We start from the raw sequence: 111002 nt of genomic DNA on the forward strand, positions 1-111002 counted from the left end.
GGCACCGTGCGCGCCTACACCCGCGAGACCCTGGACCTGATCGAGCGCCGCATGGGCGAGATCGCCCAGCACGTGGCCGGCATGTTCGGCGCGCAATGCGAATTCGTCTTCACGCGGCACTATCCCTCGACCATCAACCACGAGGCCGAGACCAACTTCATGCGCACCGCGCTGACCCAGGTGGTGGGCCAGGAGCGCGTGCTGGTGCAGGCGCCCATCATGGCGGCCGAGGACTTTTCCTTCATGCTGGAAGAGGTGCCCGGCAGCTATTGCTTCATCGGCAACGGTGAGGGCGATCACCGCGAACCTGGCCATGGGGAAGGGCCTTGCCTGGTCCACAACACCAGCTACGACTTCAACGATGCGCTGCTGCCTATAGGCGCCAGCGCGTTCGTGAAGCTGGCTGAGAACTGGATGCCGCGTAAGTAAGGGGAGCGGGGTAGGCGGGGTAGGGAGTGCCTGCCTGCCGCCTGTAGGCGCTGCGTTTCATTGAAGCGCGCCTATTGCCTTGCAGGTGCCGCGTTTCGGTGCAGCGTGCCTGCCGTGTTTCAGTACAGAGCGCCCGCCGCCGTGCAAGCGCCGCGCTTCAGTGCTGCGCGCCCGCCTGCACCGGCACGTCATGGTTGCGCGTGCGCACCAGCACCGCGCTCAGGACTGCCGCCGCCGTCGCGATCACGGCGCCCGCCAGGAAAGTCAGCTGATAGCCGCCATTCAAGGCCAGGGTCGGCGCCGCGCCTGCAGCAGCCAGACCCGCGCTGCGGGCTGCGGCCAGGCTGGCCAGCACCGCCAGGCCCAGCGCGCCGCCCATCATGAACGCCGTGTTGACCACACCAGAGGCCAGGCCGGACTGGCTGGGCTCCACATCGCTCATCGCGGCCAGCAGCATGGGATTGAAAGCCACGCCCGCGCCCAGGCCCAGCAGCAGCATGGCAGGCAGGACGTCCACGGCGAAGCTGCCGTCCGCCGGCGCGCGCGCGAACAGCGCCAGCCCCAGCGCGGCGATGAACAGGCCGATGGCCAGCGGCCCGCGGATACCGAAGCGCATCACCAGCTTGGCCGACAGGCCCAGCGAGAACGCCGCCATGATGAGGTTTGCCGGCAGGAAGGCCAGGCCCACTTCCATCGGGCTGTAGCCCAGCACCAGCTGCATGTACAGCGCCGACACGAAGAACCACGCGAACATGGCCGCGGCCCACAGCACGCCGACGATGTTGGCGGTGGCCACGTTGCGCAGGCGGAACAGGCCCAGCGGCATCAGCGGGGAGTCGACGCGCGCTTCGATGGTCAGGAACAGAATCATCAGCACGGCCGCCGCGCCCAGCAGGGTCAGCGATTGCGCCGAAGTCCAGCCGGCCTCGTTGCCGTTGACCACCGCATACACGGCCAGCATCAGCGAGGCCGTGACGCTGAGCGCGCCTGCCACGTCCAGCCGGGCGCCGGCGGCGGCGGGCGGCGCGGGCGGAATCAGCCGCAGGCACAGCGCATAGACCACTACCCCAATGGGCAGGTTGACCAGGAAGATCCAATGCCACGACAGCGCGCTGGTGAGCAGCCCGCCCAACAGCACGCCGATGCTGCCGCCGCCCGCACAGACGAAGCCATACACGCCCATGGCGCGCGCCCGTTCGCCGGTTTCGGTGAACAGATTCATGATGAGCGACAGCGACACCGCCGACACCACCGCGCCGCCCAGGCCCTGCGCCGCGCGTGCGGCGATCAGCAGGGTCTGGCCCTGGGCCAGGCCGCAAGCCAGCGAAGCCACCGTGAAGACCACCAGGCCCGCCAGGAACATGCGGCGGTGGCCGAACAGGTCGCCCAGCCTGCCGCCCAGCAGCAGGAAACCGCCGAAGGTCAGCATGTAGGCATTGACCACCCAGACCAGCGAGGTTTCCGTGAAATGCAGGTCTTCGCGGATGGACGGCAGGGCGACGTTCACGATCGTGGTGTCCAGCACGATCATCAGCACGCCCAGGCAAAGCACCATCAGCGCCCACCAGCGTTGCTTGCCGTGTATTCCATGCGTCATCGAGTGTTGCTCCGTGGATGGCGGCAGTCGGGTGCGCCGCCTTGTTCTTGGTTCTTAGTGCGAAACGCGCCCGCCGCTGACCATCCAGCGCGTGCCATAGCGGTCTATCAATGCGCCGTAGGCCTCGGCCCAGAAAGTCTTCTGCAAGGGCATGGTGATGCTGCCGCCTTCGGCCAGCAGATCGAACACGCGCTGCGCGTCCGAGACCGTGGGGTAGGCCAGGGACAGCGCCACGCCCTGCTTGCCGGGATAGGGATGCCCGGCGGTCGCGTCGCTGCCCATCAGGGTCTGCTCGTCCAGGCCCAGGCGGGCGTGCATGATACGGCCGGCGTCTTCGTCTGACAAGGTCGGCATGGCGGCGTCGGGCGGCGCGTCCGCGTAGCGGATCATGGCCTCCATCCGCCCGCCCAGCACGCGCTCGTAGAAGTGCATGGCCTCGGCGCAATTGCCGTCAAAGCTGAGGTAGGCGGATAGTTGGGGCATGATGTCTCCAGAGTGGCGAGCGGACGGTGCCAGGAGGGCGCCGCCGCTCTATGATGGAAGCCCGACCCCACACGTCAATGAAGGAGCCCGGCCATGCTGAAAGGAAGCTGCCATTGCGGACAGATCGCGTTTGAAGTCGAAGGCGAACCGTCCCAGGTCCTGGAATGCAATTGCTCGCACTGCAGCCGCAAAGGCTATCTGCTGTGGTTCGTGCCCCGCGCCAGCGTGCGCCTTGTCACGCCCGCCAGCGGCATGTCGACCTACCGGTTCAACAAGCACGTGATCTCACATCACTTCTGCGCCAATTGCGGCTGCGCGCCGTTCGGTTTCGGCGTGGGCCCCAAGGGCGAGGAGACGGCGGCGGTGAACGTGCGCTGCCTGGAAAACGTGGATCTGAACGCCTGGCCCCGCATCCCGTACGACGGCCGCAGCGTCTGAGCGTCGCGGACCGCGCTACATCATAGGGCAAGGCCGCGCCGCGCGATATGGCGAGTGCGTGACATGTCTTTTCATCGATTTGAACTAGTTTCAGGGAAGCGCCGCATGAGCACCGTAAAACTGCTGTCCGACGAGGAAGTCCGCCAGAACCCGCAAGCCTGGGCCGTGTTCGAAGACATCCGCGCCACGCGCAAGTCGGACTTCGTCAACAACTTCTGGCGCGCCCTGGCCAACGATCCGCCGCAGCTGGAGCGGGTCTGGGGCCAGCTCAAGCAAGTCATGATGGCCGACGGCGAACTCTCGCCGCTGGTGCGCGAGATGATCTACATCGCCGTGTCCACCGCCAACGGCTGCACCTACTGCATCCATTCCCACACCGCCGCCGCCCGCGCCAAGGGCATGACCGACGGCCAGCATGCCGAACTGCTGGGCGTGATCGGCATGGCCGCTCAGACCAACGCCATGGTCACCGCCATGCAGGTGCCCGTCGACGAGGCATTCATCGTGAAATAGGAGGCCGCCATGTCTCTGATCCCGCTGTTTCCGCTATCCAACGCGCTGTTCCCCGCAGGCGTGCTGCACCTGCGCATCTTCGAGGTGCGCTACCTGGACATGATCCGCCGCTGCATCGCGGACGGCAGCGAATTCGGCGTGGTCGGCCTGTTGTCGGGCCAGGAGGTCCGCACACCCGAAGGCACAGAGACGCTGGCCCCCGTCGGCACCATGGCGCGCATCGCGGACTGGGACGCGCCCATGCCGGCCCTGCTGGAACTGCGCTGCATCGGCACCAGCCGCTTCCGGCTGCTTTCCAGCGAGGTGGCAAAATACGGCCTTTGGATGGGCCAGGCCGAGCCCATCCCCGACGACCCGCCCGCGCCCGTGCCGGCCGCCATGCAGGCCAGCGCCGACGCGCTGGGACGCCTGGTGGCCCAATGGCAGCAAGACGGCGTGTCCCCCGAAAGAATGCCCCTGGGCCCGCCGTTCCGGCTCGACGACAGCGGCTGGGTCGCCGACCGCTGGTGCGAACTGCTGCCCCTGCCGCCCGACGACAAAGCTGCTTTGCTCGCCATGACCGACCCGGTGGCGCGGTTGGCGGCAATTCAGGACGTGCTGCGGGGGCAGGGGCTGGCTTAAGGCAGATGTCAGAGGCCGTGTATTGCTTGTATTGAGCGCAGGGCCCGGGCGTAACCGTATTTGGACACCATGGAAATCAGGATAGACGAGGGCCTGCGCGCCTACATAGACCCCTTGACCGACGACGAGCGCGAAGCGCTGGAACGCAGCCTGCTCGCCGAAGGCTGCCGCGACGCCCTGGTGCTATGGGGCGACCTGCTGGTCGACGGCCACAACCGCCATGCCCTGTGCATGAAGCACGGCATCCCCTTCGAGACCCGCCAGAACACCTCATTCAAATCCATCGAGGACGTGCACCTCTGGATGATCGAAAACCACCTGGGCCGGCGCAGCGTGTCGGATTTCCAGCGCGGGGTGCTGGCGCTGCGCAAAAAGGAAATCCTGCAGGCGCGCACCGCCGCCACGCCTGCGCCCGACGATCCGCCTTGGGACGAAGACTCCGGCGAACCGCCGCCGCTGCCCGCCGCAGTCGTGTCGCAGGCGTTGAGCCGGCAGGCGTTGGCTCGGGCTGCGCGTATCAGCAGCAATACCTTGGGGCAGATCGAGAAGATACAGAAGGCGGCAGCGCCGGAATTGGTGCGGGCGGTCAAGGATGGGGCTATCTCCATCAATGCCGCGGCGGCGGTGGCGACGTTGCCGCCTGAGCGTCAGGCTGCGGCCGTGGCCGGCGGTCGGAAGGAATTGCAGCAGGCGGCTCGTGAGGTCCGCCAGGCCAAGGCGCCGCCGCCTCGGGAGGCTGTGCCGGATATTCCTATTGAGAATATTGCTGATTTGCCGGCGGAGGTGGCACGGTTACGGGAGTTGCTGACTCGGCTGACGGATGAAAGGGATCAGTTGAAGAAGAAGGTGATGCATTTGACGGTGGCGCTGGCGGAGGCTAGGAATGCGGCGGGGGGAGGGGATGATTAAGGGCCGGGTTGGAGAAAGGCTGAACGGCTTGCCAAGCGTGGGCTTTGCTTTGCTCAGTCTAAAGCCAGCTTCCGTCGTTGCCGTGATTAGCCGCGCCTGCCGCTAAGCCGGTTCGGGACACGCATGGATCACTTCTTCCTGGAGTTCGTCATTGGACTGCTGCGCAATGCAAATCCACTCCTGCTGTTAAGACGCCAGAATAGGCATGAGTTTTTGGAAAAATGGAGGCAAGCAAGCATTCCCGAAAGGCTTGCCTATTCGGTCCTAACGCTGGTCGTACTTACGCTATACGGTCTAGGGGGCTCACTCGTCGTGATAATTCTCATGGCGGCGAACAAAGCTAGCTGAGCGTTGTGCTGGAATCGGCTTCTGCGACCGCATTAGCGAATTGAGTGGTCGCCTCCAGGCGCATGAGTATTGGTGTGACATACCAGTTACTACCGCCGTCTGAGCCGGCGTGAGTGTCGGTAAACGTATCGAGGAATCCCGTCCGTAAGAGGGCGTTAGTCAGTCCTCCCAACTCCCTCTCGGCATATATGCGCGAAAGATCCGCGTGTACTTCGATCCAGAGGCTAGAGTTCGCGATTTCCGGTGAAGATTTCTCACGCTGCTGCTTAGCGCGAATGAATGAGGCGAGTACGACCAGTTCATCGTGGCGCAAGGACTCAATGACTTGGGCCAAGTAGAGAAACTCGTCGGCCGGGATGGCTCGTGTGCCGTCACCATGGATGACGAGACGAGCAAGAATACGCAGATTGGTGTGTGCTGCACCGATAAGAGCAGCTTGGTGAAAACGTGCGGTGCGGACGATCAGGCTGTCTTGATCCTTGAGCAGTTCATCACACTTATCCGCATGTTTTAGTTCTCTGATGAGAATTTCGCTTGCCTTTTCTGTTCGGCTAGCAAGGTAGCGTGATACCACCTCTTTGAAGGCTGTGGCAGCAGCGGCTCCAGTGGGGCACGTGATTGAGAGGCAAGCGACAAGAACATTGCTGACTCTTTCAAAATTCTCGCTCGCAGACATCCAAGTACTCCATTTTTTGGGCAACGTGTCGTCGCCGCGCTATTGAGGGAAGAAGCGTCAATGTGCGATTTCGCCGTTTAGATGCTGCAAAATAGTAGCCTGGCACCTATCTTGTGTCAGACGTCATTGTGAGACGCTTATGAACCTGCATGTGATCTACTCCGGGAGTAACATGATGCTCTTGTCGAGGCGAGAGTACGTGTCGTGGCAGCAAATTCAAGACGAAATTGCTGGCTACATTACCTCCGTGGGGCCTTGGCCTGTCGACGAGATCATTGAGTTCCTGCGCGATGAATATCCAGATCTTTCGCCTGATGCCGCTGAGCAGGTGAACTCATTCCTATCGGGCGATGATCAGGTAGTTGCTCTTCAGTTCATCCCTGCACGCGGCGCATGAGTTAGGACAGTAAAGATTGCGGTGGTCAGACTGCGCCTACCCTGAATCAAGCAGGCGCGCGAAGCAGGTTCGGGTTGAGTGAATTGCTAGGACTGGCCCTCTCCATAAGGACATACGGGCCTTCCGGACCATCGGCTTCACTACGTATGCGCCATCCCTGAGACTGATAGAACCGCTTGGCACGCTCATTCGCTTTGAGGCATTTCAGTGTAGGTATGCTGGAAAAGTACTTGTCGCAACCAGCCAATAACCTCGTTCCTACACCGAGGCCCTGATATTGAGGGTGAACAAATAGATTGTGTAGGAAGCTGTCATCTTGCCAAACAGACGCAAAACCAACGGGATGGCATGAATGCTCTGCTACCAGAATCCTCTCACCTGTGGTGCAGGCATCAAAGTCTTCAAGCCTATGGGCGCCAACGGTAACCCACGGGAAAGCGGCATCGCGGGATACAACAAATAACTTGCGCAATGCCTCCCGATCGGCCTCTACAAAATCTCGTACGATGACCTGCATGTTTCTGGCTATATCTTTAATCACAAAGGCTGAAGAATCTGACTGGCGTGGGTCCGCCAGAATGGACCTGCCGGTATTTTTTCCAGAAAGTAACGTCCGCGTTTCCGAACCGAAAAACCCAACCAGACAGACGGGGCCTCAGCGATACCCCTGCGACCCGCAACTGACTTGCCCGGTATCGGTTTTCCGGCAATAGCTGGCGCCGTACTCGCCGATCTGCATTTCCGTCCTGTCGTTTTGCGCGCCAGGAGCACGATCAGCAGGCCGTGCGTTGGCATTTAACATTTCACGCTGGTGCAGTTGAGTGCGTGTCGACTGCTCCTGCTCCGCCTGACGCTTGCGCTCGGTATCAGTCAGGGCCTGGTTAAACTTCTTGCTGAATTCGGCGTCACGCGCGGAACTGCGCGAACGCGCTGGCCCGCCGCCTTGGGGCCTGCCGTTGCGGGCTGCGTTATCTTGGGAATTCTGCAGGCTTTTACGGTCTTCAGCCGTGAGATTGTATTGAGCCTGTGCGATATTGCCGGTCAGCGCACCCAGGCCAAGCAGCGCTGCCAGTCCAAAAACGTAGGGTTTCACGCATAGCCTCCCGAAAGATCCTATTCATTGAATATGCTCCGAACCTTGGTTTGTTCAGAGCAGCGGACATTTGCGCTGTGTCTGTCGCCTTCCTGCGTATGGATAACAAGACTGGCTCGATGGGTTCCATCGTAGCAGGCGGTTGCCCTTATCCGGCCTCTTGACAACGGAACCACGGATGCGGCTTACTTCGTCACCGTGGCGCCACCAAAAGCCGCTCGGCAAGAAGCGAGGGCCACCAGTCGGCGGGAAATCCTTCTTAAATCGATGCAATCAAGCTTTGAAGGTTCGATAACATCCGATGGATATACCGTCGCTTACTGAAACGTTCACCCATGTCCGCATCGTGCTGGCAATGGTCATCGGCCTTGGCATTACTCGCATCCTGACGGGTGTGGCCAGCTTCATCCAGCATCCGAAACGGCATAGCGTTTCGCTGCTCCATATGCTCTGGGTCGCATCCATACTGCTGGAGCTGGTGCTGTTCTGGTGGTGGGACGTCAGGCTTGCACGCGAAACCGACTGGAACTTCAGGGTTTTCCTGCTTCAGATCAGCTATGCCATCGTGCTCTTCCTGGTGGCCGCGCTTCTCTTCCCGGACAACATCATCGAATATGCGGGCTATGAAGATTTCTTCATTCAACGCAGGCGCTGGTTTTTCTCGCTGCTGGCGGCAACCTGGGTCCTGGACCTGGTCAAAAGCCCAGACATCTGGAGAAGCCTCACAACGCCCTTTTTGATTCAAGCATCGATCAGCGTGACGCTTTGCGTGATCGGCATAGTATGCCGACGCCGCACCGTTCAGCTTGCCGTCGTGCTGCTCTATATTTCGCGCCAAGTCTATTCAATGTGATTGGAATGCCAAAGGCAATCCGGGGAAAAGGAGCGGCAAATAGCAAATGCCGTTTTTTCCTGCAATGGGATATGGCGCGACAACAAGACAACACTAAATGCCTGTTGGCCTTGGCCCTGCCTAGTCGGCCTTGAATAAGACTGTCGACCTTGTGGCGCAGCCAGCGAACTTTCCAGAGAAAAGATCCATCGCTACAGCCAAATAAAGCCAGCCTTGTCAGGTTCGAATGCAGGTGATGCCTGTTACCTAGGCGGCTTCTGCTCTTGCAGTGCGCTTTCTTCGCAGTTCTACCACCTGCTCTGCGCCAACAGCCCGAGCACGCAACTGCCCACAGCCCCCATCCACATCCTGTCCCGCGCTGTTCCTCACCTTGGTCAGCACGCCACGGCTTTGCAGGGAGCGGACGATCTCGTGGATGCGCTCGGTATCTGGGCGCTGGTAATCATCCCCTTCAAGGCTATTGAAGGGAATGACGTTGAGCACCCCATACTTGCCTTTCAGCAGACGCACGACCGCATCAAGCTCGTCGTCGCCGTCATTGATGCCCTTGAGCAGCGTCCATTGATACTGGATCGGATAGTCGGTATCGCGAGCGTATTTCTCGCCCAGTTCGATCAGTTCTTCCGGCGCAATTCTCGGCGCGCGCGGCAGCAGGTGTGCGCGCAGTTCGGCCTTGGTCGTGTGGAGCGACAGCGCCAGCGCGGGCTTGACGCGTTGTTGCGGCAGGGCCTCGAACACGCGCAGGTCGCCCACGGTGGAGAACACCAGATTCTTGTGGCCGATATTGCCCTCTGTGCCGAGCAGGTCGATGGCTTCAAGCACGTTGTCGAGGTTGTGCGCCGGTTCACCCATACCCATGAACACGACTTTCTTTACCGCACGCTGACGCCGCGCCAGCACGACTTGGGCGAGGATTTCCATGCTCGTGACCTGGCGGATCAGGCCGCTCTTGCCGGTCATACAGAAGCGGCAGCCGACCGCGCAGCCGACCTGGGTGGAGACGCAGAGTCCGTCGCGTGGCAACAGCACGCTTTCCACCATCTGTCCGTCGGCGAGTTCGACCAGCAAGCGCGAGCCGTCGCTGCCGGCGTGTTCGGAGCGGACACGGGCGAGGGCGTCCAGTTCCGCCGTCAAGGCGGGCACGGCATCGCGTAGCGCGAGAGGCAGAAAGTGCTCGGCGCTCCGGCGTCGCGTGCCGGTGTCGAGCGCTTGCCCTTGCAGCCAGACGCGCAGGAGCCGGCCACGATGGACGGGCAGGGCGCCGAGAGCGGCGAGGCGGTTGTCGAAGTCGGAATAGCGCATGGGGGGCGGATTTTACCCTGCGCCTGGCGAGATCCGCCGCGACTCGTCTCCCCTACGGACTGGGCAGGTATTGATTGACCTTGCCGGAGTCGATCAGGAGCTTTAGATATGCGGTGCCGTCCCGAATAGCGCGTGCCGGTGTGTCACGAGGCGCAAGCGGGCTGGGAATAGACCAATCGACCAGCACCAATGTCGAATATGTGACCTGGACCAGCGGGAGAAAGCCTTCGGGCAGCGTCCCGAACTGTTCCAGGCAGCGCAATGGCACGGCGCGGACCCCCAGGCGGAATCCTTTGTGTTCGGTCAGGATGACGTCGTTCATGGATTGGCCCTCACAAGCCGCGGTGGCGCTACGCCACCGCGGCATGAACTACGACTCACGCCACAGTCACCGGGATCTGTCGCGGCTGTGCCTCACGGATGCGAGGAACTTGGAGGGTAAGCACGCCGTACTTCAAGCTGGCGGTGATGGCATCCTTGTCAAACTCCGGCCCCAGCCTGAACGAGCGGCGAAATAATGGCTCGCGCAACTCGCCGTGGACCAGCCGGACATCCGCGGGAACTGGCACCGACGCTTCTCCTTCGATGACCAGCATTTCCGATTCCACTTTGATATTGAGCCTGTCTTTCGTGACTCCGGGCAGGTCGGCGAGGACGGTGACGCCGGTCGCGTCCTCGAAGATGTCGACCGCTGGCAGATTGGCGGGACGTTGCTCTTTCGAGCGGCCGTCCTGCTCGACAACGAATTCCTTGCGCTCATTCATGATCGTTTCTCCTGAGTAGTGCTCGGGCTTGCGTCACTGGATTGCGATGAGACGCGGTTTCGACGACTCCTTCTTCTTGATGGATATCAGCAGGCAGCCGTCAACGTACCGCGCCTCGACGTTGTCAGGGTCGACATCAGCGGGCAGCTCGATAACGCGCGTGAAGTCTCCCTCGGCACGCTCCCTGGCGTAGTAGCGGCCATTTTCGGGAAGGGGCGGCGTTTTCCGAGTGCCGCTGATGGTGAGCAGCCCTTTCTCCATGGACACTTTCAAGGCGTCTGGTTCGATACCGGGCACGAAGCTGACCACCATGGTGGCATCGTCGGAAACTCCGATGTTGACGGGCGGAAAACGTCCGCGTGGCATCGTTCGCAAGGTAGCCGGCAAGCCCGCGTTACGAAAGATCTGGTCCATCTGCTCCTGGACCGCGTCAAAGAAAGACCCGACACTGCTGTCGCTGAAAGGGTAGTTAGCCATATTTACCTCCAGAGCGTTTTTCCGAAGGATCGAGACTCCGCTAAGTGACCGCCAGCGCGACCCGCACTCGATCGCTTCAATGCCGATATAGGATCCAACGATGCTGCTTCAAGACCCATTTACTTTGAATTTAATAATCGGCGTCCGGGATGGCATAGATTTTTCATAGCCCCCTGTTCGGTCCCGCTCTTTTGGCAACCAGGCTCGGCGCAATGATAAAAACATCGCGCCAATATCGTCGCCGGAACCTCGATCCGGACTTCGCCGAGAAGGTGGTAGATGTCATAGGGCTTTACATCAACAAGCGCCACGACACGGCTAGCTTGTACGCCACCTTTTAAAAAAAGGTGTCAGACTACAAATTCGCTAGCTAAATGCTGCAAAATTCTAGTCTGACACCTTATCTCGCAAATTTGGAATACCGAGCTTTGGATTTTGCCAATTATCAGGCTATGCGAGCCGCTTCTTTAGGTCTAGATTGGCACCGCGACCTTGTGAGTTTTCTCGGCAGGCCACGCGGAGATTTTCACGGCTTGCTATGCCGCAAGGATCGTCAGTTGGGCTTCGTTGGTGCCATGCCTGGCGATCGGCGGAATCGGCTGCATTCGTGCACTAGTAGAGCCGTCGAAGGTTGGTAACTGTACACAATGATGTGGCCCCTTAAGAGGGGTCCTCCGCTGGCTTTCGGGAGTTGAATTTGTACCAGAACCGCCCGTTGCACTCAGATATCGGCCGTTGAACCGGCGCAGCTTTGGACGGCAGCAACGGGTCGTCATCGGCCGGCCGACAAGGACGGCTCTCGGTTGAAGCCGACGTTTGGAGTTTTGCCGCAACCGCCCCCGGAATGAACAGCCCTGGCCGGTGGCGGTTACGGGAAAGCTGCCACTCGCCGAGCTTTGGGCGAAACGTCACATCCGGAGCCGACGGCGGTCTGGCGGGTTTGGGGTTCACGGGACCCCGGGGCAGTCCGGTTTCATCCGGTTCGGATCATTTAATCATATCGACAATCTGGACCTGTGATCCTTGATCAGCACCGATCATCCTCGCCAGTTATCGGCACGCTTTTTGAAGTCGATATTCTTCCACTCCGCTTTCCAGAGCGTAAGATATTTCACGTCACTGGATGAGGGCTCCGGGTCGCATTTCTCCACGTACACGACGCACGGCATGATGACGGCGTCCCCGATTAGAAGCGCCTCCCCTTGCTCCAGCGCGGGCATTCCCTCGGTCAAATTGCCGAGCGTATCCGGCAGTAGTCGGCGGACATAGCTTTGATCATCGGGATTAGTAAGACGCATCGCCAGGAAGTTGGAGCATTGCGAAAAAATAGTTTCTGAAATTTCAGACGGTCGCTGGCTCGAAATCAGTAGGCTGATGCCGTATTTTCGGCCTTCTTTGGCTATGCGTTCGATAGCAGCCAGTGAAGCCTTATAGCGCGCAAGACCGCTCTTCGGTGCATATTTGTGCGCTTCCTCATAGACCATCAGGAATGGCTGTTCGGTTTTGCTTTCAACACGCCGGGCATAGTAGCAAAAATCGAACATTAGACGGGAGATGAGCGAAACGGTGATGCTGAGCAGTTCAAAAGGGATGCCGCTTAGGTCGATGATGGTGACATTCGACTCACGTCCCGCGTTGTAGCCAGTGAACTGTCTGAGCACATCCTCCAAAGAAGCCTTCTTAGCCTTTTCACCGAAAATAAACCCTAACCGCGTGTTCGCGATTTTTGATCTGACCCGTCGTTCGAACTTGTCGATTGTACCGTCGGCATACGGCCCTTTATTAATCTCACTGCGTTTTGTCGGCGCGAATTCGCGCAATTCCATACAGTAGTGTTCGATCTGGGCATCGACGTCAGGGAAATCGATTTCCGTGTTGTCCTTGAACTTGATCAGCAAAGAATTGTCAGCGTTCTTTGTCTCTCTGGTGAGATTTCTGAACGCATTCGCGACATGATTGATCTCGTATGGAAGGGGGCTGTCAAAATTGACCTTCTCTACATCGGGATTACTGATTTTTTTGGCGACGGTAACAATCTGCCGCAGCAACGCTTCCTGATTGTAATTGTTGTTGTCCCCTGACTCCAGAAACATGTCCTCCATCTCGTCTTCGTTTAGCAACCAATATGGCAGGACGAGATCATCGACGGTAATGACGTTTGCTTTCGGAAACGCTGCGGCATATTCGGAATGAAGATCAAATATCAGGATATGGGAGTTGTTGAGGCCCTGATATTCGCCGGTTTTGGTTGATATGGCTTTTTGCAGAACCGACGACACACTCGATGATTTCCCCGATCCCGAAGCACCGACAACGGCAATATGTTTGTTGAAGAATCGGTCGCCGTGAACGGGCACGACGATATCACGCTGCCGAGTCAGTGAAGAAAAGCAAAAGCGGTCTTCCGCCGCATAGCAGTCTGCATAAATGGCTGCGATTTCCGCTTTCGTCGCCGGGACCACCTTCTTGGGTGGAATAGCTAATTCGTCGCCGCCACGATTGAACTTTCCATCTTTAAGAGTCCCGAGAGGATAGGCGTCGATCATATAGACGCGCTTGTAGTCACCCCCTCCGTCGCCTTTGACCTCTTTCATTTCGATCGAAAAACTTTCTATGATGCAGATGAGCGAAACGTTTTCATTATCGGAGATTTTGAGAAAGGACCCAACGCGAAGAGATTCCCCCGCCGCCTGAAAGTTCAACAAATCGTCGACGGCCACTCGAACCTTGTTAGGGTAAACTGCGACAACCTCGGCATTGGCGATTTCTTCAGTCATTTTACGTCCTCAGATAATTTTCTGGATTGTGGTGATGCCGCTGACGGGGATCGAATACATCCGAATCTTTGGGCACGGCATAGCCATGGTCGCAGGGCGTTCAAGGAAGAAGTCATAGATATGGCACAACTTCCGTCCCATCCCATCGAGGACCGCCCGCAACTGGATTTCGTCGTCGACAAAACGAATCTCGATCTGGTGCTCTTGGGTTTGCAAGCTATGGACGTGATCGATGCGGAATGGTGACCCGCGATATGGGAAGCCGTCTACGAAAACTGTTCCAGTATCGAAAAGCTCGTTCTTTACTTGCGTGATAAGTTTTTCATCCGCGCCGCGTAGCAGGATGAATGGCGCATAGCGGTCGGAGTTCTGGATGCGGCGCTTCTTAGCCGAACTCCAGTTGTTGCCGATTGCCCTGAGTTGGTCGCAGACAACAGAACAGTCTGTTGCCGCATCGCATTCAATGATGAAAGCGCGGACGATTCCTGCGCCGTTTGTGGGCGAGAAATACAGGCGTTTCATATGCTTCGCATATTCGGTTGCCTCCTTCTCTCGGAGAAGCCAACGATTATGGACAGCCTGGGTGCCCTTGAGCACTTCCTGCAGATCACGACGGGTAGTCTTGCGAGCGTTGTGGTCTTTTTTTGTGGCTAGTGTCGCAATGTAATCGAAGGCTATTGGATAGTGAAAGCCTTCGGCCTCAAACGCTGAGACGCATTGACTCTTCCGTATTTCCTCGATGACGATGCTGCGATGTTCAGAAAATTCCGTCGAAATTTTTATACTGAAGTTTTTACAGAACGCCCCAATCAATTCATCAGGCGCTGCCGCTCCGTCGAGTAGAGACTTCTTCTCGTATGTTTTCGTACCGTCAGCAGTCTTCACTTCCTTCCGGTATTCCATCACCGATTTAAATCGCTCGACGGAAAGCTCACCAATATCGATTTTAACTTCTGAAAAGTGCCCGTACAGCAGATACTTTCGGCCTGCCCGTTGTGTCTCTTCGAGCCCATGGAAATGAACAAAGAGCTTATGTAGGGGATCACGCAGTACCGATTCTGTCAGGTTCTGCTCCGCGTAGTATTTTACTTGGCCGTAAATTACGCCTTCATCGGTGTAGCGATCGAAATCTTCAATGCCCTCGATAACGACGTCATCGTCCAGGTCCGCCTTCAGGATTTCGAGCAAGGTAGCGTCGATTTGGTAAAAATACCCTCTGATCGAAGCTGTCGCTTCGCGTTTCTTGTCTACCTCCAGCATCCGAGCCTCCGAATCAATCTCTGATTGGCATTATAGGGAAGAGCAAGCGAAGAGTGCGAGTGAGCATATTTGCGCTGACGGGACTGGCCTGATGTCGTGAAGGCGTCGATTTTGGCCGAGAGCTTCTCGGGTGGCGAGACGATCAGCGTGGAGGCGCGTCGGCCGTGCGTAGCCGATTCGCTGTTGCATTAATACAACCGGGACGTTGAAAATTTGACAAGAATGTTAACTGATAATTGGGGTGCCGATGGCCTCGGATGCCATTTTTTAGCGTGTTCGGAAAACCACCGTTTGATGGACACATTCCGAGCTGCACGTAAGCCTGCAAGCGAATAACAAGAAGTTGACCATGAGTGGAAAGAAAGCCGAGCACTCGTTTTCAAACTGCGCGCCTGCCGTGCCTCCGCACCGCTCGGTTCCCCTGATGGGTAGTCGACCTTGAACTTGGGGCATAACCACGTGTGGTCGTGGCCTCCGTATGGCTACTTCCGACTCGTGAGCGGTCATAGCAAACCGTTTCCCCCCCATTGACCGCAATGGGTCGAAACCGGTCTCTCAATGTGTGAGACTCAGTATCTTCACACCGCAGCGGAATTGCCACTCTTGTGGCTCCCGCCCGCTGTCCATGCGGTAGACTCTTCGTCCGCTACCCCCATCGGTAGTCCGGTTTGGAAGCCGGAAAGCTATAGGCGGACAGTCGCAACGCATGCGACTTGACCCACCCCTATAGGAGGCAGCCCCATGCTGCACCACCCCCTAACTCAAGACCCCTGGTCCATCGACACCAATCTCGAATCCGGCCCAGTCTCCCTTTCCCATCTCCACCAAATAGACCGCGCCCGCTACGCCATCCAGACCATCGCCCGCATGGTCGGCAACAGCGCGTCCGAACCCGACGCAACCGGGTCGCCGCCGTTGGATGCCTGGTCGGTGGCTGCGTTAATGGGAGGAGTGGAGGGCCTTTGCGAGCACGTGGCTACTTTGACCGACGCCATGTTGGAACAAGCGCTGCATGGAGAGAGCGGCGCGAATGCTGATGACGCGATGCACGACGCGGTCGCGTTGATTCAATAGCGGCTAGGAAAGCGTGATGCGCCGGCGGTTGATCTAGGAGTTCCAAGGGAATGGTGTTCGCCTACAGTCTCGACGTCGAAGCTGACACCGACGCGCAGGCGGACACCACCTTCTTCCGTCGGGGCAGTGGCGTTAATGGAGACGCAGGGCGCCAACGGCAACGCCTAACCCCTCGGACCATGGACCCCAACCCTCATATCTACGAATAAGGGATAACCCTAATCACCAACATCCACGAATAAAATTCCTACATACCCGGGAATTTATATCGTTTTGAGGAACACCCCCTGGGGCCTTGTAATGCGTGTTCGCTTAACGCTGTCCACGCATTTACCCCAGACTTATGAATCCCATCGGATACCGCATTCTTCCCCGTACCGGCCCGGCCGTCGCTGCCGACGTGCTGGCCGGTTTCGCAGCCATCGGCTCGGCCCAGATCAGCGATTGCATGAACCGCCTGTACGGCGTCAGCGGGCTGCGTCCGCTGCATGCGTGCAACCAGCGCACGGTGGGCCTGGCGCTGACCGTCAAGACCCGGCCGGGTGACAACCTGATGATCCACAAGGCGATTTCGCTGGGTGGCGCGGGCGACGTGATCGTTGTCGATGGCGCGGGCGATACCAGCAACGCGCTGGTGGGCGAGCTGATGATGATGGATGCGCAGTCGCGCGGCATCGAGGGTTTTGTGATCGATGGCGCGGTGCGCGATCTGGATGTGTTTGCGCAGGGCGAGTTCGGTTGCTATGCGCGGGCCGTGTCGCACAAGGGGCCGTACAAGGATGGCCCGGGCGAGATCAATGTGCCGGTGTCGGTGGGTGGCCAGGTGGTCAATCCCGGCGACGTGGTGGTGGGTGATGCGGATGGCGTGGTGGTGATTCCCGCCGAGCATGCGGCGGCCGTGCTGGCTTTGGCGCAGAAGAAGGAGGCCGACGAGGCCGTGGCCAAGGAGAAGCTGCGCGCCGGCACCTACACCAAGCCCTGGCTGGAAAAGACCCTGGCCGAGAAGACGGGAGCCGCGAAATGAGCCAAAGCCCGAGCCAAACCGTGAACCAAACCCAAACCCCGAGCCAAACCCAAACCCCGCAACCCGCCAGCATCGTCGCCGACCGCATCAAACGCATCAAGCTGTCGCCCAGCGTCGCCGCGCGCGCCATCATCGCCGAACTGCGCGAACAAGGCCGCCGCATCATCGACCTGACGATCGGCGAGCCGGACTTCTCGACGCCGGAGCACATCCGCCTGGCAGCCACCGCTGCCATGAACCGCGGCGAGACCAAGTATCCGCCGGCCCAGGGCACGGTGCCGCTGCGCCGCGCCGCCGCCAAGCATTTGCTGGAGGCGACGGGCATCGATTATCCGGTGGGGCGCATCATCGTCAGCACGGGCGCCAAGCAGGTGATCTTCAATGGCCTGGCCGCCACGCTGAACGATGGCGACGAGGTGCTGATCCCGGCCCCGTTCTGGGTGTCGTACCCGGACATGGTGCTGGTCAACGGCGGCGTGCCGGTGGCGGTGGAGACGTCGCCGGCGACGGCTTATAAGGTCACGCCCCAGGCGCTGGAGCGCGCGATTACGCCGCGCACCAAGTGGCTGATGATGAACGCGCCCAGCAATCCGACCGGCTCGGTCTACACTGCGGACGAGCTGCGCGGCCTGGCCGAGGTGCTGAAGCGCCATCCGCACGTATGGCTGATGACGGACGATATTTACGCCCGCCTGAATTTCACGGACGAGCCGACGGTGCATCCGCTGCAGGTCGCTCCGGAACTGGCGGCGCGCACGCTGGTGGTCAATGGCGTGTCCAAGGCCTATGCCATGACGGGCTGGCGCATCGGTTACGGCGCCGGTCCTGACGAGCTGATCAAGGCGATGGCGATTTTGCAGTCGCAGAGCACGTCGGGCGCTTCGTCGGTGAGCCAGGCGGCGGCGCTGGAGGCCTTGTCGGGCCCGCAGGATTGCGTGGCCGAGTTTGCCCAGGTGTTCCGCCAGCGCCGCGATCTGGCGATTGCGGAATTGTCGGGCACGCCGGGCCTGGAGATCGTCGTGCCGCAGGGCGCGTTCTACGTGTTCCCGGACTGCTCGGGCCTGCTGGGCAAGAAGACGCCGGCGGGCGACGTGATCGCGACCGATACCGACCTGACGCACTACCTGCTGCGCGAAGCCGGCGTGGCCGTGATCGACGGCCATGCCTATGGCGCGCCGGGCACGTTCAGGTTGTCGTTCGCGGCCTCGATGGACGATATCAAGCAGGGCTGCTCGGGCATCCGGGAAGCTTGCGCCAAGCTGGCCTGAGGGCAGGGCGGGCATTCCGTACACCACACAATCACACAAGGGGAATCAAGCATGAAACGCCATACTCTTTTCGCCGCCTGCCTGGGCCTGGCCACGCTGGTCCTGGGCGCCTCGGCCCAGGCCGACCAGGTGGATGACATCAAGGCGCGCGGCGAGCTGATTTGCGGCACGCTGGGCACGTCGCAGCCGTTCAGCTTCCAGGACGCGGCGACGCGCCAGCTGGTGGGCTACGACGTGGACGTCTGCAAGCTGGTTGCGGACAAGCTGGGCGTGAAGATCAGCTACAAGCTGCTGTCGGTGGCGGCGCGGGTGCCGGAGCTGAACGAAGGGCGGGTCGACATCCTGGCGGCCAACCTGGGTTATTCGCCCGACCGTGCGCAGCAGATCGCTTTCAGCCACGCCTACTACGTCAGCCCGCAGAAGCTGCTGGTGCGCAAGGATTCGGGCCTGGAGACGGTGGAAGCGCTGAACGGCCGCCGCATCGGCGCGACCAAGGGTTCCAGCTCGGAACGCGAGATCAAGCGCATCCTGGACAAGTCGCAGGTGATTGGCTATGGCGACAGCTCGGCCACGTATCTGGCCCTGCAGCAGAAGAAGGTGGACGCGCAGTTCGCTTCCGAATTGGTGCTGGTGCGCCTGGTGCTGCAAAGCCCGCCCACGGCGCCCGTCAGCGTGATCGCCAAGTCGGTGTTCGACGAGCCCTGGGGCCTGGGCGTGCGCAAGACGGAACCGCGTTTCCTGGAAACGGTGAACCAGGCGCTGGACGAGGCCGAGGCCTCGGGCGTGGCCGCCAAGCTGTTCGACAAGTGGTTTGGTCCGGAGACGCCGTACAAGCTGGAACGCGGCTTCAAGATCGGCCCGATCGCGGGCTGAGCCGGGTCCGGAAGTACCACCGCGAGTCCCTCGTCACGGGTTCCGGCGCCGCATCCAGCGGGCGGCCGGAACCCGTGGCGTTTGGCCTGGGCCTCGCGATAGCAGGAGATTGATTGTTTTATGAGCCTACTTGACGCTTCCCAATACCAGCTGCTGCTGAGCGGCATGGCGGTGACCGTGCAGCTGTTCCTGGTTGCCTGGGTCATGGCCTTTGCCATCGCGGTGACGCTGGTGGTGGTGCGCGCGACCAATCTGGCGCCTTGCCGCTGGCTGGTCGACGCCTATGTGGAATACCACCGCAACGTGCCGCTGCTGGTGCAGGTGCTGTTCTGGTATTTCGGCATGCCCGAGCTGCTGCCGGAAGGTTTCCGCATGTGGCTGTACCAGCACAACGCCGAGATGTCGCTGGCGGCGATCGCGCTGGCGCTGGGGTCGGCCGCGTATATCGCCGAGGACATCCGCAGCGGTTTGCGCGCCATTCCCTTCACGCAGTTCGAGGCCGCCCGGGCGCTGGGCGCGAGTTATCTGCAATGCATGCGTTTCGTGATCGTGCCGCAGGCGGTGCGGATTTCGATTCCGCCGCTGGTGGGGCGCGCGCTGCTGCTGTTCAAGAACACCAGCGTGGCCATGGCCATCGGCGTGATGGAGCTGACCTACCAGGCGCGCGAGATCGAGAACGAAACCTACCGCACCTTCGCCACCTTCGGCGCGGCCACGATCATGTACCTGCTGGGATCGTTCCTCATCATGCTGATCGGATCGCGCGTCTATGACCGCTATCGTCTGAACCGGGGAGGCCACGGTGCTTGATCTCCTGTCTCAATACTGGCCCACGCTGCTGGTCGGCCAATACCCCAACGGGCCGCTGGGCGGCCTGGCGCTGACGCTGATCCTGGCCGCCTGCGGCCTGGCCTTGTCGCTGCCGCTGGCGCTGTTGATCGCGCTGGCCCGGGTCAGCCCCTACGGCTGGCTGCGCACGGCCAGCAAGGCGCTGGTCAACGTGGTGCGCGGCATGCCGCTGCTGATGCTGATCTTCTGGGCGTACTTCGTGGTGCCCAAGCTGACCGGGCAGGTGATCAGCGGCTTCTGGACGCTGATCTTCGCGCTGGTGGTTTATGAAAGCGCCTATCTGTCGGAAGTGATTCGCTCGGGCATCGAGGCGGTGCCGCGCGGCCAGATCGAGGCCTCGCGCTCGCTGGGCGTGGGCTACTGGACCACGATGCGCCGGGTGGTGCTGCCGCAGGCGCTGTTCAATGTGCTGCCCAGCATGACCAGCCAGTTCGTCTCCACCATCAAGGAGACGTCGCTGGGCTATGTCATCAGCGTCAACGAGCTGACTTTCGCGGCCAACCAGGTCAACAACCTGGTGCTGACCAAGCCGCTGCAGGTCTTCGGCATCCTGGCCATCATTTATTTCCTGGTGTGCTTCAGTCTGAGCCGCGGGCTGAGCTGGCTGGACCTGCGTATCCGCCGCTCGCGCGCCATGGCTTGAAGGAACAAAACATGATCAATCTTGAAAAAGTGAACAAGTGGTATGGCGCGCATCACGTGCTGAAGGACGTGGATCTTTCGGTGGCGCGCGGCGAGGTGCTGGTGGTGTGCGGCCCGTCGGGCTCGGGCAAGTCGACCATGATCCGCACCATCAACCGGCTGGAGCCGATCGAGAAGGGGCGCATCCTGATCGACGGCAAGGACATCTACGCCAAGGGTTCGGACCTGAACGCGCTGCGCCAGCAGATCGGTTTCGTGTTCCAGCAGTTCAATCTGTTCCCGCACATGAGCGTGCTGGAAAACGTGATCTTTGCACCCGTCAGCATCCGCAAGCAGCCGCGCAAGGCGGCCGTCGAATTGGCGCGCGGCCTGCTGGCTCGGGTGGGCCTGGAGCACAAGATCGACGCCTATCCGGGTTCGCTGTCGGGCGGCCAGCAGCAGCGCGTGGCGATCGCCCGGGCGCTGGCCTTGCAGCCGCCGGTGATGCTGTTCGACGAACCGACCAGCGCGCTTGACCCAGAGATGGTGGGCGAGGTGCTGCAGGTGATGAAGGGCCTGGCCAAGGACGGCATGACCATGGTGTGCGTGACCCACGAAATGGGCTTCGCGCGCGACGTGTGCGACCGGGTGGTCTTCATGGACGCGGGCGAGATCCTGGAGATGGACACGCCCGAGCGCTTCTTCAGCGCGCCCTCGCATCCGCGGGCGCAGCGTTTCCTGGCCGACATCCTGCATCCGCGCGGCTGAGGCCGGGGCGGCGGGCGTTGCCATGATGGTAAGGTGAGGGTTTCCATGCGTTTCGCATCGACCGCCGCGATGTACACCCTCAAACAGCTAGAGGCTTTCTACTGGAGTTCCCAGCTGGGCAGCTTCAGCGCGTCTTCCCGCAAATTGCACACCACCCAGTCGGCGGTCGCCAAACGGGTGGGCGAACTGGAAGCCTTTGCCGGCGCGCCGCTGTTCGAGCGCCGCGCCAAGAAGCTGATCATGACCGCGCAGGGCCGCAAGCTGTACGAGCTGGCGCGCGAGATGCTGGACCTGAACAGCCGCATCGTGCAGAACATGGCCGATCCGGCCAGCTTCGAGGGCGTGGTGCGGCTGGGCGTGACGGAACTGGTGGGCATGACCTGGCTGGCGCGGCTGATCAGCCAGATCAGCCTGCGCTATCCGCGCGTGCAGCTGATGCCGGAGATCGACGGCGGCATCACGCTGTACGAAAGACTGGAGCACGACGAGCTGGACCTGGCCATCATGCCCGGTCCGTTTTGGGGCTACCAATACGATTGCGTGCATCTGGGCGCGGTCACCAACGTCTGGATGGCCAGCCCGGCGCTGGACATCGATTTTTCCGCGAAGCTGACGCCGCAGGACCTGGCGCCGTATCCGGTGATTTCGCAGCCCACCAATTCGGCTTTGTCGCATCTGTACGATGCCTGGTTCGCGGAACAGGGCCTGCCGGTCAAGCGCGTGCTGACCTGCAATAGCCTGGGGATGATGGCGCAGCTGACGATGCTGGGCCTGGGTATCAGCTATCTGCCGGGCGCGTATTTCGCGCCGCTGGTGGAGCGCGGGGCGTTGTGCCAATTGAACGTGCAGCCCGATTTGCCCACGATCAATTACTACGCGGTGCACAAGAAGAACATCGTCAACCCGGTGGTGGCCCGGGTGATCGATATTGCGCGCGAGGAATGCGCTTTCGAGGTGGCGGGGGCATTCCTGCCCCATGTGCCGCCGGCGGTCAGGCCGCCGCAGGCGTAGCGCGGGGCCGGCGTCGCGCCGGCCGCGCTGATGGTCATCAGCCGCAGCGGATCGCGGTCATGACGTCCTTGTCGTCCAGGATCAGGTTCAGGCGGGTGGCGTTGTATTCCATGGTGACCAGCTGGCCGGGGCGCAGCATGCGGGCGGTTTCGCTGCCGCTGCGGGTGCGCAGGTCTTCCATCACGGAAGCGGTGGCTTTCTGGCCGATCTGGGATTGCAGCGACGAGGCGTCGCAGGTCTTGCCGCCGCCCATGGACGAGGAGCCATAGGACGAGCCGCCGTACGAGCTGGTTCCGGCATCGGCGGAGGACGAGGTGCCGGAGGAGCTGGAGGCCGCTGGCGTGCTGGACGAGCGCGGGGCGCCGGTATTGGCGCAGGCGGTCAGGCTGGCGACCAGCAGGAAAGGGATCAGCTTTCGGATCATGTAACGCTCCTTACAACAACACGTCTGAAAAAAGCCATGATAGACCAGCGGCGGCGCGCTGTGACCTGGGTTGCGGGGTGACGGGGACGGACAGGGCGGCTCAGGGTTTGCCGGGCGGCTGCATGCCGGGCAGGCGCGCCAGCCGGTCATTCAGGAAATCGATCAGCAGGCGGGCCCGCAGCGACTGGTAGCGGCGCGACGGGTAGATGAGGAAAGCCTCTTGCGGTGTGGCGGCCCATTTGGGCAGCACGCGCAGCAGTTCGCCGCTGGCGATCAGGTCCTGTACCAGCCAGGCCGGGCACAGCCCGATGCCGGCGCCCATGGCCAGGCTTTCGCGGATGGCCAGGGCGTTGTTGACGCGGAAGCGCCCCTGGGTCTGGACCGTGGCGACGGTGGCGCCCTGGTGCAGTTCCAGCGTGTCGCCGGCAGCCAGCCAGGCGAAGCGCACGTACTCGTGTTCGGCCAGATCGCGCGGCGCGCGGGGCTTGCCGCGCTGCGCCAGGTAGGAGGGGGCGGCGACCAGGTGGCGCGGCGAGATGGCCGCCTTGCGTGCGATGGCGTTGGGCGGCAGGTTGCCGCCCAGGCGCAGCGCCACGTCCACGCCTTCTTCCACCAGGTCCACGAACCGGTCGTTCAGGATCAGTTCGACCTGGATGTCGGGATACTCGTCCAGGAACTCGCGGACCAGGGCGTTCAGCCGGAACTGGCCCAGCGCCACGGGCGCGTTGATGCGCAGGAAGCCGGCGGGCTTTTCGGTCTGGCCGCGGGCGTCGGCGACGGCCTCCGAGTATTCCTCCAGCACCCGGGTGGCGCGCTCGTAGAAGCGCTTGCCTTGTTCAGTGGGCACGACACGCGTGGTGCTGCGTTCCAGCAGCCGCACGTTCAGGTCTTTTTCCAGCGCGGCGACGATCTTGCTCAGGGCCGGCTGGCTCAGGGCCTGTTCGCGCGCGACGGCCGACAGGGTGCCCAGTTCCACGGCGCGGACGAAGGCCCGCATGGCGCGCAGGGTGTCCATGGTCATTCCTATTTGGAAGAAGTGGTATGCAGTTTAGGGTTCTACCGGCAGATTTGGGAAGAACCTATCGTGACGTCACTTTCCCTTTTTCTGGAGTCGTCATGAATCGCTTCAATCCCTTTTCCCTGGTTTCGACTGCCGTTTTGGCCGCAGGCCTTGCGGCGCTGGCCCCGTCCGCGGCGGCCGCGCAGCCCGCTCTTCTGGCCGAGGCTGCGCGGTCGAACTGGGTCAGCTCCTGGTTCGCCAGCCCGCAACCCTTGTGGGAGGATGCATTCGTGTTGCCCACGGAGATGCCGGCCGAATTGCGCGGCCAGACCCTGCGCCAGACGCTGATGCTGAGCCTGGGCGGACCGCGCTTGCGGGTGGTGCTGTCCAACCGTTATGGCACGCAGCCGCTGGAAATCGGCGCGGCCAGCGTGGCGCTGGCCGCGGGGGGCTCGAAGATCCACCCGGAGTCCAGCCGCGGGCTGGCCTTTGGCGGGCGGCCGGGCGTGACGGTGGCGCCGGGCGCGCAGGCGGTCAGCGATCCGGTAGAGCTGCCTGTATCAGTGCTGGCCGAGCTGGCTGTCAGCCTCTACTTCCCCCAGGCGACGCCGGTGACGACCTTCCATTGGGGCGCGCAGCAGAGCGGGGCTTTGGCCCGGGGCGATGCCACGGTGGCGGCGGAGCTGCCCGGCGCACAGGCGCTGCAAGGCCGCGCCTTCCTGGCAGGGATCTGGGTCGAAAGCCCGTCGCGCGCGCCGGTGGTGGTGGCGTTTGGCGATTCCCTGACGGACGGCAATGGTTCCACGCCAGGGGCCAACCGCCGTTGGCCGGACTACCTGGCCCGCCGCCTGGCGCCGCAGGGCATAGGCGTGGCGAACGCCGGCATTTCTGGGGCGCGCGTGTGGGGCGACAAGATGGGCGTGAACGCGATGGCCCGCTTTGACGCCGACGTGCTGTCGCAGCCGGGGGTGCGTACTGTGGTGATGATGATGGGCATCAATGACATCGGCTGGCCGGACAGCGGCTTCGCGCCGGACGATGCGCCCATGACGGCGGCCAGATTGAGCGAGGGCTACCGGCAGCTGGCGGAGGCCGCGCGCCTGCGCGGCGTGCGCATCGTGGGCGGCACCATTGCGCCGTACGAAGGGTCGCTGCATGGCACGCCGCTGTCGGGCCACTACAACCCGGCGAAGGACGCGGTGCGGCTGGAGGTGAACCGCTGGATCCGCGAAAGCGGCGTGTTCGACGCGGTGGCGGATTTTGACGCGGTGCTGCGCGATCCCGCGCATCCGGCGCGGCTGCTGCCCGCGTATGACTCGGGCGACAACCTGCATCCCAACGATGCTGGCTACCAGGCCATGGCGCAGGCGCTGGACATGGCCACGCTGTTCGGCGATTGAGCGGTGATTGTGCAGCGAGCGGGACGGTCAGTGGAAATTGCGGCTCTGGGTGTTCAAGTCGCCCAGCAGTTCGGACAGGTCCACCAGCCGCTGCGCGATCAGGTGGCGCACGCCGTCCACGCTTTGCCAGGAACCATAGACGCCCAGCAGCGAGGCCCCCAGCAATTCGCGGCGCTGGCGTTCTATGAGTTCCGTGCGCACGACCACGTTGACGGGGCCGGTCTCGTCTTCCAGCGTGACGAAGATCACCCCCTTGGCGGTCTGCGGGCGCTGGCGCACGGTGACGATGCCGCAGGCGCGCGCCACGCGCTTGTCGGGGTAGCCGTTCAGCACCGAGGCGGGCTGGAAGTTGCGCGCCGCGAGCTGGGGGCGCAGCAGCGCCACGGGATGGCTGCGCAGCGTCAGGCCCACGCTGCGGTAATCCGCCGCCACGGCCTGGCCCTCGGTCGGGGCGGACAGTTGCGGCGCCTGGGTTTCCTGGATGGCGGCGTCGCGCAGCAGGTCGCGGCTCTGCACGCTGGCGGCGGCTTCCCAGCTGGCCTGGCGACGATGGCCGGCCAGGGTGCGCAGGGCGTCGCCTGCGGCCAGCGCATTCAGGTCATGGCGGCTGAGCGCGGCGCGGCGGGCCAGGTCGCCGGTGTCGGCAAAGGGCGCGGCGGCGCGCGCGTCCTCGATGCGGCGGGCGGCGTCCTCGCGCATGCCCTGGATCAGGCTCAGTCCCAGCCTGACGGCGGGCCGGGGGCCGTCGGTGGCGGGCGCGTGCGGATGCGCGGTCCGACGGGCGCCAGGATGGCCCTCGGGCAGGGTTTCCAGCGCCGAGTCCCAGCCGCTGACCGTGACGTCGGGCGGCAGCGCGCAGACGCCGTGGCGGCGGGCGTCCTGCACCAGCTGGGCCGGGGCATAGAAGCCCATGGGCTGGGAATTGAGCAGGGCGGCCAGGAAGGCTTCGGGCTCGTGCCGCTTGAGCCATGAGCTGGCGTAGGCCAGCAGCGCGAAGCTGGCGGCGTGGCTTTCCGGGAAGCCGTATTCGCCGAAGCCTTCGATCTGCCGGAACAGCGCCTCGGCAAAGTCCAGCTTGTAGCCGTGGGCCAGCAGGCCGCCGACCAGCTTGGTCCGGTACTTGTCCACGCCGCCCTTGCGCTTCCAGGCCGCCATGGAACGGCGCAACTGGTCGGACTCGCCGGGCGTGAAGCCGGCGGCCACCACCGCGATCTGCATGACCTGTTCCTGGAAGATGGGCACGCCCATGGTGCGGCTGAGCACGCCGCGCACTTTTTCGCTGGGATAGGTCTCGGGCTCCTTGCCCTGGCGCCGGCGCAGGTAAGGATGGACCATGCCGCCCTGGATCGGCCCGGGCCGCACGATGGCCACCTGCACCACCAGGTCGTAGTATTCGCGCGGGCGCAGCCGCGGCAGCATGGTCATCTGGGCGCGGGATTCGATCTGGAACACGCCTATGGTGTCGGCGTCGCAGATCATGTCGTAGGTGGGCGTGTCGTCGGGCGGGATGTCCTGCAGCCGCAGCGGCGCGCCGCGGCGCTGGCCGGCCAGCTCCAGCGTGCGACGCAGCGCCGACAGCATGCCCAGCGCCAGCACATCCACTTTCAGCAGGCCCAGCGCGTCCAGGTCGTCCTTGTCCCACTGCACGACGCTGCGGTCCGCCATGGCGGCGTTTTCGATGGGCACCAGGCGCGACAGCTTGCCGCGCGAAATCACGAAGCCGCCGGGATGCTGCGACAGGTGGCGCGGAAAGCCCATCAGGGTCTGGGCCAGCGCCGCCCACTGGCGCGCCACCTGCGATTCCGGGTCCAGTCCGCAGGCGCCCAGCGTGCGCAGCATTTCCTTCTTGCCGTCCCACCATTGGTGGGCGCGCGCCACCGCGTCGATGACGCCGGGGTCCACGCCCAGCGCGCTACCGGTATCGCGTAGCACGCTGCGCGGCCGGTAGGAAATGACCACGGCGGTCAGCGCGGCGCGGTCCCGGCCGTATTTGTTGTAGATGTACTGGATGACTTCTTCGCGGCGCTGGTGCTCGAAGTCCACGTCGATGTCGGGCGGCTCGTTGCGTTCCTTGCTGATGAAGCGCTCGAACAGGTTGTTGCCGCGCACCGGGTCGACCTCGGTGATGCCCAGGCAGTAGCAGACTGCGGAGTTGGCGGCGGAGCCGCGGCCCTGGCACAGGATGCCTGCGCCTCGGGCGTACTGGACGATGTCGTAGACCGTGAGGAAATAGGCTTCGTAGTGCAGGTCGGTGATCAGATCCAGTTCTTTTTCGATCTGCGCGGCCACGCTGTCCGGCGTGCCGGCGGGGAAGCGGCGCGTGGAGCCGGCCAGGGTTTCCTGGCGCAGATAGGTCGCGGGCGTGTGGCCGCGCGGAATGATCTCGTCGGGGTATTCGTAGCGCAATTCGTCCAGCGAGAAGGCGCAGCGGCGCGCCACCGCCAGGGTCTGGGCCAGCGCTTCCGGAGGATAGAGATTGGCCAGCCGCATGCGCGTGCGCAGGTGCTGTTCGGCATTGCCGGAAAGTTCGTAGCCGCACTGCGACACGGGCTGGCGGGTGCGGATGCCGGTCAGCGTGTCGTGCAGCGGCTTGCGCGAACGCAGGTGCATCTGCACCTGGCCCAGCGCCACGATGGGCAGGTCCGCGGCCTGCGCGGCATGTTCGACCGCGGCGCGGTGCAGGTCGTCGCGCGAGCGGTGCAGCAGGGTCAGCCCGACCCAGGCGCGGCGGGGAAAGACGCGCGCCAGCCAGCGCGCCTGCTCGGCCATGCGGTCGGCGTCGGTGCCGTAGGCGGGGCTCAGGATGGCCAGGCATTCGGGCAGGTGGCGCAGATGGGCATGGCCCGCGGGCGGGTGGACGAGGTCGTCGGGCGCCAACTGGTATTCGCCCTTGGGCGCGCGGGTGCGCGCCAGGGTGATCAGTTCCGACAGGTTGCCGTAGCCTTCGCGCGTCTGCGCCAGCAGGGTCAGGCCCAGCGGCGCGGCATCGGGCGCGGCACGCAGCTGGAAGGTGGCGCCGATGATGAGCGGCAGCTTGCGGGCCTTGGCTTCGACGTGGGCGCGGACCACGCCCGCCAGCGAGCATTCGTCGGTGATGGCAAGCGCCGCGTAGCCCAGTTCGGCGGCGCGCTCGACCAGTTCCTCCGGGTGCGAGGCGCCCTGCAGGAAAGAGAAATTGGACTGGCATTGCAGCTCGGCGTAGCCGGGCAGCTGCGCCAGGAGGCCGGGGGTATCGTCGTCCATGCGCATGCGGCCTCAGGCGTAGAGCCCATGCAGGAACCAGCGGGCGTGCTCGTCGTCGCGCTCGCGGTAGATCCAGTAGCGCGCGGCCGCCGCGTCCTCGGCGACGAAGTAGTCGCGCACGGTCAGGGCCGGGTCCCACCAGCCGCTTTCGATGCGCTCGGGGCCGCGCATCAGCCGCAGCGCCTGGCCGCCGTACTGCGGCCGGTGGCCGGACAGCTTCAAGGGCTGCGGCGGGTCCAGCAGCCAGAAGGGCCGGTCCAGCAGGGCGGGCAGGGGCGCGGGGCGCTGCGGCGGGGAGAGCGCGTCGCCCCAGGCGTTGGCGGCCTCGGGGCGGTGGTCGGGCACCGGATGGGCATGGCGCACCTGGTCGCGGCCCAGCCGCGCCACCAGCAGGTCCAGCAGCCGCGCATGGTCGGCGGGCGTGCCACCGGGCTCGGGGAACAGGGTGGTGCTGGCGGCGGGCTGCTCGACCGTGTCGGGCGCCAGCAGCGCCACGGCGATCACGGGCGCGTCCAGGGTGTAGCGGGACAGCTTTTCGCGCAGCAGGTTGAGGATCTGCGGCGCCTGCCAGACCGGCTGGGCCAGGGCCAGCTCCAGTTCGGCGGGCGGCCGGGCATGGCGGCCGCGTTCGTGTTCCATGCTGAGCACCACGCGGCGCACCGCCAGTTGCCGGGCGGTCAGCCAGCCGCCCAGCTGTTCGGCCAGGCGGCGCGCCACCGCCAGCACCGCGTCGGTGTGCTCGACGTAGTCGGTGAGCTCGATGCGGCGCGAGAACTGGTGCGGCGGTTCGATCCAGCGGTGCAGTTCGGGCGCCAGCCCATAGGCGGCGTCCAGGGCCTGCAGCAGCTCGGGCGCGCTGCGCCGTTGCAGGCCGGCGCGCGGCAGGGCGCGCAGGTCCGCCAGGGTATGGCAGCCGATGTCGTCGAGCCAGTCGCGGCGGGCCTGCGCCTGCGGCAGCAGGGCCAGCGGCAGGGCGTCCAGCCGCCGGGTCAGGGTGGGCAGCCTCAGGGTGCGCCGGGGCGCGCGCCGGCTGGGGTTGCGCGCCAGCAGCCAGGCGCCGGCGGCGGTCGGCGCCATGCCTAGCGAGACGCGCAGGTCCAGGGCGCGCAGCGTGGCGGCTACCCGCCGGTGCAGGGCCTTGGGGCCGCCGAAGAACATCAGGCTGGCGCCCACGCTCAGGAGCAGGGTGTCGCCGTCGGCCAGGGCGACTTCGGGCGTGTATTGCAGCAGGGCCAGGGCGGCGCCCTGCAAGGTTTCGGCCTCGGTCAGCGGATCGCGGGGCAGCAGTTCGACTTCCGGGGCGATGGCGGCCGCGCCCGCGCGGCGCATGCCGGGCTTCACGCCGGCGCGGCGGGCGGCGGGCGTCAGGGCGGCGACGCGTTCCTGTTCCAGGACCGCGAACGCCTGCCCCTCAAGCGGCCAGTGCGGGCGCAGTGCGTCCAGCGGCAGGCAGCGCAGGAAGGCGGCGATCCAGAGGCGCATGGCGGGGAGAAACAGGGGATGTGGCGCCGGATTCCAGGCCCACGTACAGCGGCGTGTCGCAGGCGGGCCCGCGGCGCTTCAGGATGTGGACGGACAGGCCGCCCGCGGCCGGCGCCAGCGCCAGCCGCAAGGGCGCGGGCGTGGCGTTCTGCGCCGCGCTGCTGGGGCGCACGGCGATGAACAGCAGGTCGCTGGCCTGGGCGGCCAGATGCAGGCGGCGCAGGGATTCGGGGCGCACGTGGGGCAGCCAGCAGACCAGGGCGCCGCAGCTGCCGTTCTTCAGGATCTGTTCGGCGGCCCACAGCGCGTCCACGGGCTTTTGCGGCGCCACCCAGAGCAATTGGCGGGGATCCAGCCGCCAGCTCATCCAGCTGGCGATATGGGGCGTGTGCGGAGGCTGCACCAGCGCAATGGCGCGGCGCGTCTCCAGCTGGGCCAGCGCCGGGCGCAACAGGCGGATTTCGCCTATGCCGGGGTGCGGGACCAGCAGTTCGGTCAGCGAACCCAGCGGCCAGCCGCCGTCCGGCAGCTCGGCCGAAAGCGCGGCATGCCCGGTGGGCAGGGTGCGGGCGGCGCCTTGAGCCAACTGGGTGGCGCGCCACAACGCGGGATGGATACGTTCTGGGGACTGCATGGGGTCGATTCCTGGATGACAGGAGCCGGGGAGTGGCCGATGCGTCATTATAGCTGTATGTATATACAGTATATACCGGGCCTTCGATTGCCTTGGCGTCTTTGAATGTGCACGCGCCATGCACTGGCTTGGTGCGTCGCGCCGAACCGTCTGGAGTCCCCTCAAGCAAGGCGGCGTATTTCGCTGGCCCGCTGCTTGGCATGGTTTCTGCTTGTGAACAAATGTCACTGCTTTTTCACGAGACAACGGTTTCTACGGAGGATTACCGCAAATGGCCCATCAACCAGAAAAAATCGTCGAACTCTCGCGTCGAGTCGAACGGATATCGAACGAGAAGATCAAGAGCATTGTCGATATCAATCAACAGGCCAAGTACTTGTCCCTGAACGCGCGTATCGAGGCCGCGCGTTCAGGCGAGGCGGGGCGGGGCTTTGCCGTGGTCGCCAATCAAGTGCAATCCGTGTCCGAACAGATCACCGGCATTGCTGACTCGCTGAAGGAGGAACTGGCGGGTTCGATTGCAGACCTGATCCGCATCGGTGAAAGTACTTTGCGTGAGATCCGGGGCCACGAGGGCCGCCGTCTGGGAGACCTGGCCTTGAACATGATCGAAACGATGGATCGCAACTTGTACGAGCGGTCATGCGATGTGCGCTGGTGGGCAACGGATTCCTCGGTGGTGGCCGCCCTGCAGCGGGAGTCTCCGGAAACCGCAAGCCATGCCAGCCAACGCCTGGGCGTGATCCTGGACAGCTACACGGTCTACCTGGACCTGTGGGTGGCCGACGCCCGGGGCCGGATCGTGGCCAACGGCCGGCCGGATCTGTATCCGCAGGCGCGCGGCGCCAGCGTGGCGCATGCCGAATGGTTCCGGCGCGGGATGGCCACGGCGGACGGCGCCGGCTATGTGGCCATGGACGTCGAGCGCGAACGCCTGCTGGGCGACGCCCATGTGGCGACCTATGCGACCGCCATCCGCCAGAACGCGGATAAGCACGGCAAGCCCCTGGGGGTTCTAGGCGTCTTCTTTGACTGGGCGCGGCAGGCCGACAGCATCGTGCAGTCAGTGGGCCTGTCGGAGGAAGAATGGACCCGCAGCCGTTGCCTGCTGGTGGACGGCAATCTGCGGGTCATCGCGGCGTCCGACGCCAGGGCTACCTTGAACGAGCGCTACATCCTGCGCAGCGGCGAGAATGCGCGCGGCTACTATGAAAACGCCGACCGCAGCCTGGTCGGCTATTCCGTGACGCCAGGCTACGAAACCTATGCGGGCCTGGGTTGGCATGGCGTCATCATCCAACAGCCGCGGCCCTTTTTCGAGTAAAGCGGAAAGAATGGGCCCGCTGCTGTTTTTGCGCAGAGCGCCTAGGCCCGGACGCCCGCCGCCGTTGGCGCGGCGGGCTGCGTGTCCGTCGCGCCATTCAGATTCAACTCCTGGAAACGCATGTCCTCATACCGGATCCAGTGCGACTTGCGCACCAGCCGGTGCCCGAGCCACAGGGCCAGGAACAGCGGAATCGCCAGGTAGGTGGAGATCACGCCGATCCAGTCGATGCGGTCTTGCAGGAAGGCCTGGTAGTTCTGGCCCAGGGTGACCACCAGGCACAGGACGAAGGCGAGCAGGGGGCCGAAGGGGAACAGGCCGGCCTTGTAGGGCAGGTCGGCGGTGTCGTAGCCGTGCTTCACATAGCCCCGGCGGAAACGGTAATGGCTGACCGCGATGCTCAGCCAGACGATGAATTCCGTCATGCCGGCGAAGTTCAACAGCCAGATGTAGACGGCCTTGGGGCTGTACACCAGGCTGAACAGGCACAGACAGGCCAGCAGCGCGGTGGCTATCAGCGCGTACAGCGGCACGCCCTTGCCGGTTACGCGGCGGAATATGGCCGGGGCCTGGCCTTCGGCCGCCATGTTGAACAGCATCCGCGTGGCCGCGTACATGCCGGAATTGCCGGCGGACAGCACCGAGGTCAGGATCACGGCGTTCATCACGGTGGCCGCCGACAGCAGCCCCGCGTGCTGGAACACCAGGGTGAAGGGGCTGACGGCGATGTCTTCCACTTCGTTGCGCAGCAGCTGCGGGTCGGTATAGGGCAGCAGCAGGCCGATGATCAGGATGGCCAGCACGTAGAACAGCAGGATGCGCCAGAACACGTGGTTGATCGCACGCGGCACGTTGCGGCGAGGATTCTCGGATTCGCCGGCGGCCACGGCCACCAGTTCGGTGCCCTGGAACGAATAGGCCACCACCATCGCCACGCCGACCCAGGTGGCCGCATTGCCCACGAAGGGCGCGTCGCCGACCGACCAGTTCACCAGGCCCACCGGCGTGCCGCTGTGGATGATGCCCACCAGCATCGCCAGCCCGACGCCGATGAAGCACAGCACGGCCACGACCTTGATGATGGCGAACCAGTATTCGGCCTCGCCGAAGCTGCGCGCCGAGAAGGCGTTCAGGCCGAAGGTCAGGGCTAGGAAGGCCACGCTCCAGATCCAGCCGGGCGTATCGGGGAACCAATACGCCATGACCAGCTGCGCGGCCACCACGTCCACCGCCACCACGGTGGCCCAGCTGATCCAGAAGTTCCAGCCCAGCGCGAAGCCGAAACCGCCGTCCACGTAGCGCGAGGCATAGGTGCAGAAGGAGCCCGATACCGGCATGAAGGTGGCCAGTTCGCCCAGGCTGGTCATGATGAAATAGACCATCAGCCCGATGGCCAGGTAGACCAGCAGCGCGCCGCCCGGGCCCGCTTGCGCGATCGCGGCGCCGGAGGCGACGAACAGGCCGGTGCCGATGGCCCCGCCCAACGCTATCATCGTGAGGTGGCGCGCCTTGAGCACGCGATGCAGCTGGTTCTGGCCGGCAGGCGTGGCGCCGGATTCTGTTGTTGGAATTTGCATTGCTGGGGTAGGAGGTTGCCGGGGCAGGGGACCATCAGGCACGGGCATGCGGGCCTGCCCGCCAGGCAACGCCGCGCAAGCCAGCCGGTCCGTGGCGGTGCGGCAAAGGTTGCTTCAAGCCGCGCATTTTACAATGAGGCTATTCAGGGGCCGTCCGGCGGCCCCCAGCCAGCACGGAGCAGTTTCATGGCGTCTTCCACTTCTCTCGAATTTCTTCCCAATGCCGGCGTCGACGTGCGCCAGCTGTTCATCCTGCTGCACGGCGTGGGCGGCAGCCCCGACGACATGGAGCCCATGGCGCAGGCAGTGCGCGCGGCGTTCCCCAGCGCCGCGGTGCTGGCGCCCCAGGGTTTCGAGCCCTTCGACGGCGGCGGCGAGGGCCGGCAATGGTTTTCGGTGCGCGGCGTGACGGAGGAAAACCGCCCCGGACGCGTGGCGCAGGCCTTGCCGGCGCTGGAAACCTATGTGCGCGAGGCGCAGGCGCGCTTCGGCCTGCTGCAGTCGGACACGGCCCTGGCGGGTTTTTCGCAGGGCGCCATCATGGTGCTGGAACTGGTGCAGGCGCACGACGGCATCGCCGGCCGCGTCATCGCGTTCTCGGGCCGCTATGCCCAGATGCCCAAGATCGCGCCGCAGTTCACCACGTTGCACCTGCTGCACGGCGCCGCCGATCCGATCATGAGCGTGGAGCATATCCAGGCCGCCCAGGCGCGCCTGACCGAGCTGCACGGCGACTCGACCATCGACATCGCCACCCAGGTGGGGCACGCGCTGCATCCGGCGCTGATCGAGCGCGCCATCGTGCGCTTGAAGACCTGCGTGCCGCTGCGCAGCTGGGAGGCCGCGCTGGGCCTCAACCAGGCGCCGCCCGACGGCACCCCGGTGCATTGATGCCGGCTCAGCCCTCCTTGCCGCGCGCCGCCGACCCGGTGGGCGGCGCACAAAGCATTTTTCGCGTCCTGCGCCTGCTGAAATACGTAGGCGCTGCGCCTGCGCGCGGCGTCGGGCTGACCGACGTGGTGCGCGACATCGGCCTCACGCCACCGACCGCGCACCGCATGCTGTCGGCCTTGCTGCAAGAAGGCTTCCTGTCGCTGAATACCAAGCTCAAGACCTACAGCCTGGGGCGCGAGTCCTACATTCTGGGGCTGGCGGCCGAAGGCAGGCACGGCATCAAGGCCATTGCGGAATCGGCGGTGCTGCGCCTGGCGCAGTCCACGGGCGACACCAGCTTTCTGTCCGTCAGGTCCGGGCACGAAGCCGTTTGCGTGGACCGCAAGACGGGCGACTTCCCCATCAAGATTCTGACTTTGGAAGTGGGGCACCGGCGGCCGTTGGGGGTGGGGGCGGGCAGCCTGGCGCTGCTGGCCTTTTTGCCCAATGACGATATCGAGCGGGTGCTGGCGCGCTACGACGCCACGGCCGCGCCCGATCTGCCGTCCACCGACATGCTGCGCGACGACATTGCCGCGGCGCGCAAGAATGGCTACGCGCTCAACCCGGGGCGCATCATTCCCGACATGGTGGGGGTGGGCGTGCCGGTGCTGGACCGCGAACAGCGGGTGGTGGCGGCGCTGAGCGTGGCGGCGATCCGGTCGCGCCTGTCGGGCGCCCGCTTGCAGGACGTGGTGGCCGCCTTGCAGCGGTCTGCGGCCGAACTGGCCGCAGACCTCGCGCCGCGGGTCTGACTTACCGGCCCGCGCAGGCCTTGCCGCCATCCACGGGCAGACACACGCCCGTGATGTACTTGGCTTCGTCGCTGGCCAGGAACAGCGCGGCGTGCGCCACGTCCCAGGCATCGCCCATCCGGCCCATCGGACTGGCCGCGTTACGATGGCGGCGCATTTCCTCGACATCTTCAAACTGCCCCGCAATCTGCGTATAGATCAACGGGGTATCGATGACGCCCGGCAACACGGCGTTGACACGGATGTTGTTGGGCGCATAGCGCACGGCCAGGGAGCGGGTCAGGTGGTTCAGGCCCGCCTTGGCCGCGTAGTACGAGGTGTACGGATACGTGTTCACCTGAATCGACGCCAACGACGAGATGTTGACGATGCTGCCCGCGCCTTGTTCCAGCATCGCTGGCAGCACGTGTTTGCAGGTCAGGAATACGCCGGTCAGGTTGGTGTCCAGCACGCGGTGCCAGCTTTCCTCGCTGGCTTCGATGGGATCGCCCATTTCCGTGATGCCTACATTGTTGTGCAGCACGTCGATCCGTCCGGCCTCGCTCAGCACCGCCGCGACCGCCGCCTGAATCTGCGCGGAGTCGGTCACGTCGGCGGTCAGCGCGATGCAGCGGCCGCCTTCGCTGGTGATGACGCGCCGGGTTTCCTCGGCGGCCTCGGCGCGCACGTCCACCGCAAACACCCACGCGCCCTCGCGCGCATACAGGGCGGCGGCCGCCTTGCCGTTGCCCCAGCCCGGCCCGGATGAGCCGGCGCCGAATACCAGCGCCACCTTGTCCTTCAAGCGCTGGCTCATGTCATTCCGCCGAAATGTGCGCGAAAGCGGCCACCTTCTTCCACTTGGCCACGTCGTCGCGAATCATCGCGGCAAACGCGTCGGGCTTGTCGGCCACGACATAAGCGCCCACGCCCGCGTACTTGGCCTGCACCTGCGGATCGGCCAGCGCCTTGCGCGACGCGTCGTTCAGCTTGGCAAGAATGTCCGCAGGCAGGCCCGCCGGCGCAAGCAGCCCGTTCCACATTTCGGCGTCGTAGTCGGGCAGCCCGACCTCGGCGAAAGTCGGCACATCGGGCAATTGCGGCAGCCGCGTTTTGGCGGCGACAACGATCGGCCTCAAGCTGCCCGACTGGATGTGCGCCATCGACGAGGCCGCCGTGTCCCACAGGATGGGCACTTGGCCCGCGATCACATCGTTGAGCGCCGGGCCGGTGCCGCGATACGGCACGTGCATCATGTCCAGCCCCGACAACGACTTGTAGTACTCCATCGCCATGTGAGTGGCCCCGCCGTTGCCCGACGACGCATACGAATACTTGCCCGGCGCGCCTTTGATCAAGGTGACGAAAGACGTGTAGTCCTTGGCGGGAAAGTTCTTGTTGACGACGATCACGCCCGGTACGCGGATGATCTGGGTGACCGGCGTGAAGTCCTTCACGGCGTCGTAGGGCAGGGTCTTGTAGACGGCGGGGTTCGTGCCGTTGGTGCTGGACGTGCCAAGCAGCAACGTGTAGCCGTCGGGCGCTGCCGCCGCGACCGCGCGCGTGCCGACCGTGCCTCCTGCGCCGCCCCGGTTTTCCACCACGACGGCCTGGCCGATTTGCTTGCCCAACGCTTCGGCGAAAATGCGCCCGACCATGTCGGACGTCCCGCCGGGCGGGAAGGGCACGATCAAACGGATGGGGCGATCGGGGTAGCTGTTTTGCGCCGCTGCGGCGCCGGTCAGGGTGACGGCCAAAGTGGCGGCCGCCAGCGTCATCCAGGTTTTTGCTTTCATGCGGGTTGTCTCCTCGCTGCTCTACTGTTGTGCGGATTGCCGGTTTTTTTTCAGGTTTCTCGATACGGGGTCAAGCGATCCGGTCACCCGCTTTGATCTTGGCGGCGCGGCTGTCCACGCCGGGCAGCATGTGCGCGGGGTCACGCGTGACGACCACATCCAGAATGGTGGGCCGGTCCGTGCACGCAAAGGCCGCGGCCAGTGCGGCCGGAATGTCGGCGGGGTCCTCCACGCGGATGCCCTGGCATCCCAGTGCGCGCGCCACATTGGCGTAGTTGGTTTCCGCCAGATCGGACGACTGATAGCTGCCGCTGCCGTACATCAGATGCTGCAACGCCTTGATGTAGCCCGACGCGGCGTTGTTGACCACCACCAACGTGAACGCCAGGCCCATGCGCACCGCCGTTTCCAGTTCGCCCAACGACATGTTGCAGCCGCCGTCGCCTGTCAGGCTGACGACCTGACGGCCCGGCGCGGCGGCGGCGGCGCCGATGGCGCCAGGGATGCCATAGCCGATCGAGGCGAAACCGCGGTCCGGCACGAAGCCGCGGCCCGCGCGCTTGGTGTCGAACAACAAGCCGCCCCAGTGCGCGGCGAATCCGCCATCGGCCACCAGGATGCCGTCCGCCGGCAGTGCGGCATTGATCTCATGCATCAGCCGCGCCATGCCGATGGGGCTGTCGCCCGACGTGAGCTTGCCTTGCACGGATTCGCGCCAGGCATGCATGGCTTGCCCGACTTCATCCACATAGGCCTGGCGGGCTTGCGAAGGCGCCGCTTGGCTACCCAGACGCTCGCCGAGCTCTTCCAGCGTGGCGCGCACATCGCCCCACAGGCGCAGGGCGGGCGTCGTCGTGCGGTCGAATTCTTCGGCCACGATGTCCAGATGGATGATGGGCGTGTCGCCCGCCAGCAAGTCGTAGCGGCGCGTGGCGACTTCACCCAGCTTGCAGCCGACGACAAACAGGCAATCGGCCTTGGCGATGAGCTCGTTGGCGATGCGGCTGTAGCGGCCGAACAGGCCCGCGTTGAGCGGGTCGGTGCAGGCGACCGCGCCCTTGCCGCTCATCGTATGGGCCACGGGGATACCGAACCGACGCGCAAACGCCTGGACGGTTTCGGCGGCGTCGCTGATGTGCACGCCGCCGCCGCACAGCATCAACGGCCGGGCGGCGCCCGCCAGCATGCTTGCGGCCTGCGCCAGATCGTCGGCCGCGGGGCGGCAGCGCAAAGCGGGGGCGCGGCGGTAATTGACGCTGGAATGGAAGGCGTCGGCATCGAAGGCGTGGACTTCATGCGCGATGTCTTCCGGCACGTCCAACACTACCGGGCCAGGGCGGCCGCTGGTGGCGACGGCAAAGGCGCGGCGCACCAGCTCAGGGATACGTTCAATTTTCTCGACACGCAGCACGTCCTTGACGACCGGGCGCAGCACTTCCAGTTGGCGGGCTTCCTGCGTCATGTTCTTCCAGGAGTGCAGCCGGTGCGAATCGCCGACCAGCGCCACCATCGCCGTGCCGGCATTGAAGGCTTCCGCCAGCCCGGTGACCAGGTTGGTTGCGCCTGGCCCCAGCGTGGCGTCACAAACGCCCGGCCGACCGCTGACCTTGGTGTAGGCGTCGGCGGCGAACACCGCGCAGCGCTCATCGTTGATCAGGTTGTGGTTCAGCTTCAAGCGTCGCACGGCGTCGTAGAACGGCAGCAACTGAAAGCCGCCCATGCCGAACATCAGCCCCACATCGTGTGCGGCGAACATGCGCGCAATGGCTTCGCCGCCCGTGATTTCCAGTTTTTCCGACATGCGGGTAGTGCTCCTAGTAAGTGCCGCGCCCGTTCAGCAGGGCGTCGATGAAAGCTTTCAGCGGCGTGCCGACGCGGCAGCCCAATTCGCGGGCGCGTGCGTTTGCGCAAGAAATCGTGCCTTCCTGGTAGCAGGAAAGCGCGTCGCCGATGCGTGCGCTATAGGCCGACACCGTCAGCGCGGCGATGCCACGTTGCTGCAACAGCGGCAGGCGGCCGATGCCGGCGCTGTCCTTGCCGATGCCGGCGTCGTTGAACGTCACCAGGCGCGGGGTGGCCTTCACGCCATCGGTTTGCAGTCCGGCCAGCCGTTCGCCATGGGATGCGGTGACCACGATGCGCCCGTCATCGTCTGCATTCAGCAGCGACACGGAGTCGGCGCCGACGACCAGCGCCGCGCCATCGGCGGCGGCCTCGATGACGGTGCGGGATTCTTTTTGCAGGGCAGGCCGCGCCTGGCTGGCAGGGGCGCGGGACAGCAAGGCCGCTGCGTCGGCGACGCTCATGCCTGGCCGGCAACCCAGCGCCTGCGCCAGCGCGTTGGCGTGACTAAGCACGCCGTGGCGCGCCATGTCGGCGCCGTCGCCGATGCGGCAACTGCGGTAATCGGCAGCGGCTGCCGGCACGCCCCATTGCTGCAAATCCGCCAGCCCAGCGATGCCGGCTTGCAGCCAGCCGACGCCTGCATCGTTCAGGATGGCGGCGCGTACGTTGCCGCGCGCCGCGCAATAGGCCGCATAGCTGCCGCCGTGCGAACCCGCGATGACGACGCGGCCGGCGTCTTCGGACGTCAGTTTGGTGATGCTGTCGAGGACGCGCGCACCCGCCACCCTTGATGGGTTTTCCATATTATGGATTTGTCTCATTGCCCAAGCGCTTGTCGTTCACGGCTGTGAACATTCAGGCTTGTTAATTGTTGTGTGAATCAGCTTTGAGACAATTCTACGAGCGGCAAAATCTCGTGGGCAATGCAATATCCATATTATGGAAATTACATTGCCTGCCGTGGCTTACTTTTCCCAGCCGCCGCCCAGCGCCAGGAACAGCGCGATCTGGTCGTTGCTGAGCTCGGCCTGCGAGGCGGCCAGCGCGCTTTCGTTGGTGGCCAGCGTGCGCTCGGCGTCCAGCACGGTCAGGTAGTCGGTCTTGCCGTACTTGAACAGGCGGCTGGCTTGCGAGGCGGCTTCGGCGCTCTGGTCGCGCGCGGCGCGCAGGGCGGCGTCGCGGTCCAGCTGGCGGGCGTAGACCACCAGCGCGCTTTCCGTTTCCCGCAGGGCGTTCAGCACGGTGGCGTCGAAGCGCGCCGCCGCGGCCTTGGTGCTGGCTTGGGCCTCGGCGATGCGGGCCTGCGCGGCGCCGGTGTTGGGGATGGTCCAGGAGATCAATGGACCGACGCTCCAGCTGAAGGTGCCGCGGTCGCCGAACATGGTGGCCGGGCCGCCCGAGGCGGCCGACAGGCCCAGCGAGATCTTCGGATACAGGTCCGCGGTGGCCACGCCGATGCGCGCGGTGGACGCGGCCAGGGTGCGTTCGGCCTGGCGGATGTCCGGGCGGCGGCGCAGCAGCGCGGCGCCATCGCCCACGGGGATGGTCTCGGTCAGGCGCGGCGCCTTGGCGCATTGCAGCAGGGCGGGGGAGATCTCGGCGGGAGTCTGGCTGGTCAGCGCGGCCAGGCGGTACAGCGCGGTGCGCTGCTGGGCCTGGAACGGCGGCAGGTTGGCCTGCAGCTGTTCCAGCTGGCTGCGCGCGCGGGTCACGTCCAGCGTCGTGCCGCGGCCGGCGCGTTGCAGCCGGTCGACGGCGTCCAGCGATTCCTTCTGCACCTGCACCGAATGCTGGGCAGAGGCCAGCTGCATGCCGGCCGCGCACATATTGGCGTAGGCGCGTGCGGTCTCGGCGGCCACCGTGACGCGGGTGGCGTCATAGGCGGCCTGCGCGGCCTGTTCGTCGCCGCTGGCCGCTTCCACCGCGCGGCGGATCTGGCCGAACAGGTCCAGCTGGTAGGCCACGCTGGCGCCCATGGAATAGGACCAGCGGTTGGGCGGATCGATGCCGGGTTGCAGTTCCTGCAGGCCGGACACGTGGCCGAAGGTGGGCGAGGCATTGACGCCGATGGACGGTTGCTGTTGCGCCTGGGTTTCGCGCACCACGGCTTGCGCGCGTTCCAGGTTGGCGCTGGCCACGCGCAGGTCGGTGTTGGCGGCCAGGGCCTTTTCCACCAGCCCGTCCAGCACCGGGTCGTCGTACAGGCGCCACCAGTGGCCGGGCACCGCATCCTGCCGGAACGCCGCCTCGCGCGCCTGGGCGAATGGCGCCTGCGCGCTCTGCCGCTCGGCCACCGACCCGGCGGGCACCTGGTAATCCGGGCCCACGGTGGTGCATCCGGCTAGCGTCAGGGCCAGCATCAGCGGCAGAAGGTTTCTGGTGTTCATGGCAGTTACGGCTGTGCGTCGATAAGAAGTAAAGAGGGTTGGAAACAGGGCGGCGGATGTCCGGTCAGGACGGCTGGCGCGCGTTGGCCTGAGGGTTGGGCTGAGCCTCGGTTTGAGTCTTGGCTTGAGTCTTCGCCTGAGCCTTGCCCTGGGCATGGCCCAGATCGGAATCCACCGACACGGTGGCGGTCTGGCCGGCCACCAGGCGCACGCCTTCGGGCACTTCGTCGATCTTCACGCGCACCGGAATGCGCTGCGCCAGGCGGACCCAGTTGAACGTCGGGTTGACGTTGGGCAGCAGATTGGCGCCGGTGCTGCGGTCGCGGTCGGCGATGCCCATGGCGATGCTTTCCACGTGGCCGCGGATATGGTGCGAATCGCCCATCAGCGTCACCGTGACCGGATCGCCTTCGTGGATGCCGGGCAGCTTGGTTTCCTCGAAATAGCCTTCGACGTAGAACGAGCCGGAATCCACCAGCGCCATCACGCCGCGGCCGGCGCTGGCGTAGGAACCCGCGCGCAGGTCCAGGTTGGTGATGCGGCCGTCGTTGACGGCCAGCACCCGGCTGCGCTCCAGGTTCAGGCGCGCGGTGTCGAGCTGCACTTCGGCCTGGGCCAGCGCGGCCTCGGTCTGCTGCAGCTTGGTCTGGCTTTGTTCCAGCGCTTCGGCGGCCACCAACTGGCCCAGCGAGCGGTTGCGCTTGGCGTCGCGCACCGCCTGGTCGCGCGCCACTTGCGCGGAACGCACCGAGGCCTGGGCCTGGTCGAAGGCCAGCTGGAAGCGCGCGCGGTCGATCTCGAACAGCACGTCGCCGGCCTTCACGTCCTGGTTGTCGTGCACCGGCACGCTGGTCACCAGGCCGGAGACATCGGGCGCGACCTGCACCACATAGGCCTTGACGCGGCCGTCGCGGGTCCAGGGTTCGACTTCATAGTGCACCCAGAGCTGCCAGCCGGCGTAGGCGGCCGCGGCGACGACGACGGCGGTCACCGCGAATTTGCCGATGGCTGCGGGGCGCAGGGCATTGGGGAGTTTCATGCTTATCTCTGGAGAAAATAGGGGGAAATGAGGGATACGCCGTACAGCAGCACCACGAACAGCGCCAGGTCGAACAGCGCGGGGTGCCACACCAGGCGGTACAGCCCGGCGCGGGCCAGCACGCGGCGCACCGCCCAGGCCACCCCCAGGGTCACCACGCCCAGCACCAGCAGCCAGGGGAAATAGACGCCGTAGAGATTGAATTCGCCGATCATGATGCTTGGCCCTCCAGGGTGGGATGGGCGGGTTGGTAGCCGGGCGCGTCCGGGAAGAAGGCGCGGCGTATGCCCACCAGCGCGACCACCGCGCGGTCGCGCGCGGCGGCGCCCGGGGGCGTCGAGGTCACGCTGGCCAGGGCGCGGTCGATCTGCGCCAGGAACTCCGGCGTCTTCTCGCCGACTCTCCAGGCCGAGCGGGCGCGGAAGAAATTGGCCAGGCCTTCCAGTACCGGCTGTATGGCCGGTTCCGCCATGGGCAGGTGGCGCCGCGCGCGTTGCAGTTCCGTGATGTCGCGGCCCACGCGCAGGTCCTTCAGCGCGTCGGCGGCGACCAGATCGTCGGGACGCTGGGCCAGCGCCAGGCGCGGCTGCAAGAGGCCGATGCGGTCCAGCATGCGGGCGGCATAGGTGTGGCGCGAGGGCGCGCGCGGCGAGCTCGCCAGCGTTTCCAGTTCCTTCCAGTTGGCGGCCTGGATGCGGCGCGCGCTCCAGTCGGCGCTGACGGTGCGGAAGATGGCGGCGATGATGGCCGCGGTGGCCACGCCCATGCATTGCGCGACCTGGGTGTCGATGAAGGACACGATGTCGGCCGTGTTGGTGTCCTGCAGCGCCATCGTGCCCAGGAAGCCGAACAGCATCGCCATGGCCTTGCCGGCGCTGGCGGGCCGGGCGATGAAGATGCCCAGCACGAAGGTCGTGGGCAGCATGGCCAGGGCCAGCATCTCGAAGGAGTGCAGGGCGGGCATGATGCCCAGCAGGTACAGCGCCGACAGCGGGATCGAATACACCGTGTAGGTCAGGAACTGCATGATGCCGGGCACGGGGTTGTCCTGCGAGGCGAAGAAGCAGCTGAAGATGGCAGCCATGAGCGCGGCGGTGGCGCCGTTGCTCCAGGCCGTGCCGATCCAGAACGCGCAGCAGACGGAAATGGCGACGCCGGCGGCCAGGGCCGACAGCAGTGCCATGCCGCGGTCGCGGTGCAGCACCGCGTTGTGCGTGTGGTTGGCGCGGGACGTGCGCAGCCGCGCGCCCGCCAGGCCCGCGCGGATCTCGCGGCGCAGCGCCAGGCATTCGTCATAGGTGTCGATGAGTTCGCGCAGGCGCGTCATCAGGCTGGCCAGCAGGATGTCGCGCCAGGTCGAGCGGCTGTCGATCTCGGGCGTGAGGCGGGTGGCGGCGGCGCGCAGGCGCACGGCGGTTTCGTGCGTGGCCTGGGCGCCCGCATTGATCCATTCGGAGATGTCGTTGAGCAGCTGGCTGACCGGTTCCGGCAGCGGCTGGCCGTCGGCCTGCAGGGCGCGCATGCGGTCTTCCACGGCGGACACCGTGGGCGTCAGCGCCGCGATCTGGTCCTGCATGGCCCGCACCGCGCCCGAGGTCCAGCGCAGGTTGCTGGTGTCGAAGGGCACGTGGGTGGACAGCAGGCGCAGCTGGGTGATGTCGTTGGCCAGCACGCGGCGGTCGCGGTCCTTTTGTTCGTCGGTCTTGCCGCTGAGCGTGTCGTGCATCCAGTTGCGGGCGTCGCGCACGGCCTTGTCCAGCAGCAGGGTCAGCGCCGGCGCCAGCCCGCGCGGCAGCACCACGCTGTGGATCAGCGTGGCGCAGACGATGCCCAGGCTGATTTCCTCGACGCGCGCCAATGCGGTGTCGAACACCAGGGAAGGGTCCGTTACGCTGGGGAAGCCGATCATCGCGGCGGTGTAGCCCGCCAGCATGAAGAGGTAGGAGCGCGGCGTGCGGTCCAGCACCGACAGGTACAGGCAGGCGCCTACCCACAGCACCATGGCCGCGGTCATGACCACGGGCGAATTCGACAGGCGCGGCACCATGTAGACGGTGGCGGCCGAGCCGAAGAACGTGCCGGCCAGGCGGTACAGCGCCTTGGAGCGCACCGCGCCCGACCAGGGCTGGGCCACGACATAGGCGGTGGTCATGGCCCAGAACGGACGCGGCAAACCCATGCTGTAAGCCAGGTAGAGCGCCATGATGGCGCTCAGGTAGCTCTTGAGCGAAAAGATGGATTCGCGGACGTTGGGGAGTTTCACGCTTGTTCGTCCTGTTGCTGGGTGCCCGCGCCGCCGCGGCCCAGGGTCACTTTCAGGCTGTCGAAGACCCGCAGGCAGGCTTCCAGGTCCGCCACGCTGACGTCGCGGAACAGGCGGCGGCGCAATTCGACCAGCACGTCCTCGACCTTGGCGCGCAGCGCCTGGCCGGCTGCGGTCAGGTGCAGCGTCTTGGCGCGGCGGTCGTGTGGGTCTTCGCGGCGTTCCATCAGGCCGGCGGCCACCAGGTGGTCCAGCACCCGCACCAGCGAAGGGCCTTCGACGCCCAGCGCCTCGGCCAATGCCCCCTGGCGCACGCCGTCTCCCAGGCGGCCGGTCAGGATGACGGGCCAGGCCGTGGCCTGGGACAGGTCGAAGTCGGCCAGGGCCTTGTCGGCGGCGCCGCGATAGGCGCGCGACAGCACCATCAATGCAGAGGTGGTGGCCATGAGCTGGGAGTCGGTGGGCGTGTTCATGGAATAGATTGTATCCTATCTATTAGCTTACTAATAATTGAAAATGGCGAATATCTCCATGGATTTTTTCAATCGGGAAAATAGGGAACGGGTTTTCCATCTATGGAAAACCGGGGGCGGATAGGGAGGGGTTCGGGATCAACGCCGCGAAAAGCGACGCCGGCGCGGCCGTGGCGGCCGCGCCCCGGGGGTCAGCCGTTGCAGTCGGCCCAGCAGTTGGGCGTTTCGTACAGGCGCACGCGGGTCAGGCGCAGCTCGGCGCCGTAATGGCCGTGATAGTGGGGGGCCAGGGTCTCGAAGACGATGGCGGCCAGGTTCTCGGCCGTGGGGATGCGGTCCAGCACCACCGTCTTGTGGTCGGGCAGGCTGTCCAGGAAGCCGCGCACCGCGGCGTCGCCTTCATACACCAGGAAGGCGTGGTCCCAGACGTCGACGATATGGGTCTTGGCGATGTGCTTGATTTCAGAGAAATCCATCAGCATGCCGTTGTCGGACTCGCCGGGCGCCTGCACCACGTCGCCGGTCAGGGTGATCTCCAGCACGTAGCGGTGGCCGTGCAGGTTGCGGCACTGGCTGCGATGGTCGGGAATGCGGTGGCCGGCGTCGAACTCCAGCCTGCGGGTCACGGAAATCATGGCGCGCTCCGCAGGGGGCAAGGGTAAATCATGGAATGCCTATGTATTTGTGGGTCTGCAGGCTGAGCCGCCATTGCGGGTGCTGCATACAGTACTGGACGGCCTGCTCGGTGTTGGCCGCGCGGGCGGGGCCGTCCATGGGTTGCAGGAAGAAGTGGTCGAAGTCCAGGTGCGCGAAGGCCTCGGGCTGCGCGTTGGCTTGCGGGTAGACCAGCTTGAGCTCGTCGCCGCGCTCCAGGACCACGGGCGCCGTGCCCTTGGGGCTGACGCAGATCCAGTCGACGCCGGCGGGCGGCTTGATGGTGCCGTTGGTTTCGATGGCCACGGTGAAGCCGCGGGCATGCACGGCGGTGAGCAGGGGCGCGTCCAGCTGCAGCAGCGGCTCGCCGCCAGTGAAGACCACGTAGCGGTCGTCGGCGCCCGGGCCCCAGGACGCCGCGATGGCATCGGCCAGCAGTTCGGGCGTGGCGAACTTGCCGCCGCCTTCGCCGTCGGTGCCGACGAAGTCGGTGTCGCAGAAGGTGCAGGCGGCGCTGGCGCGGTCGCTTTCGCGGCCGGTCCAGAGATTGCAGCCGGCAAAGCGGCAGAAGACCGCCGCGCGGCCTGCGTGGGCGCCTTCGCCCTGCAGCGTCTTGAAGATTTCTTTAGCGGAATAAGTCATGGTGGTGCTGGGGGCCGGGACAAGGCCGGACCCTGGAAAAAGACCGATCCCCGGGACAAGGCCGGACCCGAAAAAAGGGCAGGCCGCCGGGAGCAAGGCCGACCTTCGGACTAGGCCGGACCTCGGATAAATCAGGCAAAGCGCATTATTTTACTTGGCGCCGGGCATCTATACTTGCGCCCTATGTTTCACGTCCAAGATTCCATCTACCTGGATGAGCGCGACCTGGCGTTCACCATGATCCGCGCCCAGGGCGCGGGCGGCCAGAACGTCAACAAGGTGTCCAGCGCGGTGCACCTGCGCTTCGACGTGCGCGCCTCCAGCCTGCCCGAGGAAATCAAGGACGCGCTATGCGCGTTGAGCGACCACCGCGTCTCCAAGGACGGGGTCATCGTCATCAAGTCGCAGTCGTTCCGCAGCCAGGACAAGAACCGGGCCGAAGCCATCGAACGCCTGATCGGCATGGTGCGCGCCGTGGCGCGCACCGACAAGCCGCGCCGCGCCACCAAGCCCACCCGCGCCTCGCAGCGCCGGCGCGTCCAGCGCAAGGTGCAGCACGGCGAGGTCAAGCGCCTGCGGGGACGGGTCCAGGGAGATTGAGTGTGACCGCGATAGCCCTGCGCGTCACAGGGGCATGACTATATATCGGATAGTTCCGATATAAGATTCGATAAATTGCGATATTTCAATATGACTACCGCCACCTCCAGCCCCGATCCCGCCGCCGCCTCGCCGGCCATCGACGCCGACGCCATCCTCAAGGCGTTGGCCAATCCGGTGCGGCGCGACATTCTGGCGTGGCTGAAGACGCCGCATGCGTACTTCGAGGAGCGCCCGGGCCATACCTTCGAGCATGGCGTTTGCGCGGGCCACATCGACAGCCGCTGCGGCCTGTCCCAGTCCACCGTGTCGTCGCACCTGGCCGTCATGCAACGCGCCGGCCTGATCTCGGCAACCAAGGTGGGGCAGTGGATTTTTTATCGTCGCAACGAAGCCGTCATCGCCGCATTCCTGCAGCGACTGAACCAGGATATGTAGCCCCGCTACGCCCAGAAGGCCCCGGCATCGGGGCCAAGGATTTCGCATGAGCCATTTATTTGAACCCCTGCGCGCAGGCGACCTGACGCTGCGCAACCGCATCGTCATGGCGCCCCTGACGCGCATGCACGCCAGCCCGGGCCGTGTGCCCAACGACCTGATGGTCGAGTACTACACCCAGCGCGCCGGCGCCGGCATGATCCTGACCGAAGCCACCGCCGTCACGCCGCAGGGCGTGGGCTACGCCGATACTCCGGGCCTGTGGACCCCGGAACAGGTGCAGGGCTGGCGCAAGGTCACGTCGTCGGTGCACGCCGCCGGCGGCCTGATCGTGGCGCAGTTGTGGCACGTGGGCCGCATCTCCGATCCGATGTTCCTGGACGGCGAGCTGCCGGTTGCGCCCAGCGCCATCGCCGCCCAAGGCCACGTCAGCCACGTGCGTCCGGAGCGCGCCTACGTCACGCCGCGCGCGCTGGAAACGGCCGAGATTCCCGGCGTGGTCGAGGCTTACCGCCACGGCGCCAAGATGGCCATGGAGGCCGGTTTCGACGGCGTTGAAGTGCATGCGGCCAACGGCTATCTGCTGGACCAGTTCCTGCAGGACAGCACCAACCGCCGCACCGACGCCTACGGCGGCTCGCTGGAAAACCGCGCGCGCCTGCTGTTGGAGGTGGTGGACGCCTGCGTCTCGGTCTGGGGCGCGGGCCGCGTCGGCGTGCATCTGTCGCCGCGCGGCGAAATCCACACCATGGGCGACTCCGATCCCGCCGCCACCTTCGGCTATGTGGCGCGTGAACTGGGCAAGCGTGGCATCGCCTTCCTGTGCGTGCGCGAATATGAAGCGGCCAACAGCCTGGGCCCGATGCTCAAGGCCGAATTCGGCGGCGCCTATATCGCCAACGAAGGCTACAACCGCGACTCCGCCGAGGCTGCCGTGGCCGCGGGCCGGGCCGATGCCGTGGCCTTCGGCGTGCAGTACATCGCCAACCCGGACCTGGCGCGCCGCTTCGAACTGAAGGCGCCGCTGAACCGTCCCAACCCGGCCACCTTCTACGCCCCGGGTCCAGGCGGCTACACCGACTATCCGGCCCTGGCCTAGTCGGCTTCCGCCTTCAGAACACGGCGCGCATGGGATAGGTGAACAGCCCGAAGTGCGCCGCGTTCAGGCCCAGGTGCGCCAGCACCGCGGCGGCCAGGCCGCCATGGCGGTAGGCCATGCCATAGGCCGCGCCGGCCAGGCCGGCCAGCAGCATCCATTGCCAGCCGCCGGTGTAATGGGCCAGGCCGAACAGCACGGCCGCGACCATCAACGCGGCCCATGAACCCCAGGCATGGCCGCGCCACAGCATGGCCAGCCGCTGCTGCAGATAGCCGCGGAACAGCGCTTCCTCGGCCAGCGTCACCAGCAGCGCGTTGTTGACCAGCCATATCCAGCCCGACGGCGGCCACTTGGGCGCCCAGCCCACCACGCCCAGTGCCAGCGCGCAGCCCAGGCACACCGCGATCGCGGCCGCGCAGGCCAGCAAGGCCGAAGACAAGGTGGCGCGCGCATCCGGCCCGGCCATGGGCGTGGCCAGCGCCAACACCACCCAGAACGCCACCAGCGGCTTGTCCAGGTTCAGGTACATGCCGAAGGGCTGTGCGTCCGGACTTAACGGCGCCGGCGCGATGACCTGCGGGTTGTGAAAGCCCGGCAGCAGATGCAGGAACAGCAGCGCGGCCAGCGCAATGAACAAGGCATGCCCGGCCGCGCTTGCGGCCGGCGCCGCTCCCGGGCGGACCAGCCAGGCCGCCATGGCCAGCAAAGCCGGCCACGCCAGGGCGACGGGATCTATCGTGCCGTCGATCCAGGCCCAGCCGTAGGCGGCAGCCAGCGGCGCCAGCGCCCAGCGGCGGGTGGCGGGCGGCCAGAGCATGGCGGCGGCGAGGAACAAAGCAGACCAGGGGCTGAGCAGGGACACGGGCGGAGCAGGCAGGCCGAAAGCGCTGAGTGTAAACGCGGCCCGCGTCCATCCCGCCGTCTGGCGCGGCAGACGGCGCGCCGTCTGGCGCAGCGGGCAGCGGCAACTGACGCGAGGCCGCGAACAGCGGTACTCTTGCGCCTGCCAGACACTTTGGAGCCAGACTATGAAATTGATCGCGTGGTTGATGTTGGCGGCGGCGGTGCTGCCTTTCGTATCGGCCATCGTCGCCAAGGCCGGCGGCAACAAGTACGACAACAATGATCCGCGCGCCTGGCTTGCACGCCAGCAGGGTTGGCGGGCGCGCGCCAACGCGGCGCAGACCAACACCTTCGAATCGCTGCCGTTCTTCTACGCGGCCGTGCTGTTCGCGCTGTACAACCAGGCGTCGCCCACGCACGTGGCCACGCTGATGGCTTGCTGGCTGGGCGTGCGGCTGGGCTATCTGGCCATGTACCTGGCCGGCTGGGGCGCGTTGCGCTCGCTGGTCTGGGCGATCAGCGTGGGCTTCATCATCGCGATCCTGTTCTCGGGCGTATAAGAGCATGCGCAAGCGGCGCGCCGTGGCGCTGGCGGCGATCGCGCTGCTGGCGTTCGTCTACGCCAACAATGCCGACCGCGCCACGCCCGAGCCCGGCGCGCGGGCGACGCTGCTCGCGCATCGCGGCATTGCGCAGCGCTACGACACCAGCGGCATGGGGCCCGACACCTGCACCGCGACGCGCATCCTGCCGCCCACGCATGGCTATCTGGAAAACACGATCGCGTCCATGCGCGCCAGTTTCGAGGCCGGCGCGGACATCGTCGAGATCGACATTCATCCCACCACCGACGGACAGTTCGCCGTCTTCCATGACTGGACGGTCGATTGCCGCACCGAAGGCAAGGGCGTGACGCGCGAGCACACGCTGGCAGAGCTCAAGGCCCTGGACATTGGCTACGGCTACACGGCGGACGGCGGCAGGACCTATCCCTTCCGCGGGCGCGGAGTCGGCCTGATGCCCTCGCTGGCCGAGGTGCTGGAGGCCTTTCCGCGCGGGCGTTTCCTGATCAACATCAAGAGCCGCGATGCGACCGAGGGCACGGCGCTGGCCGCCGTGCTCAATGCCATGCCGCCCGCGCGACGCGCCGATTTCATGGCATACGGGGGCGAGGAGCCGATGGAACGGCTGCGCCAGTTGGCGCCGGACGTGCGGACCTTGACGCGTTCGGATCTGAAGTCCTGCCTGTTGCGCTATGTGGCGACAGGCTGGACCGGCCATGTGCCCAAGGTTTGCCACGGCATGCTGCTGATGGTGCCGGTGAATGTCGCGCCCTGGCTATGGGGCTGGCCCGGCCGCTTCCTCGCGCGCATGCAAGCCGCGGGCAGCAGCGCGTTCCTGATCGGCCCGTATGCCGGAGAGGGCTTTTCCACCGGCATCGACACGCCCGAAGACATCCGCCGCGTCCCGCCCGGCTATGCGGGCGGGATCTGGACCAACGAGATCGAGGCCGCGGCGCGCGCCTTCAGGCCTGGATCCTGAGGCCGGCTATTTCCATTCGAACACGGCGCGCGCGGTGCCCGGGTGCGCCACCGAGACTTCGCGTTCCTGGACCTTGCCGTTGTAGGTGGCCGAGACCTTGTACTTGCCCGCCGGCAGCTTCACCAGCATATAGGGCCCTTCGGCGGTGGCCTGCAGGACTGACTTGCCATGCGCGTCGTGGATCGAGACCGCGACATTGGCGACGTAGTCGGCCTTGCTGCCGCTTTGCGCGGCGAACGTCAGCGCCAGCGGATAGTCTTTCTCGGCGGCCTTCATGGCGTCGGACTCGTCCAGCCCGATGCCGCCGCTGACATATTGCACCGAACCCTGGTGCTGCACCGGCGGCATGCCTGCCACGGCGGTCGACATGATTCCGGCAAAGGCCATGCTGCCCAGCGCCATCGCGGCGGCCATGGTGCAGCGTTCTATACGCTTGTTCATGAGATTCTCCTGAATAGGACGATCAGCGCGTTTTTGTGCGCGCATGAACATTTCGACCCTGATGCCGGCGCGGAGTTCGCGCCCGCGGGTCTCCGATATCAACCGATTGTTTCCGCTGCCTATCGAAGCGTACCGCGTGGCGTGTGCCAGGAAAATGTCAGGAGGCTTTCGCCGCTGACCGAGCCGTCGGGGGCAAAGCGCCTTTCATCGAGCCGGCCGGCGCCGTCGCCGCGCAGCGTCAGCACGCTGGAGCTGCGGGTGCCATAGTTCGGACTGACGATGAAGGGGCTGCTCAATAGCCTTTCCCGATCCAGCGGCAGGCCGGTGGCGGGCAAGTCGGCATCGTCGGCCGGATCGCGGTCCGCCAACGCGGCCATCAGCGCGGGCAGGTCGGGCTGGGGGCCGCCGCGCAGCACGGCCTCGAAGGCCGCCTTGGTGCGCGCGAGCTTGGGCCAGGGCGTGTCCAGCAGGTGGTTGGACAGGGCATACACGCCCGGCGCCAGCGCGCGTGGTCCGCCATCGCGGTTGCTCAGGTACCAGGCCTCATCGGCGTCGCCCACGATCAGGTTGAAGCCGTTGTAGGCCTGGCCGATGGCGTGCGTCCTGGCCAGGTATTCCGCCGGCGTCGCGTTGCCGCGCAGGTAGTCTTCCACCAGCGCGCCGCGCGACGGCGCATCGGCGATGGTCTTGCCGGGTTCGCGGAAGTTCGTCACCAGCGCATAGCGGCCGCCGGTGGTGGCGCCCATCCAAGAGCCTCCGGCCAGGCCGTCGCGCCCCGCATAGACCTCGGGCGCGTCGGACCATTGCGCGGCGGGCAGGGTGGGGCGTTGATGGAATTCGTCGCGGTTGGCGGCGATCAGCACGGGGATGTCCGGCAGGGCATGCAAGGCCAGTACGGCAAGACACATGGTTCAGACCTGATTGGGGGATTTGTCGGGTGCGGCCTTGCCTGGCTCTGCGGCGAAATCCGGGCCGGCCAGCGCGGCGCGCAAGGCTTCGAGCTGGGCCGCCACGTCGCGCAGCGCGGGCGATGGCGAGGCGATGGCGGCGGACGGCATAGCTTCGCCTTGCGCGACCGCGGCGCTCATCTGATGCAGCGAGGCCGCCAGTTGTGCCAGTTCCGCCGGCGTGGGCGCGGGCTGACCGGGGGGCAGCGACCAGGCGGTGTCGGAGATGGCGTTGGCGACGCGTTCCAGCGCCACCTCCACCGGCCACCAGGCCAGCGCGCGGTGGCTGACCAGGCGCGGTTCGGACAGGCCGCGCTGCAAGGCGATGCGCAGGTCGGACAGGCGCGCGTAGGCGCTGGCGCGCAGGTCGTGGCGGCTGGCAGGATCGGCCTGGAACACCGTGTTCAGATAGGCGGCCAGCGTGTCCATGGCGGCCGCGACCGCATTGTCCAGGTTGCCGCGTTCGATGCGTATCCAGGGCAGGTAGCCCACCAGCAGCACGATGCCCGCGGCCACGCCCACGTCGATCAGCCGCGCCAGCGCGATGGGCCAGCTGCCCGGCTGCAGCGCGCCGATCAGCAGCATCAGGATGGGCAGCAGGATCGCCGAGAACAGGCCGTAGTTGCGCCGCACCGACCAGGGCAGGAGCGACGCCAGCGCCGCCACGGTCAGCAGGCTGACGATGCCGTTGCGGTCCAGCGCCAGCACGGTCGCGCTGATCGCCACGCCCACCACGCTGCCCGCGCAGCTTTGCAGCGCGCGCGCGAACACCGAGCCGAAGTTGGGCTTGAACACCACCACCACGATGAGCGGCACCCAGTACGAGCGCGGCAGCGACGCCGCCAGCGCCACGGCTTCCGCGGCGACCAGGCACAGGCCCAGCCGTACCAGGTAGCGCAGCGTGGTCGGCCCGGGCCGGTAGGTGCGCGCCAGCACGCGCCAGGGCGTGCGAGGCCGCGCGGGCGGCAGGCCGGCGAAGGCGTCGGCCTCGGACAGCTTGCCGCCGTCCAGCAAGGGCTGTACTTGGGTCAACGCATCGGCCAACTGGTCCATGCCTGCCTGCCGCAGGGTGGCGATGTCCTCGCGCGGATCGGGCGTGGCGTCGTTTTCGACGCGATCGGCCAGCCGGTTCATGACGCGCGCGCAGTCCCTCGGCAGCGCGCGCCCGGCGCGGGCCAGCGCCAGGGCGGCATTGGTCAGCGGCGTGCAGGCCTGCAGTTGCGCGGCCAGGCGCGCCAGCCGGGGTGAGGGTCCCGCCGCCGCGCGGCGGGCGGCCAGCACGGTGTCGTAGGCGGTGGTCATGGCGGCTTCCATGTCGCGCCGCGCGCTCATGGTGCGCGAAGTGCCGATGGCCGCGAACATGGCCGCCAGCTTGCGGTAGGCCATCGCCACCGCGGCGCGTTCCGGCGCGATCGGATTGACCACCCAGCCGCTCAAGGTCAGCGCCAGGCCGAACAGGCCGCCCGCGCCCACCAGCACCGAAGGCAGCCAGGGCGGCAGCGTGGTGGTCAGGCTGGCGCCCACGATGACGTAGACGGCGAACTGCAGCGTGGCGACGGCGGCGATGTTGTTGAAGGTGCCGACCAGGCTGGCCGCCAGCACCAGCAGGGTCATGGCGGCGGAGGTCCACAAGCCGTGCCCGGCCACCAGCACGCCCAGGAAGTAGCCCAGCGCGCCGCCAAACACGGTGGAGCCGATGGACAGCGCGCGGTTACGGTAGGGGCCGCCGTTGTCGCCGGTGATGGCGGGCAGCGCGCCCAGCGCGACCAGGGCGGCTGCCGCGCTCTGGTCCAGCGCCAGTCCAACGGCCGAGGGCAGGCCGATGGCCAGGGCGGCGCGCAGCGCCACCCAGCGGCTGACGGGCGAGGGCTCCATGTGCGCCAGGCTCATCAGCCAGCGCATGTTGGAGCCGCGCGCGAGGTGCTTCATCGAAGGGCGGAACACGGCGGCCTCATGGCGCGGCCCGGCATCAGGCCTTGATCAGCGGCGCCTCTTCGGGCGCGGCCAGCCGGAAGTAGTCTTCCGTGTTCAGGAGGATGGAGGCGTCCAGGCGGCCGGCGTTGAACACGATTTCACCGTGGCGTTCACGCAGGCTGGGGTCCACCAGCAGATGCAGTTCGGGATTGAAGGTGAAGGGCGGAATGGCGCCGATCTCGCATCCGGTCAGCTCGCGCGCCAGGTCCTGTGAGGCCAGCGAGGCCTTCTTGCCGCCCGCCGCGCGCGCGATCGCGTCCAGGTCGGCCTGCTTGTCGGCCGGGAACACGGCCAGCACGTTCTTGCGCTGGTTGGAGGATATCTTCACGCGGCAGACCAGCGCCTTGGCGCCCTGGCTGACCTCGGTGCCGCGGATCGCCGCGACCTCGACGGAGCGGCCGGCCGCGGGGTGTTCGATCAGGCGGTAGCGGGCCTGGTTCCGGGCCAGCAGGTCTTGCAGGCGTTCGTAGACTTCCATGTCGGGCGCGAAAAGGTAGGGACTGCGGGCGGCGGCCGGAAGTCGGCCCCGTAGGGCGCATGATACGCCCGCCGATGGTGGCGCAGCCGCGCCTCAGATTTCGCCGGTGAAGGCGTAGCCCCAGCCCCACACGGTCCGGATGGGCAGCTCGACGTTCAGCTCCTGCGCCTTGCGCCGCAGGCGGCTGACCACCACGTCAGTGCGCCGCATGGAATCGCGGCCGCCTTGCGGGTCCAGGCCCGGCGGGTCGGCGCGCGGCAGCCGCTTGTCGGCCGAGGCGGTGAGCTTGAGCAGGAATTCACGTTCGGCCAGGGTCAGCGCCAAGCGGGCGCCTTGCGGGCTCACCAGGGTCCAGGCGGCGTCATGGAACTGCCATTTGCCGGCGGCCTCGCCCGCGGCGGCGGGCGCCGGGCGCGGCTCCGCGTCCGCGGCGCGCCTGCCGGGAGCGGGAATGCGGCGCACCAGCGCCTGCAGCGCCGCGGCGATCTCGGCGGTGCCCACGTCGGATTGCAGGCAGACGTCCGCGCCGCAATGCAGGCCCAGGATGCGGTTCTCGGGCGTGTCGAAGGTGGAGACGGCGACAATGCCGGCGGTGGTGTCCATGGCGCGCAGGCCGGCCACGGCCATGCAGAGGTCGGACAGCTCCGCTTCCATGACCAGCAAAGGGGTGCGGCGGGCCTGGAACAGGCGGAACAGGTTGTTGGAGTCTTCGCACGGCCGGGGCGAGAACCCCATTTCGGCCAGCGCCTCGCCGCGCCGCGCGCGTACCGCGGCGTCGGGAGAGAAGACGATCAGGTCTAGTAGGTCATTCATGAATCGATGTGATCTGTGCAGCATGAGCGCATGCATGATGCATCGGTTACAGCGATTTCCTAAACCTCGCACAACGCCATTTTCTGACCCGAATTCTCGGACATGGTTACAGGGGATGAGCCGGCTGCACCGTCATGGTGCGTCGCCGGGCGTTGCGGCATCCATCGCGGGCGGTTCGTTCCACCAGCCGCCGCCCAGCGCCTGCAGCAGCGCGGCGGTATCGGCATGGCGCGCCGCGTCGGCGGCGGTGCGCGCGATGCGCGTCTGCAGCAGCTGGCGTTGGCTGTCCAGCAGGCTCAGGTGGCTGATGCCGCCGGCCTGGTAGCGGCCTTGGGCGATGCGCTCGGCCTCGTCGGCGCGGCGCCAGGCCTCGTCGCTGGCCTGGAAGGCGTCGCCGTCCGTTTGCACGGCGCGCAAGGCGTCGGCGACCTGGCGGAAACCGTCCAGCACCGTCTGCCGGTAGCCGGCGGCCGCGGCGTCGTAGGCGGCTTGGGCCGAGCGCGTGCGCGCGCGCAGTTCGCCGCCATGGAACAGCGGCTGCACCAGCCCCAGCCCCAGGCTCCAGACGTTCAGCCCGTTGGACAGGTCGCCCACGCGCGTGCGCTGCGAGCCGAAGCTGGCCGTCAGGGTGAACTGCGGATACTGGTTGGCGACCGCCACGCCGACGTTGGCGGAAGCCTGGTGCCACAGCGCTTCGGCCGCCAGGATGTCCGGGCGCTGGCGGGTCAGCGCCGAGGGCACGCCGACGGGCACGTCGGCCGGCAGCGTCAGGTCGGCCAGCCGCAGCGGCGCGGAAGGCAGGTCGGCGGGCGCCAGGCCCAGGTAGGCCGCGAGCTGATGCGTGGCCTGCGCCAGCTGGTATTCCAGCGGCGGCAAGGTCGCCCGCGTCTGCGCCACCAGCAGTTCCTGGTTGCGCAGGTCGGCCTGGGAGATGCCGCCCGCCAATTGGCGCTGGCGCATGATGTCCTGCTGGCGTTCCTGCGCCGCCAGCAGTTCCCGCGTGCCGGCCAGGCGTTCGTTCAGGTCGGCCTGGCGGATGGCGGCGGTGACCACGTTGGCGGCCAGCGACATGCGCGCGGCCTGCAACTCATGCGCCTGGTAGTCGACTTGCGCGGCCAGTCCCTCCAGCGCGCGGCGGTTGCCGCCGAACACGTCCAGCGTGTAGGAGACGTCGATGGAGGCGTTGTAGAGCGTGAAGGGCGGAGGCTGCTCGGCCACCGGCACGCCGAAGGCCGCGGGGTCCACCTTCTGCCGCGTCGCCGACAGCTTGGCGTCGACCGAAGGCAGCATGCGGCCACCGGTTTCGGCGTTCAGGTCCTCGCTGGCCTGGCGCAGGCGCGCGCGGGCCTGCTCCAGCGTGGGGCTGGTCTGCAGCGCCTGCCGCACCAGCTGGTCCAACGCGTCGGAACGGTACAGCCGCCACCATTGCGCGGGGATGTCGACGCCGGCCTGCAGGCGTTGCGCGCCGGCATCCGCGGCGGCTGCGCGCGGCGAGGCGTAGGCGTCGACCTGCGGCGGCGCCGGGCGTTCGAAGTCCGGTCCGACCGCGCAGCCCGCAAGCAGCGCGCACAGGACCGCGGCGGCCACGCGCGAGGGCGCGGCGGCGAACGGGAAAGGCAAGGGCGTGGGGCGGGGCATGGCGGTTCAATCCAGGGTGCGGCGGTAGAACTTCACGGCGGCGGTCATGACGATGACGGTGAACACCAGCAGTGGCCAGATGCTGGGCCACAGGTCCCACCAGCCGTTGCCCTTGAGCAGGATGCCGCGGATCAGCCGGTTGAAATGCGTCAGCGGCAGCAGGTTGCCCAGGTACTGCGCCCACATCGGCATGCCCTGGAACGGGAACATGAAGCCGGACAGCAGCATGTTGGGCAGGAAATAGAACATGGTCAGCTGCATGGCCTGCAACTGGTTCTGGGCCAGCGACGACAGGGTGATGCCCACCGTCAGGTTGGCGGCCACGAACACCAGCGCCGATAGGTACACGGCCAGCAGCGAACCCAGGAACGGCACATGGAAGACGAAGTGCGCGGCCAGCAGGATGATGCTGGACTGGATCAGGCCGATGGCGATGTAGGGCACGATCTTGCCCGTCATCACTTCGATGGGCCGCACCGGCATCGCCAGCAGGTTTTCCATCGTGCCGCGTTCGCGCTCGCGCGTCATGGCGAGGCCGGTCATCATCACCAATGTCATGGTCAGGATCACGCCCATCAGGCCTGGCACGGTGTTGTACTGCGAGATCTGCTCTTCGTTGTAGAGCTGGTGCACCAGCACGTCGAACGGCGGCTGGCCGCCGGCCAGGCCGGCCAGCGGTCCGGTCAGGTCCTTCTGCGCCACCGCTTGCGACAGTTGCGTGGCCGCGCCTATGGCCAGCCCGGTCGCCATGGGGTCGGTGGCGTCGGCCTCGATCAGCAGCGCGGGGCGTTCGCCGCGCAGCAGCTTGCGGCTGAAGTCCGGCGGTATGGTCAGGACGAACAGCACGCGGCCCTGGGCCAGCGCGGTGCGTCCCGCCTCTTCGTTGTCCAGTTCCTCGATGATGTGAAAGTAGTCCGAGGATTTCATCGCCGCGACGAAGCTGCGCGTGAAGGGGCTGTGGTCCGCGGTAATGACCGCGGTGGGCATCTGCTTGGGGTTCGTGTTGATGGCGTAGCCGAACAGCGCCAGCTGCATGATGGGCAGGCCCACGATCATGCCGAAGGTGATGCGGTCGCGGCGCAGCTGCAGGAACTCCTTGAGCACCATGCTCCACCAGCGCGACCAGGAAAAGCCTTGCAGATGGCGCATCATGGCGGGCTCGCGAAGTTGTCGGTGGAGCGGTTCATCAGGTAGATGAAGACGTCCTCCAAGCTGGTGTCGATGCGCTCCAGGCCCAGGTCCTGGCCGGCGATGGCCTCCCTGAGCGTGCGTTCCAGCAGCGCCGCGTCGCGGCCGCTGACGTGCAGCGCGGAACCGAAGGCCACGGTCTGGTCCACGCCCGGCGCGCCGCGCAGGCGCTGCGCCAGCGGCACCAGGTTGTGGCCGTGGATGGCCCAGGTGGTCAGGTCCTGTTCGGCGATGACGTCCTCGGCCGTGCCCTGCGTCAGCAGCCGGCCGTACGAGATGTAGGCCAGCTTGTGGCAGCGCTCGGCCTCGTCCATGTAGTGGGTGCTGACCAGCACCGAGATGCCGCGCGCCGCCAGCTCATGCAGCTGCTCCCAGAAGTCGCGCCGGGCCGTCGGGTCCACGCCGGCCGTGGGTTCGTCCAGCAGCAGCAGCTTGGGCTTGTGCAGCAGGCAGGCCGCCAGGGCCAGCCGCTGCTTCCAGCCGCCGGACAGGGAGCCCGTCAGCTGGCCCGCGCGGCTTTGCAGCCCCAGGTCTTCCAGCGCGCGCTCCACGGTCGTGCGGCGCTCGGGCATGCCGTACATGCGCGCCACGAAATCCAGGTTCTCGCGTATGGTCAGGTCATCCCAGTAGGAGAACTTCTGCGTCATGTAGCCCACGTGCCGCTTGATCTGCGCGCTGTCGCGCAGGATGTCGAAGCCCAGGCAGGTGCCGCTGCCCGAATCCGGCGTCAACAGGCCGCACATGAGGCGGATGCAGGTGGTCTTGCCGCTGCCGTTGGGCCCCAGGAAGCCGAAGATCTCGCCTTCGCGCACCTGCAGCGACACGTCGTTGACGACGTGCTTGTTGCCGAAGCGCTTGTTCAAGCCGTGCACGTCGATGACGTACTGGCCGGCGGACGCTTGGGGGGCGGGCGGCGCGGCGGCGGGCGCGTTCATTGCAGCACCGCCTCCACCGGCTGGCCGGGATGCAGCCGGGTGGCGGCCTCGGGCGCGGGTCGGGCCTGCACCATGTAGACCAGCTTGCTGCGGCTTTCGCGGCTGTAGATGACCGGCGGCGTGTACTCGGCCTGGGCCGAGATGTAGTCGATGCGTACGGGGATGGGATCGCCGCAGGCGTCGCAGCGCACGCTTGCCTGCTGGCCCACCTTGAGCGCGCCCAGGGCCGTTTCCGGCACGAAGAAGCGCACCTTGATATTGCCCGGCGGCAGCAGACTGACCACCGGACTGCCCGCGGGCACCCATTCGCCGACGCGGTACAGCGTGTCGAAGACCAGTCCCGCGGCCGGCGCGGTCAGGCGTTTCTGCGCCAGCGTCCACTCCGCCTGGGCCAGCGCGGCCTTGGCCGCGTCCACCTGCGCGGCCTGGGCGCGGCGCTGGTCATCGCGGCCGGGCAGGCGCGCCACTTCCAGCTGGGCCTGCAATTCGCGCACCCGCGCCGCGTCCGACTGCGCCTGCTCGCGGCTGTCGTCCAGTTGCGCGCGGGCGATGCCGCCGATGCGGAACTGGTCGGTGTCGCGCCGCAGCTGCGCGGCCGAACGGCGGCTGGCGGCCTCGGCCTGCGCCAGCTGGGCGCGGGTCACGTCCACTTCGGGCGGACGCTTGCCGGTGGCGATGTCTTCCTCCTGGGCCACGGCCGCGGCCAGCTGCGCGCTGGCCTGGTCGCGCGCGGCGGTTTCGCGCGTGGCCTCCAGCGAGAACAGGGGGGCGTCGGCCGCCACCTGCTGGCCGCGCCGCACCGGCAGTTCGGCCAACCGGCCGGGCTCGGAGGACGCGACGTAGACGTACTCGCCTTCGGCATAGCCCTGGTAGAAGGCGCCGTCGTCCTTGCCGCAACCGCCCAGGGCAAGCAGGGCCAGCGCGCAAGCGGGCAGGGGGCGGCGCAGGGCGGAAGGGATGCGCATGATCAGCGTCCTGGGGTGGCGGAAGTCGGGGCGGGCGCGGAGAACAGGCCGCCGGTGAGCATGGCGATGGCGTGGGCCGCTATCGCGTGGCTGTCTATGGCTTGCGGCTGCGCGGCGTCCTGCAGCACGCGGCGCCACAGGCCGGAGGTGGCCAGCGGCAGCAGGGTCAGGCCCAGGACGGAAAGAAAGACCAGGCGCGGCTCCACGCCCGGGGTGATGGCGCCAGCGCGCTGGCATTCGGCGATGAGGCCGATGAAGGCTTGCAGGCGGTCGGCCGGCAGATGGCGCAGCACGCGCTCGCGCAACTGGCCGCCTTCGTTGACGACCTCGTGCAGCCACAGGCCGGGTAGCCAGGGCCGCTCGGCCGCGCTCTGCACCAGCCGGCCGACGACTTCGGCGATGAAGGCGCGCGCGGCCTCCGCCGGATCCGCCGGAGGCTGTTGCGCCTGCGGCAGCGGCGACCAGACGTAGCCGATGACCGGCACGATGCGTTCCAGCACCACCGCGTCGATCAGCTGGTCGCGGCTCTTGAAGTAGTAATGCACCATCGCCGTGGTGACGCCGGCGCGTTGCGCGATGTGCGTGAGAGTGGTTGCCGCGACGCCCTGGGCCGCGAACAGGCCGGTGGCGATGTCCAGCAGATTGGCGCGGGCGGCGGCATTGTCGGGACGCGGCGGGCGGCCGGGCCGGCGGGAGGGAGCGGTAGGAGCGGAACGCATGTTGTGCATCTTAATTAAATTATTAATTAATTAAAAGAGGGGCGGCCTTCAGGGTTACGCGGCGGATGCGCCGGCTTAGATGGTGTAATTGGTCGGAACCCCCCCATCCCGCCGCCCGGGCCGTGCCCGCAGCCCTCGGGCGGCTTCCTTGCAGGAGGCTGGACCGTCATGCCGCAATCGTCTTCCATCAACCGCCGCATCGTGCTTGCCGCGCGCCCGCAGGGCGAGCCGGCCGACAGCGATTTCCGCCTGGAAACCGGCGAGGTGCCCCAGCCCGGCCCCGGCCAGGTGCTGTTGCGCACCGTGTACCTGTCGCTCGATCCGTATATGCGCGGCCGCATGAGCGACGCGCCGTCCTATGCCGAACCCGTGCAGGTCGGCGCGCCCATGGTGGGCGGGACGGTGACCCGGGTCGAGGCCTCCAACCGCCCAGATTACCGACCGGGCGAGTGGGTGCTGGCGCAGTCCGGCTGGCAGGACTATGCCGTGTCGGACGGCAGCGGCCTGCTGCGCCTGGGGCCTGATCCCGAGCATCCGTCCTATTCGCTGGGCGTGCTGGGCATGCCAGGCTTCACCGGCTACATGGGCTTGCTGGACATCGGCCAGCCCAAGGCCGGCGAAACCGTGGTGGTGGCCGCGGCCAGCGGCGCGGTGGGGGCGGTGGTCGGGCAGATCGCCAAGATCCACGGCTGCAAGGTGGTGGGCATTGCCGGCGGCGCCGACAAGTGCCGCTATGCGGTCGAGGAGCTGGGCTTTGACGATTGCCTGGACCACAAGGCGCCCGACCTGCCGGGCCGGCTGGCGCGCGCCGTGCCGCAAGGCATCGACGTGTACTTCGAAAACGTGGGCGGCGCGGTCTTCGACGCGGTGCTGCCGCTGCTGAATCCGCGCGCGCGGGTGCCGGTGTGCGGGCTGATCTCCGCCTATAACGCCACCAGCCAGCCCCAGGGGCCGGACCGCCTGGGACTGCTGATGCGCACCATCCTGACCAAGCGGCTCAAGGTGCAGGGCTTCATCATCTTCAACGAGTACGCGCACCGCTACGGCGAATTCCGCGAGGCGATGGAAGGCCTGATCAAGCAAGGCCGCATCAAGTACCGCGAAGACGTGGTCGAAGGGCTTGAGAACGCGCCGCGCGGCCTGATCGGGCTGCTCAGGGGCGAAAACGCCGGCAAGCGCATCGTGCGCGTCGGCCCGGACGAAAGGAGCGCCACATGAACATCCTGATCGTGCTGACTTCCCACGACACGCTGGGCAACACCGGCCGCAAGACCGGCTTCTGGCTGGAGGAATTCGCCGCGCCGTACTATGCGTTCCTCGATGCGGGCGCCACGCTCACGCTGGCTTCGCCGGCGGGCGGCCAGCCGCCGCTGGATCCCAAGAGCGACGATCCCGACGCGCAGACCGACGACACGCGCCGCTTCCGGCAGGATCCGCAGGCGCAGCAGCAACTGGCCGCCACGCTGCCGCTGGCGCAGGTGCAGGCCGCCGACTACGACGCCGTCTTCTATCCTGGCGGCCATGGCCCGCTATGGGACCTGGCGGAAGATCCGAAATCGGTTGCGCTGATCGAAACCATGCTGGCCGCGGGCAAGCCCGTGGCCGCCGTATGCCATGCGCCCGGCGTGCTGAGGCACGCCAAGACCGCCGACGGCAAGCCGCTGGTGCAGGGCAGGCAGGTGACGGGTTTTTCCAACGCGGAAGAGGCGGCGGTGCAATTGAGCGACGTGGTGCCGTTCCTGGTCGAGGACGAACTGAAGCAGCTGGGCGGGCTATACACCAGCGGTCCTGACTGGCAGCCGCACGTGGTCAGCGATGGCCTGCTGGTCACGGGCCAGAATCCGGCCTCGTCCGTGGGCGTGGCCAACGCCTTGCTGGAACGCCTGAAAGACTGACCCGCGCAGCCCGGCCCCGGCTTCGTGTCACGCGCGCGGACGGGGCAGGGCCTGCATCGCCGCAATGAACTCCATCTGATTGGCAAGAATCGCTGAGCAATGTGTCAGAATTGCGACCTTTTGCTACGGCGCAACGCGGTGTTTACGGCCTTGCGCGATGACGATGCCTCCAGACGTACCCGAATATCCAGAAGGCTCCTGCGTGGCGGCCTTGTTCGCCGCCATGCGGGCGCGCGATGCGGCCACCGGCCGCCATTCCGAAAGAGTCGTTGCACTGAGCGTGGCCCTGGCCCGGGCCTGCGGCCTGCCGGAATCCGAACAGGAGGCGGTCGCCGTCGCCGCCAGGCTGCACGACATCGGCAAGATCGGCACGCCGGACCGCGTGCTGTATTCCCCCAAGCGGCTGGACAAGGACGACTGGGAAATCATGAAGGCGCACGCCGCGGCCGGCGCCGACATCATCATGCACAGCGATATCCCGCAGCGCGAACTGATCGCGCAAGCGGTGCGCCATCATCACGAACACTACGACGGTTCGGGCTATCCGGCCGGTCTCTCGGGCGAGACCATTCCGCTGCATTCGCGCATCATCTCGCTGGCCGATTCCTATGACGCCCTGGGCGATGCGCGTCCGTACCACCCCGCGCGCACGCATGCGGAGATCCTGCGCATCATGAACCAGGAGGCCGGCGCAAAATGCGATCCGGCGCTGTTGCGCACGTTCGAAGCGATGATCCAGAAGAGCCCGCTAAGGGTTCCGTAGAAGAGGGCAGCGCGAGAGGACCCGCTGTCCTCAAGCGCAACCCATCGAGATCCGGCCGCGTTATTTCAGCCGGTAATTCGCCGCCACCACCGCCAGGTCCTGCAGCGTGCGCTGCTGCCAGGCGGCGTCATGACCCAGCTCTTCGGCCAGGATGCGGGCCACTTCGGGCGCCGCCAGCATGGCGGCTTCGCTGTCCAGGAACAGGGCGCGGTTGCGCCGCGCCAGCACGTCCTCGGCGCTGCGCGCCAGTTCGTAGCGGGCGGCGAAGCGCACATGCGCTTCGGACAGGCCGCTGCTCTTGACCAGCATGCGGTCCGCGCCCGGCAACGCCTTCAGGGCGGGCAGGTCGCTGCCGTAGTAGCTGTCCGGCGTGCCGGCATGCTCCTGCGACGGCGCCAGGCCCGCCGCGCCATGCAGCGGCAGCGATTCGGTGCGGCAGCTGGCCTGCGTCAGCAACTGGTGCTGGATCGCCGTGTCCACCACGTCTTGCGCCATGCGTCGGTAGGTGGTCCATTTGCCGCCGGTGACGGTCACCAGGCCGGCCTTGGACACCAGGATCGTGTGCTCGCGCGAGAGCGACTTGGTGGAGGCTTCGCCCGTGGCCTTGACCAGCGGACGCAGCCCCGCCCAGACGCTGGTGACGTCGTCGCGCGTGGGCTTGCGGCTGAGATAGCGCGCCGCGGTGCTCAGGATGAAATCCACGTCCTGCGCGCCAGCCTGCGGATCCAGCGGCAGGTCGTCGCGCGGCGTGTCGGTGGTGCCGACGATGGTGTGGCCGTTCCATGGCACCACGAACAGCACGCGGCCGTCGTCGGTCTTCGGAATCAGGATGGCGCGCTTGCCCGGCAGGAAATCCTGCGGCAAGGTCAGGTGCACGCCCTGGCTGGGTGCGACCATGGTCTGCGCGTTCTTGTCTTCCATGCGCCGCACCGCGTCGACCCAGACGCCGGTGGCGTTGACCACGCAGCGCGCGCGTAGCGTGAAGCTGGCGCCGCCGATCGCGTCTTCGGCGGTCACGCCGTCGACCTTGCCGCCGGTCATGGTCAGGCCGGTGGCGCGCATGTAGTTGACCGCGGTGCCGCCCAGGTCGAACAGCGTGCGCATCAGGCTGACCGCCAGGCGCGCATCGTCGAACTGGCCGTCGTAATACAGCACGCCGCCCTTGAGGTTCTTGCCCTGCACGTTCTCGGCCAGGGTGGGCGCGTTGGCCAGCGTGTCGCGGCGCGACAGCCAGCGGCTGGGCGACAGGTTCAGCTTGCCGGCCAGCATGTCGTACATCTTCAGGCCGATGCCGTAGAAGGGCTGGTCGAACAGGTTGTAGGCCGGCACCACGAAGCCCAGCGGCCACACCAGGTGCGGCGCGTTGCGGTTGAGCAGGCCGCGTTCATGCAGCGCTTCGCGCACCAGGCTGACGTTGCCTTGCGCCAGGTAGCGCACGCCGCCGTGCACCAGCTTGGTGGCCTTGCTGGACGTGCCCTTGGCGAAGTCCGCGCCTTCGATCAGCAGGGTGCGATAGCCGCGCGAGGCGGCATCGACGGCGGTGCCCAGGCCCGTGGCGCCGCCGCCGATGACGATCACGTCCCAGGAATGCGTGTTGTCCAGCGTGTTCAGGAGACGGTTGCGGTCGGGCGGGGCGACGGAGGCTAGCGGTTGGTTCATGGGATTCAAGGTGTTTGCTTCAAGGTGTTCGGGGCTGCCGCGACATCGCAGCGCACGCCGGCGTCCAGCAGGACCTGGGCCAGCGGCTCTTGCGGATGCGCATCGGTAAAGAACCGGTCGATTTGCGAGATGTGCGCCAGTTCCACCATGGCCTGGCGCTTGAATTTGCTGCTGTCGGCGGCCAGCCAGACTTCGCGCGACTGTTCGATGATGGTGCGCGCCACGCGCACTTCGCGGAAGTCGTAGTCGCGCAGCGTGCCGTCGGCCTCGATGCCGGAAATGCCGATCAGGCCGATATCGACCTTGAACTGGCGGATGAAGTCCATGGTGGCTTCGCCGACGATGCCGCGGTCGCGCGAACGCACCACGCCGCCGGCCACGATGACTTCGCAGTCCGGGTTGTCCGAAAGAATGTCCGCGACGTGCAGATTGTTGGTGATGACGCGCAGGCCGCGGTGGCGCAGCAGGGCGCGCGCGATGGCCTCGGTGGTGGTGCCGATGTTCAGGATCAGCGAACAGCCGTCGGGCACGGCGCGCGCCACGGCTTCGGCGATGCGTTGCTTGCCGGCCGCGTGCAGACCCTGGCGCTTGCGGTAGGCGATGTTCTCGATGGTCGACGCTTCGATGCGCACGCCGCCATGGAAGCGCGACAGCAGGCCGGCTTCGGAGAGGATGTTGACGTCCCGCCGCACGGTTTGCAGCGTGACGTCAAAGCGCTTGGCGAGTTCCTCGATCGAGGCCGAGCCTTGGGCTCGCACCATCTCGATCAAGGCGCTCTGTCTGGGGTTCAGTGTCATGTTCACATCATAAAACAACAAAAGCGAAAAATATTGTCGCACTGCAAGATTGTTTTTTGTTCGCTTCTTGAGTAAAACGCACAAAAAACGAAAGCTATCTGAAAGAGTATGCTCATCCTGCCGTTCGCTCGAAGGCAGGCCGAGCCGCTGTACCGAATACCGAAGTTCGCCCGATTAATCAGGGACGTATTGGTAGGTAGAGGAGACCAGATGCAGCTGAACCTGGACAGGATAGGTTTGCGAGCCGGCTCGCAGACGCACCTGTATCCCATGAGCCTGGCCCCGGTGGCGGGCGCCATGACGGTGTTGCTGGGGGCCACCCTGGCGGGCAAGACCTCGCTGATGCGCATCATGGCCGGGCTGGACCGGCCCACCGAGGGCCGGGTGCTGGCCGACGGCGTCGACGTGACCGGCGTGCCGGTACGGCAGCGCAACGTCGCCATGGTGTACCAGCAGTTCATCAACTATCCGTCCATGTCGGTCTACGACAACATCGCCTCGCCGCTGAAGCTGCGCGGGGCGGGGGACATCCGCGAAACAGTCCGATCCATGGCAGCGCGGCTGCACATCGATCATTTGCTGGAACGCTATCCCGCCGAGCTGTCCGGCGGGCAGCAGCAACGGGTGGCGCTGGCGCGGGCCCTGGCCAAGGACGCGCCGCTGATCCTGCTGGACGAACCGCTGGTCAACCTGGACTACAAGCTGCGCGAGGAATTGCGCGACGAGCTTTCGGAATTGTTCGCCGAGGGGCGTTCCACGGTGGTCTATGCCACCACCGAACCGGGCGAAGCCCTGTTGCTGGGAGGCCACACGGCCGTGCTGGACGCCGGCGAGCTGCTGCAATACGGACCGACCGCCGAGGTCTTCCACCGGCCCAATTCCATCCGGGTGGCGCGCGCCTTCAGCGATCCGCCCATGAACCTGTTCCCGGCCCGCCGCACGGCATCCGGCTTCGTGCTGCAGGGCGAGCTGGCGGTGGAGCGCGCGCTGCCGCAGGACGCCGGCGCGGAGCTCACCGCCGGCCTGCGCGCCGGCGCCCTGGACGTGGAGCCGCGGCCTGGCCACATCGGCCTGCCCGGCGTGGTGAAGCTGGCCGAGATCTCCGGGTCCGACACCTACGTGCATGCGCGGACGGCAGCGGGCGACGTGGTGGCGCAGCTGCCCGGCGTCCACCGCTACACGCTGGATCAGCGCCTGCAGCTGTACTTCGATCCGGCCCAGACCTACGCCTTCGGCGCGGGCGGCGCGCTGCTGGCGGCGCCGCGGCAGCCGGCGGGCGCGGGGGAGGCGGGCTGATGGCGCAGATCGAGCTGGACCTGTCCCATTCCTACGTCGCGCATCCCAAGAACGACGAGGACTACGCGCTGCTGCCGCTGTCATTCACCTTCAAGGATGGCGGCGCCTATGCCTTGCTCGGGCCCTCGGGCTGCGGCAAGACCACGCTGCTGAATTGCGTGTCCGGGCTGCTGCGGCCCTCGCATGGCCGCATCCTGTTCGACGGCCAGGACGTCACGGACAAGACGCCGCAGGCGCGCAACATCGCCCAGGTGTTCCAGTTTCCGGTGGTGTACGACACCATGACGGTTGCCGAGAATCTGGCCTTCCCGCTGCGCAATCGAGGCATGGCGCCCAAGCTCATCCGCGAGCGGGTCGGCCGCATCGCCGAAATGCTGGAAATGTCCGCGGTGCTGGACCGCCGCGCCAGCGGCCTGACGGCGGACGCCAAGCAGAAGATCTCGCTGGGCCGCGGGCTGGTGCGCAGCGACGTGTCGGCCATCCTGTTCGATGAACCGCTGACCGTCATCGACCCGCAGCTCAAATGGGAACTGCGGCGCAAGCTCAAGGAAATCCACCACGAGTTCAAGCTGACCCTGATCTACGTCACGCACGACCAGACCGAGGCGCTGACCTTCGCCGACCAGGTCATGGTGATGGCGCGGGGCCGCGCCGTGCAGGTGGGCTCGGCGGACGACCTGTTCGAGCGGCCGGCGCATACCTTCGTGGGCCATTTCATCGGCTCGCCCGGCATGAACTTCCTGCCGGCGCAATGGCGCGACGGCGGCCTGGAAGTCGGCCGCAGCAGGGTGGCGGGCCTGGCGGAACCAATGGCGGCCACGCTGGCCGGCGCGGGGCCGGTGAAGCTGGGCGTGCGTCCGGAGTACCTGCGCATCGCCGAGCCGGGCGCGCCCGGCGCCGTGCCCATGCGCGTGGACCGCGTGCAGGACGTGGGCACGTACACACTGCTGGTGGCGGATTTCGAGGGCACGCCCGTGCGCGCCAGGTTGGGCAGCAACGTGGTCCCGGCCACGGCCGGCGGCACGGTCTGGTTGTCGGTGCTGAATCCGCACACCTGCTTCTACCGCGACGAGGAGCTGATCCGATGAAACCCATAGATCACCGGGCCTGGTTCCTGGTCCTGCCCGTGGTGCTGTGCGTGGCCTTCTCGGCCATCCTGCCGCTGATGACCATCGTCAATTACTCGGTGCAGGACATCATCTCGCCCGAGCGCCGCGTGTTCGTCGGCACCGAGTGGTACGCCGCCGTGCTGCAGGACGAGGAGCTGCACGGCGCCTTGTTCCGCCAGATCGGCTTTTCGCTGGCGGTGCTGGCCATCGAGATCCCGCTGGGCATCCTGCTGGCGCTCTCCATGCCCGCCAGCGGCTGGCGCGCCTCCGCGGTGCTGGTGATCATCGCGCTGTCGCTGCTGATCCCGTGGAACGTGGTTGGCACCATCTGGCAGGTGTTCGGCCGCAGCGATATCGGCCTGCTGGGCGCGGCATTGCACTGGCTGGGCGTGGACTACAACTACACCGGCAACGACGTCGACGCCTGGGTCACGGTACTGGTCATGGACGTCTGGCACTGGACGCCGCTGGTGGCGCTGCTGTGCTATGCGGGCCTGCGCGCCATTCCGGACGCCTACTACCAGGCCGCCCGCATCGACGGCGCCTCGCGCCTGGCGGTGTTCCGCTACATCCAGCTGCCCAAGATGCGCGGGGTGTTGATGATCGCGGTGCTGCTGCGCTTCATGGACAGCTTCATGATCTACACCGAGCCCTTCGTGCTGACGGGCGGCGGTCCGGGCAATGCCACCACCTTCCTGTCGCAGTACCTGACGCAGAAGGCGGTGGGGCAGTTCGACCTGGGGCCGGCGGCCGCGTTCTCCATCATCTATTTCCTGATCATCCTGCTCCTGTGCTTCATTCTCTACAACTGGATGCAGCGCGCCGGCACCACCGGCGGCTTCGACGAGGAGCGCGCAAATGCGTGAGAAAAATTCCCGCTGGCGCGGCGTCTTCCTGACCCTGTACCTGGTGTTCGCCATCCTGCCGCTGTACTGGATGCTGAACATGTCGTTCAAGACCAATACCGAGATCGTCAGCACCCTGACGCTGTGGCCGCGCGACTTCACCCTGGAGCACTACCGCACCATCTTCACGGATCCGGCCTGGTATTCCGGCTACATCAATTCGCTCATCTACGTGGTCATCAACACGGTGATCTCGCTGGCCGTGGCGCTGCCGGCGGCCTACGCGTTCTCGCGCTACCGCTTCATCGGCGACAAGCACGTGTTCTTCTGGCTGCTGACCAACCGCATGACGCCGCCGGCGGTGTTCCTGCTGCCGTTCTTCCAGCTCTACAGCTCCTTCGGCCTGATGGATACGCACCTGGCGGTGGCGCTGGCGCACCTGGTGTTCAACGTGCCGCTGGCGGTGTGGATCCTGGAGGGCTTCATGTCCGGCGTGCCGCGCGAGATCGACGAGACCGCCTACGTGGACGGCTATTCCTTCCCGCGCTTCTTCCTGACGATCTTCCTGCCCCTGATCAAGTCGGGCGTGGGCGTGGCGGCGTTCTTCTGCTTCATGTTCAGCTGGGTTGAACTGCTGCTGGCGCGCACGCTCACGTCCGTCAACGCCAAGCCCATCGTCGCCACCATGACCCGCACCGTGTCGGCCTCCGGGATGGACTGGGGCGTGCTGGCGGCGGCGGGCGTGCTGACCATCGTGCCGGGCGGCATCGTCATCTGGTTCGTGCGGCACTACATCGCGAAGGGTTTCGCGATGGGCCGCGTGTAGCGACTGCGGATTCCAGGAGGGCTGCGCCATGTTCAGCTGGATGGTATGGACCACACCCGTCGCCGTGTTCTTTTCCTGCATCGTCCTGATGCTGGTCGGCATGACGCTGTGGGAACTGAAAGCGCCCACGGTGGAGCGCAAGGGCTTCCTGCCCCTGCGCACCACCCGCGGCGATCGTCTCTTCATCGGCCTGATGGCCGCGGCCTGGCTCAACCTGGCGTTCCTGGGGTTCGGCCAGAAGGCGACGGAATGGTTTTCCCTGGATGAGCCGCCATCGGTATGGATCAGCTTCATCGTCTCCATGCTGCTGCTCGCGCTCATCGTGCGTAAGGGGTAAGGGCAGAAGAGGGGCGCAGACCCCTCGCGTATTCAAGCAGTGGTCAAGGACTATCGGCCAGCATCTTCCCCGGCCAGCGGTCCGCAGCAAACGATGGGGAAGACTTATCGAGGAGACAGGTCATGAAATTGCGCATGCACGCCATGGCGGCCGCCATCGCTCTGATCGGGACTTCGGCCGCCTGGGCCGGCGAGCCGGAGGCGACGAAGTGGGTCGATTCGGAGTTCCAGCCTTCATCGCTGTCCAAGGACCAGCAGATGGCCGAAATGAAGTGGTTCATTGAAACGGCCGCCAAGCTCAAGGCCAAGGGAGTGAATGAAATCAGCGTGGTGTCCGAGACCATCACCACGCACGAGTACGAGTCCAAGACGCTGGCCAAGGCGTTTTCCGAGATCACCGGCATCAAGGTCAACCACGACCTGATCCAGGAAGGCGACGTGGTCGAGAAGCTGCAGACCTCCATGCAGTCCGGCAAGTCCATCTACGACGGCTGGATTTCCGATTCCGACCTGATCGGCACGCACTACCGCTATGGCGCCATCCTGCCCCTGTCCGACTACATGGCCGGCGCGGGCAAGGAATGGACCAACCCCAATCTGGACCTGAAGGACTTCATCGGCACCAAGTTCACCACCGCGCCCGACGGCAAGCTCTACCAGCTGCCCGACCAGCAGTTCGCCAACGTCTACTGGTTCCGCGCCGACTGGTTCGCGCGGCAGGACCTGAAGGACAAGTTCAAGGCCAAGTACGGCTACGAACTGGGCGTGCCCACCAACTGGTCCGCCTATGAAGACATCGCCGACTTCTTCTCCAACGACGTCAAGGAGCTGGACGGCAAGAAGGTCTATGGCCACATGGACTACGGCAAGAAGGACCCGTCGCTGGGCTGGCGCTTCACCGACGCCTGGCTGTCCATGGCCGGCGCCGCCGACAAGGGCCTGCCCAACGGCATGCCGGTGGACGAGTGGGGCATCCGCGTGGCCGACGACAAGTGCACCCCGGTGGGCGCATCGGTCGCGCGCGGCGGCGCCACCAACAGCCCGGCCGCGGTCTACGCCCTGACCAAGTACGTGGACTGGATGAAGAAGTACGCGCCGCAGCAGGCCATGGGCATGACGTTCTCGGAGTCCGGTCCGGTGCCCGCCCAGGGCCAGATCGCCCAGCAGATCTTCTGGTACACGGCCTTCACCGCCGATATGACCAAGAAGGGCCTGCCGGTCGTCAACGAGGACGGCACGCCCAAGTGGCGCATGGCGCCGTCGCCCTACGGCCCGTACTGGAAGGACGGCATGCAGAACGGCTACCAGGACGTGGGCTCCTGGACCTTCTTCAAGTCCACCAACCCGGACAAGATGGCGGCGGCCTGGCTGTACGCCCAGTTCGTCACGTCCAAGACGGTGTCGCTGAAGAAGTCCATCACCGGCCTGACCTTCATCCGCGACAGCGACATCCACAGCGACTTCTTCACCAAGAACGCGGCCAACTACGGCGGCTTGATCGAGTTCTACCGCAGCCCCGCCCGCGTGGCCTGGACGCCCACCGGCAACAACGTGCCGGACTACCCCAAGCTGGCCCAACTGTGGTGGAAGAACGTCGCCACCGCCGTCACCGGCGAGAAGACCCCGCAGGCCGCCATGGACAACCTGGCCAATGAAATGGACCAGGTCATGGCGCGGCTCGAACGCGCCGGCATGGCGCAATGCGCGCCCAAGCTCAATGCCAAGAGCGATCCGAGCAAGTGGCTTTCCGACCAGCATGCGCCGTGGAAGAAGCTGGGCAACGAGAAGCCCAAGGGCGAGACGATCGCCTATGAAAAGCTGCTGGATGCTTGGAAGGAGGGCAAGGTGAGGTAAGGGGCTGCAAGCCCTGGAAAAAGCGCCGCTTTCCAGCGGCGCTTTTTTTCGGGGAATGTTACGGACGCCGTGCGTGAAACGGCATGCGAAGAAAGCTCGCGACGGCCAGTTCAGTTCAAGCATCCTGCCGCGCGCCGACCCGGGCCGCCAGCAGATCGTAGAACAGCTTGGCCACGGGATTGATCTCCTTGCCGCGGCAATGGATCAATCCTATGGTCCGGGTGATTGCCGGCTCGCGCAGCGGCACGCTGGCCAGGTCGGCGTGTTCCCCGGCCGGCATGGCCAGCCGCGGCACGACGCCCACGCCCAGGCCCGCCTCGACCATGCTGACCAGCGCCGGCACGTGCTGGACTTCGCAGAAATGGCGGGGGCGCACGCCGCTGTGCGCCAGCGCCTGGTCTATCAGGAAGCGGTTGCCGCTGCCCTGGGCCAGGCTGATGTAGGGATAGGCGTGCAGGTCCGCCCAGGTCACCGACTCCCTGGCCGCGAACGGGTGCTGGCGGCTGACCGCCGCCACGAAGGGTTCTTCCAGCAGCGGCTTGAACTCGATGTCGGCGTCGTTCGCGCCTATGTAGGTCAGGCCGAAGTCGGCGTCGCCGCGGGCGACGGCGGTCAGGATCTGCGACGAGGACTCGTCGATGATGCGGATGCGTATGCGCGGATATTGCTCGTGGTAGCTGCGGATCACGCCGGGCAGGAAATAGGCCACCGCGGAAGGCACGCAAGCGATGGTGACCAGGCCGGACAGGCGCTCGGCCACGTCCTGTATCCCGACCAGGGCGCTTTCCAGTTCATTGAGCACATTGCGCGCTCGCGGCACGAAGCCGCGGCCTATGGTGGTCAGCTCGACCTTGCGGGTGGTGCGCGTCAGCAGCTGCACGCCTAGCGCCGCCTCCAGCTTGTCGGCGCGGCGCGACAGGGCGGATTGGGAAAGGTGCAGGGCTTCAGAGGCGGCGCGGAAGCTGCCCAGGTCGGCGACCGCCAGGAAGGCGCGCAAATCGGCCAGGTCGAATTTCATGCGTTTTCGTCAAGAATTGATCTAATTTTTGCACTTTACTCTATTGTGCGCGCTGCGCATCATGTCTCCCAAGCCGCCCCTAGCGCGGCATGCACCAGGAGACTAGCCCCATGATTCGCGTCCGCCGCCTGCGCCGGCAAATTGCCCTTGCGTTGGCCTGCACCCCATTGATGTTGCTGGCGCCGCCGGCCGTCCACGCCGAAGGCGATTGGCCGCAACGCCCGATCCGGCTGCTGGTGCCTTATGGGCCGGGCGGCAGTTCCGACGTGGTGGCGCGCGCCGTCGCCGTGGAAATGTCGCGCGATCTGGGCAAGCAGGTCATCGTCGAGAACAAAGGGGGCGGGCAGGGCATGATCGCCACGGTGGAAGCGGCGCGCGCCGCGCCCGACGGCTACACGCTGATCCTGGGCCACGTGGGCACGCTGGCCGTGAACCCGTCCATGGTGGACAAGCTGCCGTACGACCCGCGCCGCGACTTCGCGCCCATCGTGCTGCTGGCCAAGCTGCCCATGGTGTTCGCCGTGGGCGGCAAGGTGCCGGCGAAGACGCTGCCCGAGTTCGTGGCCCTGGCGCGCGCCCGTCCGGGATCGCTCAACTACGGATCCGCCGGCAACGGCAGCGCGGGGCATCTGGCGTTCGAGATGCTGAAGACGGCGACCGGCATCGACGTGGTGCACGTGCCGTACAAGGGCACGGGCGCCCAGGTGACCGACTTGCTGGCCGGCAACATCGACGCCGCCGCCGCGGGTACCCCCGGTCTGCTGCCACACGCGCAGGCCGGCAAGATCCGCATCGTTGCCGTCGGATCGGAGCGGCGGCTGCCGGTCCTGCCCGACGTGCCCACCGTGGCGGAGCAGGGCTATCCGGGCTTCGAAAGCTCGCAGTGGTTCGGCCTGCTGGCGCCCGCCGGCACGCCGGCCCCCGTCATCGAGCGTCTGCATCAGGCGGCAGTCAAGGCATTGCAGACGGATTCCGTGCGCGAACGCCTGGCCCACGACGCGAGCGAGGCGTCCGGCGCCGGCCCGGCCGAGTTCGCCGCCTTCATCGACGCCGAAGAGAAGCGCTGGGGGCAGGTGGTGCGCAGCGCCCGCCTGTCGGCCGAATGATCCATTTTTCACGAGTCCCACTTTCCATCCGAGAAGCACAGTCATGAGCAGCCAAAAGCAGGACCCCGTACACATCGCCGAAGAGGAACTGACCCGCCTGGGATTACGCGCGTTCGAAAGCCTGGGGCTGCCTCCCCAGGATGCCGCCGACGTGGTGCAGGTGTTGGTGCTGGCCGACCTGTTCGGCCTGTCCACCCACGGTCTCAGCCGCATCGAATCGTATGGCGAGCGCCTGCAGGTGGGCGGCATCAATCCCCGCGCCCGCATCCGCGTGGAGCGTCCCGCACCCGGCCTCTGCCTGGTCGACGGCGACAACGGCGTCGGTCCGCTGGTGGGCATGCATGCCCTGCGCGCGGCCATGAATGCCGCAAGCGAATGCGGAGTGGGCATGGCGTTCGCGCGCCAGAGCAACCATTTCGGTCCCATCTCGCCCTATGGCCTGATCGCGGCGCAGGCGGGTTACGCCAGCATCATCGGCAGCAACGCCACCACCACCATCGCGCCCTGGGGCGGCACCGATGCGCGGGTGGGCAACAGCCCGATCGGCTTTGCCGTGCCGAATCCGGACGGCGCCCACTTCCTGCTGGACATGGCCATGAGCGTGGTGGCCCGCGCCAAGATCCGCAATGCCTTGAAGGCGGGCCAGGATATTCCGGATACCTGGGCCACCGACGCGGCTGGCCGGCCGACCACCAGCCCCAAGGAGGCGCTCGATGGTTTTCTGCTGCCCATAGGTGGACACAAGGGCTATGGCCTGGCGTTGATGGTGGACCTGTTCGCGGGCCTGCTGTCCAACGCGGCCTACCTGACGCATGTGAAGTCCTGGGTGGATGCGCCCGACCAGCCGCAGAACCTCGGCCACTTCTTCCTGCTGATCGACACCCGCAAGCTGGGTTCGACGCAATGGCTGGCCGAACGCATGAACGACTTCGCGCGGATCCTGCACGGCAGCGCCGCGGCGGATCCGGCGCGGCCGGTGATCCAGCCGGGAGAAATCGAACTGGCCAAGATGGCGCGGCAGAAAGAGCAAGGCATCGCGCTGGACGCCGATGTCCTGGCGCTGCTGCGCCGCCACGCGGACGCCAAGCCGGCCTGATGCCGGCCCGGACCGGAACTTCGGAGACAGACATGAAATACCAAGCCGTACTTGCGGCAGCGGCGGCCGCGCTGGGCATGATGGCCGCCGGCGCGGCGCTGGCGTCGGACTATCCCGCCAAGCCGGTGCGCGTCATCGTGCCCTATGTCGCGGGCGGCGCGGCCGACATCACGGCCCGCGTGATCGCGCAAAAGCTGTCGGTCAGCATGGGCGCGACCTTTGTCGTGGAGAACAAGCCGGGCGCCAACGGCATGATAGGCACGGACTTCGTCGCCAAGGCCGCGCCCGACGGCTATACCTTGCTGCTGGACGCGAGCGGGCCGCTGGTGGTGAACCCGTCGCTGTACAAGAAGACGCCTTACGATCCGGTGGCCGACCTGGCGCCCATCAGCCAGATCGCCAGCTACCAGTACGTGCTGGTCGTGCCGCAGCAATCACCGATACGCAGCGTCGACGAGCTGATCGCCGCGGCGCGCGCCAAGCCCGGGCAGGTGAGCTACGGTTCGGCGGGCGTGGGGGCGGGCGGGCACCTGGCCGGCGAACTGCTGGCCGTCATGACCAGGACGCAGCTCACGCACGTGCCCTACAAGGGCAATGCCCAGGCGCTTACCGACGTGCTCGGCGGGCAGCTGAGCTTCACTTTCGATACGGTGGTGACGGCCACCCCGCATCTGCGCTCGGGCAAGCTGCGCGGCTACGCGGTGACCGGCCCGCATCGCGCGCAAGGCCTGCCGGATATTCCGACGATGGAAGAGCTGGGCTACAAGGATTTCGTGGTGACGCAGTTCCAGGGATTGCTGGCGCCGGCGGGCACCGATCCCAAGATCCTGGCGCGTTTGCACGAGGAAGTGGTGAAGGCCGCGCGCGAACCCGACGTGATCCAGAAGCTCCAGACCGAAGGCGGCAACGAGATCATCGCGGGCACGCCGCAGGAGTTCGCGCGCCTGATCCAGGAAGACCTGCAGCGCTACCGCAAGCTCATCGCGGATGCGCACGTCAAGGCGGAGTAGGCCATGTACGACATCGAGGTATTGATACAGGGCTACCCCGGACGCTCGCTATGCCATGGCGGGCTGGGCTGGAGCACCACCACGCTGCTGCAGGGCGGCGGGCGCAAGGTACTGGTGGACGTAGGCGCGTTCGGCGTGCGGCATCTGCTGGGCCAGCACCTGAACCGCTGCGGCGTGTTGGCCGCCGACATCACCGACGTGGTGCTGACGCACGCGCACTACGACCACGCCGTCAATTTCACCCTGTTTCCCAACGCCACGGTCTGGATCGGCGAGCTGGAGCTGGCCTGGGCCGCCGCCCAGCCGCCCGGGTTCAATCCTCTGCCGGAACTGTACGTGCGCGAACTGGCGGCATCGGAACGCGTGCGTCGGGTGCGCGATGGCGACGAGTTCCTGCCAGGCCTGCGGGCGATCGCGTCGCCGGGGCACACGCCGGGCCATCTGCTGTTCTACGTCGACGACGGCCGGCAAACCGTGCTCTTCACGGGCGACGCCGCGAAAAACCGGGCCGAGCTGCTGTCGGGCACGGTCAACGACAGCGCCGACATGGACGCCAGCCGCGCCACGCTGGCGCGCATCTGGGCGCTTTGGCGCAAGACGCCCGGCACATTGCTGGTGCCGGGCCACGACCTCGGCATGAAGCTGGACGCGGACGGCCAACCCGTCTATGTCGGCGAACGCCAGGCGGTGCTGAATGCGTGGTTCGGCGACACGCTGGAACCGACGCGCATCGACCTTTGCTGCGGCCCTGCATTCAAGCGCGGCGCCTCATGATTTCCATATACCTATGAAACTCGACTCAAACATCATCTCCGCCTTCACTCCGACCGGCCGCCTGCGGGCATCCATCAATCTGGGCAACCCCATACTGGCCGGGCGCGACGCCAGCGGCGCGCCTGCAGGCGTGTCCGTGGACCTTGCGCGCGCCTTCGCGCAGCGGCTGGGCGTGCCGCTGGACCTGGTCGTGCTGGACAGCGCGGGCGCGTCCGTGGAAACCGTGACGCGGGAAGACGCGGACATCGGCTTTTTCGCGATCGATCCCTTGCGCGCTGCCGGCGTCGTCTTCACCGATGCCTACGTGCTGATCCAGGGCGCCTACCTGGTGCGCGAGGATTCCCCATTGCGCGCGTTGGATGAGGTGGACCGCGAAGGGAATCGTGTCACCGTCGGCCGCGGCAGCGCCTACGATCTGTTCCTGACCCGCGAATTGAAGCAGGCGGCCATCACGCGCGCGCCCACGTCGCCGGCGGTGGTCGACACCTTTTTGGCCGAAGGCACGGAGGTGGCCGCCGGCGTATCGCAGCAGCTGGAGGCGGACGCGCGGCGCCTGACGGGACTGCGGCTGTTGCCGGGCAGCTTCATGACCATACGCCAGGCCATGGGCGCACCCAGAAGCCGCGGCGCCGAAGCCATGGCGGTGCTGTCGGCGTTCGTCGAAGAGCTGAAGGCCAGCGGCTTCGTGGCGGACGCACTGCGCCGTCATGGCATCGAGGGCGCCGCGGTCGCGCCTGCGGCGGCCTGAGCCGGGGCGCGACCCTGGCTTAGTGGATGACGCGCGCCGCCTTGCGGGCGCGCTTCACTTCGTACATGCGGGCATCGGCCAGGCGGACGGCGGCCTCGGCGTCCAGGCCGCGCGGGTCCAGCGCCACCACGCCGACGCTGGCGCCTTCGTAGGGGATGACATCCTCGCCCAACTGATAACGTCCGACGGTGGCCGCGGTGGCGCGTTCCTCCAGCGAGCGGGCTGCGGCTTCCGCTTCGCCGCGCTGCGTCGCGCCGCCGCGCGCGGCTTCTTCCGCGGCCAGCGCCGGGCCCGGCCCGATCACCACGAACTCGTCGCCGCCTATCCGCCCCAGCATGTCCGAGGCGCGCAGCGCCGCGGCGATGCGGCGCGAGACGTCCTGCAGGAACGCGTCGCCTTGCTGGTGCCCATAAACATCGTTGATGCCCTTGAATCCATCCAGGTCTATCACCCCCACCAGCACGCTGCCTCCTTCGCGGATGGCGCGCGCCTGCAGGCGGTCCAGGGCTTCGTAGAGCGCGCGGCGGTTGGGCAGGCCGGTCAGCGCATCCGTCAGCGCGTAGGACAGGAGCTGGACGTTGGCGGCGTGCAGCTGCTCCATCAGCATTTCGCGTTCCAGGAAGCGGGCGATCACGCTGGAGAACAGCTTCAGCACCGATTCCGCCTGGGCGGGGATGTCGTGCCGGCTGGCGCTGGCGGCGCAGAGGGTACCGAACAACAGGCCGTCATCGGCGCGCACGGGCGCGCTGACGTAGGTCTGGATGCCCAGTTGGCGCGCGGCGTCCGAGTCCGGCCAGCTGAGCGAGACGTCGCTGGTGCACATGCGGCCTTCGTCCAGGGCGCGCTTGCAGAGCGTGTCGTCCCAGGGCACGGACAGGCCTTCGGGGATTTGCAGTTGCCCGACATTGCGCGCGTAGCGGATCTGCTGCAGGTCCGCCTTCAGGTCTATCGACGTGAGATAGGTGGACTCAAGCCCGGTCACCTCGCCCAGCATGTCCAGCAGCGGGCGCGTCAGTTCTTCGACTGATCTGGCCTCGGGCAGGGTGGTCGAGAGTTCGGCAAGTATCGGATCCAGCACGGTGTCTCCAGGCATGGGCATATGGACGTCCGGCCCGTTGCTCCATGGGGAGGGCGGGCCGGTCTGCCCGCCATTATGCACGCAGCGGGAACAGGTGCCGTTGCCGCCGCCGGAAGCGCCGGACGGCGGTGTATTCTGGCGGTCATGCAGGGGCCGCTGCGGCCCCTCCTCGCAGAACAGAGCCGGTCGCGCCCGGCCGCCATCGCATCAGGAGAGACAGCCATGCTTTTGACGGAAGAACAGCTCAGCGTTCAGGAAATGGCGCGCCGCTACGCGCAGGAGCGCCTGGCGCCCAACTCGGAACGCTGGGACCGCGATCATCACTATCCCGCCGATGCCATCGCGGAAATGGCGGAACTCGGCTTTTTCGGCATGCTGGTGCCCGAAGCCTGGGACGGCAATGACAGCGGCTATATCTCGTACGCGGTCGCGCTGGAGGAGATCGCGGCGGGCAACGGCGCCTGCTCCACCATCATGAGCGTGCATAACTCGGTCGCTTGCATGCCCATCCTGAAGTACGGCAGCGACGCGCAGAAGGAACAGTTCCTGCGTCCGCTCGCGCGCGGCGAGTACATCGGGGGCTTCGCGCTGACCGAACCGCAGGCGGGGTCCGATGCCAGCAGCCTGAGCACCCGGGCCCGCCGCGACGGCGACGACTACATCATCAACGGCGCCAAGCAGTTCATCACATCGGGCCGGAATGGCCAGGTCGTGATCGTGTTCGCGGTGACCGACCCCGACGCCGGCAAGCGCGGCATCTCCGCCTTCATCGTGCCCACCGACACCCCGGGCTACAAGGTGTTGCGGGTGGAAGACAAGCTGGGCCAGCATCTGTCCGACACCTGCCAGATCGCGTTCGAGGACATGCGCATTTCTGCCGCTTACCGCCTGGGCGCGGAAGGCGAGGGCTACAAGATCGCGCTGTCCAACCTGGAAGGCGGGCGCATCGGCATCGCCTCGCAATCGGTGGGCATGGCGCGGGCCGCGTTCGAATGCGCGCGCGATTACGCGCGCGACCGCCAGGCCTTCGGCAAACCCATCATGGAGCATCAGGCCGTGTCGTTCCGCCTGGCCGACATGGCCACGCAGATCCACGCGGCGCGCCAGATGGTGCTGCACGCGGCGGCCCTGCGCGAGGCCGGCAGGCCCGCATTGACCGAGGCGTCGATGGCCAAGCTGTTCGCGTCCGAGATGGCTGAGAAGGTCTGCTCGGCGGCGATCCAGACCCTGGGAGGCTACGGCTACCTGAAGGATTTTCCGGTGGAGCGCATCTACCGCGACGTGCGCGTGTGCCAGATCTACGAAGGCACCAGCGACATCCAGCGCCTGGTGATCGCCCGCGGGCTGTAGCGCTGCTTGCGGTGCCGCTTGCAGTGCGGCCAGTAGGGTGACCTATGGCGCGGTTCGTGGCGCGTCGTGCATGGCCGGGCGCCTTGCCGCGCAGCGTCGGGCGGCAGGGGCTGTGGCGCTAGCCCGGCCGGCGCCGGCCGCGCCTGACCCACAGTGTGTACACGACGATGTTGCCCACGATCAGCAGCGCGGCCAGCGCGATCTGCACTTCGCGGGTAATGCCTGCCGGGTAGATCAGGCTCAGCAGATAGTGTTCGATGAAGCCGCCGCCATAGCCCTGCTGGCCGGCCTGCTGCCGCAGCGATATTTCCAGCGGCGTCAGCGGGCAGATCCAGCCCATGCCTATCACCAGGGCGCCCCAGGCCAGCGCTGGCAGGTGCAGGTAGGCGATCCAGCGTTTCCACAGCGCCAGCAGGCCGCCGAACACCACGAAGGCGACGAACAGGCCATGCACGACGAGCACGAGGTCTGCAAGCAGCCGGTCGCTCATCGTCTCGTCCGGGTCAGGGTTTCAGATCGCGCAGCAGCTTGGCCAGTTCGGGCGCGGTCATCAGCGACACGCCCTGCGACTTGGCGTATTGCAACGCGTTGTCCGAGACTTCGCCCAGGGCGATGTAGATGGCTTCGCGCGCGCCGCGCTTTTCGCGCGCCGCCTGCAGTTCGCGCAGGGGCTCGACGCCCACGCGGGCGGCCTTCCAGCGCTTGGCGCTGACCAGGGCGACGTGGCCGTCCTTGCTCAGGGCGAAATCGGCGCCCGGCAGTTGCAGGCGCTGCACCTCGCAGCCATCGCGCTGGAAACCGGCCTCGACCGTCTTGGAGAACTCCGCCCAGGACATGCCCGCGGCGGCTTCGGCCACGGCCTGCACGCGCGTCTCCGAGGGCGCGCGCAACTGCTTGTAGGCGGCCATGATCGCGATGACCGCGAACGGCACCGCCGCGAACACGCCCATCGCGGCGTACTCCAGGGGCAGCGCGGCAAAGCCGCCCGCCGACAGCAGCACGGCCACGCCGGCGCTCATCCACCACGGCGAGCGCAGCAGCACGGCGAAGATGGAGTTCTGGGACATCTTGAATTTCATGGCGGCTCGCGGCGAGTCTGGGAGTTAGGGCTTCAGGCGTCCGCGCCACCGGCGTCGGGGGCGCGCACGACGATGCGCACATCGCCGCAGGTGACGATCTGGCCGGCGCGGATCTTGGCCGTCTTGCGGCTTTCGACCACGCCGCCCACGCTGACGTGGCCATCGGCCACGAGCATCTTGCCGGCGCCGCCGCTGTCGCACACGCCGGTGGCCTTGAGCAGCTGGTTGACTTCGATATAGGGGCTGCCTGCGGCCAGTGTGAACTCGATGATGGGCATGTTGCGACTGTCAGAAAAGTTGGGGAAGGGCGCTCAGGCCTGGCCGCCGCTGTTGGCGCCGCCCTGGGCGTCGGCGGGCGGTTCGGCGGAGACGGGCGCGGCCGGACGGTTGGTGGGTTCGGCGCGGGCCATCCAGGCGATCAGGGACGAGCGCATGGCCTCCTCGACCGACATCTGGATCGGCTGGACCCATTCCTGGGGCACGAACACGGTATAGCCGCCGATCATGTAGCCCATGGGCAGGTACACGGCGACGCGCTCGCCCGGGGTGAAGCCTTCAGGCAGGCCTTCCATGTTGCGCCGGGTGACCAGGCCCACCAGTTCCAGCTGCTGGCCGGGAATGCGCAGGATCACGACCTGCTGCGCGGTGTTCTTGGAACTGGGCGAGAAATAGTCCGCGAAGCTCTTCAGCGACGAATAGATGCTCTTGACCACCGGCAGGTTGGTGAACGGCATTTCCAGCAGCACCAGCACGCGCTGCACGCGCTCCTTGGACACCAGGTAGCCGATGGCCAGGATGCCCAGGATGCCCAGCGCCAGGCCCATGCCGGGCACATAGAAGCCGCCGATGAAGGGGCGCAGGAAGGTCAGCGCGACGGCTTCGGTCCAGGCCAGGAAGATATAGAGCAGATAGATCGTCAGGGCCAGCGGCAGGACGGTGATCAGTCCGCGGAAGAAGTATTTATAGAGACGGGTCATGGACATGGGTAAATAAATTAGGGTCGGATTACGCGGCAGTGGCACGCGCCGAAGGGCCGCCAGCATAGCAGCCGGCGCGGAACCTGCCGGTAACAAACAGCATGCGGCGTGCCGTTAGCGGTCCACGGGCAGGTAGAGGGTCTCCTTGATTTCCTCCATGACCACGTAGCTGCGCGATTCGGCGGACGCGGGCAGGCGCTTGAGGATTTCGCCGAGGAGACGGCGGTACTCGTTCATTTCAGTCAGGCGGGCCTTGACGAGGTAGTCGAAGTCGCCGGATACCAGGTGGCATTCCATGACTTCGGGCACGTAGAGCAGCTCTTTCTTGACCTTGTCGAAGACGTCGCCCGACTTGGCGGACAGCTTTATTTCCAGGAACACCAGCAGGTTCTTGCCCAGCGCGGCCGGATTGACGCGCGCATGGTAACCCGTGATGACGCCTTCGCGCTCCATGCGCTTGACGCGGTCGGAGCAGGGGGTGGCCGACAGGCTGATCCGGTCGGCCAGTTCGGTCACCGAAATGCGGCCTTCCCGCTGCAGGATATCCAGGATTTTCAGGTCGATACGGTCTAGCTCGCGCATTTCACTTTTGGCGATCGAAAAACAGGATGGGGCCGGGAAAAAGCACTGCCAAAGGAAAATCTTCAGTGCTTTTCACTGCTGAGAGGCCCATAGACTACCGAAATTCCTGAACAAAACCAATCATCGGAAAGAATCATGCACGTCATCGTCCTCGGCAGCGGCGTCATCGGCACCACCACCGCCTATTATCTGGCCCGTCAGGGCGCCAAGGTCACGGTGCTGGACCGCCAGCCCTCGGCGGCGCAGGAGACCAGCTATGCCAACGCCGGGCAGGTGTCGCCGGGCTATTCCACGCCCTGGGCCGCGCCCGGCATTCCGCTGAAGGCCATCAAGTGGCTGTTCCAGAAGCATGCGCCGCTGGCCATCCGCCTGGACGGCAGCCTGTTCCAGCTGAAATGGATGGCGGCCATGCTGGCCAACTGTTCGGCCGAACGCTACTCGGTGAACAAGGAGCGCATGCTGCGCCTGTCCGAGTACAGCCGCGACTGCCTGCGTGAACTGCGCCAGTCCGCCGGCATCCACTATGAAGAGCGCACCCGCGGCACGCTGCAGCTGTTCCGTACGGAAGCCCAGCTGGAAGCCGCCCGCCGCGACATCGCGGTGCTGGAAGAGGTGGGCGTGCCTTACGAACTGCTGGACCGCAATCGCCTGGTGACGGCCGAGCCCGCCCTGGCGCGCTCGCTGCACAAGCTGACCGGCGGCCTGCGCCTGCCCAACGACGAAACCGGCGATTGCCAGCTGTTCACGACGCGTCTGGCCGAAATGGCCAAGGCCCTGGGCGTGGAGTTCCGTTTCGGCCAGACGGTGTCGGGTCTGAACACGGCCGGCGGCCAGATCACCGGCGTGCGCGTGGGCAATGAAGTCCTGACCGCCGACCGCTACGTCGCCGCCTTCGGCAGCTACACGCGCGACTTCCTCAAGCCGCTGGACCTGGACCTGCCGGTCTATCCGCTGAAGGGCTACTCGCTCACCATCCCCATGGCGGACGAGTCGGCCGCGCCGGTCTCGACCATTCTGGACGAGACCTACAAGATCGCCGTCACGCGCTTCGACCAGCGCATCCGCGTGGGCGGCATGGCCGAGATCGCGGGCTTCGACTTGCGCCTGAAGGAGGCCCGCCGCAAGACCCTGGAGTTGGTGGTCAACGACCTGTTCCCGGGCAGCGGCCACGTGGCCCAGGCCGAGTTCTGGACCGGCCTGCGTCCCATGACGCCGGACGGCACGCCCGTGGTCGGCGCCAGCCGCTACGGCAATCTGTACCTGAACACGGGCCATGGCACGCTGGGCTGGACCATGGCTTGCGGCTCCGGCAAGCTGGTGGCCGATCTGGTCATGGGCCAGCGTCCCGCGATCCGCAGCGACGACCTGAGCCTGTCGCGCTACGACCGCAAGGCGGCGTCGAACCAGGCATTGGTGCTGGACGGCAAGAGCGCCTGATTGCGCTTGCGGCAAGCCGGCGGCAATTCTTCGGAATTCCGCAGCCGGCGCCGCGCATGGGCCATCTACAATGGCCCGCATGACCCATTTCCTGCATACCGCCGACTGGCAGATCGGCCGACAATACGGCCAGTTTGAAACCGACGACGCCGCCATGCTGGCCGAGGCCCGCTTCGACGTCGTGGCGCGCATCGCCGCGCTGGCGGCCGAGCGCGCCGTGGACGCGGTGCTGGTGGCGGGCGACGTGTTCGATACGCAAGGCGTGTCGGATCGCACGATACGCCGCCTGTTCGCCGCCATGGCGGGTTACGCCGGTCCCTGGGTCATGATCGCCGGCAACCATGACGCGGCGCTTGCCGACAGCGTCTGGAGCCGCGCAATGCAGCTGGGCTGCATCCCGTCCAACGTGCACGTGCCGCTGCGCACGGAAGTCGTCGACCTGGCCGCGATCAACCTGGCCGTGCTGGCCGCGCCGCTGACGCAGCGCCATACCTATGACGACGTGACCCAGGCCTTCGACGCGCTGGAGACAGAGCCCGGCCGCATCCGCGTGGGCCTGGCGCACGGCAGCGTGGCGGGCAGGCTGCCCGACACCATAGACGCCACCAACCCCATCGCCGCGGACCGCGCGGCGCGCGCCCGGCTGGACTATCTGGCCTTGGGTGACTGGCATGGCTGCCTGTCCGTCGACGAGCGCACCTGGTATGCCGGCACGCCGGAGCAGGACCGTTTCCGCGGCAACGAGCCCGGCTATGCGCTGCATGTGCGGATCGCCGCGCCGGGCGCCGCGCCCGCCGTCGAGCGGCTGGCCACCGGCAAGTACCGCTGGTCGGCCTGGTCGGAAACGCTGAGCCTGCCCACGGACGCGCAGGCCCTGGCCGAGCGCATGGCGCAGCTGCGCGCCGAGGATGTTCTGCGGCTGGACGTGCAGGGGCACGTCAACATGGAAACCTGGGAATCGCTGCAACGCGCGGTGGATCAGGCGGCGGCCCAGGTGCGGGCGCTGCTGCCGGACCTGTCCGGCCTGTTGCTGGAGCCGGATGAAGCCGACCTGGCCGAGTTGCGCGCCAGCGGCTACGTGGGCGAGGTCGCGGCCCAGTTGCAGGCCCTGCAAGCGGATCCGGAGCAGGCCGCGGTCGCGGGCGAGGCCTTGCGGCTGTTGCTGCGGTTCCAGCGCGAAAGCGCCGCGCCGGGAGCCGCCAAATGAAGCTCACGCGCATCGCCCTGGAAGAATTCCGCAAGTTCCGCCAGCCCATGGCGCTGGAGGGGCTGGAGGATGGCCTGAACCTGTTCGTGGGGCCGAACGAAGCCGGCAAGAGCACGGTGGCCGCGGCCATCCGCTCCGCCTTTCTCGAACGCTACAGCACCAGCAAGGTCGCCGATCTTGCGCCGCACGGCGAGTCCGGCGCGCGGCCCAGCGTCGAACTGGAATTCGAGCACGCGGGGCACAGCTATGTGCTGAAGAAGCAATTCCTGTCGCGCGCCCGCTGCGAGCTGCTGATCGACGGAGGCGCGCAGCGCCTGGACGGCGAGGAGGCCGAGAACGCGTTGGCCGCGCTGCTGGGTTTCGAGCTGGCGGGGCGGGGGCAGAGCAAGCCGGACCTGGCCGGCATCCCCGGCCTGTTGTGGATACAGCAGGGCGATGGCCACAATCTGCAGGAAGCTGCGGGTTACGCGGGCGCGCATTTGCGCGATGCGCTGACGCAGCTGTCCGGCGAGCTCGCTTCCGGCGATGGCGACCGCCTTTACGATCGCGTGGCTGGGGAGCGCGGCGCGTTGCTGGATGCGCGCAACGGCCGTCCCAAGGGCGCCTACAAGGAAGCCGAGGATGCGCTGGCGCGCGCCGTGGCCGAGCGCGATGAATGCGCGCAAGCCATGGCGCAGTTGAACGCTGACGTGGACCGGCTGGCCGAGTTGCGCCGCGACCACGAGCGCGCCCAGGCCGAGCAGCCCTGGAAGGACTTCGAGGCCAAGGCGGGGGAGGCGCGCTCGCGCCTGGCGGCCCTGGCCAAGGAGCGTGAAGCATACGAAGGCCTGAGCCGCGAACAGGCGCAGGCCGCGCAGACCCTGGCGCTGTTGCAGGACCAGGTCCGGCGCGACCAGCAGGATGAGGTGGAACTCCAGGCCCTGGTCAGCGAGGCCCGCGCCGCGCGCGCCCGGGTGGAAGAAGCGCGCGAGCCGCTGGCGCGCGCACAACAGCAGCGCCAGTCGCACGCCGCCGCGGTGGAAGCCGCGCGCCGGCGCGTCGCCTCGGTGCAGGCGGCGGCCGACCGGCGCGATGTGGAGCATCAGCTGGGCCAGTTGGGCGCCGAGATCGAACGCCTGGACGGCGCTTTGAAGGAAGTCACGACGCTGATCGAGCAGGGCTCCACGCTGAAGGCGGAGGCCCTGCGCATCGAAATCGCAGACAGCGACATCGATGCGCTGCGCAAGGCCGAGCGCGAACTGGCCAAGCTGCAATTGCAGCAGCAGGCCGTCGCCACCCGCCTGTCGTATCAGCTGGAAGCCGGCGGCCAGGCGCGCCTGGACGGCCGCATGCTGAGCGGCGCGGACGAAGTCCTGCTGACGGCGGCGGCCGAGCTGGATCTGCCAGGCGTCGGACGTTTTCGCATCGAGCCGGGTGGCAAGGACCTGCCGGCGCTGGAACGCGAAGTCGGCGCGGCCCTGGCGGCCAGCGCGGCCTTGCTCAAGCGCGTGGGCAGCGCGACGCTGGCGGAGGCCGAACAGCGCCACGCGCGCCACGTCGCCTTGCTGCGCGAGCTGGACGGCATGCGCAAGACGCTGGGCATCCATGCGCCCAAGGGCGTGGACGTCTTGCGCGGCCAGCGCGACGACGCGCTGGCGCGCCGCGTTCAATTACAGGCGCGCCTGGACAAGCTGCCGGCCGCGCCCGATGCGGAGGACGGCGACCTGCCTGCGGCGCAGCAGGCGCTGCGCGAAGCCGAGGCCGTCGCAGCCCAGGCCGACACCACGCTGGCCGCAGCCCAGCGCGCCATGGATGCCGACAGCGCCCGCGCCCAGCTGCTCGAAAACCAGGCCGCCGCCCGCAGCGCCGATCAGCAATCTGCCGAGCGGGGCGCGCAACGCCAGGCGCGCGCCGGCCGTCTGGCCGAGGCGCGCAGCAGCCATGACGAACTGGAGCGCCGCGTGCGCGAGGCGCAGGCCGCATTGGCCGGGCATCGCCCCGAACTCGTGGAACAGGATGTGCAGCGCTACGAGAAGTCCGCCGCCATTGAACGCGAGGCGCAACACAAGCGCCACGGTGAGATCCTGCAGTTGCAAGGCAAGCTCGACCAGGCCGGTGCGCAGGGCCTGGGCGAACGCCTGTCGGAGGCCGCAGCCGCCTGCGAACGCCTGGAACGGCGCCGCGCCGACTTCGCCCGCCGGGCCGACGCGCTGGAGTTGCTGCTCAAGCTGCTGACCGACAAGAGGACCGCCGCCACGCAACGCTTGCAAGCGCCGCTGGCGCGCCGCCTGAACCACTATCTGGCGCTGCTGTTCCCCGAGGCCGACCTGCGCTTGGACGAAACCTTGCTACCCATGGCGCTGCGCCGCGGCGCGGGCGAGGATCTGCTGTCCGCGCTCAGCTTCGGCACGCGTGAACAGCTGGGCATTCTGGCGCGCTTCGCTTACGCGGACCTGCTACGCGAAGCGGGGCGGCCCACGCTGCTGCTGCTCGACGATGCGCTGGTCCATACGGACGACGCGCGGCGCGACTTCATGAAGCGCGCGCTGTTCGACGCCGCGACGCGGCATCAGATCCTGATGTTCACCTGCCACGGCGAAGCGTGGCGCGACATGGGCGTGGAGCAGCGGCGCATCGCTTGACCGCGCGGGGCTCAGCCGGTAGGCTACGCCCCATGCCTGACCACACGCTCCTCGCCGATTTCGCCCGTGCTGCTCCCGCAGCCGGCGCGCGTGCGCGTGCGCTGTCCGGGCATTCCGCAGTTTCCCCTGGTTTTTCTCCTGTCGTTTCCACGGTGGTATCGCCGCCGGTCTCGCCGCCTTGCGGCGTGGTCTCGGGCGCTTACCCGCCTGTAGCGGCCGTCGTCGGCTGACGCCGTCCGCACCGCGACTCCAGTCCCTTTCCAAGCAGGTCCGCCAGACGTTGTGACGCTTGCCGCGTCCGTCATGCGCATTTGCGTCCGCACGCGCGGACGGGGACGGAGCCTGTTATTACCTCGACAGGTAGAAACCTCATGTCTTTCGATAGAACCGCGTGGACCTCCTACGGCTCCACTTCCTTGTTCGTGCTGCTGTGGAGCGGCGGCGCGATTTTCGCCAAATGGGGGCTGTCCCACGCCTCCGCCTTCGGCTTCCTGCTGTTGCGTTTCATCCTGGCCCTGGCCGTGCTGCTGCTCATCTGCGCGTGGCGGCGGCGCTGGCTGCCTGAGCCCGGCACGCGCGCCATGGTGGCGGGCACAGGCCTGCTGCTGATCGGCGGCTACTCCATCTGCTATCTGCTGGCGCTGGATCACGGCATCACGCCGGGAGTCCTGGCCACGCTGCTGGGCGCGCAGCCCATCCTCACGCTGGCCTTGATGGAACGGCGCTATTCGCCGGCGCGCCTGGCCGGGCTGTTCCTTGCCTTGTGCGGGTTGGTTATGGTGGTCTACCAGAGCATCGGCATGGCGCGCTTTTCCGCAGCCGGCATGGTGTACGCGCTGGGCGCGCTGGCCAGCATGACGGCGGGCGCCATCCTGCAAAAGCGCGTGCGCCAGGCACCCATGGACGTGATGCCGCTGCAGTACGTCGTCAGCCTGGCGCTGTGCCTGCTGTTCGTGCCGTCCCAGCCCATCCGGGTGGAATGGGTCGCGGGCTTCATCCTGCCGCTGCTGTGGATGGGCCTGGTGATCTCTGTCGGCGCGACCCTGCTGTTCTACCGCATGATCCAGGCCGGCAATCTGGTCAACGTCACCAGCCTGTTCTACCTGGTTCCGGCCGGCACGGCGGCTCTGGACTACCTGATCCTGGGCAACCGGCTGTCCGCCCTGAGCGTGGGCGGAATGGGGGCGATTCTGCTGGGGTTGATGCTGGTGCTGCGCAGTCCGGCGCCGGCGGCGAGCCGGGCATAGCCAGGGCAGCGCCCGCTTGATGGGGTGGCCCGTGAACGAGCTTGAGCTCGTTCACGGGCTGCATATTCACGGCGGGTTTTCCCCAGGTATCGAAGAAAAATACCAAGTAGTATGTTCTCATCCAGCCAATTAAATACTGATTAGTATGTTGCAGGAGACAAGCATGTCCGTGATCTGGAATCCCTCCTTGAACCCCCAGGAAAGCGCCTGGCGGGACAAGGCCGCCGCCCTGACTGCGTTGGCATTTGCGCCCGCTGCGGCCGCCATAGACCGGGATCAACGTTATCCGGTGGAGCACCTGGCGCCCTTGCGGGAGAGCGGTATTTCGGGTTTGTTCATTCCGGCCGAGTACGGCGGCTCGGGCGCCTCGCTGACCTCGCTGGTCACGGTGGTGGAAACCGTGGCCCAGGGGTGCGCGTCCACGGCCGCCATCCTGGCGGCCCTGTCGCTGGGCGCGTTCCCGGTCATCCTGGGCGGCTCGGCCGCGCAGAAGGAGGCGCTGCTCGGCGGCCTGGCGCGGCATGGCCACGCGGTCAATTTCGCGCTGAGCGAGCGCGGGGCGGGTTCGGACGCCGGTGCCTTGGCGACGACGGCGACGCCTGAAGGCGAGGGCTGGCGCATCCGGGGCGAAAAATGCTGGCTGGGCAACGGCGGCCATTCGCGCCACTTCATCGTCTTCGCCCGCACGGGAGAGCCCGGCGCGCGCAACAACATCAGCGCATTCGTGGTCGACCGCGACGCGCCCGGCGTGGTGGTCGACCACTACGAAGACAAGATGGGCATACGCGGCACGACCACCACCAACCTGAAGCTGGACACCTGGGTGGGCGCGGACAGCGTCGTCGGCAAAGTGGGGGAGGGCCTGAAGCTCGCCCTGGCGACCCTGAGCATCGGGCGCGTCGTGGTTGCGGCGCAGGCCAATGGCATTGCCTTGTGCAGCTATGCCGAAGCGGCGGACTTCGCGGTGCAGCGCCAGACCTTTGGCCGCAGCATCATCGACCACCAGGGCGTGGGCTTCAAGCTGGCGGACGCGGCGACCGCGCTGTCGTCGTCGCGGATGATGACCTATGAGGCCGCGCGCGCCTACGACGCCGGGCAGGACATCGGCACCTTGGGCGCCATGGCCAAGCTCCTGGCCAGCGAGACCTCGCACAGCGTGGTGGACGACGCGATGCAGATCCTGGCCGGGCGCGGCTACGTCAAGCCCAGCACGGTGGAACGCTGCTACCGCGACCAGCGCATCACGGAAATCTACGAAGGCACGTCCGAGATCCAGCGCGTGGTGCTGGCCCGCGCCATCAAGAAGAGCGCCCATGCCGGCGCGCAAGCGGAGGCGGCATGAAAGCCAAGACCGCCATTCCCTACGAAGAGATGCCGCTGCGGCAGGTGGAATTGCTGGATGCGGCGGCGCATGCCTTCACCGAAATGGGCTTCGCGGCCACGACCATCGATTCGGTTGCCGACCAGATCGGCGTCACCAAGGGCAGCGTCTATTACTACTACCGCAGCAAGACCGACCTGTTCTTCGCCGTGCACCGGCGCGCCATGCAGCTGAACCTGGATACGGTGACGCCGCTGGCGGAGGACGCCAGCGCTTCGCCCTCGCAGCGTTTGTGGAACATGGCGCATGCGCACACGCATCTGATGATGGAGCACCTGCCATACCAGCGCGTCACGGTGCAGGGGGTGGAGCTGCATCTGGCCGGGCGCACCACGGCGGGGCAGCGGGCGGAACTGGAAGATCTGGTGCGGCAGCGCGACCGCTACGAGTCGTTGTTCCGCGCCGTGATCGAGGCCGGCATGGCGGCGGGCGACTTCCGGCGCGGCGTGCCGGCCCTGTTGGTCAAGCCGCTGCTGGGCGCGTTGAACTGGACCACCATGTGGTATCGCCCCAGGGTCGGCGAAACCCAGGCGGACCGCGAAGCCATCGCCCGCGACATCGCCGATTTCGCCGTCGCGTCCATGCAATCCTTGCTGCCCGGCGTCGTGGCAGTGCCGACCGGAGCGAACCGCCATGCATGAACAGCAAACCGAGGAGCGCGGTTGGCGCGCGGTCTCCGAGTGGTATCACGCCTATTTCACGGGCATCGTCCTGTCCGCCGTGACCCGCCGCGGCACGGCGCGCGCGGCGGAACTGGTGTACGAGATCTTTTGCCGCCAGCGCAACGAGCGTTTCCTGCCGGGCCTGCAAAAGCTGGGGATCGCGCATCTGCCGCCGGCGGTAGCGGCAGCCCAGTATCACTATCTGTCCAACCATATCGGCGGCGTGGCGGTGCAGTACATGCCCGAGTCCGAGCGCAAGGCCTGGATACGCTACTCGGCGCCGCGCTGGATCTGGTCCGGCACCGCGCTGTGCGCGATTCCGTCGGAAGTGTCGCGCGCCATGCTGGCCGGGTGGCATGCGCAGAACGGCGTGTCGCTCAACAATCCGCGCCTGGGTTTCGTGTGCACCAAGCAGGCCGTCGACGGCCAGTCGGGCCTGGAAGGCTATTACTACGAATACGACCGCGACCTGCAGCCGCATGAACGCCTGCGTTTCAGCCGCAGCGAGGATGCGCCCGATTTCGATCCCGCCGCCGCGCCCACGCTGCCTACCGCCGATTGGCCCGCGACGCGCCTGGCCAAGGCCAGCCGCAACTACGCCATGGAGTATGTGCGCAGCGCCTTGCCGGTCGCGGTGAATCTGTGGGGACCGCAGGAAGCGGCCAGCCTGCTGCATCTGACGGGACGCATGATAGGCATGCAGTTCTATCACGAGACGGCGCGCGCGCTGGGCGTGGAGCAGGGGACCGGCGCCTCGCAGTTCGGCCGTTTCATGGCGGCGCTGGCACAGGCGCAAGGCGACGCGTGCGAACTGAGCGAAACGCCGGAAGGCGTGCGCGTGACGCAAAGCGGCTGGAACCTGATGGACGGCGTGGCCGACGCGCATCCCTGCCTGGCACAGGCCTGGAATGGCTTGCTGGAGGGGGCGCTGGACGCCCACAACCACCGGCTCGCGCTCAGCATGAGCGCCAGGACAGGCGGGCAAGGCCGCGAATTCAGCTGGCTCATCGCTCGCGCCCAGGCCTGAGCCTCGATACGGAAAGGAGACAGACATGCATAACAGCGATGCAGGCGGCGCGCTGGCCGGCCTGCGCGTGATCGACGCGTCGCGCGTCCTGGCCGGGCCGTTTTGCGGCCAGATGCTGGGAGATCACGGCGCCGACGTCATCAAGATCGAATCGCCGGAGGGCGATGAATGCCGCGGCTTCGGCCCGCCGTTCGTGGATGGCAGTTCGGCCTACTTCCGCGCGGTCAACCGGAACAAGCGCAGCATGGTGCTGGACCTGAACAGCGAGACCGGCCGCGAGACGTTCTGGCAGTTGCTGGAGACGGCCGACGTGCTGATCGAGAACTTCAAGGCCAGCACGCTGCGCGCCTGGGGCGTGGCCGAGCCCGCCGCCATCACCGAGCGCTTCCCGCGCCTGGTTCATTGCCGCATCACGGGCTTCGGCGACGACGGCCCCTTGGGCGAGTTGCCGGGCTACGACGCCGCGGTGCAATCGATGGCGGGTCTGCTCAGCATCAATGGCGAAGCGGGCGGAGAACCGCTGCGGCTGGGCGTGCCGGTGGTCGACCTCACCACCGGCATGAACGCCGCGATTGCCGTGCTGCTGGCCTTGCAGGCCCGCCACCGCACCGGCCGCGGGCAGATGGCGGACGTGTGCCTCTACGATTCCGCCGTGTCGGTGGCGCATCCGTTCATGGCCAACTACCTGGCGTCGGGCAACACGCCGCGGCCCAGCGGCAACGGGCACCCCAACATCGTGCCCTACAACGTCTACCAGACCCGCACATGTCCGCTATTCATCGCGGTCGCCAACGACAGGCTGTTCGCCAAGCTGTGCGCGCAGCTCGGCCTGGCCGCAATGGCGCAGGACGAGCGCTACAAGTCCAACGGCCAGCGCGTGGTGAACCGCGAGGCCGTCGATGCTGCGCTGGCCCAGGCGTTCGCGCAGGTCGACGGTGAGGCGTTCGGCAAGCAGCTGCTGGCGCAGAACGTGCCCGCCGCGCCGATTCTCGACATGGCGGCGGTGGCGGCCGCCGCGCATACCGAGCATCGCCAGATGGTGGTGCGGCGCGACGATTACCACGGTCCGGGCATACCGATAAAGCTGTCAGGCACGCCCGCGGCCATCCGCCGGGGACCGCCGCGGCTGGGCGAAATGAATGCCACGACACCGCCGTCAGAGCGGTAGCGCAACCCAAGCAGTACCCATAAAACCAGGAGACAACACCATGAAAACCATAAGACACGCGCTGTTGGCGTGCGCCGTGCTGGGCGCGTCCGTGCACGGGGTAGCGCAAGCCGACGCCTATCCCGGCGACAAGCCCATCAAGATCGTCGCCGCCTTTTCGCCCGGAAGCGCCACCGATACCAGCGCCCGCATCATCGCGGAAGAGCTGCGCCGCGACCTGAAGGCCAACGTCATCGTCGAGAACCGACCGGGCGCCCAGGGCCTGATCGGCACCGAATACGCGGTGCGCTCGCCGGGCGACGGCTACACGCTGACGATCTCCAGCAGCTCGCTCAATTCCATCAATCCGGGCCTGTTCAAGAATCTGCCGTATGACCCGCAGAAGGACTTCAGCCACGTATCCCGCCTGACCACCATGCCGATGCTGCTGATGGTGCGGGCGGACAGCCCGTACACGGACCTGGCCACGTTCGTGAAGAAGGCTGGCTCGGGTTCCCTGAACTACGGCTACGGTTCGCCGGGAGGGCAGGTCAGCGCGGCCGCCTTCAACCGCATCGCCGGCGTGCGCGCCGAAGGGGTGCCATACAAGAGCCAGCCGCCGGCGCTGACGGACCTGGCGGGCGGCCAGGTCGACTACGTGATGGCCGACCTGTCCGTGGCGATGCCGCTGTTGCGCGGCGGAAAGTTGCGGGCGCTGGCCATCAGCACCGAACGCCGGCTGCCGGACCTGCCTGATGTTCCGACTTTCGCCGAGACCGGCTACCAGGCGTTCGACCTGGTGGTCTGGGTTGGTCTGGCGGGTCCGGCCGGAATTCCTCAGCCCGTGCTGGAGCGCTTGAACAAGGCCGTGAACGAGGCCTTGGCGCGTCCGGAGGTGCAGCAGAAGTTCGCAGCCCTGGGCATGACGGTGGCGCCGAACACGCAGGCGCAGCAGCAGGAGTTCGTGCAGGCGCAGCTGGGCACCTGGGGCAGGCGCATGCAGGAAGCGAACATCAAGCCGGAATAGTTGCCGCGGGCGCGGGGCGCCTAGGCGTAGGCCGCCCCGTCCTGGCCGTCCCAGTGTCCGCTGACCAGCTGTTGCGGCCGGGTCTGCGCCACCACCCGGGCGCAGGCGGACCAGGCGTCCAGACGGACGCTCAGGCCGGCGTAGATGCCGTGGCCCGCGCCGGCCTCGATGATGCCTTCGGCTTGCACGCCTTCGCCGGCGCGGATCGAGCCTTCGGCGCGGATGTCCTCGCCGGCGATCAGGCCCCAGCCCGAGGCGAGATGATCGCCGCAGTGGATGGAGCCGCCGGCCTGGATGCCGCAGGCCGCGTCTATTTCCTTCTCGGCGCGCACTTCGCCGCCGGCCTTGATGCCCTGGCCGCATTTGATGGCGCCTTGCGTTTGCACGTCCTGCCCGGCATGCAGGTGACCCGTCACGGCCAGGTCCTGGCCGGCGCAGATGTCCCACTTGGCGCGGACGTTGCCGGCGCAGTCCAGGCGCGTGGCGGTCTCGATGCCCCATTCGGCGCTGACGTCGCCGCCCGCGCGCAGGTTGCCGCCGCTGGCGAGGTTGGCGCCGGCCGTGATGTTTTCGCCCGCCTGGATGGTTTCGCCGGCGCGGATGCCGCCGCCGGTGATGATGCTGCGGCCGGCGCGCACCACGCTGTCGACGTTGATGCCCATGCGCACTTCCAGGGTGCCGGCGAAGACGATGGCGTTGGCGTCGACGGCGTCCAGCCGCAGCACGGCGTCGGTCGGGCCGAACTGGTCCAGCAGCCAGCAGGCGTCGCTGACGCGGCCGTCAGCGACCAAGGCGTCAAGCACGGCCTGGTAGTCTCCTTGGCCGTTGTGGTCGCGGATGAACCATTTGTAGCCGCCCGCGCAGGGGTTCTTGGCTTTGACGAATTTCTTGGTGAGTTGCATGGCGCTGGTGAAAGGTCGGTGCGTGGCTTCGCCGCAAGCCTGCGGCGGCTTGCGGAGCAATGGACGAGACGCGTAGCCCGGCCACGCGGCAGGGCGTCTGCCAGCAGGCGCGAGACTGAGGCGCGCGCGGATGTGCGCGGTCAGCCGGCGGCGGCCGGTACAGGAATCAGAAAGGGGACACGCCGGCGATTAGCCGGGCTTGGAGCGGGCGTAGGCGGAGCGCGCGGCGACTTCCTGCGAGCTCAACAGGGTCGAGCGCAGGGCGCAAAGCGCGCAGGCGGCGCAGGAGAGGGGGGAAAGATGGGATCGCACGGTCGCACATGCTACCACCGGAGCGATCGTAGTCAAGCAAAAGCCGGCCCGCAAAGCAGGCCGGCTGTCGTGGAAGCGCCGGTTTCCGGAATGGGCCGGCGCAAGCTCCGCGGGCTATCAGTTGGTCGACTGGATGTTGCGTTCCTTGGCGATGCGCTGGCGCAGCTCCAGTTCGCGCTTGATCTGGGCGGCGTATTCGGCCGGCGTGTTGCCGTCCACCAGCGAGCCGCCGTCGGCCAGGCGCTGCACGATCTTCGGATCCTTGAGCGCCTTGACGGTGGCGTCATGGATGCGGTCGATCACCGTCTGCGGCGTGCCGGCGGGCGCGACCAGGCCGTACCAGGCCATGTTGTCCATCTCCGGCAGACCGCCTTCGGCGAAGGTGGGCACGTCCGGCAGCGCAGGCAGGCGCTTGGGCGCGGCCACGGCCAGGGCGCGCAGCTTGCCGGCCTGGATGTGGGGCATGGACGAGGGCAGGTTGTCGAACTGGGCGTTGACCTGGCCGGCGATCACGTCGTTGAGCGCCGGGCCGGAGCCGCGGTAGGGCACGTGCACCATGTCGGTCTTGGTCAGCGACTTGAACAGTTCGCCGTCCAGGTGGCCGATGCCGCCCGCGCCCGAGGACGCGTAGCTGTACTTGCCGGGATTGGCTTTCAGCAGGGCGATGAACTCGGCCAGCGACTTGGCGGGCACGGCCGGGTTCACGGTCAGCACGTTGGGCACGTTCACCATATTGGTGATGGGGGCGAAGTCCGTCAGCGGGTTGTACGGGTTCTTGGGGTTGGTGGCCGGGTTGGTGGCCATGGTGCTGACGGTGGCGACGCCCAGGGTGTAACCGTCGGGCGTGGAGCGCGCCAGGGCGTCGGCGCCGATGGAGCCGCCGCCGCCGCCGCGGTTTTCCACGATGACGGGCTGGCCGAGTTCGCGGCCCAGGCCGTCGGCGACGACGCGCGCGACGATGTCGGTGGTGCCGCCGGCGGCGAAGGGAACGATCAGCCGGATCGGCTTGTTGGGGTAGGGGTCGGCCGCGTGAGCGGCGGTACTAAAGCAGACGCCTGCGATTGCGGCGGCCAGGACGGCCTTGGCTTGGGACAGCACGGTCAAGAGTCTTCTCCATATTTATTGAATGTCCGACCCGGCCGGCTTCTATGGCCGGCGTCGGTGAAACGCGCCTGGCTCGGATGCTGGCCAGGCCGGCGTTTCGTGGCAGTCATTCGACACAGGAAATTTCCGCCGGTCAACCTGGAGAGACCCCTTATTGCCTGGGGTTATTTTTCTGTGGCGATTTTGTCCGAAGAAGACGGAAATAGAAGAAAAAAATCAATGCTGACAAAGAGATGAACGGGTTGGGGAATATTTCAATTGCGCAAGGATTGCGCATCGAACATGCCGTCATCGGCCTTGTACACACATAAATCTCTGCATAACTTACAAGAATCTGATATTTTCCGTATGAGATTCTTGGCCGGTCTTGCAAGAAAGCTATTGCGTTTGTTTCTGTCTGCGCCGTTCAATGGCGTTGGTTGATGCCCCCCGCGGGGCAACGTGTAGTGCAGCGACGCACCGGTCCAGGGTTCCGTCCGTTTTTCAATCCCCGGTCTGTTTCGTCTTTCGCTGCCTTGCGCTGGCGGGAGGGGGCCCGGACATTCTCGGAACGCCATGTCGCTGATCCTGATCCTCGCTCTGCCGTTCGCCGGCAGTCTGTGCGCCGCGCTGCTGCCATCCAACGCCCGCAATGCCGAGGCCTGGTTGGCGGGTCTCATCGCCCTGGCCTGTGCGATTCTGGTTGGCAGCCTCTATCCGGAAGTCGCCAACGGCGGCGTGGTCCGTTACGACCTGCCCTGGGCGCCGGCCCTGGGCCTGCAGTTCACCCTGAGGATGGACGGTTACGCCTGGTTGTTCGCGCTGATCGTCTCCGGCATGGGGGCGCTGGTAGTGCTGTATGCGCGCTATTACATGTCGCCCGAAGACCCGGTGCCGCGCTTTTTCTCCTTTTTCCAGGCCTTCATGGCCGCGATGCTCGGCGTGGTGCTGTCGGGCAACCTGATCCAGCTGGTCATGTTCTGGGAAATGACCAGCCTGGCGTCCTTCATGCTGATCGCCTACTGGCATCACCGCCTGGACGCCCGCCGCGGCGCGCGCATGGCGCTGACCGTCACGGGCGGGGGCGGGCTGTGCCTGCTGGCCGGGGTGCTGATCCTGGGCCACATCGTCGGCAGCTACGACATGGACCGGGTGCTGGCGGCGGGCGACCTGGTGCGCGCCGACCCCTGGTATCCGGCCGTGCTGATCCTGGTGGCGCTGGGCGCGCTGACCAAGAGCGCGCAGTTTCCCTTCCATTTCTGGCTGCCCAACGCCATGGCGGCCCCCACGCCCGTGTCCGCCTACCTGCATTCGGCCACCATGGTGAAGGCCGGGGTGTTCCTGCTGGCGCGCTTCTGGCCGGTGCTGTCCGGCACCGATGAATGGTTCTGGATCATCGGCGGGGCGGGGCTGATCACGCTGGTGCTGGGCGCCTATGCCGCCATCTTCCAGCAGGACATGAAGGGCGTGCTGGCGTATTCCACCATCAGCCATCTGGGGCTGATCACGCTGTTGCTGGGCCTGAACAGCACGCTGGCCCTGGTCGCCGCCATCTTCCACATGATCAACCATGCCACGTTCAAGGCCTCGCTCTTCATGGCGGCCGGTATCGTGGACCATGAAACCGGCACGCGCGACCTGAGCCGGCTGTCCGGCCTCTATAAGGCCATGCCCATCACCGCCACCCTGGCGATGGTGGCGGCCGCTTCCATGGCCGGGGTGCCGCTGCTCAACGGCTTCCTGTCCAAGGAAATGTTCTTCGCCGAGACCACCTTCATCAGCGGCGACCGCATCATGGAGATAGGCCTGCCGCTGGTGGCGACCATCGCGGGCGCGTTCAGCGTGGCCTATTCGCTGCGCTTCATCCTGCAGGTGTTCTTCGGCCCTCCCGCCACCGACCTGCCGCGCGCGCCGCACGAGCCTCCGCGCTGGATGCTGTTCCCCAGCGCCTTGCTGGTGGCCATCTGCCTGCTGGTGGGCGTGCTGCCCGGCATCACGGTCGGCCCGTTCCTGGCGACCGCGGCCCAGAGCATCCTGGGCCAGGGCATGCCGGAATACAGCCTGGCAGTCTGGCACGGAGTGAACCTGCCGCTGGTCATGAGCCTGGTCGCGACCACGGCCGGCATCCTGCTCTACCTGGCCTTGCGCGCGCATCAGCGCGCCAATCCGGGCAGGGTGCCTTTCATCTACCGCCTGGACGGCCGCCGCAGCTTCGAGGCGCTCTTGGACGGCTCCAGCGTGGCCGCCGCCTGGCTGCTGCGCTGGCTGGCGTCCTCGCGCCTGCAGGTGCAGATGCTGCTGATCGTGCTGGGCACGCTGTTCGTGGCCTGGCTGCCGCTGCGCGGCGGCGGCTGGCTGGACGGCGCCGGCCGCATGACCCCGATAGATCCCGCCTTCGCGCTGCTGTGGCTGGTGGGCGCGGGCTGCGCGCTGGCCGCGGCCTACCAGGCCAAGTACCACCGCCTGGCCTCGCTGGCGCTGGCGGGCGGCGCCGGGCTGATCACCTGCCTGACCTTCGTCTGGTTCTCGGCGCCCGACCTGGCGCTGACCCAGCTGTCGGTCGAGGTCGTGACCCTGGTGCTGTTGCTGCTGGGCCTGCGCTGGCTGCCGCGGCGCATCGCGCAGGACGAGGACGAAGGCCTGAAGGCCACGCTGCAGGCCCGCGGACGCCGCCTGCGCGACCTGCTGATGGCGGCAGCGGCCGGCACCGGCATGGCGGCGCTGGCCTACGCGGTGCTGGTACGTCCGCAAGGCGAGACCATTTCTTCCTACTTCGTGGACCGCGCGCTGCCCGACGGCGGCGGCACCAACGTGGTCAACGTGATCCTGGTGGACTTCCGCGGCTTCGATACCTTCGGCGAGATCACGGTGCTGGGCATCGTGGCGCTAACGGTCTACGCGCTGCTGCGCCGCTTCCGCCCGGCCACCGAAAGCGCGGACCTGCCGCGCCAGCAGCTCGACCAGGACGGCGGCGTGCCCGCCGCGCCGGACATCAAGTCGCTGGTGCCAGCGGGCTCGATGATGGTGCCCACGGTGCTGGTGCGCCTGTTGCTGCCTACCGCCGCGCTGATATCCGTGTACTTCCTGCTGCGCGGCCACAATCAGCCGGGCGGTGGCTTCGTGGGCGGGCTGATCTTCGCCACCGCCGTCATCCTGCAATACATGGTCGGCGGCGTGTACTGGGTGGAATCGCGCAGCCGCCTCAATCCGCAGCACTGGATCGGCATGGGCCTGCTGTTCGCGGGCGCGGCGGCGGTGACCGCCTGGCTTGCCTACAAGCCGTTCCTGGCGGCGCTGTCCTGGGACATCGCGCTGCCGCTGGTCGGCCATGTGCATCTGTCCAGCGTGCTGCTGTTCGATCTGGGCGTCTACATGCTGGTGGTGGGCGCCACCGTGCTGGTGCTGGTGGCGCTGGCTCACCAATCGCTGCGCGCGCAACGCAAGGCAGCCGTCGAGATCCAGGCGGCCGCCGCTCAAACAGGGGAAGCCTGATGGAATTGATATACGCCATCGCTATCGGAATCTTGGCGGGCTCGGGCGTCTGGCTGCTGCTGCGGCCCCGCACGTTCCAGTTCATCATGGGGCTGTCGCTGGTTTCCTATGCGGTGAACCTCTTCATCTTCGGCATGGGCCGGCTGACCTCGGGCCGTCCGCCCGTGGTCGATCCGGCCGTGGCCCATGACCCTTCCTGGTATGCGGATCCGCTGCCGCAGGCGCTGGTGCTGACGGCCATCGTGATCGGCTTCGCCACCACCGCGCTGTTCCTGGTTGTGCTGCTGGCCTCGCGTGGCCTCACGGGTACCGACCACGTTGATGGACGGGAGTCCCAATCTTGAGTTTCTGGCTGCAACATCTTCCCGTATTGCCCATCGTCACTCCGCTCGTCGCGGGCGCGGCGATGCTCCTGTTGGCCGATACCCGCCGCTACACCCGCGGCGCGATCGCGCTGGCCTCCACCGTGGCCCAGCTGGCCGCGGCCATCGCCTTGCTGGTGGTCGCGGGCGGCGGCGTGCCGGGCGTCTGGCAGGATGGGGTAGGGGTCTATCTGGTGGGCGATTGGCCCGCGCCTTTCGGCATCGTGCTGGTGGTCGACCGCCTGGCTGCCGTGATGCTGACCTTGACCGCGACCCTGGGCCTGGCCACGTTGATCTATGCCCTGGCGCGCTGGGACCGGGCCGGCGTGCACTTCCATTCGCTGTTCCAGTTCCTGTTGATGGGCCTGAACGGCGCCTTCCTCACGGGCGACCTGTTCAACCTGTTCGTGTTCTTCGAGGTGCTGCTGGCCGCGTCCTACGGCCTGCTGCTGCACGGTTCCGGCGTGGCGCGCGTCAGCGCCGGCCTGCAGTACATCGCCGTGAACCTGGTGGCGTCGTTCCTGCTGCTGATCAGCATCGCGCTGATCTACGGCGTGACGGGCACGCTGAACATGGCGGACCTGGCCGTGCGCGCCGGCAACCTGACGGGCGCGGACCGCATGCTGTTCGAGGCGGGCGCGGCCATCCTGGGCGTGGCCTTCCTGGTGAAGGCGGGCGCCTGGCCGCTGAACTTCTGGCTGGTCAAGGGCTATGGCTCGGCGGGCGCGCCGATCGCGGCCATGTTCTCCATCATGACCAAGGTCGGCATCTATGCGCTGCTGCGCATTGGTTCCTTGCTACTGCCCACCGGCGCGCCGGCGGCCTTCAGCCTGGACTGGATGTTCGCGGCCGGCCTGGCCACGCTGCTGTTCGGCGGCCTGGGCCTGCTGGCGACCCAGCAGCTGGAAAAGATGGTTGGCTACTGCGTGATCGTGTCCGCCGGCACGCTGCTGACCGCGCTGGGCATGCCGGGCGTGACGCTGACCGGCCCGGCGTTGTTCTATCTGATCAGCTCGGTGCTGACCACGGGCGCCTTCTTCCTGCTGGCCGAACTGATCGAACGCACCCGCAGTTTCGGCGCCAACGTGCTGGCCGTGACGCTGGACGCGTTCGACCTGGACGATCCAGCCTCGGTCAACCGTTCCGACGACGTGGTGGGCGTGGCCATTCCTGCGGCCATGGCCTTCCTGGGCCTGGCCTTCATCTGTTGCGCCTTGCTGGTGACCGGCCTGCCGCCCCTGTCGGGTTTCGTCGCGAAGCTGTCGCTGCTGTCCGCCGCGGTGTCGGCGGCCAACGAATCGGTCGTGCCGATGGACGCATGGATATTGGTGGCGGCCGTGCTGGTTTCCGGCCTGGCCGGCATCATTGGCCTGGGTCGCACCGGCATCCGCGTGTTCTGGGCCAGCGATGACCGCAGCACGCCGCGCCTGCGGCTGATCGAAGCCGGGCCGGTGGCGGTATTGCTGCTGCTGTGCGTGGGCCTGGCGGCCGGCGCGGGCCCGGTGTCGGCCTACCTGGACGACGCGGCCCGCTCGCTCGATCAGCCCAAGTCGTACATCGACGCCGTCATGTCCGCGCAAACCGTGCGCGGCCTCAAGGGGGGAAGCTGATGCGCCGCCTCTACTTCCTGTTCCTGCCGGTCTACCTGTTCGTCCTGTGGCTGGTGCTGAATGAAAGCCTGTCCGCGGGCCAGATCGCGCTGGGCGTCGCGCTCGCGCTTTGGTTCACCTGGGCCGCGTCGCGGCTGCGGCCACTGAAGGCGCGGCCGCGCCGGCTGTGGAAGGCCGTGCCGCTGTTCCTGCATGTGACCGCCGACATCATCAAATCCAATATCGCCGTGGCCCGGCTGATCCTGAATCCGCGCCGCAACGATTTTTCGCCCGGGTTCATCATGATCCCGCTGACCATGCGCGACCCGCATGGCCTGGCGATGCTGGCCTGCATCGTCACGTACACGCCGGGCACCGTCTGGGTGACCCTGACCGACGACCACTGCCTGAAGCTGCACGTGCTGGACCTGCAGAACGAAGGCGACTGGATCAAGCTGGTCCAGGAGCGCTACGAGCGCCCGCTGATGGAGATTTTCGAATGAACGACATACTTTTCTGGGCGGCTTCCTTCGCCTTGATCTGCTTTGCGCTGGGCATGGTGTTCGCCGCCATCCGCCTGCTGCGCGGCCCGACCGCCCAGGATCGCGTCTTGGCGCTGGACACGCTGTACATCAACGGCATGCTGACCATGCTGGTGTTCGGCATCCGCTCCGGCACCTCGGTCTATTTCGATATCGCGCTGCTGATCGCCTTGTTCGGCTTCGTCGGCTCCACCGCGATGGCCCGTTTCCTGCTGCGCGGCGAGGTGATCGAGCCATGATGGAAACCCAGATTCCGCTGTGGGCCGGCATACCGGCCAGCATCCTGCTGGTGCTCGGCGGCCTGCTCGCGCTGACCGGTTCGGCCGGCCTGCTGCGCTTTCGCACCTTCTACGCTCGCATCCACGCGCCGACCCTGGGCAACACGATGGGCTGCGGCTGCGTGCTGGCCGCTTCCATCCTGGTCTTTTCGGCGCTGTCGGCGCGGCCCGTGTTTCATGAAGTGATCATCACGCTGCTGCTGATTGTGTCTTCGCCCGTGACGGCCATGCTGCTGATGCGCGCGGCGACTTACCGCAACCGGCTGAGCGAGGAAGATGCCGAGCGCGATGCGCGCTAGGACGTGCTTGCTGCGCCGCGCCAATTGAAACTTCGTCTTACGATTTCACGTCGCTGGACATGTAGCCGAAGCGTCATCGTGGGATAGTGGGTAACGGTTCAAACAACTTTCAAGGAGCTGGCCATGAATACTCGACCCTTGCATATCAACCGCCTCGCGGCGACGCTTTGCGCTGCAGGCCTGATGCTGGCCGCCGGAGCGGCCCACGCGGCAGGTGCGACCGGCAGCAGCTCAGTCCAGTCCCAGTACCAACAGGACGTGGCGGCCTGCAAAAGCGGCGCCACCGGCCAGGACCAGGCGGCCTGCATGCGCGAAGCCGGCGCGGCCCGCCAGGAAGCCAGCCGCAACAACCTGAAGGACGGCAGCACCGACCAGCTGCAGCAGAACATGCTGGACCGCTGCAATCGCCTGCCTGCCGATTCGCGCCAGGACTGCGTGACGCAGATGACCTCGCCCACCAATGTGCGCGGCAGCGTGCAGGGCGGCGGCGTGCTGCGTGAAACGGTCATCCAGGTGCCGGCCGACAGCGTGGCGCCGGCCGCAGGCGCGCCGGGCATGGCGCCGGGCGCGGCGCCGATGACCGCGCCGGTCCGTCAGTAAACAAGCAGCCGGGCAGGGCGGTTTCCGCCCGCTGCGTTTCCGGCAATCAGGGGCGACAGCCGCCAAATCAGGCAAAATGGCGGCTGTCGCCCCTTTTCACGCATATTCATGTCCGACGTCATCGCCCTGATTTTCGATTTCGACGACACGCTGGCCTCGGACAGCACGTCCGGCTTCCTGGAAAGCATAGGCGTGGACACGGCTTCCTTCTGGAAGGACCAGGTCGACCCCTTGCTGTCGCAACAGGATTGGGACCCCGTGCCCGCCTACCTGTACCAGATGATCCAGCTGTCGCAGTCCGGCAAGCACGGCCTCATCACGCAGCAGCGCCTGAAGGACTGGGGCGCCCGGCTGGAACTGCACGACGGCGTGCCCACGCTGTTCCAGCGGTTGCGCGCCGCGGTGCGGGCCGAGCAGCCGCAGGTGCAGCTGGAGTTCTACCTGATCTCCAGCGGCATCGGCGACGTGGTCCGTTCCACGCCCATCGCGCATGAGTTCACCGAGATCTGGGCTTCCGAATTCATTTACGGCGACGACGGCGGCATCGCCTTCCCGCGCCGCATCGTCAGCTTCACCGACAAGACCCGCTACCTGTTCCACATCCAGAAGGGCATCATCGGCCGCGATTTCCGCAACAAGCCCTTCGAGGTCAACCGCAAGGTGCCGGAAGACCGCTTGCGCGTGCCGTTCGACCAGATGGTGTTCGTCGGCGACGGCTACACCGACATCCCGTGTTTTTCGCTGATCCGCCGCGCCGGCGGCTTTGCTTTCGGCGTGTGGGACCCCAAGCACCGCGACAAGCGCAGCCGCGCCTGGGGCTTCATCGAGGAAGGCCGGGTGTCGAATTTGAACCAGGCGCGCTACGATGAACAGGCCGAACTCTACCAATGGTTGGAAGAGGCCGTGACCAGCCTGGCCGGCCGCATCGCGCTGAAATCCCGGGTGTACCGTGGTTGAGCCTACTCCCATGGCGGCGGTTCCGCCCTGGACCGCGCAGGACGCCAGCTTCATGGAATTGGCGCTGGCAGAGGCCCAGGCGGCCTACGACATCGGCGAGGTGCCGGTGGGCGCGCTGGTGGTGTCCGCCCAGGGCGAGATCCTGGGGCGCGGCTACAACCGCACCATCATCGACCACGACCCGACCGCCCACGCCGAGATCGTTGCTTTGCGCAGCGCCGCGCGCGCGCTTGAAAACTATCGCCTGCCGGGCATTACCGTGTACGTCACGCTGGAGCCCTGCGTCATGTGCATAGGCGCCATGCTGCACGCGCGGCTTGCCCGCGTGGTGTTCGGCGCGTACGACCCCAAGACCGGGGCCTGCGGCAGCGTGCTGGACGTGGGCTCGGTCCCCAAACTCAATCACCACACTTCAGTCACCGGCGGCGTGCTGGCGGAACCTTGCGGCGACCTGCTGCGCCGGTTCTTCCGCCAACGCCGCAGCAAGGAATCCGTAGCATGAGCAAATCCCAAGGCGCCAAGCCGCGCGGCGCGAAAGCGGCCGCCTATGGCCATGACCACGATCACGAGCATGGCCACGCTGGCCACGAATGCGATGAGGACTGCGGGCACGACCACAGCCACGCGCACGTGCTGCCGGACGCCCGCGGCATCTATCTGATCTCGCCGTCGTCCGCGGTGCGCGATCCGGCCACCCTGGACCTGGCGCGCGCGCGCCTGGAGCAGCAGGGCTTCAAGACGGCCCTGGACCGCACCGCGCTGGCGCAGCACCAGCGCTTTGCCGGCACCGACGCGCAGCGGCTGGCCAGCCTGACGCGCGCCGCCAAACAGAAGCTGCCCATCGTCATGGTGACGCGCGGCGGCTACGGCATGGGCCGGCTGCTGCCTGCCATCGACTGGAAGGCCATGGCCGACAGCGGCAAGCGCTTCGTGGGCATGAGCGACTTCACCGCCTTCAACCTGGGCCTGCTGGCGCAGACCGGCGCGGTCAGCTATACCGGCGCCACCGCCGTGGCCGACTTCGGCGGCAAGAAGGTCGACGACCTGACCGAGGCCCTGTTCGGCGAGGTCATGCGCGGCGAGCTGGAAATCCTCAGCTTCGAGACCCAGGACGCCGACGCGGTGGATTGCCGCGGCATTCTGTGGGGCGGCAACCTCGCCATGCTGACGTCGCTGCTGGGCACGCCCTACATGCCCAAGGTGCGCGGCGGCATCCTGTTCCTGGAAGACGTGGCGGAACATCCCTACCGTATCGAGCGCATGCTGATCCAGCTGGCGCAGGCCGGCATCCTGGGCAAGCAGAAGGCCATCTTGCTGGGCCGCTTCTCGGACTACAAGCTGGCGCCGCACGACAACGGCTATGACCTGCACGAAGTGGTGGCCTGGCTGCGCAAGACGGTCAAGGTGCCGGTGGTTACCGGCCTGCCTTACGGGCACGTGGCGACCAAGGCCACCTTGCCGATTGGACAGAAAGTGGGCCTGGCCACCGAGAAGGGCATGGCGCACCTGGTGCTCGACGAGCACACGCACTGACGCGGCGGGGCGGCGGGCCCGCCGCCCGCGCCGCCCCGTGTTCCGCGGATCTACTTGAACAGCTTGTCGACCAGCGATTGCGCCTTCTGCTCGCTGCGCCGCTCGGCCTCGGCCTGCTCGGCGGGAGATTGGGCGGCCTTGCCGCATTCCGCCGCATAGCTGGCAAAGCGCGACGCGCATTCCTGCGCCAGCTTGCGCGCCTGGTCCCAACCCTGGGTCTGGCCATAGAAGCGGATGGCCTCGGGCCAGGCTAGCGCCGAATTCCTGAAGTATCCGAACCCCTGATCCATCACCTTGGAAGCCGGCGCCGACTGGCCCGCGCCCAGCAGGTTGTTGGCGCGCAGCACATAGACCTGCCAGGCGCGGTCGTTCTCGGAGGCCAGGTTGCGGTCCAGCAGGGTGGAGCCGCGCGCGCCGGCTTCCGCCTGGGCCATGCTCAGGGTGAGCAGCGGCAGCGCGTGCGTGGCGCTAGGTCCGGAGGCCGCCTGGGCGGCGAGCTTGCGGGCGCGCGGGTAGTCCTGCGCCTGCAAGGCCTGCTGCGCTTCGCCGGCGGTCTTGTAGTTCTTCAGCAGGGCGGCGGTGCGGCGCTGCGCGCGGGCCTTGTTCCAGGGCGCGGCGGCGGCGGGCGGGCGCGGCTTGCCGGCCATCAAGGGCATGACCTGTTCCGTCAGCGAGGCCAGGCGCGCGCCGGTATCGGGGTGGCTGACCGTGATCTTCTTCCAGAGGTCGTCCAGGCCGGTGCGCAAGCCCTCGCTGGCGCCGGCCACGCCGGAATTCAGGGAAGCCTGCAATTCGGTCAGCGGCGCGATGTTGTTGCCCTTGGCCGCTTCCTGCTTGCGGGTGTTGTCGGCTGCGGCCTGCTTGATCTGTTCCAGCATGCGCTGGCGTTCCTCGGCCTGGGTCTTGGCGTTCTCGCTTTCCCAGGTGGCCTGGCGCTCCAGGAATGCCTTGAAACCTTGCGTGTACGAGTAGCCCAGTTCCAGGCTGATGGTGGCGCCGAAGCGGTCCGCGTTCTCTTCCTGCTGCCGGCCCCAGGCGGGCACCAGCACGTTCTTGCCCAGCGTGTACGAGGCGATCACGCTATTGACCGGACTCCAGCCCGTGGCGCTGCCGGCCTTGCGGGCCAGGGCCACGCCCACCGCGGCCAGCGTCGCGACCTGGTCGCCGGCGGCATTGACCGATTCCATCTGGTGGTAGTCCAGATAGACGTGGCCGAACTCGTGCGACAGGATGGCGACGATCTCGTCTTCCGATTCGGCCGAGGAAAGCCAGCCCATCGATAGGTAGATGTTGCCGGCGCCGGTGCTGTAGGCCTCCAGCGCCGATGACGAGGTCACGTGGACCGCGCCCGGCCACCCGGGCACGCCCGCCGCGGTCTTGATGCGGGCAAGCAGGCCATTGAGATAGGCCTCCATTTCCGGCATGACCACCAGGCCCATGCCCTGGGCGCGCTGGTTGCGCGCGTCCTGGCTGGCGTCGGGCCATTGCCGGTCGGCGGGCGGCGGCGGCAACTGGCCGGCGGTGACGGAAAAGCCCTTGCCTCCGGGCAAGGTGGAGCAGGCGGTCAGGAACAGCGCGCCCGAGATGGCGGCCAGGCGCAGGATGTGGGCGGATCGCATCGGCGGCTCAGCGGCAGACGTTTTCGCCGGCGCCGGCGGTCGAGCCCGTGGGCGGCGGCACGCCCTTGATCACCGGGCCGCATTGCGCGGCGGAGCCCCGCGCAATGCGCACGTGCATGCTGTCCACCCAGTAGTCCTTGCCGTCCACCTTGACGTGATAGAACTCGTTGGCTTCCTCCAGCACGGGCCAGGGCATGCCCTGGCCGTCGGACTTCGCCGCGGGCGTGCCGCCATCGGACTTGGCATACAGGGGCAGGGGCTTGATATTGAGGCCGACGATGGCGTCCGCGGCGTCGGCCGCCGAGGCGCCGGCGCCATACAGCGCCAGCGCGGCGGCCAGGGCGGAAATCAGGGAGGAGGGCTTGGGCATGCGTTTCTACTCCTGGTGTGAGCGGGCGGCGGCCGGTTCCCGCGCCGGGGGCGCTGGAGCCGGCTCGGAAGCCGCAGCCGGTTTGCTGAAAAGGAATGCGGTGGCGCGATTGGTCCAGCCCAGCCAGTGGGCGGCCAGGGCCATGATGGCCAGGTCGACGATGGGCAGGGTGCCCACGTTCAGCCAGCGCTGCGCGAGCAACACGATGTACAGCACGATCAGCGAGGACAGGACGATGGCGGCAGCCTTGCGCAACACGAGAAGGAAGGCGATGCACAGCTTGGCGGCCAGCCAGCGCGCCAGCCACTTGCGCGCGGCGGCGTCGCGCAACAGGGCGGGCATGCGCCTGGCCTGTGCTTTCCAGCCGGCGCCCGCGGGAGCGGCAGCCGGCGCGGGCATGTCGGGCAAATTCGAAAAGAGCTTCCATTCCGAGGGCGGCGCCAGCAGTCGGCCGCCCCATTTGGTGCCGCGGCGCAGCCATTGCGCCAGCCAATGCAGGAAATGGGCCAGCATGACCACCGGAATGCCCAGCAGCCACAGGACGTTGGGCGGCCAGATTTCCCATTCCATGGCGCGCTTGTAGTCGTTCTGGTAGGTCAGCAGGTTGTCCAGGGCCATGGCGTGCATGAACACGCCGGGGATCGAGTCGTGCACCGGCGACAGCACGGTGTCGTTGAAGCCGCTGAGGGCCGCGCCGATCATCACGTAGCGGCCCGTGAGCATGTCGGCCAGGCGGCTGCCGTCGGCGTCGGGCGCGCGCAGTTCGGACAGGGTGAGGGCGCGGGTATAGGGGCAGATGGGCTTTGTCGCGTCGGGGCCGTCGATCAGCGTGCGCACATAGGATGGCAGCATTTCCGCATAGCCGCCGCGCGCCTGGCGGCAGTCGGGGCTGAAGCGGCGCTGGTCCAGGTTGTTGACGCCCCAGGTCAGGGCCATGGCTTCTTCCGTGCGCGCGATGGGCACGCCTGCCGCGTCCTGGGCGATGGCCAGCGCCGCGCTGCGCGCGTGTTCGCCGGACCATAGCGGATAGCTCCACACCAGCCGGTCGACCTTGCTGGGGGTGTAGCGCACGTCGACCATGGTGAAGCAGGGCTTTTCGCCCTCGGCCGCGGCCAGGCCGGAGCGCAGGCGCAGGTTGCCGTCGGCGTCGGGCAGGGCGGCGAGGAACACGGGGATGTTGGCGTCGCGCAGTTCGCACAGCGCGGCCGCCAGGTCCGGCAGCGTGGGGTCGTCGCGCTCGCGGCCGAAGGTGATGTCGAGGAAGATGGCCTTGGGCTTGTGGATCAGGCCGATGTTGCGCAACCAGCGCGCATGGGTCCGGTAGGGCACCGGCCAGGCGCCTTTCTGCTGGTCCAGCGAGTCGTCATCGATCAGGACGACGGTGGTGTCGTTGCGGTGCGCGATGTCGTAGTGGCCGCCGACCAGGCGGGCCTGGAGTCGCGCCGCCGCGTAGGTGAGCAGGTCGGAGCTGGGAGTGAGCCGGGGCGTCGCCCACAGCATCACGATCGCCACGATGGCGGCAACGATCAGCGAGCGGCCGTAGGAAAGCTCGACTTTTTCGGAGGAGTGGTTCGCGTCTGCCACGAAACGGGGGAAGGAGGGTTGCAACAGCCTTCCCGGCCGGGTCGGCCGTAGGCGCTATGTGCCTTCAATAGTACCCCAATTAATACAAATATTTACGTTATGACATCAAATGGCATGTCGCATTTCCAGATGATTCAGCCGGCATTCAGCCCGCCCTGGAAGAGAGTCGCCGATGCTTGGTACACTATCGGGTTTCTCCGCATGCGTCCCCGGACGCCTAAAGACTCAAACATACCGTGATCTCCACCGCCAATCTCACCATCCAGTTCGGTCCCAAACCCCTTTTCGAGAACGTCAGCGTCAAGTTCGGGGAAGGCAACCGCTACGGGCTGATCGGGGCCAACGGTTCCGGCAAGTCGACCTTCATGAAGATCATCGGCGGCGACCTGGAACCCTCGGCGGGCAACGTGTCGCTGGAGCCGGGTGTGCGCCTGGGCAAGCTGCGCCAGGACCAGTTCGCATTCGAAGACCTGCGCGTCCTGGACGTGGTCATGATGGGCCACACCGAGATGTGGGCCGCCATGTCCGAGCGCGACGCCATCTACGCGAATCCGGAAGCGACCGAAGACGACTACATGCGCGCGGCTGACCTGGAAGCCAAGTTCGCCGAGTACGACGGCTACACCGCCGA

General features: G+C 66.7%; 112 protein-coding genes (2 of these 112 cut by a window edge). 59 read left to right on the forward strand and 53 right to left on the reverse strand.

The genetic code is table 11. The features are described 5' to 3' along the window. Positions 1–429, forward strand: partial view of a M20 aminoacylase family protein gene (locus HWY37_RS13270; RefSeq protein WP_176088815.1) — the 3' portion only. 762 nt of this gene lie to the left of the window's left edge; only the last 429 of its 1191 coding nucleotides appear in the window; its start codon lies beyond the left edge, outside the window; the stop codon is at positions 427–429. A gap of 157 nt (positions 430–586) precedes the next feature. Here the strand turns inward: HWY37_RS13270 and HWY37_RS13275 are convergent, their stop codons facing one another. Both HWY37_RS13275 and HWY37_RS13280 read right to left on the reverse strand, forming a co-directional pair. Next, a complete protein-coding gene (locus tag HWY37_RS13275; protein ID WP_176088816.1) occupies positions 587–2026 on the reverse strand; it encodes an MFS transporter in 1440 nt (479 codons plus the stop codon). A gap of 54 nt (positions 2027–2080) precedes the next feature. Further along, positions 2081–2509, reverse strand: coding sequence for a VOC family protein (locus HWY37_RS13280; RefSeq protein WP_176088817.1), 429 nt, complete (start codon positions 2507–2509; stop codon positions 2081–2083). A gap of 93 nt (positions 2510–2602) precedes the next feature. On the opposite strand from HWY37_RS13280, the gene HWY37_RS13285 reads away from it, so the two are divergent. The 4 genes from HWY37_RS13285 to HWY37_RS13300 all read left to right on the forward strand — a co-directional run bounded on the left by HWY37_RS13285 (position 2603) and on the right by HWY37_RS13300 (position 4990). Next, positions 2603–2947, forward strand: a complete 345-nt coding sequence (locus tag HWY37_RS13285; RefSeq protein WP_176088818.1) for a GFA family protein — start codon at positions 2603–2605, stop codon at positions 2945–2947. A gap of 105 nt (positions 2948–3052) precedes the next feature. Continuing rightward, a complete protein-coding gene (locus tag HWY37_RS13290) occupies positions 3053–3460 on the forward strand; it encodes a carboxymuconolactone decarboxylase family protein (protein WP_176088819.1) in 408 nt (135 codons plus the stop codon). 9 nt (positions 3461–3469) lie between these two features. Continuing rightward, positions 3470–4081 carry an LON peptidase substrate-binding domain-containing protein gene (locus HWY37_RS13295; RefSeq protein ID WP_176088820.1) on the forward strand — a complete coding sequence of 204 codons (612 nt, stop codon included), beginning with the start codon at positions 3470–3472 and terminating at the stop codon, positions 4079–4081. 69 nt (positions 4082–4150) lie between these two features. Next, positions 4151–4990 carry a ParB N-terminal domain-containing protein gene (locus HWY37_RS13300; protein ID WP_175208481.1) on the forward strand — a complete coding sequence of 280 codons (840 nt, stop codon included), beginning with the start codon at positions 4151–4153 and terminating at the stop codon, positions 4988–4990. A gap of 340 nt (positions 4991–5330) precedes the next feature. Here the strand turns inward: HWY37_RS13300 and HWY37_RS13305 are convergent, their stop codons facing one another. Beyond that, positions 5331–6014: a hypothetical protein gene (locus tag HWY37_RS13305; RefSeq protein WP_175208425.1), complete on the reverse strand. Its 684-nt coding sequence runs from the start codon at positions 6012–6014 to the stop codon at positions 5331–5333. 139 nt (positions 6015–6153) lie between these two features. Here HWY37_RS13305 and HWY37_RS13310 point away from each other — a divergent pair, with 139 nt between their 5' ends. Then, positions 6154–6411, forward strand: a complete 258-nt coding sequence (locus HWY37_RS13310) for a hypothetical protein (protein WP_175208424.1) — start codon at positions 6154–6156, stop codon at positions 6409–6411. Positions 6412–6457: 46 nt separating this feature from the next. On the opposite strand, the gene HWY37_RS13315 is transcribed toward HWY37_RS13310, so the two are convergent. Both HWY37_RS13315 and HWY37_RS13320 read right to left on the reverse strand, forming a co-directional pair. Beyond that, a complete protein-coding gene (locus tag HWY37_RS13315) occupies positions 6458–6928 on the reverse strand; it encodes a GNAT family N-acetyltransferase (RefSeq protein WP_175208423.1) in 471 nt (156 codons plus the stop codon). Between the two features lie 138 nt (positions 6929–7066). Beyond that, positions 7067–7504: a hypothetical protein gene (locus HWY37_RS13320; RefSeq protein WP_175208422.1), complete on the reverse strand. Its 438-nt coding sequence runs from the start codon at positions 7502–7504 to the stop codon at positions 7067–7069. 301 nt (positions 7505–7805) lie between these two features. Between HWY37_RS13320 and HWY37_RS13325 the strand changes: the two genes are divergently transcribed. After that, positions 7806–8357, forward strand: a complete 552-nt coding sequence (locus tag HWY37_RS13325) for a hypothetical protein (protein WP_176088821.1) — start codon at positions 7806–7808, stop codon at positions 8355–8357. A gap of 246 nt (positions 8358–8603) precedes the next feature. Here HWY37_RS13325 and HWY37_RS13330 read toward each other — a convergent pair whose 3' ends face one another. The 6 genes from HWY37_RS13330 to HWY37_RS13355 form a co-directional block, all read right to left on the reverse strand. Further along, positions 8604–9659, reverse strand: a complete 1056-nt coding sequence (locus tag HWY37_RS13330; protein WP_176088822.1) for an RNA methyltransferase — start codon at positions 9657–9659, stop codon at positions 8604–8606. Between the two features lie 52 nt (positions 9660–9711). Beyond that, positions 9712–9981, reverse strand: a complete 270-nt coding sequence (locus tag HWY37_RS13335; RefSeq protein WP_175208419.1) for a hypothetical protein — start codon at positions 9979–9981, stop codon at positions 9712–9714. Positions 9982–10036: 55 nt separating this feature from the next. Further along, positions 10037–10423, reverse strand: a complete 387-nt coding sequence (locus HWY37_RS13340) for an Hsp20/alpha crystallin family protein (RefSeq protein WP_175208418.1) — start codon at positions 10421–10423, stop codon at positions 10037–10039. A gap of 33 nt (positions 10424–10456) precedes the next feature. Beyond that, positions 10457–10900, reverse strand: coding sequence for an Hsp20/alpha crystallin family protein (locus tag HWY37_RS13345; RefSeq protein WP_176088823.1), 444 nt, complete (start codon positions 10898–10900; stop codon positions 10457–10459). Between the two features lie 1037 nt (positions 10901–11937). Next, complete coding sequence (herA, locus tag HWY37_RS13350) at positions 11938–13677, reverse strand: anti-phage-associated helicase HerA (protein ID WP_176088824.1); 1740 nt, start codon at positions 13675–13677, stop codon at positions 11938–11940. Positions 13678–13686: 9 nt separating this feature from the next. Then, the gene (locus HWY37_RS13355) at positions 13687–14937 is read right to left on the reverse strand and encodes a DUF4297 family anti-phage-associated protein (RefSeq protein ID WP_176088825.1); all 1251 of its coding nucleotides are present in this window, start codon (positions 14935–14937) and stop codon (positions 13687–13689) included. Positions 14938–15678: 741 nt separating this feature from the next. Here HWY37_RS13355 and HWY37_RS13360 point away from each other — a divergent pair. From HWY37_RS13360 to HWY37_RS13395, 8 genes are all read left to right on the forward strand, one after another. After that, entirely contained in the window at positions 15679–16011 is a 333-nt protein-coding gene (locus tag HWY37_RS13360) for a hypothetical protein (RefSeq protein ID WP_176088826.1), read from the forward strand. Between the two features lie 343 nt (positions 16012–16354). After that, positions 16355–17035, forward strand: a complete 681-nt coding sequence (locus HWY37_RS13365; RefSeq protein WP_176088827.1) for an RraA family protein — start codon at positions 16355–16357, stop codon at positions 17033–17035. Next, on the forward strand, positions 17032–18303 hold the full coding sequence (locus HWY37_RS13370; protein WP_246302289.1) for an aminotransferase class I/II-fold pyridoxal phosphate-dependent enzyme: 1272 nt from the start codon (positions 17032–17034) through the stop codon (positions 18301–18303). Before HWY37_RS13365 ends, HWY37_RS13370 begins: the two co-directional genes overlap by 4 nt. A gap of 51 nt (positions 18304–18354) precedes the next feature. After that, on the forward strand, positions 18355–19176 hold the full coding sequence (locus HWY37_RS13375) for an ABC transporter substrate-binding protein (protein WP_176088829.1): 822 nt from the start codon (positions 18355–18357) through the stop codon (positions 19174–19176). Between the two features lie 120 nt (positions 19177–19296). After that, entirely contained in the window at positions 19297–19986 is a 690-nt protein-coding gene (locus HWY37_RS13380; protein ID WP_118934268.1) for an amino acid ABC transporter permease, read from the forward strand. Continuing rightward, entirely contained in the window at positions 19979–20668 is a 690-nt protein-coding gene (locus tag HWY37_RS13385; protein WP_013394168.1) for an amino acid ABC transporter permease, read from the forward strand. Before HWY37_RS13380 ends, HWY37_RS13385 begins: the two co-directional genes overlap by 8 nt. Positions 20669–20679: 11 nt before the next feature. Continuing rightward, positions 20680–21414 (forward strand): amino acid ABC transporter ATP-binding protein, encoded by a 735-nt coding sequence (locus HWY37_RS13390; protein ID WP_118934270.1) that lies wholly within the window; start codon positions 20680–20682, stop codon positions 21412–21414. A 45-nt stretch (positions 21415–21459) separates the two neighbouring features. Next, positions 21460–22425 (forward strand): LysR family transcriptional regulator, encoded by a 966-nt coding sequence (locus tag HWY37_RS13395; RefSeq protein WP_246302290.1) that lies wholly within the window; start codon positions 21460–21462, stop codon positions 22423–22425. A 37-nt stretch (positions 22426–22462) separates the two neighbouring features. On the opposite strand, the gene HWY37_RS13400 is transcribed toward HWY37_RS13395, so the two are convergent. Continuing rightward, positions 22463–22849, reverse strand: coding sequence for an I78 family peptidase inhibitor (locus tag HWY37_RS13400; protein WP_175208409.1), 387 nt, complete (start codon positions 22847–22849; stop codon positions 22463–22465). Between the two features lie 100 nt (positions 22850–22949). After that, positions 22950–23864, reverse strand: coding sequence for a LysR family transcriptional regulator (locus HWY37_RS13405; protein ID WP_176088830.1), 915 nt, complete (start codon positions 23862–23864; stop codon positions 22950–22952). Positions 23865–23965: 101 nt separating this feature from the next. On the opposite strand from HWY37_RS13405, the gene HWY37_RS13410 reads away from it, so the two are divergent. Next, positions 23966–25249 carry an SGNH/GDSL hydrolase family protein gene (locus HWY37_RS13410; protein ID WP_176088831.1) on the forward strand — a complete coding sequence of 428 codons (1284 nt, stop codon included), beginning with the start codon at positions 23966–23968 and terminating at the stop codon, positions 25247–25249. Positions 25250–25276: 27 nt separating this feature from the next. On the opposite strand, the gene HWY37_RS13415 is transcribed toward HWY37_RS13410, so the two are convergent. Genes HWY37_RS13415 through imuA form a run of 3 tightly spaced genes read right to left on the reverse strand, consistent with a single transcriptional unit; the run spans position 25277 to position 30608 of the window. Further along, positions 25277–28498: an error-prone DNA polymerase gene (locus tag HWY37_RS13415; protein WP_176088832.1), complete on the reverse strand. Its 3222-nt coding sequence runs from the start codon at positions 28496–28498 to the stop codon at positions 25277–25279. Between the two features lie 6 nt (positions 28499–28504). Beyond that, on the reverse strand, positions 28505–29974 hold the full coding sequence (locus tag HWY37_RS13420) for a Y-family DNA polymerase (RefSeq protein ID WP_176088833.1): 1470 nt from the start codon (positions 29972–29974) through the stop codon (positions 28505–28507). Further along, entirely contained in the window at positions 29904–30608 is a 705-nt protein-coding gene (gene imuA / locus HWY37_RS13425) for a translesion DNA synthesis-associated protein ImuA (RefSeq protein WP_175211097.1), read from the reverse strand. The genes HWY37_RS13420 and imuA overlap by 71 nt, the downstream gene beginning before the upstream one ends. 271 nt (positions 30609–30879) lie before the next feature. On the opposite strand from imuA, the gene HWY37_RS13430 reads away from it, so the two are divergent. Further along, a complete protein-coding gene (locus HWY37_RS13430; protein ID WP_175211099.1) occupies positions 30880–31932 on the forward strand; it encodes a methyl-accepting chemotaxis protein in 1053 nt (350 codons plus the stop codon). Positions 31933–31973: 41 nt separating this feature from the next. Here HWY37_RS13430 and HWY37_RS13435 read toward each other — a convergent pair whose 3' ends face one another. Beyond that, a complete protein-coding gene (locus HWY37_RS13435; protein WP_176088834.1) occupies positions 31974–33509 on the reverse strand; it encodes an amino acid permease in 1536 nt (511 codons plus the stop codon). A gap of 186 nt (positions 33510–33695) precedes the next feature. Between HWY37_RS13435 and ypfH the strand changes: the two genes are divergently transcribed. Then, positions 33696–34400, forward strand: coding sequence for an esterase (gene ypfH / locus HWY37_RS13440; protein ID WP_175211103.1), 705 nt, complete (start codon positions 33696–33698; stop codon positions 34398–34400). Further along, positions 34400–35197: an IclR family transcriptional regulator gene (locus tag HWY37_RS13445; RefSeq protein ID WP_246302291.1), complete on the forward strand. Its 798-nt coding sequence runs from the start codon at positions 34400–34402 to the stop codon at positions 35195–35197. The genes ypfH and HWY37_RS13445 overlap by 1 nt, the downstream gene beginning before the upstream one ends. A 1-nt stretch (position 35198) precedes the next feature. On the opposite strand, the gene HWY37_RS13450 is transcribed toward HWY37_RS13445, so the two are convergent. From HWY37_RS13450 to queE, 11 genes are all read right to left on the reverse strand, one after another. Then, entirely contained in the window at positions 35199–35993 is a 795-nt protein-coding gene (locus HWY37_RS13450; protein ID WP_176088836.1) for an SDR family NAD(P)-dependent oxidoreductase, read from the reverse strand. A gap of 1 nt (position 35994) precedes the next feature. Further along, positions 35995–36972, reverse strand: a complete 978-nt coding sequence (locus tag HWY37_RS13455; protein WP_176088837.1) for a Bug family tripartite tricarboxylate transporter substrate binding protein — start codon at positions 36970–36972, stop codon at positions 35995–35997. Positions 36973–37042: 70 nt separating this feature from the next. Beyond that, entirely contained in the window at positions 37043–38773 is a 1731-nt protein-coding gene (locus tag HWY37_RS13460; protein WP_176088838.1) for a thiamine pyrophosphate-binding protein, read from the reverse strand. Positions 38774–38786: 13 nt separating this feature from the next. After that, positions 38787–39620, reverse strand: a complete 834-nt coding sequence (locus HWY37_RS13465; protein WP_176088839.1) for a hypothetical protein — start codon at positions 39618–39620, stop codon at positions 38787–38789. Positions 39621–39782: 162 nt separating this feature from the next. Continuing rightward, positions 39783–41204 carry an efflux transporter outer membrane subunit gene (locus HWY37_RS13470; RefSeq protein ID WP_175211105.1) on the reverse strand — a complete coding sequence of 474 codons (1422 nt, stop codon included), beginning with the start codon at positions 41202–41204 and terminating at the stop codon, positions 39783–39785. A gap of 64 nt (positions 41205–41268) precedes the next feature. After that, positions 41269–42243 carry an efflux RND transporter periplasmic adaptor subunit gene (locus tag HWY37_RS13475; RefSeq protein ID WP_176088840.1) on the reverse strand — a complete coding sequence of 325 codons (975 nt, stop codon included), beginning with the start codon at positions 42241–42243 and terminating at the stop codon, positions 41269–41271. A 2-nt stretch (positions 42244–42245) separates the two neighbouring features. Beyond that, positions 42246–42458, reverse strand: coding sequence for a DUF1656 domain-containing protein (locus HWY37_RS13480; RefSeq protein ID WP_173147988.1), 213 nt, complete (start codon positions 42456–42458; stop codon positions 42246–42248). Next, positions 42455–44506, reverse strand: coding sequence for an FUSC family protein (locus HWY37_RS13485; RefSeq protein ID WP_175211109.1), 2052 nt, complete (start codon positions 44504–44506; stop codon positions 42455–42457). The genes HWY37_RS13480 and HWY37_RS13485 overlap by 4 nt, the downstream gene beginning before the upstream one ends. Then, entirely contained in the window at positions 44503–44979 is a 477-nt protein-coding gene (locus HWY37_RS13490; protein ID WP_176088841.1) for a MarR family winged helix-turn-helix transcriptional regulator, read from the reverse strand. Before HWY37_RS13490 ends, HWY37_RS13485 begins: the two co-directional genes overlap by 4 nt. A 191-nt stretch (positions 44980–45170) precedes the next feature. Continuing rightward, positions 45171–45614 carry a 6-carboxytetrahydropterin synthase QueD gene (queD, locus tag HWY37_RS13495; protein ID WP_042793796.1) on the reverse strand — a complete coding sequence of 148 codons (444 nt, stop codon included), beginning with the start codon at positions 45612–45614 and terminating at the stop codon, positions 45171–45173. 28 nt (positions 45615–45642) lie between these two features. Continuing rightward, entirely contained in the window at positions 45643–46275 is a 633-nt protein-coding gene (gene queE / locus HWY37_RS13500) for a 7-carboxy-7-deazaguanine synthase (protein ID WP_176088842.1), read from the reverse strand. 183 nt (positions 46276–46458) lie between these two features. Here queE and arfB point away from each other — a divergent pair, with 183 nt between their 5' ends. From arfB to HWY37_RS13515, 3 genes are all read left to right on the forward strand, one after another. Next, positions 46459–46875, forward strand: a complete 417-nt coding sequence (gene arfB, locus HWY37_RS13505; RefSeq protein WP_175211115.1) for an alternative ribosome rescue aminoacyl-tRNA hydrolase ArfB — start codon at positions 46459–46461, stop codon at positions 46873–46875. A 90-nt stretch (positions 46876–46965) separates the two neighbouring features. After that, positions 46966–47313: an ArsR/SmtB family transcription factor gene (locus HWY37_RS13510; RefSeq protein ID WP_175211117.1), complete on the forward strand. Its 348-nt coding sequence runs from the start codon at positions 46966–46968 to the stop codon at positions 47311–47313. A gap of 46 nt (positions 47314–47359) precedes the next feature. Beyond that, positions 47360–48412, forward strand: a complete 1053-nt coding sequence (locus HWY37_RS13515) for an alkene reductase (protein WP_176088843.1) — start codon at positions 47360–47362, stop codon at positions 48410–48412. Positions 48413–48425: 13 nt separating this feature from the next. On the opposite strand, the gene HWY37_RS13520 is transcribed toward HWY37_RS13515, so the two are convergent. Continuing rightward, positions 48426–49229: a CPBP family intramembrane glutamic endopeptidase gene (locus tag HWY37_RS13520; RefSeq protein WP_176089080.1), complete on the reverse strand. Its 804-nt coding sequence runs from the start codon at positions 49227–49229 to the stop codon at positions 48426–48428. Positions 49230–49440: 211 nt separating this feature from the next. On the opposite strand from HWY37_RS13520, the gene HWY37_RS13525 reads away from it, so the two are divergent. Beyond that, positions 49441–49815, forward strand: a complete 375-nt coding sequence (locus tag HWY37_RS13525) for an MAPEG family protein (RefSeq protein WP_175211121.1) — start codon at positions 49441–49443, stop codon at positions 49813–49815. Positions 49816–49819: 4 nt separating this feature from the next. Then, positions 49820–50797, forward strand: a complete 978-nt coding sequence (locus HWY37_RS13530; protein ID WP_176088844.1) for a glycerophosphodiester phosphodiesterase family protein — start codon at positions 49820–49822, stop codon at positions 50795–50797. Between the two features lie 6 nt (positions 50798–50803). Here HWY37_RS13530 and HWY37_RS13535 read toward each other — a convergent pair whose 3' ends face one another. From HWY37_RS13535 to HWY37_RS13580, 10 genes are all read right to left on the reverse strand, one after another. Continuing rightward, complete coding sequence (locus tag HWY37_RS13535) at positions 50804–51238, reverse strand: carboxypeptidase-like regulatory domain-containing protein (protein WP_176088845.1); 435 nt, start codon at positions 51236–51238, stop codon at positions 50804–50806. A 119-nt stretch (positions 51239–51357) separates the two neighbouring features. Then, positions 51358–52146 (reverse strand): NRDE family protein, encoded by a 789-nt coding sequence (locus tag HWY37_RS13540; protein ID WP_176088846.1) that lies wholly within the window; start codon positions 52144–52146, stop codon positions 51358–51360. 3 nt (positions 52147–52149) lie between these two features. Then, on the reverse strand, positions 52150–54129 hold the full coding sequence (locus HWY37_RS13545) for an FUSC family protein (RefSeq protein ID WP_246302292.1): 1980 nt from the start codon (positions 54127–54129) through the stop codon (positions 52150–52152). 25 nt (positions 54130–54154) lie between these two features. Next, the gene (locus tag HWY37_RS13550) at positions 54155–54637 is read right to left on the reverse strand and encodes a YbaK/prolyl-tRNA synthetase associated domain-containing protein (RefSeq protein WP_175211128.1); all 483 of its coding nucleotides are present in this window, start codon (positions 54635–54637) and stop codon (positions 54155–54157) included. A gap of 93 nt (positions 54638–54730) precedes the next feature. Next, a complete protein-coding gene (locus tag HWY37_RS13555; protein ID WP_175211130.1) occupies positions 54731–55450 on the reverse strand; it encodes a response regulator transcription factor in 720 nt (239 codons plus the stop codon). A 132-nt stretch (positions 55451–55582) separates the two neighbouring features. Further along, positions 55583–57088 carry an efflux transporter outer membrane subunit gene (locus HWY37_RS13560; protein WP_176088847.1) on the reverse strand — a complete coding sequence of 502 codons (1506 nt, stop codon included), beginning with the start codon at positions 57086–57088 and terminating at the stop codon, positions 55583–55585. Positions 57089–57094: 6 nt separating this feature from the next. After that, positions 57095–58240: an ABC transporter permease gene (locus HWY37_RS13565; protein ID WP_175211846.1), complete on the reverse strand. Its 1146-nt coding sequence runs from the start codon at positions 58238–58240 to the stop codon at positions 57095–57097. Further along, positions 58237–59211 carry an ABC transporter ATP-binding protein gene (locus tag HWY37_RS13570; RefSeq protein WP_176088848.1) on the reverse strand — a complete coding sequence of 325 codons (975 nt, stop codon included), beginning with the start codon at positions 59209–59211 and terminating at the stop codon, positions 58237–58239. The genes HWY37_RS13565 and HWY37_RS13570 overlap by 4 nt, the downstream gene beginning before the upstream one ends. Next, entirely contained in the window at positions 59208–60176 is a 969-nt protein-coding gene (locus tag HWY37_RS13575; protein WP_176088849.1) for an HlyD family secretion protein, read from the reverse strand. The genes HWY37_RS13570 and HWY37_RS13575 overlap by 4 nt, the downstream gene beginning before the upstream one ends. 2 nt (positions 60177–60178) lie before the next feature. Beyond that, positions 60179–60895 (reverse strand): TetR/AcrR family transcriptional regulator, encoded by a 717-nt coding sequence (locus HWY37_RS13580; protein ID WP_176088850.1) that lies wholly within the window; start codon positions 60893–60895, stop codon positions 60179–60181. A 168-nt stretch (positions 60896–61063) separates the two neighbouring features. Between HWY37_RS13580 and HWY37_RS13585 the strand changes: the two genes are divergently transcribed. The 3 genes from HWY37_RS13585 (at position 61064) to HWY37_RS13595 (ending at position 63553) form a co-directional block, all read left to right on the forward strand. Next, entirely contained in the window at positions 61064–62113 is a 1050-nt protein-coding gene (locus HWY37_RS13585) for an NADP-dependent oxidoreductase (protein WP_176088851.1), read from the forward strand. Further along, positions 62110–62790 carry a type 1 glutamine amidotransferase domain-containing protein gene (locus tag HWY37_RS13590; protein ID WP_176088852.1) on the forward strand — a complete coding sequence of 227 codons (681 nt, stop codon included), beginning with the start codon at positions 62110–62112 and terminating at the stop codon, positions 62788–62790. Before HWY37_RS13585 ends, HWY37_RS13590 begins: the two co-directional genes overlap by 4 nt. A 163-nt stretch (positions 62791–62953) precedes the next feature. Further along, positions 62954–63553, forward strand: a complete 600-nt coding sequence (locus HWY37_RS13595) for an HD-GYP domain-containing protein (protein ID WP_176089082.1) — start codon at positions 62954–62956, stop codon at positions 63551–63553. A gap of 60 nt (positions 63554–63613) precedes the next feature. Here the strand turns inward: HWY37_RS13595 and HWY37_RS13600 are convergent, their stop codons facing one another. Continuing rightward, positions 63614–65212 carry a glycerol-3-phosphate dehydrogenase/oxidase gene (locus tag HWY37_RS13600; RefSeq protein ID WP_176088853.1) on the reverse strand — a complete coding sequence of 533 codons (1599 nt, stop codon included), beginning with the start codon at positions 65210–65212 and terminating at the stop codon, positions 63614–63616. A gap of 5 nt (positions 65213–65217) precedes the next feature. Next, positions 65218–66009 carry a DeoR/GlpR family DNA-binding transcription regulator gene (locus tag HWY37_RS13605; protein WP_013394120.1) on the reverse strand — a complete coding sequence of 264 codons (792 nt, stop codon included), beginning with the start codon at positions 66007–66009 and terminating at the stop codon, positions 65218–65220. Positions 66010–66219: 210 nt separating this feature from the next. On the opposite strand from HWY37_RS13605, the gene HWY37_RS13610 reads away from it, so the two are divergent. The 6 genes from HWY37_RS13610 (at position 66220) to HWY37_RS13635 (ending at position 72275) form a co-directional block, all read left to right on the forward strand. Next, positions 66220–67305 (forward strand): ABC transporter ATP-binding protein, encoded by a 1086-nt coding sequence (locus HWY37_RS13610; protein WP_176088854.1) that lies wholly within the window; start codon positions 66220–66222, stop codon positions 67303–67305. Beyond that, entirely contained in the window at positions 67305–68393 is a 1089-nt protein-coding gene (locus HWY37_RS13615; protein ID WP_175205500.1) for an ABC transporter ATP-binding protein, read from the forward strand. Before HWY37_RS13610 ends, HWY37_RS13615 begins: the two co-directional genes overlap by 1 nt. Then, positions 68390–69280, forward strand: coding sequence for a carbohydrate ABC transporter permease (locus HWY37_RS13620; RefSeq protein ID WP_175205501.1), 891 nt, complete (start codon positions 68390–68392; stop codon positions 69278–69280). Before HWY37_RS13615 ends, HWY37_RS13620 begins: the two co-directional genes overlap by 4 nt. Beyond that, positions 69273–70085, forward strand: a complete 813-nt coding sequence (locus HWY37_RS13625) for a carbohydrate ABC transporter permease (protein WP_175205502.1) — start codon at positions 69273–69275, stop codon at positions 70083–70085. Before HWY37_RS13620 ends, HWY37_RS13625 begins: the two co-directional genes overlap by 8 nt. 28 nt (positions 70086–70113) lie before the next feature. Continuing rightward, entirely contained in the window at positions 70114–70422 is a 309-nt protein-coding gene (locus tag HWY37_RS13630) for a DUF2160 domain-containing protein (RefSeq protein WP_175205503.1), read from the forward strand. A gap of 122 nt (positions 70423–70544) precedes the next feature. Continuing rightward, entirely contained in the window at positions 70545–72275 is a 1731-nt protein-coding gene (locus tag HWY37_RS13635; RefSeq protein ID WP_176088855.1) for an ABC transporter substrate-binding protein, read from the forward strand. A 115-nt stretch (positions 72276–72390) separates the two neighbouring features. On the opposite strand, the gene HWY37_RS13640 is transcribed toward HWY37_RS13635, so the two are convergent. Then, complete coding sequence (locus HWY37_RS13640) at positions 72391–73293, reverse strand: LysR family transcriptional regulator (RefSeq protein WP_176088856.1); 903 nt, start codon at positions 73291–73293, stop codon at positions 72391–72393. A 110-nt stretch (positions 73294–73403) separates the two neighbouring features. On the opposite strand from HWY37_RS13640, the gene HWY37_RS13645 reads away from it, so the two are divergent. Genes HWY37_RS13645 through HWY37_RS13665 form a run of 5 tightly spaced genes read left to right on the forward strand, consistent with a single transcriptional unit; the run spans position 73404 to position 78027 of the window. After that, a complete protein-coding gene (locus HWY37_RS13645) occupies positions 73404–74399 on the forward strand; it encodes a Bug family tripartite tricarboxylate transporter substrate binding protein (RefSeq protein WP_176088857.1) in 996 nt (331 codons plus the stop codon). 43 nt (positions 74400–74442) lie between these two features. After that, a complete protein-coding gene (locus HWY37_RS13650) occupies positions 74443–75495 on the forward strand; it encodes an Ldh family oxidoreductase (RefSeq protein ID WP_176088858.1) in 1053 nt (350 codons plus the stop codon). A gap of 32 nt (positions 75496–75527) precedes the next feature. Beyond that, complete coding sequence (locus HWY37_RS13655) at positions 75528–76505, forward strand: Bug family tripartite tricarboxylate transporter substrate binding protein (protein WP_175205508.1); 978 nt, start codon at positions 75528–75530, stop codon at positions 76503–76505. Positions 76506–76508: 3 nt separating this feature from the next. Continuing rightward, on the forward strand, positions 76509–77279 hold the full coding sequence (locus tag HWY37_RS13660; protein ID WP_175205509.1) for an MBL fold metallo-hydrolase: 771 nt from the start codon (positions 76509–76511) through the stop codon (positions 77277–77279). Between the two features lie 13 nt (positions 77280–77292). Further along, positions 77293–78027 carry an ABC transporter substrate-binding protein gene (locus tag HWY37_RS13665; RefSeq protein ID WP_176088859.1) on the forward strand — a complete coding sequence of 245 codons (735 nt, stop codon included), beginning with the start codon at positions 77293–77295 and terminating at the stop codon, positions 78025–78027. Between the two features lie 19 nt (positions 78028–78046). Here the strand turns inward: HWY37_RS13665 and HWY37_RS13670 are convergent, their stop codons facing one another. Then, positions 78047–79126, reverse strand: a complete 1080-nt coding sequence (locus HWY37_RS13670) for a sensor domain-containing diguanylate cyclase (RefSeq protein WP_176088860.1) — start codon at positions 79124–79126, stop codon at positions 78047–78049. Between the two features lie 201 nt (positions 79127–79327). Here HWY37_RS13670 and HWY37_RS13675 point away from each other — a divergent pair, with 201 nt between their 5' ends. Further along, a complete protein-coding gene (locus HWY37_RS13675) occupies positions 79328–80455 on the forward strand; it encodes an acyl-CoA dehydrogenase family protein (RefSeq protein WP_176088861.1) in 1128 nt (375 codons plus the stop codon). A gap of 118 nt (positions 80456–80573) precedes the next feature. Here the strand turns inward: HWY37_RS13675 and HWY37_RS13680 are convergent, their stop codons facing one another. From HWY37_RS13680 to HWY37_RS13700, 5 genes are all read right to left on the reverse strand, one after another. Beyond that, complete coding sequence (locus HWY37_RS13680) at positions 80574–80945, reverse strand: DUF2784 domain-containing protein (protein WP_176088862.1); 372 nt, start codon at positions 80943–80945, stop codon at positions 80574–80576. Positions 80946–80958: 13 nt separating this feature from the next. Then, positions 80959–81534, reverse strand: a complete 576-nt coding sequence (locus tag HWY37_RS13685; protein WP_176088863.1) for a restriction endonuclease — start codon at positions 81532–81534, stop codon at positions 80959–80961. A 32-nt stretch (positions 81535–81566) separates the two neighbouring features. Continuing rightward, positions 81567–81812, reverse strand: coding sequence for an RNA-binding S4 domain-containing protein (locus tag HWY37_RS13690; protein WP_175205515.1), 246 nt, complete (start codon positions 81810–81812; stop codon positions 81567–81569). 33 nt (positions 81813–81845) lie between these two features. Then, entirely contained in the window at positions 81846–82511 is a 666-nt protein-coding gene (locus tag HWY37_RS13695; protein WP_176088864.1) for a DUF502 domain-containing protein, read from the reverse strand. Between the two features lie 114 nt (positions 82512–82625). After that, positions 82626–83093 (reverse strand): winged helix-turn-helix transcriptional regulator, encoded by a 468-nt coding sequence (locus tag HWY37_RS13700; protein ID WP_013394098.1) that lies wholly within the window; start codon positions 83091–83093, stop codon positions 82626–82628. Between the two features lie 135 nt (positions 83094–83228). Here HWY37_RS13700 and HWY37_RS13705 point away from each other — a divergent pair, with 135 nt between their 5' ends. The 9 genes from HWY37_RS13705 (at position 83229) to HWY37_RS13745 (ending at position 94849) form a co-directional block, all read left to right on the forward strand. Next, the gene (locus HWY37_RS13705) at positions 83229–84530 is read left to right on the forward strand and encodes a D-amino acid dehydrogenase (protein WP_175205516.1); all 1302 of its coding nucleotides are present in this window, start codon (positions 83229–83231) and stop codon (positions 84528–84530) included. Positions 84531–84609: 79 nt separating this feature from the next. Continuing rightward, positions 84610–85737, forward strand: a complete 1128-nt coding sequence (locus HWY37_RS13710) for a metallophosphoesterase family protein (protein ID WP_175205517.1) — start codon at positions 84610–84612, stop codon at positions 85735–85737. Next, positions 85734–88358 (forward strand): AAA family ATPase, encoded by a 2625-nt coding sequence (locus HWY37_RS13715; RefSeq protein ID WP_175205518.1) that lies wholly within the window; start codon positions 85734–85736, stop codon positions 88356–88358. Before HWY37_RS13710 ends, HWY37_RS13715 begins: the two co-directional genes overlap by 4 nt. A 371-nt stretch (positions 88359–88729) precedes the next feature. Beyond that, positions 88730–89605, forward strand: a complete 876-nt coding sequence (locus tag HWY37_RS13720) for a DMT family transporter (protein ID WP_175205519.1) — start codon at positions 88730–88732, stop codon at positions 89603–89605. Positions 89606–89768: 163 nt separating this feature from the next. Continuing rightward, positions 89769–90947 carry an acyl-CoA dehydrogenase family protein gene (locus tag HWY37_RS13725; RefSeq protein ID WP_175205520.1) on the forward strand — a complete coding sequence of 393 codons (1179 nt, stop codon included), beginning with the start codon at positions 89769–89771 and terminating at the stop codon, positions 90945–90947. Further along, complete coding sequence (locus tag HWY37_RS13730; protein WP_176088865.1) at positions 90944–91627, forward strand: TetR/AcrR family transcriptional regulator; 684 nt, start codon at positions 90944–90946, stop codon at positions 91625–91627. Before HWY37_RS13725 ends, HWY37_RS13730 begins: the two co-directional genes overlap by 4 nt. Continuing rightward, positions 91620–92675: a hypothetical protein gene (locus HWY37_RS13735; protein WP_175205522.1), complete on the forward strand. Its 1056-nt coding sequence runs from the start codon at positions 91620–91622 to the stop codon at positions 92673–92675. The genes HWY37_RS13730 and HWY37_RS13735 overlap by 8 nt, the downstream gene beginning before the upstream one ends. Before the next feature lie 25 nt (positions 92676–92700). Further along, a complete protein-coding gene (locus HWY37_RS13740; protein WP_175205523.1) occupies positions 92701–93843 on the forward strand; it encodes a CaiB/BaiF CoA transferase family protein in 1143 nt (380 codons plus the stop codon). A gap of 40 nt (positions 93844–93883) precedes the next feature. Then, positions 93884–94849: a Bug family tripartite tricarboxylate transporter substrate binding protein gene (locus HWY37_RS13745; RefSeq protein WP_175205524.1), complete on the forward strand. Its 966-nt coding sequence runs from the start codon at positions 93884–93886 to the stop codon at positions 94847–94849. Between the two features lie 20 nt (positions 94850–94869). Here HWY37_RS13745 and HWY37_RS13750 read toward each other — a convergent pair whose 3' ends face one another. After that, entirely contained in the window at positions 94870–95751 is an 882-nt protein-coding gene (locus tag HWY37_RS13750) for a hypothetical protein (protein ID WP_175205525.1), read from the reverse strand. A gap of 429 nt (positions 95752–96180) precedes the next feature. Next, complete coding sequence (locus tag HWY37_RS13755) at positions 96181–97167, reverse strand: Bug family tripartite tricarboxylate transporter substrate binding protein (protein WP_175205526.1); 987 nt, start codon at positions 97165–97167, stop codon at positions 96181–96183. 555 nt (positions 97168–97722) lie between these two features. On the opposite strand from HWY37_RS13755, the gene HWY37_RS13760 reads away from it, so the two are divergent. The 10 genes from HWY37_RS13760 (at position 97723) to HWY37_RS13805 (ending at position 106798) form a co-directional block, all read left to right on the forward strand. Then, positions 97723–100638, forward strand: a complete 2916-nt coding sequence (locus tag HWY37_RS13760; RefSeq protein ID WP_176088866.1) for a monovalent cation/H+ antiporter subunit A — start codon at positions 97723–97725, stop codon at positions 100636–100638. Further along, positions 100638–100982 carry a Na+/H+ antiporter subunit C gene (locus tag HWY37_RS13765; RefSeq protein ID WP_175205528.1) on the forward strand — a complete coding sequence of 115 codons (345 nt, stop codon included), beginning with the start codon at positions 100638–100640 and terminating at the stop codon, positions 100980–100982. Before HWY37_RS13760 ends, HWY37_RS13765 begins: the two co-directional genes overlap by 1 nt. After that, a complete protein-coding gene (locus HWY37_RS13770) occupies positions 100979–102610 on the forward strand; it encodes a monovalent cation/H+ antiporter subunit D (RefSeq protein ID WP_175205529.1) in 1632 nt (543 codons plus the stop codon). The genes HWY37_RS13765 and HWY37_RS13770 overlap by 4 nt, the downstream gene beginning before the upstream one ends. Continuing rightward, positions 102610–103092: a Na+/H+ antiporter subunit E gene (locus tag HWY37_RS13775; protein ID WP_175205530.1), complete on the forward strand. Its 483-nt coding sequence runs from the start codon at positions 102610–102612 to the stop codon at positions 103090–103092. Before HWY37_RS13770 ends, HWY37_RS13775 begins: the two co-directional genes overlap by 1 nt. Next, on the forward strand, positions 103089–103370 hold the full coding sequence (locus HWY37_RS13780) for a K+/H+ antiporter subunit F (protein ID WP_175205531.1): 282 nt from the start codon (positions 103089–103091) through the stop codon (positions 103368–103370). Before HWY37_RS13775 ends, HWY37_RS13780 begins: the two co-directional genes overlap by 4 nt. Continuing rightward, positions 103367–103708 carry a monovalent cation/H(+) antiporter subunit G gene (gene mnhG, locus HWY37_RS13785; protein WP_175205532.1) on the forward strand — a complete coding sequence of 114 codons (342 nt, stop codon included), beginning with the start codon at positions 103367–103369 and terminating at the stop codon, positions 103706–103708. The genes HWY37_RS13780 and mnhG overlap by 4 nt, the downstream gene beginning before the upstream one ends. Positions 103709–103831: 123 nt before the next feature. Then, positions 103832–104308 (forward strand): hypothetical protein, encoded by a 477-nt coding sequence (locus HWY37_RS13790; protein WP_176088867.1) that lies wholly within the window; start codon positions 103832–103834, stop codon positions 104306–104308. 108 nt (positions 104309–104416) lie between these two features. Continuing rightward, on the forward strand, positions 104417–105265 hold the full coding sequence (locus HWY37_RS13795; protein ID WP_175205534.1) for an HAD family hydrolase: 849 nt from the start codon (positions 104417–104419) through the stop codon (positions 105263–105265). A 10-nt stretch (positions 105266–105275) separates the two neighbouring features. Beyond that, a complete protein-coding gene (gene tadA, locus HWY37_RS13800) occupies positions 105276–105767 on the forward strand; it encodes a tRNA adenosine(34) deaminase TadA (protein ID WP_175205535.1) in 492 nt (163 codons plus the stop codon). After that, a complete protein-coding gene (locus HWY37_RS13805) occupies positions 105764–106798 on the forward strand; it encodes an LD-carboxypeptidase (protein WP_175205536.1) in 1035 nt (344 codons plus the stop codon). Before tadA ends, HWY37_RS13805 begins: the two co-directional genes overlap by 4 nt. A 50-nt stretch (positions 106799–106848) precedes the next feature. Here HWY37_RS13805 and HWY37_RS13810 read toward each other — a convergent pair whose 3' ends face one another. The 3 genes from HWY37_RS13810 to HWY37_RS13820 are packed head-to-tail and all read right to left on the reverse strand — an operon-like array spanning position 106849 to position 110395. After that, positions 106849–108417 carry a M48 family metalloprotease gene (locus HWY37_RS13810; protein ID WP_176088868.1) on the reverse strand — a complete coding sequence of 523 codons (1569 nt, stop codon included), beginning with the start codon at positions 108415–108417 and terminating at the stop codon, positions 106849–106851. Between the two features lie 7 nt (positions 108418–108424). Next, positions 108425–108787 carry a hypothetical protein gene (locus HWY37_RS13815; protein ID WP_175205538.1) on the reverse strand — a complete coding sequence of 121 codons (363 nt, stop codon included), beginning with the start codon at positions 108785–108787 and terminating at the stop codon, positions 108425–108427. 6 nt (positions 108788–108793) lie between these two features. Then, the gene (locus HWY37_RS13820) at positions 108794–110395 is read right to left on the reverse strand and encodes a CHASE2 domain-containing protein (protein ID WP_175205539.1); all 1602 of its coding nucleotides are present in this window, start codon (positions 110393–110395) and stop codon (positions 108794–108796) included. Between the two features lie 212 nt (positions 110396–110607). Between HWY37_RS13820 and HWY37_RS13825 the strand changes: the two genes are divergently transcribed. Further along, positions 110608–111002 carry the start of an ABC-F family ATPase gene (locus tag HWY37_RS13825; protein WP_175205540.1) on the forward strand. 1210 nt of this gene lie beyond the right edge of the window, so the window shows 395 of its 1605 coding nt (coding positions 1–395); its start codon is at positions 110608–110610; its stop codon lies beyond the right edge, outside the window.

It is taken from the genome of Achromobacter anxifer, assembly GCF_903652925.1.
GTDB classification, from domain to species: domain Bacteria; phylum Pseudomonadota; class Gammaproteobacteria; order Burkholderiales; family Burkholderiaceae_B; genus Achromobacter; species Achromobacter anxifer.

Coding starts and splice junctions, on each gene's coding strand:
- HWY37_RS13275 (WP_176088816.1), bottom strand. CDS start 2,026: ATGACGCATGGAATACACGGCAAGCAACGCTGGTGGGCGCTGATGGTG.
- HWY37_RS13280 (WP_176088817.1), bottom strand. CDS start 2,509: ATGCCCCAACTATCCGCCTACCTCAGCTTTGACGGCAATTGCGCCGAG.
- HWY37_RS13285 (WP_176088818.1), top strand. CDS start 2,603: ATGCTGAAAGGAAGCTGCCATTGCGGACAGATCGCGTTTGAAGTCGAA.
- HWY37_RS13290 (WP_176088819.1), top strand. CDS start 3,053: ATGAGCACCGTAAAACTGCTGTCCGACGAGGAAGTCCGCCAGAACCCG.
- HWY37_RS13295 (WP_176088820.1), top strand. CDS start 3,470: ATGTCTCTGATCCCGCTGTTTCCGCTATCCAACGCGCTGTTCCCCGCA.
- HWY37_RS13300 (WP_175208481.1), top strand. CDS start 4,151: ATGGAAATCAGGATAGACGAGGGCCTGCGCGCCTACATAGACCCCTTG.
- HWY37_RS13305 (WP_175208425.1), bottom strand. CDS start 6,014: ATGTCTGCGAGCGAGAATTTTGAAAGAGTCAGCAATGTTCTTGTCGCT.
- HWY37_RS13310 (WP_175208424.1), top strand. CDS start 6,154: ATGAACCTGCATGTGATCTACTCCGGGAGTAACATGATGCTCTTGTCG.
- HWY37_RS13315 (WP_175208423.1), bottom strand. CDS start 6,928: ATGCAGGTCATCGTACGAGATTTTGTAGAGGCCGATCGGGAGGCATTG.
- HWY37_RS13325 (WP_176088821.1), top strand. CDS start 7,806: ATGGATATACCGTCGCTTACTGAAACGTTCACCCATGTCCGCATCGTG.
- HWY37_RS13330 (WP_176088822.1), bottom strand. CDS start 9,659: ATGCGCTATTCCGACTTCGACAACCGCCTCGCCGCTCTCGGCGCCCTG.
- HWY37_RS13335 (WP_175208419.1), bottom strand. CDS start 9,981: ATGAACGACGTCATCCTGACCGAACACAAAGGATTCCGCCTGGGGGTC.
- HWY37_RS13340 (WP_175208418.1), bottom strand. CDS start 10,423: ATGAATGAGCGCAAGGAATTCGTTGTCGAGCAGGACGGCCGCTCGAAA.
- HWY37_RS13345 (WP_176088823.1), bottom strand. CDS start 10,900: ATGGCTAACTACCCTTTCAGCGACAGCAGTGTCGGGTCTTTCTTTGAC.
- herA (WP_176088824.1), bottom strand. CDS start 13,677: ATGACTGAAGAAATCGCCAATGCCGAGGTTGTCGCAGTTTACCCTAAC.
- HWY37_RS13355 (WP_176088825.1), bottom strand. CDS start 14,937: ATGCTGGAGGTAGACAAGAAACGCGAAGCGACAGCTTCGATCAGAGGG.
- HWY37_RS13360 (WP_176088826.1), top strand. CDS start 15,679: ATGCTGCACCACCCCCTAACTCAAGACCCCTGGTCCATCGACACCAAT.
- HWY37_RS13365 (WP_176088827.1), top strand. CDS start 16,355: ATGAATCCCATCGGATACCGCATTCTTCCCCGTACCGGCCCGGCCGTC.
- HWY37_RS13370 (WP_246302289.1), top strand. CDS start 17,032: ATGAGCCAAAGCCCGAGCCAAACCGTGAACCAAACCCAAACCCCGAGC.
- HWY37_RS13375 (WP_176088829.1), top strand. CDS start 18,355: ATGAAACGCCATACTCTTTTCGCCGCCTGCCTGGGCCTGGCCACGCTG.
- HWY37_RS13380 (WP_118934268.1), top strand. CDS start 19,297: ATGAGCCTACTTGACGCTTCCCAATACCAGCTGCTGCTGAGCGGCATG.
- HWY37_RS13390 (WP_118934270.1), top strand. CDS start 20,680: ATGATCAATCTTGAAAAAGTGAACAAGTGGTATGGCGCGCATCACGTG.
- HWY37_RS13395 (WP_246302290.1), top strand. CDS start 21,460: ATGCGTTTCGCATCGACCGCCGCGATGTACACCCTCAAACAGCTAGAG.
- HWY37_RS13400 (WP_175208409.1), bottom strand. CDS start 22,849: ATGATCCGAAAGCTGATCCCTTTCCTGCTGGTCGCCAGCCTGACCGCC.
- HWY37_RS13405 (WP_176088830.1), bottom strand. CDS start 23,864: ATGGACACCCTGCGCGCCATGCGGGCCTTCGTCCGCGCCGTGGAACTG.
- HWY37_RS13410 (WP_176088831.1), top strand. CDS start 23,966: ATGAATCGCTTCAATCCCTTTTCCCTGGTTTCGACTGCCGTTTTGGCC.
- HWY37_RS13415 (WP_176088832.1), bottom strand. CDS start 28,498: ATGCGCATGGACGACGATACCCCCGGCCTCCTGGCGCAGCTGCCCGGC.
- HWY37_RS13420 (WP_176088833.1), bottom strand. CDS start 29,974: ATGCGCCTCTGGATCGCCGCCTTCCTGCGCTGCCTGCCGCTGGACGCA.
- imuA (WP_175211097.1), bottom strand. CDS start 30,608: ATGCAGTCCCCAGAACGTATCCATCCCGCGTTGTGGCGCGCCACCCAG.
- HWY37_RS13430 (WP_175211099.1), top strand. CDS start 30,880: ATGGCCCATCAACCAGAAAAAATCGTCGAACTCTCGCGTCGAGTCGAA.
- HWY37_RS13435 (WP_176088834.1), bottom strand. CDS start 33,509: ATGCAAATTCCAACAACAGAATCCGGCGCCACGCCTGCCGGCCAGAAC.
- ypfH (WP_175211103.1), top strand. CDS start 33,696: ATGGCGTCTTCCACTTCTCTCGAATTTCTTCCCAATGCCGGCGTCGAC.
- HWY37_RS13445 (WP_246302291.1), top strand. CDS start 34,400: ATGCCGGCTCAGCCCTCCTTGCCGCGCGCCGCCGACCCGGTGGGCGGC.
- HWY37_RS13450 (WP_176088836.1), bottom strand. CDS start 35,993: ATGAGCCAGCGCTTGAAGGACAAGGTGGCGCTGGTATTCGGCGCCGGC.
- HWY37_RS13455 (WP_176088837.1), bottom strand. CDS start 36,972: ATGAAAGCAAAAACCTGGATGACGCTGGCGGCCGCCACTTTGGCCGTC.
- HWY37_RS13460 (WP_176088838.1), bottom strand. CDS start 38,773: ATGTCGGAAAAACTGGAAATCACGGGCGGCGAAGCCATTGCGCGCATG.
- HWY37_RS13465 (WP_176088839.1), bottom strand. CDS start 39,620: ATGGAAAACCCATCAAGGGTGGCGGGTGCGCGCGTCCTCGACAGCATC.
- HWY37_RS13470 (WP_175211105.1), bottom strand. CDS start 41,204: ATGAACACCAGAAACCTTCTGCCGCTGATGCTGGCCCTGACGCTAGCC.
- HWY37_RS13475 (WP_176088840.1), bottom strand. CDS start 42,243: ATGAAACTCCCCAATGCCCTGCGCCCCGCAGCCATCGGCAAATTCGCG.
- HWY37_RS13480 (WP_173147988.1), bottom strand. CDS start 42,458: ATGATCGGCGAATTCAATCTCTACGGCGTCTATTTCCCCTGGCTGCTG.
- HWY37_RS13490 (WP_176088841.1), bottom strand. CDS start 44,979: ATGAACACGCCCACCGACTCCCAGCTCATGGCCACCACCTCTGCATTG.
- queD (WP_042793796.1), bottom strand. CDS start 45,614: ATGATTTCCGTGACCCGCAGGCTGGAGTTCGACGCCGGCCACCGCATT.
- queE (WP_176088842.1), bottom strand. CDS start 46,275: ATGACTTATTCCGCTAAAGAAATCTTCAAGACGCTGCAGGGCGAAGGC.
- arfB (WP_175211115.1), top strand. CDS start 46,459: ATGTTTCACGTCCAAGATTCCATCTACCTGGATGAGCGCGACCTGGCG.
- HWY37_RS13510 (WP_175211117.1), top strand. CDS start 46,966: ATGACTACCGCCACCTCCAGCCCCGATCCCGCCGCCGCCTCGCCGGCC.
- HWY37_RS13515 (WP_176088843.1), top strand. CDS start 47,360: ATGAGCCATTTATTTGAACCCCTGCGCGCAGGCGACCTGACGCTGCGC.
- HWY37_RS13520 (WP_176089080.1), bottom strand. CDS start 49,229: ATGCTCTGGCCGCCCGCCACCCGCCGCTGGGCGCTGGCGCCGCTGGCT.
- HWY37_RS13525 (WP_175211121.1), top strand. CDS start 49,441: ATGAAATTGATCGCGTGGTTGATGTTGGCGGCGGCGGTGCTGCCTTTC.
- HWY37_RS13530 (WP_176088844.1), top strand. CDS start 49,820: ATGCGCAAGCGGCGCGCCGTGGCGCTGGCGGCGATCGCGCTGCTGGCG.
- HWY37_RS13535 (WP_176088845.1), bottom strand. CDS start 51,238: ATGAACAAGCGTATAGAACGCTGCACCATGGCCGCCGCGATGGCGCTG.
- HWY37_RS13540 (WP_176088846.1), bottom strand. CDS start 52,146: ATGTGTCTTGCCGTACTGGCCTTGCATGCCCTGCCGGACATCCCCGTG.
- HWY37_RS13550 (WP_175211128.1), bottom strand. CDS start 54,637: ATGGAAGTCTACGAACGCCTGCAAGACCTGCTGGCCCGGAACCAGGCC.
- HWY37_RS13555 (WP_175211130.1), bottom strand. CDS start 55,450: ATGAATGACCTACTAGACCTGATCGTCTTCTCTCCCGACGCCGCGGTA.
- HWY37_RS13560 (WP_176088847.1), bottom strand. CDS start 57,088: ATGCCCCGCCCCACGCCCTTGCCTTTCCCGTTCGCCGCCGCGCCCTCG.
- HWY37_RS13565 (WP_175211846.1), bottom strand. CDS start 58,240: ATGATGCGCCATCTGCAAGGCTTTTCCTGGTCGCGCTGGTGGAGCATG.
- HWY37_RS13570 (WP_176088848.1), bottom strand. CDS start 59,211: ATGAACGCGCCCGCCGCCGCGCCGCCCGCCCCCCAAGCGTCCGCCGGC.
- HWY37_RS13575 (WP_176088849.1), bottom strand. CDS start 60,176: ATGCGCATCCCTTCCGCCCTGCGCCGCCCCCTGCCCGCTTGCGCGCTG.
- HWY37_RS13580 (WP_176088850.1), bottom strand. CDS start 60,895: ATGCGTTCCGCTCCTACCGCTCCCTCCCGCCGGCCCGGCCGCCCGCCG.
- HWY37_RS13585 (WP_176088851.1), top strand. CDS start 61,064: ATGCCGCAATCGTCTTCCATCAACCGCCGCATCGTGCTTGCCGCGCGC.
- HWY37_RS13590 (WP_176088852.1), top strand. CDS start 62,110: ATGAACATCCTGATCGTGCTGACTTCCCACGACACGCTGGGCAACACC.
- HWY37_RS13595 (WP_176089082.1), top strand. CDS start 62,954: ATGCCTCCAGACGTACCCGAATATCCAGAAGGCTCCTGCGTGGCGGCC.
- HWY37_RS13600 (WP_176088853.1), bottom strand. CDS start 65,212: ATGAACCAACCGCTAGCCTCCGTCGCCCCGCCCGACCGCAACCGTCTC.
- HWY37_RS13605 (WP_013394120.1), bottom strand. CDS start 66,009: ATGACACTGAACCCCAGACAGAGCGCCTTGATCGAGATGGTGCGAGCC.
- HWY37_RS13610 (WP_176088854.1), top strand. CDS start 66,220: ATGCAGCTGAACCTGGACAGGATAGGTTTGCGAGCCGGCTCGCAGACG.
- HWY37_RS13615 (WP_175205500.1), top strand. CDS start 67,305: ATGGCGCAGATCGAGCTGGACCTGTCCCATTCCTACGTCGCGCATCCC.
- HWY37_RS13620 (WP_175205501.1), top strand. CDS start 68,390: ATGAAACCCATAGATCACCGGGCCTGGTTCCTGGTCCTGCCCGTGGTG.
- HWY37_RS13625 (WP_175205502.1), top strand. CDS start 69,273: ATGCGTGAGAAAAATTCCCGCTGGCGCGGCGTCTTCCTGACCCTGTAC.
- HWY37_RS13630 (WP_175205503.1), top strand. CDS start 70,114: ATGTTCAGCTGGATGGTATGGACCACACCCGTCGCCGTGTTCTTTTCC.
- HWY37_RS13635 (WP_176088855.1), top strand. CDS start 70,545: ATGAAATTGCGCATGCACGCCATGGCGGCCGCCATCGCTCTGATCGGG.
- HWY37_RS13640 (WP_176088856.1), bottom strand. CDS start 73,293: ATGAAATTCGACCTGGCCGATTTGCGCGCCTTCCTGGCGGTCGCCGAC.
- HWY37_RS13645 (WP_176088857.1), top strand. CDS start 73,404: ATGATTCGCGTCCGCCGCCTGCGCCGGCAAATTGCCCTTGCGTTGGCC.
- HWY37_RS13650 (WP_176088858.1), top strand. CDS start 74,443: ATGAGCAGCCAAAAGCAGGACCCCGTACACATCGCCGAAGAGGAACTG.
- HWY37_RS13655 (WP_175205508.1), top strand. CDS start 75,528: ATGAAATACCAAGCCGTACTTGCGGCAGCGGCGGCCGCGCTGGGCATG.
- HWY37_RS13660 (WP_175205509.1), top strand. CDS start 76,509: ATGTACGACATCGAGGTATTGATACAGGGCTACCCCGGACGCTCGCTA.
- HWY37_RS13665 (WP_176088859.1), top strand. CDS start 77,293: ATGAAACTCGACTCAAACATCATCTCCGCCTTCACTCCGACCGGCCGC.
- HWY37_RS13670 (WP_176088860.1), bottom strand. CDS start 79,126: ATGCCCATGCCTGGAGACACCGTGCTGGATCCGATACTTGCCGAACTC.
- HWY37_RS13675 (WP_176088861.1), top strand. CDS start 79,328: ATGCTTTTGACGGAAGAACAGCTCAGCGTTCAGGAAATGGCGCGCCGC.
- HWY37_RS13680 (WP_176088862.1), bottom strand. CDS start 80,945: ATGAGCGACCGGCTGCTTGCAGACCTCGTGCTCGTCGTGCATGGCCTG.
- HWY37_RS13685 (WP_176088863.1), bottom strand. CDS start 81,534: ATGAAATTCAAGATGTCCCAGAACTCCATCTTCGCCGTGCTGCTGCGC.
- HWY37_RS13690 (WP_175205515.1), bottom strand. CDS start 81,812: ATGCCCATCATCGAGTTCACACTGGCCGCAGGCAGCCCCTATATCGAA.
- HWY37_RS13695 (WP_176088864.1), bottom strand. CDS start 82,511: ATGACCCGTCTCTATAAATACTTCTTCCGCGGACTGATCACCGTCCTG.
- HWY37_RS13700 (WP_013394098.1), bottom strand. CDS start 83,093: ATGCGCGAGCTAGACCGTATCGACCTGAAAATCCTGGATATCCTGCAG.
- HWY37_RS13705 (WP_175205516.1), top strand. CDS start 83,229: ATGCACGTCATCGTCCTCGGCAGCGGCGTCATCGGCACCACCACCGCC.
- HWY37_RS13710 (WP_175205517.1), top strand. CDS start 84,610: ATGACCCATTTCCTGCATACCGCCGACTGGCAGATCGGCCGACAATAC.
- HWY37_RS13715 (WP_175205518.1), top strand. CDS start 85,734: ATGAAGCTCACGCGCATCGCCCTGGAAGAATTCCGCAAGTTCCGCCAG.
- HWY37_RS13720 (WP_175205519.1), top strand. CDS start 88,730: ATGTCTTTCGATAGAACCGCGTGGACCTCCTACGGCTCCACTTCCTTG.
- HWY37_RS13725 (WP_175205520.1), top strand. CDS start 89,769: ATGTCCGTGATCTGGAATCCCTCCTTGAACCCCCAGGAAAGCGCCTGG.
- HWY37_RS13730 (WP_176088865.1), top strand. CDS start 90,944: ATGAAAGCCAAGACCGCCATTCCCTACGAAGAGATGCCGCTGCGGCAG.
- HWY37_RS13735 (WP_175205522.1), top strand. CDS start 91,620: ATGCATGAACAGCAAACCGAGGAGCGCGGTTGGCGCGCGGTCTCCGAG.
- HWY37_RS13740 (WP_175205523.1), top strand. CDS start 92,701: ATGCATAACAGCGATGCAGGCGGCGCGCTGGCCGGCCTGCGCGTGATC.
- HWY37_RS13745 (WP_175205524.1), top strand. CDS start 93,884: ATGAAAACCATAAGACACGCGCTGTTGGCGTGCGCCGTGCTGGGCGCG.
- HWY37_RS13750 (WP_175205525.1), bottom strand. CDS start 95,751: ATGCAACTCACCAAGAAATTCGTCAAAGCCAAGAACCCCTGCGCGGGC.
- HWY37_RS13760 (WP_176088866.1), top strand. CDS start 97,723: ATGTCGCTGATCCTGATCCTCGCTCTGCCGTTCGCCGGCAGTCTGTGC.
- HWY37_RS13765 (WP_175205528.1), top strand. CDS start 100,638: ATGGAATTGATATACGCCATCGCTATCGGAATCTTGGCGGGCTCGGGC.
- HWY37_RS13775 (WP_175205530.1), top strand. CDS start 102,610: ATGCGCCGCCTCTACTTCCTGTTCCTGCCGGTCTACCTGTTCGTCCTG.
- HWY37_RS13780 (WP_175205531.1), top strand. CDS start 103,089: ATGAACGACATACTTTTCTGGGCGGCTTCCTTCGCCTTGATCTGCTTT.
- mnhG (WP_175205532.1), top strand. CDS start 103,367: ATGATGGAAACCCAGATTCCGCTGTGGGCCGGCATACCGGCCAGCATC.
- HWY37_RS13790 (WP_176088867.1), top strand. CDS start 103,832: ATGAATACTCGACCCTTGCATATCAACCGCCTCGCGGCGACGCTTTGC.
- HWY37_RS13795 (WP_175205534.1), top strand. CDS start 104,417: ATGTCCGACGTCATCGCCCTGATTTTCGATTTCGACGACACGCTGGCC.
- tadA (WP_175205535.1), top strand. CDS start 105,276: ATGGCGGCGGTTCCGCCCTGGACCGCGCAGGACGCCAGCTTCATGGAA.
- HWY37_RS13805 (WP_175205536.1), top strand. CDS start 105,764: ATGAGCAAATCCCAAGGCGCCAAGCCGCGCGGCGCGAAAGCGGCCGCC.
- HWY37_RS13810 (WP_176088868.1), bottom strand. CDS start 108,417: ATGCGATCCGCCCACATCCTGCGCCTGGCCGCCATCTCGGGCGCGCTG.
- HWY37_RS13815 (WP_175205538.1), bottom strand. CDS start 108,787: ATGCCCAAGCCCTCCTCCCTGATTTCCGCCCTGGCCGCCGCGCTGGCG.